Annotated in this window: 112 protein-coding genes and 1 other RNA gene (2 of these 113 running past the window's edge); 63 read left to right on the plus strand and 50 right to left on the minus strand. The window is 65.6% G+C overall.

Annotated features, from left to right (window positions below; translation table 11 throughout):
* Both ACO06X_RS16395 and ACO06X_RS16400 read left to right on the plus strand, forming a co-directional pair.
* Positions 1–749 carry the 3' portion of an SDR family oxidoreductase gene (locus tag ACO06X_RS16395; protein WP_421837274.1) on the plus strand. It extends 169 nt beyond the left edge of the window, so 749 of the gene's 918 nt are visible here — the last part of the coding sequence; its start codon lies off the left edge, out of view; the stop codon is at positions 747–749.
* A 37-nt stretch (positions 750–786) separates the two neighbouring features.
* The gene (locus tag ACO06X_RS16400; protein WP_421837275.1) at positions 787–1,176 is read left to right on the plus strand and encodes a hypothetical protein; all 390 of its coding nucleotides are present in this window, start codon (positions 787–789) and stop codon (positions 1,174–1,176) included.
* On the opposite strand, the gene ACO06X_RS16405 is transcribed toward ACO06X_RS16400, so the two are convergent.
* The 4 genes from ACO06X_RS16405 to ACO06X_RS16420 form a co-directional block, all read right to left on the minus strand.
* A complete protein-coding gene (locus tag ACO06X_RS16405; protein WP_421837276.1) occupies positions 1,173–1,556 on the minus strand; it encodes a BLUF domain-containing protein in 384 nt (127 codons plus the stop codon). The two genes, ACO06X_RS16400 and ACO06X_RS16405, sit on opposite strands and share 4 nt — an antisense overlap.
* A 153-nt stretch (positions 1,557–1,709) precedes the next feature.
* Positions 1,710–2,573, minus strand: coding sequence for a dienelactone hydrolase family protein (locus tag ACO06X_RS16410; protein ID WP_421837277.1), 864 nt, complete (start codon positions 2,571–2,573; stop codon positions 1,710–1,712).
* A 134-nt stretch (positions 2,574–2,707) separates the two neighbouring features.
* Positions 2,708–3,622 carry an SDR family NAD(P)-dependent oxidoreductase gene (locus tag ACO06X_RS16415; RefSeq protein WP_421837278.1) on the minus strand — a complete coding sequence of 305 codons (915 nt, stop codon included), beginning with the start codon at positions 3,620–3,622 and terminating at the stop codon, positions 2,708–2,710.
* On the minus strand, positions 3,619–5,223 hold the full coding sequence (locus ACO06X_RS16420; protein ID WP_421837279.1) for an MFS transporter: 1,605 nt from the start codon (positions 5,221–5,223) through the stop codon (positions 3,619–3,621). Before ACO06X_RS16420 ends, ACO06X_RS16415 begins: the two co-directional genes overlap by 4 nt.
* A 116-nt stretch (positions 5,224–5,339) precedes the next feature.
* On the opposite strand from ACO06X_RS16420, the gene ACO06X_RS16425 reads away from it, so the two are divergent.
* Both ACO06X_RS16425 and ACO06X_RS16430 read left to right on the plus strand, forming a co-directional pair.
* Positions 5,340–6,053, plus strand: a complete 714-nt coding sequence (locus tag ACO06X_RS16425) for a nuclear transport factor 2 family protein (RefSeq protein ID WP_298164766.1) — start codon at positions 5,340–5,342, stop codon at positions 6,051–6,053.
* A 158-nt stretch (positions 6,054–6,211) separates the two neighbouring features.
* Positions 6,212–6,538 (plus strand): GIY-YIG nuclease family protein, encoded by a 327-nt coding sequence (locus ACO06X_RS16430; protein ID WP_421837280.1) that lies wholly within the window; start codon positions 6,212–6,214, stop codon positions 6,536–6,538.
* A 288-nt stretch (positions 6,539–6,826) separates the two neighbouring features.
* Here the strand turns inward: ACO06X_RS16430 and ACO06X_RS16435 are convergent, their stop codons facing one another.
* Positions 6,827–7,309, minus strand: coding sequence for a MarR family winged helix-turn-helix transcriptional regulator (locus ACO06X_RS16435; RefSeq protein WP_421837281.1), 483 nt, complete (start codon positions 7,307–7,309; stop codon positions 6,827–6,829).
* 204 nt (positions 7,310–7,513) lie between these two features.
* Between ACO06X_RS16435 and ACO06X_RS16440 the strand changes: the two genes are divergently transcribed.
* Positions 7,514–9,901 carry a TonB-dependent receptor gene (locus tag ACO06X_RS16440; protein WP_421837282.1) on the plus strand — a complete coding sequence of 796 codons (2,388 nt, stop codon included), beginning with the start codon at positions 7,514–7,516 and terminating at the stop codon, positions 9,899–9,901.
* Positions 9,902–10,045: 144 nt separating this feature from the next.
* Complete coding sequence (locus tag ACO06X_RS16445; protein WP_421837283.1) at positions 10,046–11,515, plus strand: aldehyde dehydrogenase; 1,470 nt, start codon at positions 10,046–10,048, stop codon at positions 11,513–11,515.
* A 148-nt stretch (positions 11,516–11,663) separates the two neighbouring features.
* Here ACO06X_RS16445 and ACO06X_RS16450 read toward each other — a convergent pair whose 3' ends face one another.
* From ACO06X_RS16450 to ACO06X_RS16460, 3 genes are read right to left on the minus strand one after another with little or no spacing between them, the layout of a single operon-like run.
* Positions 11,664–12,404, minus strand: a complete 741-nt coding sequence (locus ACO06X_RS16450) for an SDR family oxidoreductase (RefSeq protein WP_421837284.1) — start codon at positions 12,402–12,404, stop codon at positions 11,664–11,666.
* Positions 12,405–12,412: 8 nt separating this feature from the next.
* Positions 12,413–12,868, minus strand: a complete 456-nt coding sequence (locus ACO06X_RS16455; protein WP_421837285.1) for a nuclear transport factor 2 family protein — start codon at positions 12,866–12,868, stop codon at positions 12,413–12,415.
* Positions 12,869–12,882: 14 nt separating this feature from the next.
* Positions 12,883–13,272 (minus strand): nuclear transport factor 2 family protein, encoded by a 390-nt coding sequence (locus ACO06X_RS16460; RefSeq protein WP_421837286.1) that lies wholly within the window; start codon positions 13,270–13,272, stop codon positions 12,883–12,885.
* 68 nt (positions 13,273–13,340) lie between these two features.
* Here ACO06X_RS16460 and ACO06X_RS16465 point away from each other — a divergent pair, with 68 nt between their 5' ends.
* From ACO06X_RS16465 to ACO06X_RS16545, 17 genes are all read left to right on the plus strand, one after another.
* Positions 13,341–14,210: a hypothetical protein gene (locus tag ACO06X_RS16465; RefSeq protein ID WP_421837287.1), complete on the plus strand. Its 870-nt coding sequence runs from the start codon at positions 13,341–13,343 to the stop codon at positions 14,208–14,210.
* A 107-nt stretch (positions 14,211–14,317) separates the two neighbouring features.
* Positions 14,318–16,486 (plus strand): PQQ-dependent dehydrogenase, methanol/ethanol family, encoded by a 2,169-nt coding sequence (locus ACO06X_RS16470; protein ID WP_421837288.1) that lies wholly within the window; start codon positions 14,318–14,320, stop codon positions 16,484–16,486.
* Positions 16,487–16,614: 128 nt separating this feature from the next.
* Positions 16,615–17,112, plus strand: coding sequence for a DUF3237 domain-containing protein (locus tag ACO06X_RS16475; protein WP_421837289.1), 498 nt, complete (start codon positions 16,615–16,617; stop codon positions 17,110–17,112).
* 67 nt (positions 17,113–17,179) lie between these two features.
* Complete coding sequence (locus ACO06X_RS16480; RefSeq protein WP_421837290.1) at positions 17,180–18,766, plus strand: FAD-binding protein; 1,587 nt, start codon at positions 17,180–17,182, stop codon at positions 18,764–18,766.
* Complete coding sequence (locus tag ACO06X_RS16485) at positions 18,763–19,161, plus strand: c-type cytochrome (protein WP_421837291.1); 399 nt, start codon at positions 18,763–18,765, stop codon at positions 19,159–19,161. The genes ACO06X_RS16480 and ACO06X_RS16485 overlap by 4 nt, the downstream gene beginning before the upstream one ends.
* The gene (locus ACO06X_RS16490; RefSeq protein WP_421837292.1) at positions 19,161–19,523 is read left to right on the plus strand and encodes a hypothetical protein; all 363 of its coding nucleotides are present in this window, start codon (positions 19,161–19,163) and stop codon (positions 19,521–19,523) included. Before ACO06X_RS16485 ends, ACO06X_RS16490 begins: the two co-directional genes overlap by 1 nt.
* Before the next feature lie 215 nt (positions 19,524–19,738).
* Positions 19,739–20,518, plus strand: a complete 780-nt coding sequence (locus ACO06X_RS16495; RefSeq protein WP_421837293.1) for a glutathione S-transferase family protein — start codon at positions 19,739–19,741, stop codon at positions 20,516–20,518.
* Positions 20,518–21,303, plus strand: coding sequence for a glutathione S-transferase family protein (locus ACO06X_RS16500; protein ID WP_421837294.1), 786 nt, complete (start codon positions 20,518–20,520; stop codon positions 21,301–21,303). Before ACO06X_RS16495 ends, ACO06X_RS16500 begins: the two co-directional genes overlap by 1 nt.
* A gap of 7 nt (positions 21,304–21,310) precedes the next feature.
* Positions 21,311–22,876, plus strand: coding sequence for an AMP-binding protein (locus ACO06X_RS16505; protein ID WP_421837295.1), 1,566 nt, complete (start codon positions 21,311–21,313; stop codon positions 22,874–22,876).
* Positions 22,877–22,977: 101 nt separating this feature from the next.
* On the plus strand, positions 22,978–25,080 hold the full coding sequence (locus tag ACO06X_RS16510; RefSeq protein ID WP_421837296.1) for a PQQ-dependent dehydrogenase, methanol/ethanol family: 2,103 nt from the start codon (positions 22,978–22,980) through the stop codon (positions 25,078–25,080).
* A gap of 45 nt (positions 25,081–25,125) precedes the next feature.
* Complete coding sequence (locus tag ACO06X_RS16515) at positions 25,126–26,550, plus strand: aldehyde dehydrogenase family protein (protein ID WP_421837297.1); 1,425 nt, start codon at positions 25,126–25,128, stop codon at positions 26,548–26,550.
* A gap of 69 nt (positions 26,551–26,619) precedes the next feature.
* Positions 26,620–27,492, plus strand: a complete 873-nt coding sequence (locus ACO06X_RS16520; RefSeq protein ID WP_421837298.1) for an amidohydrolase family protein — start codon at positions 26,620–26,622, stop codon at positions 27,490–27,492.
* A gap of 6 nt (positions 27,493–27,498) precedes the next feature.
* Positions 27,499–27,963 (plus strand): protein tyrosine phosphatase family protein, encoded by a 465-nt coding sequence (locus ACO06X_RS16525; protein ID WP_421837299.1) that lies wholly within the window; start codon positions 27,499–27,501, stop codon positions 27,961–27,963.
* Positions 27,963–28,712: an SDR family NAD(P)-dependent oxidoreductase gene (locus ACO06X_RS16530; protein ID WP_421837300.1), complete on the plus strand. Its 750-nt coding sequence runs from the start codon at positions 27,963–27,965 to the stop codon at positions 28,710–28,712. Before ACO06X_RS16525 ends, ACO06X_RS16530 begins: the two co-directional genes overlap by 1 nt.
* 4 nt (positions 28,713–28,716) lie before the next feature.
* Positions 28,717–29,493: a glutathione S-transferase family protein gene (locus ACO06X_RS16535; RefSeq protein WP_421837301.1), complete on the plus strand. Its 777-nt coding sequence runs from the start codon at positions 28,717–28,719 to the stop codon at positions 29,491–29,493.
* On the plus strand, positions 29,391–30,233 hold the full coding sequence (locus ACO06X_RS16540) for an alpha/beta fold hydrolase (protein ID WP_421837302.1): 843 nt from the start codon (positions 29,391–29,393) through the stop codon (positions 30,231–30,233). Before ACO06X_RS16535 ends, ACO06X_RS16540 begins: the two co-directional genes overlap by 103 nt.
* 13 nt (positions 30,234–30,246) lie before the next feature.
* A complete protein-coding gene (locus ACO06X_RS16545; protein WP_421837303.1) occupies positions 30,247–31,149 on the plus strand; it encodes a TauD/TfdA dioxygenase family protein in 903 nt (300 codons plus the stop codon).
* A gap of 162 nt (positions 31,150–31,311) precedes the next feature.
* Here the strand turns inward: ACO06X_RS16545 and ACO06X_RS16550 are convergent, their stop codons facing one another.
* Positions 31,312–31,713: a VOC family protein gene (locus ACO06X_RS16550; RefSeq protein ID WP_421837304.1), complete on the minus strand. Its 402-nt coding sequence runs from the start codon at positions 31,711–31,713 to the stop codon at positions 31,312–31,314.
* 152 nt (positions 31,714–31,865) lie between these two features.
* Positions 31,866–32,720, minus strand: coding sequence for a formyltetrahydrofolate deformylase (purU, locus tag ACO06X_RS16555; protein WP_421837305.1), 855 nt, complete (start codon positions 32,718–32,720; stop codon positions 31,866–31,868).
* Positions 32,721–32,889: 169 nt separating this feature from the next.
* Between purU and ligM the strand changes: the two genes are divergently transcribed.
* From ligM to ACO06X_RS16570, 3 genes are all read left to right on the plus strand, one after another.
* Complete coding sequence (gene ligM, locus ACO06X_RS16560) at positions 32,890–34,287, plus strand: vanillate/3-O-methylgallate O-demethylase (protein ID WP_421837306.1); 1,398 nt, start codon at positions 32,890–32,892, stop codon at positions 34,285–34,287.
* A gap of 162 nt (positions 34,288–34,449) precedes the next feature.
* Positions 34,450–35,331 carry a methylenetetrahydrofolate reductase gene (locus ACO06X_RS16565; RefSeq protein ID WP_421837307.1) on the plus strand — a complete coding sequence of 294 codons (882 nt, stop codon included), beginning with the start codon at positions 34,450–34,452 and terminating at the stop codon, positions 35,329–35,331.
* Positions 35,328–35,996, plus strand: a complete 669-nt coding sequence (locus ACO06X_RS16570; RefSeq protein ID WP_421837308.1) for an alpha/beta fold hydrolase — start codon at positions 35,328–35,330, stop codon at positions 35,994–35,996. The genes ACO06X_RS16565 and ACO06X_RS16570 overlap by 4 nt, the downstream gene beginning before the upstream one ends.
* A 147-nt stretch (positions 35,997–36,143) precedes the next feature.
* Here the strand turns inward: ACO06X_RS16570 and ACO06X_RS16575 are convergent, their stop codons facing one another.
* A complete protein-coding gene (locus ACO06X_RS16575) occupies positions 36,144–37,064 on the minus strand; it encodes an SDR family NAD(P)-dependent oxidoreductase (RefSeq protein WP_421837309.1) in 921 nt (306 codons plus the stop codon).
* Positions 37,061–37,990, minus strand: coding sequence for an SDR family NAD(P)-dependent oxidoreductase (locus ACO06X_RS16580; protein WP_421837310.1), 930 nt, complete (start codon positions 37,988–37,990; stop codon positions 37,061–37,063). The genes ACO06X_RS16575 and ACO06X_RS16580 overlap by 4 nt, the downstream gene beginning before the upstream one ends.
* Before the next feature lie 161 nt (positions 37,991–38,151).
* Between ACO06X_RS16580 and ACO06X_RS16585 the strand changes: the two genes are divergently transcribed.
* The 6 genes from ACO06X_RS16585 to ACO06X_RS16610 all read left to right on the plus strand — a co-directional run bounded on the left by ACO06X_RS16585 (position 38,152) and on the right by ACO06X_RS16610 (position 45,419).
* Positions 38,152–39,549: an MFS transporter gene (locus ACO06X_RS16585; protein ID WP_421837311.1), complete on the plus strand. Its 1,398-nt coding sequence runs from the start codon at positions 38,152–38,154 to the stop codon at positions 39,547–39,549.
* A gap of 68 nt (positions 39,550–39,617) precedes the next feature.
* Complete coding sequence (locus ACO06X_RS16590; protein WP_421837312.1) at positions 39,618–40,355, plus strand: nuclear transport factor 2 family protein; 738 nt, start codon at positions 39,618–39,620, stop codon at positions 40,353–40,355.
* A gap of 127 nt (positions 40,356–40,482) precedes the next feature.
* The gene (locus ACO06X_RS16595; RefSeq protein WP_421837313.1) at positions 40,483–41,913 is read left to right on the plus strand and encodes an NAD-dependent succinate-semialdehyde dehydrogenase; all 1,431 of its coding nucleotides are present in this window, start codon (positions 40,483–40,485) and stop codon (positions 41,911–41,913) included.
* A 9-nt stretch (positions 41,914–41,922) separates the two neighbouring features.
* Positions 41,923–42,978, plus strand: coding sequence for an amidohydrolase family protein (locus tag ACO06X_RS16600; RefSeq protein ID WP_421837314.1), 1,056 nt, complete (start codon positions 41,923–41,925; stop codon positions 42,976–42,978).
* A 15-nt stretch (positions 42,979–42,993) separates the two neighbouring features.
* Positions 42,994–43,836 carry an NAD(P)H-binding protein gene (locus ACO06X_RS16605; RefSeq protein WP_421837315.1) on the plus strand — a complete coding sequence of 281 codons (843 nt, stop codon included), beginning with the start codon at positions 42,994–42,996 and terminating at the stop codon, positions 43,834–43,836.
* A complete protein-coding gene (locus tag ACO06X_RS16610; RefSeq protein WP_421837316.1) occupies positions 43,833–45,419 on the plus strand; it encodes an MFS transporter in 1,587 nt (528 codons plus the stop codon). Before ACO06X_RS16605 ends, ACO06X_RS16610 begins: the two co-directional genes overlap by 4 nt.
* Before the next feature lies 1 nt (position 45,420).
* On the opposite strand, the gene ACO06X_RS16615 is transcribed toward ACO06X_RS16610, so the two are convergent.
* The 5 genes from ACO06X_RS16615 to ACO06X_RS16635 all read right to left on the minus strand — a co-directional run bounded on the left by ACO06X_RS16615 (position 45,421) and on the right by ACO06X_RS16635 (position 49,404).
* Entirely contained in the window at positions 45,421–45,756 is a 336-nt protein-coding gene (locus tag ACO06X_RS16615; RefSeq protein WP_421837317.1) for a hypothetical protein, read from the minus strand.
* 40 nt (positions 45,757–45,796) lie between these two features.
* Positions 45,797–46,150: a hypothetical protein gene (locus tag ACO06X_RS16620; protein WP_421837318.1), complete on the minus strand. Its 354-nt coding sequence runs from the start codon at positions 46,148–46,150 to the stop codon at positions 45,797–45,799.
* A gap of 31 nt (positions 46,151–46,181) precedes the next feature.
* Positions 46,182–46,643 (minus strand): DUF3237 domain-containing protein, encoded by a 462-nt coding sequence (locus tag ACO06X_RS16625; protein ID WP_421837319.1) that lies wholly within the window; start codon positions 46,641–46,643, stop codon positions 46,182–46,184.
* The gene (locus ACO06X_RS16630; protein WP_421837320.1) at positions 46,640–47,869 is read right to left on the minus strand and encodes a serine hydrolase domain-containing protein; all 1,230 of its coding nucleotides are present in this window, start codon (positions 47,867–47,869) and stop codon (positions 46,640–46,642) included. Before ACO06X_RS16630 ends, ACO06X_RS16625 begins: the two co-directional genes overlap by 4 nt.
* A gap of 65 nt (positions 47,870–47,934) precedes the next feature.
* Complete coding sequence (locus tag ACO06X_RS16635) at positions 47,935–49,404, minus strand: carotenoid oxygenase family protein (protein ID WP_421837321.1); 1,470 nt, start codon at positions 49,402–49,404, stop codon at positions 47,935–47,937.
* Positions 49,405–49,499: 95 nt separating this feature from the next.
* On the opposite strand from ACO06X_RS16635, the gene ACO06X_RS16640 reads away from it, so the two are divergent.
* From ACO06X_RS16640 to ACO06X_RS16655, 4 genes are all read left to right on the plus strand, one after another.
* Positions 49,500–49,976, plus strand: a complete 477-nt coding sequence (locus tag ACO06X_RS16640) for a MarR family winged helix-turn-helix transcriptional regulator (protein ID WP_298173149.1) — start codon at positions 49,500–49,502, stop codon at positions 49,974–49,976.
* 158 nt (positions 49,977–50,134) lie between these two features.
* The gene (locus ACO06X_RS16645) at positions 50,135–51,445 is read left to right on the plus strand and encodes an MFS transporter (protein ID WP_421837322.1); all 1,311 of its coding nucleotides are present in this window, start codon (positions 50,135–50,137) and stop codon (positions 51,443–51,445) included.
* Between the two features lie 76 nt (positions 51,446–51,521).
* Positions 51,522–52,634: an S-(hydroxymethyl)glutathione dehydrogenase/class III alcohol dehydrogenase gene (locus ACO06X_RS16650; protein ID WP_298173156.1), complete on the plus strand. Its 1,113-nt coding sequence runs from the start codon at positions 51,522–51,524 to the stop codon at positions 52,632–52,634.
* 15 nt (positions 52,635–52,649) lie between these two features.
* Positions 52,650–53,027 (plus strand): VOC family protein, encoded by a 378-nt coding sequence (locus ACO06X_RS16655; RefSeq protein ID WP_421837323.1) that lies wholly within the window; start codon positions 52,650–52,652, stop codon positions 53,025–53,027.
* Between the two features lie 39 nt (positions 53,028–53,066).
* Here ACO06X_RS16655 and ACO06X_RS16660 read toward each other — a convergent pair whose 3' ends face one another.
* The 6 genes from ACO06X_RS16660 to ACO06X_RS16685 are packed head-to-tail and all read right to left on the minus strand — an operon-like array spanning position 53,067 to position 57,501.
* Positions 53,067–53,906 carry an EamA family transporter gene (locus tag ACO06X_RS16660; RefSeq protein ID WP_421837324.1) on the minus strand — a complete coding sequence of 280 codons (840 nt, stop codon included), beginning with the start codon at positions 53,904–53,906 and terminating at the stop codon, positions 53,067–53,069.
* 25 nt (positions 53,907–53,931) lie between these two features.
* On the minus strand, positions 53,932–54,726 hold the full coding sequence (locus ACO06X_RS16665; RefSeq protein ID WP_421837325.1) for an SDR family oxidoreductase: 795 nt from the start codon (positions 54,724–54,726) through the stop codon (positions 53,932–53,934).
* Between the two features lie 18 nt (positions 54,727–54,744).
* Positions 54,745–55,293, minus strand: coding sequence for an NUDIX hydrolase (locus tag ACO06X_RS16670; protein ID WP_421837326.1), 549 nt, complete (start codon positions 55,291–55,293; stop codon positions 54,745–54,747).
* 43 nt (positions 55,294–55,336) lie between these two features.
* A complete protein-coding gene (locus ACO06X_RS16675; protein ID WP_421837327.1) occupies positions 55,337–56,005 on the minus strand; it encodes a TPM domain-containing protein in 669 nt (222 codons plus the stop codon).
* 3 nt (positions 56,006–56,008) lie between these two features.
* The gene (locus tag ACO06X_RS16680; RefSeq protein ID WP_421837328.1) at positions 56,009–56,797 is read right to left on the minus strand and encodes a TPM domain-containing protein; all 789 of its coding nucleotides are present in this window, start codon (positions 56,795–56,797) and stop codon (positions 56,009–56,011) included.
* A gap of 23 nt (positions 56,798–56,820) precedes the next feature.
* Positions 56,821–57,501, minus strand: a complete 681-nt coding sequence (locus tag ACO06X_RS16685; protein WP_421837329.1) for a LemA family protein — start codon at positions 57,499–57,501, stop codon at positions 56,821–56,823.
* 186 nt (positions 57,502–57,687) lie between these two features.
* Between ACO06X_RS16685 and mscL the strand changes: the two genes are divergently transcribed.
* Together mscL and ssrA are read left to right on the plus strand one after the other, a co-directional pair.
* Positions 57,688–58,119 carry a large conductance mechanosensitive channel protein MscL gene (gene mscL, locus ACO06X_RS16690; protein WP_298168045.1) on the plus strand — a complete coding sequence of 144 codons (432 nt, stop codon included), beginning with the start codon at positions 57,688–57,690 and terminating at the stop codon, positions 58,117–58,119.
* A 24-nt stretch (positions 58,120–58,143) separates the two neighbouring features.
* Positions 58,144–58,507: a transfer-messenger RNA gene (ssrA, locus tag ACO06X_RS16695) on the plus strand.
* Positions 58,508–58,551: 44 nt separating this feature from the next.
* On the opposite strand, the gene ACO06X_RS16700 is transcribed toward ssrA, so the two are convergent.
* From ACO06X_RS16700 to ACO06X_RS16725, 6 genes are all read right to left on the minus strand, one after another.
* Positions 58,552–58,809, minus strand: coding sequence for a hypothetical protein (locus ACO06X_RS16700; RefSeq protein ID WP_421839934.1), 258 nt, complete (start codon positions 58,807–58,809; stop codon positions 58,552–58,554).
* A gap of 157 nt (positions 58,810–58,966) precedes the next feature.
* Entirely contained in the window at positions 58,967–60,229 is a 1,263-nt protein-coding gene (locus ACO06X_RS16705; protein WP_421837330.1) for an N-succinylarginine dihydrolase, read from the minus strand.
* A gap of 11 nt (positions 60,230–60,240) precedes the next feature.
* Positions 60,241–61,272 carry an arginine N-succinyltransferase gene (locus ACO06X_RS16710; RefSeq protein ID WP_421837331.1) on the minus strand — a complete coding sequence of 344 codons (1,032 nt, stop codon included), beginning with the start codon at positions 61,270–61,272 and terminating at the stop codon, positions 60,241–60,243.
* 5 nt (positions 61,273–61,277) lie between these two features.
* Positions 61,278–62,483 (minus strand): hydrolase, encoded by a 1,206-nt coding sequence (locus ACO06X_RS16715; protein ID WP_421837332.1) that lies wholly within the window; start codon positions 62,481–62,483, stop codon positions 61,278–61,280.
* 184 nt (positions 62,484–62,667) lie between these two features.
* On the minus strand, positions 62,668–63,132 hold the full coding sequence (locus ACO06X_RS16720) for a hypothetical protein (protein WP_421837333.1): 465 nt from the start codon (positions 63,130–63,132) through the stop codon (positions 62,668–62,670).
* Positions 63,133–63,147: 15 nt separating this feature from the next.
* Positions 63,148–63,846: a hypothetical protein gene (locus ACO06X_RS16725; RefSeq protein WP_421837334.1), complete on the minus strand. Its 699-nt coding sequence runs from the start codon at positions 63,844–63,846 to the stop codon at positions 63,148–63,150.
* Positions 63,847–64,016: 170 nt separating this feature from the next.
* On the opposite strand from ACO06X_RS16725, the gene ACO06X_RS16730 reads away from it, so the two are divergent.
* Positions 64,017–66,206 carry a PQQ-binding-like beta-propeller repeat protein gene (locus ACO06X_RS16730; RefSeq protein ID WP_421837335.1) on the plus strand — a complete coding sequence of 730 codons (2,190 nt, stop codon included), beginning with the start codon at positions 64,017–64,019 and terminating at the stop codon, positions 66,204–66,206.
* A 66-nt stretch (positions 66,207–66,272) separates the two neighbouring features.
* Here the strand turns inward: ACO06X_RS16730 and rsmA are convergent, their stop codons facing one another.
* The 4 genes from rsmA to ACO06X_RS16750 all read right to left on the minus strand — a co-directional run bounded on the left by rsmA (position 66,273) and on the right by ACO06X_RS16750 (position 72,034).
* Entirely contained in the window at positions 66,273–67,100 is an 828-nt protein-coding gene (rsmA, locus tag ACO06X_RS16735; RefSeq protein ID WP_421837336.1) for a 16S rRNA (adenine(1518)-N(6)/adenine(1519)-N(6))-dimethyltransferase RsmA, read from the minus strand.
* On the minus strand, positions 67,097–68,119 hold the full coding sequence (gene pdxA, locus ACO06X_RS16740) for a 4-hydroxythreonine-4-phosphate dehydrogenase PdxA (protein WP_421837337.1): 1,023 nt from the start codon (positions 68,117–68,119) through the stop codon (positions 67,097–67,099). Before pdxA ends, rsmA begins: the two co-directional genes overlap by 4 nt.
* 47 nt (positions 68,120–68,166) lie before the next feature.
* Positions 68,167–69,552: a peptidylprolyl isomerase gene (locus ACO06X_RS16745; protein ID WP_421837338.1), complete on the minus strand. Its 1,386-nt coding sequence runs from the start codon at positions 69,550–69,552 to the stop codon at positions 68,167–68,169.
* Positions 69,553–69,733: 181 nt separating this feature from the next.
* Positions 69,734–72,034 carry an LPS-assembly protein LptD gene (locus ACO06X_RS16750; RefSeq protein WP_421837339.1) on the minus strand — a complete coding sequence of 767 codons (2,301 nt, stop codon included), beginning with the start codon at positions 72,032–72,034 and terminating at the stop codon, positions 69,734–69,736.
* Between the two features lie 101 nt (positions 72,035–72,135).
* Here ACO06X_RS16750 and ACO06X_RS16755 point away from each other — a divergent pair, with 101 nt between their 5' ends.
* The 6 genes from ACO06X_RS16755 (at position 72,136) to ACO06X_RS16780 (ending at position 76,243) form a co-directional block, all read left to right on the plus strand.
* On the plus strand, positions 72,136–73,605 hold the full coding sequence (locus ACO06X_RS16755; protein ID WP_421837340.1) for a leucyl aminopeptidase: 1,470 nt from the start codon (positions 72,136–72,138) through the stop codon (positions 73,603–73,605).
* Between the two features lie 12 nt (positions 73,606–73,617).
* Positions 73,618–73,761, plus strand: coding sequence for a DUF2256 domain-containing protein (locus ACO06X_RS16760; RefSeq protein WP_421839935.1), 144 nt, complete (start codon positions 73,618–73,620; stop codon positions 73,759–73,761).
* Entirely contained in the window at positions 73,758–74,984 is a 1,227-nt protein-coding gene (locus ACO06X_RS16765) for a M24 family metallopeptidase (protein ID WP_421837341.1), read from the plus strand. The genes ACO06X_RS16760 and ACO06X_RS16765 overlap by 4 nt, the downstream gene beginning before the upstream one ends.
* Before the next feature lie 2 nt (positions 74,985–74,986).
* Entirely contained in the window at positions 74,987–75,424 is a 438-nt protein-coding gene (locus tag ACO06X_RS16770) for a DNA polymerase III subunit chi (RefSeq protein ID WP_421837342.1), read from the plus strand.
* 83 nt (positions 75,425–75,507) lie between these two features.
* Entirely contained in the window at positions 75,508–75,930 is a 423-nt protein-coding gene (ndk, locus tag ACO06X_RS16775; protein WP_067908053.1) for a nucleoside-diphosphate kinase, read from the plus strand.
* Between the two features lie 73 nt (positions 75,931–76,003).
* On the plus strand, positions 76,004–76,243 hold the full coding sequence (locus ACO06X_RS16780) for a hypothetical protein (protein WP_421837343.1): 240 nt from the start codon (positions 76,004–76,006) through the stop codon (positions 76,241–76,243).
* Between the two features lie 17 nt (positions 76,244–76,260).
* Here ACO06X_RS16780 and ACO06X_RS16785 read toward each other — a convergent pair whose 3' ends face one another.
* Genes ACO06X_RS16785 through purM form a run of 4 tightly spaced genes read right to left on the minus strand, consistent with a single transcriptional unit; the run spans position 76,261 to position 80,578 of the window.
* Positions 76,261–77,256 carry a hypothetical protein gene (locus ACO06X_RS16785; RefSeq protein ID WP_421837344.1) on the minus strand — a complete coding sequence of 332 codons (996 nt, stop codon included), beginning with the start codon at positions 77,254–77,256 and terminating at the stop codon, positions 76,261–76,263.
* 48 nt (positions 77,257–77,304) lie between these two features.
* Positions 77,305–78,549: an MFS transporter gene (locus ACO06X_RS16790; RefSeq protein WP_421837345.1), complete on the minus strand. Its 1,245-nt coding sequence runs from the start codon at positions 78,547–78,549 to the stop codon at positions 77,305–77,307.
* A complete protein-coding gene (gene purN / locus ACO06X_RS16795) occupies positions 78,486–79,424 on the minus strand; it encodes a phosphoribosylglycinamide formyltransferase (protein ID WP_421837346.1) in 939 nt (312 codons plus the stop codon). The genes ACO06X_RS16790 and purN overlap by 64 nt, the downstream gene beginning before the upstream one ends.
* A gap of 47 nt (positions 79,425–79,471) precedes the next feature.
* Positions 79,472–80,578 carry a phosphoribosylformylglycinamidine cyclo-ligase gene (gene purM, locus ACO06X_RS16800; protein WP_421837347.1) on the minus strand — a complete coding sequence of 369 codons (1,107 nt, stop codon included), beginning with the start codon at positions 80,576–80,578 and terminating at the stop codon, positions 79,472–79,474.
* Between the two features lie 110 nt (positions 80,579–80,688).
* Here purM and ACO06X_RS16805 point away from each other — a divergent pair, with 110 nt between their 5' ends.
* The 5 genes from ACO06X_RS16805 to ACO06X_RS16825 are packed head-to-tail and all read left to right on the plus strand — an operon-like array spanning position 80,689 to position 84,123.
* Positions 80,689–81,972, plus strand: coding sequence for a heavy-metal-associated domain-containing protein (locus ACO06X_RS16805; RefSeq protein WP_421837348.1), 1,284 nt, complete (start codon positions 80,689–80,691; stop codon positions 81,970–81,972).
* Between the two features lie 2 nt (positions 81,973–81,974).
* Positions 81,975–82,601 (plus strand): HdaA/DnaA family protein, encoded by a 627-nt coding sequence (locus tag ACO06X_RS16810; protein ID WP_421837349.1) that lies wholly within the window; start codon positions 81,975–81,977, stop codon positions 82,599–82,601.
* Between the two features lie 42 nt (positions 82,602–82,643).
* Positions 82,644–83,378, plus strand: coding sequence for a serine O-acetyltransferase EpsC (gene epsC / locus ACO06X_RS16815; RefSeq protein WP_421837350.1), 735 nt, complete (start codon positions 82,644–82,646; stop codon positions 83,376–83,378).
* A 41-nt stretch (positions 83,379–83,419) separates the two neighbouring features.
* Positions 83,420–83,752 carry a DUF2794 domain-containing protein gene (locus ACO06X_RS16820; RefSeq protein ID WP_421839936.1) on the plus strand — a complete coding sequence of 111 codons (333 nt, stop codon included), beginning with the start codon at positions 83,420–83,422 and terminating at the stop codon, positions 83,750–83,752.
* A 56-nt stretch (positions 83,753–83,808) separates the two neighbouring features.
* Complete coding sequence (locus ACO06X_RS16825; RefSeq protein ID WP_421837351.1) at positions 83,809–84,123, plus strand: hypothetical protein; 315 nt, start codon at positions 83,809–83,811, stop codon at positions 84,121–84,123.
* Between the two features lies 1 nt (position 84,124).
* Here the strand turns inward: ACO06X_RS16825 and ACO06X_RS16830 are convergent, their stop codons facing one another.
* The 4 genes from ACO06X_RS16830 to ACO06X_RS16845 all read right to left on the minus strand — a co-directional run bounded on the left by ACO06X_RS16830 (position 84,125) and on the right by ACO06X_RS16845 (position 87,941).
* Complete coding sequence (locus tag ACO06X_RS16830; RefSeq protein WP_421837352.1) at positions 84,125–84,772, minus strand: DUF4328 domain-containing protein; 648 nt, start codon at positions 84,770–84,772, stop codon at positions 84,125–84,127.
* 24 nt (positions 84,773–84,796) lie between these two features.
* Positions 84,797–85,705, minus strand: a complete 909-nt coding sequence (locus tag ACO06X_RS16835) for an SDR family NAD(P)-dependent oxidoreductase (RefSeq protein WP_421837353.1) — start codon at positions 85,703–85,705, stop codon at positions 84,797–84,799.
* Positions 85,706–85,800: 95 nt separating this feature from the next.
* Positions 85,801–86,904, minus strand: a complete 1,104-nt coding sequence (locus ACO06X_RS16840; RefSeq protein WP_421837354.1) for a branched-chain amino acid aminotransferase — start codon at positions 86,902–86,904, stop codon at positions 85,801–85,803.
* Positions 86,905–87,350: 446 nt separating this feature from the next.
* Positions 87,351–87,941, minus strand: a complete 591-nt coding sequence (locus tag ACO06X_RS16845; RefSeq protein WP_421837355.1) for a hypothetical protein — start codon at positions 87,939–87,941, stop codon at positions 87,351–87,353.
* A gap of 25 nt (positions 87,942–87,966) precedes the next feature.
* On the opposite strand from ACO06X_RS16845, the gene ACO06X_RS16850 reads away from it, so the two are divergent.
* From ACO06X_RS16850 to ACO06X_RS16860, 3 genes are all read left to right on the plus strand, one after another.
* Positions 87,967–88,755: a TlyA family RNA methyltransferase gene (locus tag ACO06X_RS16850; RefSeq protein WP_421837356.1), complete on the plus strand. Its 789-nt coding sequence runs from the start codon at positions 87,967–87,969 to the stop codon at positions 88,753–88,755.
* Between the two features lie 136 nt (positions 88,756–88,891).
* Positions 88,892–89,446 carry a TspO/MBR family protein gene (locus ACO06X_RS16855; protein WP_421837357.1) on the plus strand — a complete coding sequence of 185 codons (555 nt, stop codon included), beginning with the start codon at positions 88,892–88,894 and terminating at the stop codon, positions 89,444–89,446.
* 96 nt (positions 89,447–89,542) lie between these two features.
* Complete coding sequence (locus tag ACO06X_RS16860; RefSeq protein ID WP_421839937.1) at positions 89,543–89,791, plus strand: accessory factor UbiK family protein; 249 nt, start codon at positions 89,543–89,545, stop codon at positions 89,789–89,791.
* Between the two features lie 184 nt (positions 89,792–89,975).
* Here ACO06X_RS16860 and ACO06X_RS16865 read toward each other — a convergent pair whose 3' ends face one another.
* Positions 89,976–91,184, minus strand: coding sequence for a trans-sulfuration enzyme family protein (locus ACO06X_RS16865; RefSeq protein WP_421837358.1), 1,209 nt, complete (start codon positions 91,182–91,184; stop codon positions 89,976–89,978).
* 86 nt (positions 91,185–91,270) lie between these two features.
* On the opposite strand from ACO06X_RS16865, the gene ACO06X_RS16870 reads away from it, so the two are divergent.
* Positions 91,271–92,578 carry a phospholipid carrier-dependent glycosyltransferase gene (locus ACO06X_RS16870; RefSeq protein ID WP_421837359.1) on the plus strand — a complete coding sequence of 436 codons (1,308 nt, stop codon included), beginning with the start codon at positions 91,271–91,273 and terminating at the stop codon, positions 92,576–92,578.
* Positions 92,579–92,644: 66 nt separating this feature from the next.
* On the opposite strand, the gene ACO06X_RS16875 is transcribed toward ACO06X_RS16870, so the two are convergent.
* The 3 genes from ACO06X_RS16875 to recO are packed head-to-tail and all read right to left on the minus strand — an operon-like array spanning position 92,645 to position 95,470.
* Positions 92,645–93,766: a glycosyltransferase gene (locus tag ACO06X_RS16875; protein WP_298168584.1), complete on the minus strand. Its 1,122-nt coding sequence runs from the start codon at positions 93,764–93,766 to the stop codon at positions 92,645–92,647.
* 11 nt (positions 93,767–93,777) lie between these two features.
* Positions 93,778–94,833, minus strand: a complete 1,056-nt coding sequence (gene leuB, locus ACO06X_RS16880; protein WP_421837360.1) for a 3-isopropylmalate dehydrogenase — start codon at positions 94,831–94,833, stop codon at positions 93,778–93,780.
* A 22-nt stretch (positions 94,834–94,855) separates the two neighbouring features.
* Positions 94,856–95,470: a DNA repair protein RecO gene (recO, locus tag ACO06X_RS16885; protein ID WP_421837361.1), complete on the minus strand. Its 615-nt coding sequence runs from the start codon at positions 95,468–95,470 to the stop codon at positions 94,856–94,858.
* Between the two features lie 99 nt (positions 95,471–95,569).
* Between recO and apaG the strand changes: the two genes are divergently transcribed.
* The 3 genes from apaG to ACO06X_RS16900 all read left to right on the plus strand — a co-directional run bounded on the left by apaG (position 95,570) and on the right by ACO06X_RS16900 (position 98,947).
* Positions 95,570–95,968: a Co2+/Mg2+ efflux protein ApaG gene (gene apaG / locus ACO06X_RS16890; protein ID WP_421837362.1), complete on the plus strand. Its 399-nt coding sequence runs from the start codon at positions 95,570–95,572 to the stop codon at positions 95,966–95,968.
* Between the two features lie 9 nt (positions 95,969–95,977).
* Positions 95,978–96,817 (plus strand): LysR family transcriptional regulator, encoded by an 840-nt coding sequence (locus ACO06X_RS16895; protein ID WP_421837363.1) that lies wholly within the window; start codon positions 95,978–95,980, stop codon positions 96,815–96,817.
* Between the two features lie 114 nt (positions 96,818–96,931).
* Positions 96,932–98,947 (plus strand): putative bifunctional diguanylate cyclase/phosphodiesterase, encoded by a 2,016-nt coding sequence (locus tag ACO06X_RS16900; protein WP_421837364.1) that lies wholly within the window; start codon positions 96,932–96,934, stop codon positions 98,945–98,947.
* On the opposite strand, the gene ACO06X_RS16905 is transcribed toward ACO06X_RS16900, so the two are convergent.
* Positions 98,927–100,210, minus strand: coding sequence for a multidrug effflux MFS transporter (locus ACO06X_RS16905; protein WP_421837365.1), 1,284 nt, complete (start codon positions 100,208–100,210; stop codon positions 98,927–98,929). The two genes, ACO06X_RS16900 and ACO06X_RS16905, sit on opposite strands and share 21 nt — an antisense overlap.
* A 78-nt stretch (positions 100,211–100,288) precedes the next feature.
* On the opposite strand from ACO06X_RS16905, the gene dinB reads away from it, so the two are divergent.
* Positions 100,289–101,425: a DNA polymerase IV gene (gene dinB / locus ACO06X_RS16910; protein ID WP_421837366.1), complete on the plus strand. Its 1,137-nt coding sequence runs from the start codon at positions 100,289–100,291 to the stop codon at positions 101,423–101,425.
* Here dinB and ACO06X_RS16915 read toward each other — a convergent pair.
* The 3 genes from ACO06X_RS16915 to nhaA form a co-directional block, all read right to left on the minus strand.
* The gene (locus ACO06X_RS16915) at positions 101,414–101,899 is read right to left on the minus strand and encodes an NUDIX domain-containing protein (RefSeq protein ID WP_421837367.1); all 486 of its coding nucleotides are present in this window, start codon (positions 101,897–101,899) and stop codon (positions 101,414–101,416) included. The genes dinB and ACO06X_RS16915 overlap by 12 nt on opposite strands.
* A 16-nt stretch (positions 101,900–101,915) precedes the next feature.
* Positions 101,916–102,371 (minus strand): Dps family protein, encoded by a 456-nt coding sequence (locus ACO06X_RS16920; RefSeq protein ID WP_298168561.1) that lies wholly within the window; start codon positions 102,369–102,371, stop codon positions 101,916–101,918.
* Positions 102,372–102,474: 103 nt separating this feature from the next.
* Entirely contained in the window at positions 102,475–103,647 is a 1,173-nt protein-coding gene (nhaA, locus tag ACO06X_RS16925; protein WP_421837368.1) for a Na+/H+ antiporter NhaA, read from the minus strand.
* A 100-nt stretch (positions 103,648–103,747) separates the two neighbouring features.
* On the opposite strand from nhaA, the gene ACO06X_RS16930 reads away from it, so the two are divergent.
* From ACO06X_RS16930 to ACO06X_RS16950, 5 genes are all read left to right on the plus strand, one after another.
* Positions 103,748–105,127 carry a glycosyl transferase family protein gene (locus ACO06X_RS16930; RefSeq protein ID WP_421837369.1) on the plus strand — a complete coding sequence of 460 codons (1,380 nt, stop codon included), beginning with the start codon at positions 103,748–103,750 and terminating at the stop codon, positions 105,125–105,127.
* A 13-nt stretch (positions 105,128–105,140) separates the two neighbouring features.
* A complete protein-coding gene (locus ACO06X_RS16935; protein WP_421837370.1) occupies positions 105,141–106,328 on the plus strand; it encodes a hypothetical protein in 1,188 nt (395 codons plus the stop codon).
* 63 nt (positions 106,329–106,391) lie between these two features.
* Positions 106,392–107,306 carry a sulfite exporter TauE/SafE family protein gene (locus ACO06X_RS16940; RefSeq protein WP_421837371.1) on the plus strand — a complete coding sequence of 305 codons (915 nt, stop codon included), beginning with the start codon at positions 106,392–106,394 and terminating at the stop codon, positions 107,304–107,306.
* Positions 107,307–107,322: 16 nt separating this feature from the next.
* On the plus strand, positions 107,323–108,078 hold the full coding sequence (locus ACO06X_RS16945) for a TIGR02186 family protein (protein ID WP_421839938.1): 756 nt from the start codon (positions 107,323–107,325) through the stop codon (positions 108,076–108,078).
* A gap of 117 nt (positions 108,079–108,195) precedes the next feature.
* Positions 108,196–109,929 carry an ATP-binding protein gene (locus ACO06X_RS16950; protein ID WP_421837372.1) on the plus strand — a complete coding sequence of 578 codons (1,734 nt, stop codon included), beginning with the start codon at positions 108,196–108,198 and terminating at the stop codon, positions 109,927–109,929.
* 15 nt (positions 109,930–109,944) lie between these two features.
* Here the strand turns inward: ACO06X_RS16950 and ACO06X_RS16955 are convergent, their stop codons facing one another.
* A protein-coding gene (locus ACO06X_RS16955) for an ornithine cyclodeaminase family protein (protein WP_421837373.1) crosses the window boundary here: on the minus strand, positions 109,945–110,221 show its 3' end. The gene runs 686 nt beyond the window's last position; 277 of the gene's 963 nt are visible here — the last part of the coding sequence; its start codon lies off the right edge, out of view; it ends in the stop codon at positions 109,945–109,947.

Here is a 110,221-nt window from a genome sequence, read left to right on the forward strand (position 1 = left end):
AGCCCGAAACGCTGGCCGAGGCGGTGCAGGGCGCGGAAAAGATGCTGCTCATCTCCGGCACGCGGGTCGGCGCGCGGGTGGTGCAGCACAAGGCGGCGATCGATGCGGCAGCGGCGGCGGGCGTGAAGCACATCGCCTATACCAGCTTCATCGGCATCGATGATCCGGCGAACCCGGCCGAAGTGCGCCACGATCATATCGAGACCGAACGGCTGATCCACGCCTCTGGCATGGCGTGGACCATGCTGCGCGATGCGCACTATGCCGATGCGATGATCCTGATGGCTGGCCCGCAAGTGATGCAGAGCGGCCAATGGGTGAGCAATGCGGGCGAGGGGCTGGAGGCGATGGTCTGGCGCGAGGACTGCATCGCCGCTGCCGCAGCGGTGCTGCTGGGCGAGGGACATGAGGGCCAGGTCTACAACATCACCGGGCCGGAGCTTCAGACCTTCCGCGAAGTGGCGGCGATCATGGCGGAGGTGACGGGGCGCCCCGTGGCCTATGTTGCGACCACCGACGACGAGCAATACGCCATGTTCGATGCCATGGGCATTCCGCGCCGCCCGGTCGATGACCAGAGCGTGGCGGGCATCCCGTGGAACAGCGACGATATGGTGACCTTCGGGCAGGCCATCCGCGAGGGGTTCCTCGAAGTCTGCACCGATGATGTCGAGCGGCTGACCGGGCGCAAGGCGCGCTCAGTGCGGCAGATGATCGAGGACAACGCGGAGATGCTGCGCAGCGTGTGATCCTCTGCTAGTTTGCGGCTTCGGAAGGACGGAGCCGATGAAGCAGTCGACACGGTATGGGCTGGCGGGGCTGGGCGGTCTGGCGCTGCTGACGCTGGTGCAGTGGGCGCGGCAGGAGCATCTGCAGCACGGCGCGGTGCTGACCTACCTGATCGGCGTGGGGCCGAATTTCGCGGCGGCGATTGCGATCACTTTCGTACTGCTGGGGGCGTGGGCAGAACAGCGACCCGGCGCGGATGGCCGGGGGGAGCGCCTGCGTTTCAGGGTGAGCGCGGCGATCAGCGGCGGAGGGCTGCTGGGCTGGGAAGCCGTGCAGATGCTCAGCCGCAATCTCGTGTTCGATTGGCAGGATGTGCTGGCGACTTTGGCCGGGATTGCGGTGTGTTTCGTGCTCTTCGCCGTGATTGCACCGCGCAGCAAAGCCTAGTGCCAGGTCGCCTTCATGGCGCGCACGACGTCGGCGGTCTGCTGGAGGATGTCGTCGATCTGTTCGGCGAGGAACGTCTTGGGATCGCGGTAGGCCATCGCGAGGCCAGTGTAGCGGCGCGCGACGAGCGGGGCATCGGCGACGAGGGTGAGGCTGTGGTGGCGCGGATCGCCCTTGATCCGGCGCAGCACCGCGCGCACCGCATCCTCCGGGCCTTCGAGCACCTGGGCGAACTTCCCCTTGTGCAGCGTGAGCACGCTGGACACGCCGATCCGCGCATTGCGATCGCCGGAGAGGGCGCAGATTTCCCGGACTTGCCGCATCGCCGCCTCATGCGTGGCCACGGCGATGCTGGTGTAGGACAACTTCCACAGGCGCATGGGCGGACGGGTCCTGTCCTATCCACTCCGCACCCGTTGTGCGGCCATGGAATGCTAACTGAGGTTAGGCTTTTTTACTGAAATTGGAAGAGGCATGGACCCGACAAGACCCAAAAGTACCACAAAGTGTGGCTTGGATGCCGCTATCGCACCTCAGAGATTGGCCGCGTAGAGTGCGAGCATGCGGCTCCACGCTTTTTCGGCCTGCGGCTTGTCGTAGATCGGCGCGTCGATGGTGCACCAGCCGTGCTGGGCGGGGTAGACCTCGATCTCGGCGGGGCGGCCGGCAGCCTTGGCGGCGGCGGCGAGCGCGGTCTTGTCGCCGGGCGCACTGGCATCGTCGTTCTGGGCGATGGCGATGAGGAAGCCGGCCTTGGTCTTTGCAAGCAAGTTGACCGGGCTGTCCGACCCTTCGCCGACCAGGCCCGCGCCGTGGAACGAGGCAGCGGCGCCGATGCGGCCCGGCACGGCGGCAGCGGTGCGCACGGTGTAGGGGCCGCCCATGCAATAGCCGCAGGTGCCGATGCGCTTGGCGGTATCGACTTCGGCTTGGCTATCGAGCCACGCCGCGAAGGCCTTGGCATCGCTCATCGTGCCGGCGGGGGTGATCCCGGCGATGAGCGGCTTGAGCTTGGCCTGCCCTTCCGGCGTGCGCCATGCGACGAGCGAATCGAGCACCGGGGCGACCGCGCCGCGGTAGTAGTGATTGACCACCAGCACGGCGTAACCGGCGGAGGCGAGGCGGGCGGCCATGGTCTTGTAGGCCTCGCGCAGGCCGGCGATATCGGGCCACATGATCACGGCGGGGTGCTTGCCGGTTTCGGGCGTGTAGAACCATGCATCGACTTTGCCATCGGGCGTCGTGACGGTAACGGCGCGGCCTTTCACGCCTGCAGCCTCCTGCGCCATGCCGCAGCCCGGCAGGCTGGCGAGCACGGCAGCGCTGGCACCGGCGGCACTGAACTGGCGGCGGCTGAGCCAGAGGGCATTTTCGGCTTCGGTCAGTTCGTCACACATGGGATCGGTCTTTCGCTGGGGTGGCGCGCGCATCGGCAATCTTACCCAAGGTTCCGTTCGTGTCGAGCGAAGTCGAGACACCAGGCGCTGCGAGTGGTGTCTCGACTTCGCTCGACACGAACGGATGGGGATGATCAAGTCAGGTCGCCGAGGCCGATGACCGTTCCGGCTGCTGCGGCGGCATTAGCGGCGCGGCGCAGGTTCTCGATGGCAAGCCTTTCGGGCGGGGCTTCTTCCTGCGGCAGCGCGGCGAGGCTCTTTTCGTAGATCTCGCGGAAGTCCTCGGCAAATTCGGGGTGGGTGAGGATGAGTCCGTCGCCGCGCTCCATGCCGGCGAGGATCTTGGTGCCGACTTCGTACGGGTCCATCCCGGCTTCGAAGGCGGTGCCGAATTGTTCGAGCTCGGCGCGGTCCGCGGGGGCGAAGCCGCTGTCTCCGAATTCCGCAGGGCGCTTCAATGCGGAATCCCACGCATTGGTGCGGGTCAGCGCGGGGCAGCAGAGCGAGCAGCCGATGCCGTGGGGGGCGAGATTGTAGCGCAGCGATTCCGTCAGGCCGCGCACGGCAAACTTGCTGGCGGTGTAGATGCCCGCCTGCGGGCCGGGGAGGAAGGCGGCCATGCTGGCGACGTTGACGACATGGCGGCGGCCGGCGGCGGCCTTGAGCTTGGGCAGGAAGCTGACGACACCGTTCACCACACCGCCGAAGTTGACGCCCATGATCCAGTCGTAATCGGCGTAGCTGGCCTCATCGGTGGGGCCGAACACGCTGACCCCGGCGTTGTTGACGAGGACGTGGACTGCGCCGAAATGGGCTTCCACTTGTGCCGCGGCTTCGGCGAAGGCGGCGCGGTCGGTGACGTCGAGCTTGATGAAGAGCGGCTGCTCGCGGCCCTTGGCGGCGAACCACGCAGCGGTCTGGGCGCGGTGGTCTTCGTTGCGGTAGCTGATGGCGAGGCGCAGGCCCGCATCGCTGAAGGCCTGCGCGACGCCGAGGCCGATGCCGGTGACGCCGCCGGTGATGAAGGCGACTTGTCCTTCGAAGCTCATGCGTTCCTGCTTTCCTTGAGGCGCTTGCCGGCCGTTTCGGGCAGGCCGAACAGCGCCACGACGGCGGCGATGACGACCATGATGAAGGGATACCAGAAGCCCGCCATAACGCTGCCGGTGGTGGCCACGATGGCCTGCACGATGAAGGGCATGAAGCCCGCGAAGATGCCGACGCCGAAGTTGTAGGACGTGGCGAGCGAGGAATAGCGCGTGCGGGCGGGGAACTGCTCGGTGAGCCACGCGCCCATCGGGCCATAGGTGAGGATGCCGGGCAGGCCGACCACGACCATGGCGATGACGATGATGAGGAGATTGCTGGCGGGCGGGGTGACCGGCTCCGTGGTGTAGCCGGCTGCCTTGAGCGCGGGCTGGAGCGCATCCAGCGATGCAGGCGAGCCGCCCACGGTGACGACGGGCGCCGACCCGGCAGGCGCATCCTGCTTGGTATAGGGCACGCCGGCGCGGGTGAGGGTATCGAGCACTTTGCCGCAGGCGCTGGCCTGGCCGTGCTGGGCGAAGGGATTGAAGGTGCAGTCTGCGCCGGAGACGACGACAGGATGCTCCTTCGCGGCGCGGGCAAGGGCGGGATTGGCCTGATCGGCGATGAGCTGGAAGCCGGGGAACAGCACCACGAGCATCATGAGATAGCCCGCCAGAACCACCGGCTTGCGCCCCACGAAATCGGAAAGCCAGCCCGCGAGGACATTCGTGAAGGCCAGGACCGCAAGAACGCCGATGAGCAGCGTGCGGGTGAGCACCGGGTCCATGTGAACCGAGACCTGCATGAAATTGAGCAACTGGATCATGCCCACGTAGCCGCAGATCGACTGGCCGACCGCGCCGCCGAACGTGGCCGCAAACAGGCGGCGCAGCTGCTTGGGCGTGGCATAGGCTTCGCGCAGCGGCGTGCGGGCAAGTTCGCCCGCTTTCTGCATGGCGCTGAAAACCGGGCTTTCGGAAAGCTTGAGGCGCATCCACACCGAGACGGCGAGGAGCACAAGGCTGGAAATGAAGGGAATGCGCCAGCCCCAGGCTATCCACGCTTCCTCGCCCACCAGCGTTTCGGTGGCGAGCACGACGAGGAGGCTGAGCGAGAAGCCTGCCGAGGCGCCGATCTGGATCCAGCCGGTGTAGAACCCGCGCTTCCTGAGCGGCGCGTGTTCGGCGACGTAGATCACCGCGCCGCCATATTCGCCGCCGACCGCGAGGCCCTGCAGCGCCCGCAGCACCACCAGGAGGATCGGCGCGGCGATGCCCCACTGCGCATACGTGCCGAGGAGGCCGATTGCGGTGGTGGCAAGGCCCATCAGGGTGATGGTGACGAGGAAGGTGACCTTGCGGCCGAAGCGGTCTCCGAAAGTGCCGAAGATGGCTGCACCAAAGGGGCGGGCGGCAAAGCCGATGCCGAAGGTGGCGAGCGCGAGGAGGAAGCCTGCGGCGGGGCTGGAGCCGGGGAAGAAAAGCTTGCCGAACAGCGGCGCAAGCGTGCCGTAGATGTAGAAATCGTACCATTCGAAGGCCGTACCGGCAGCCGATGCCGCAATCACGGTGCGGATGTCGGCCAACGACGGCTCTCCCGCCGGCTCGCGTATCGAATCCATTCTTCTCTCCCCTTTGCCGCAGCATGGCCGCAGCAGAGGCGATTGCCAATCGTTTCGCGATTAGTTAGCCTTGCTTACAATTTCCCGCAAATGGGGAATCGATGGGAGCTGGGTAAATGTCTGATCTGGAAGCGCGTCTTGCCGCACTGGAAAACCGCGTGGGCGAGCTGGAGGACATCAACGCGATCCGCCGCCTCCAAATGGCCTATGGCTATTACATCGATTACAACCGCCCCGAGGAAGTGGCCGGCCTGTTTGCCGAGGACGGCGCGGTGGTGTTCCTTTCGGGCGAGTATCGCGGCCATGCGGGCGTGATGCGGCTCTACGGCACGTGGTTCCAGAACATGTTTACGGATGGCAAGCGCGGGCCGATCCATGGCTTCCTGCTCGACCATTTCCAGCTGCAGGACGTGATCACCATCGCGCCCGACCGGCAGACCGCCAAGGGCCGCTTCCGGGGCATCCTCGCGGGCGGTTGGCACGACGAGGTGCTGGCCAACAAGCCCGAACACGTGCCGCAGCAGTTCTGGGAATCGGGCATCTACGAGAACGACTACGTGCGCGAAAACGGCGTGTGGAAGATCAAGCGGCTCGATTACCTGATGCAGTGGCAGGGCGATTACGAGACCGGCTGGGCGCATACCGTCTCGCACCTGCAGCCCGCCGTGGTGTGCTATCCGGAAAACCCGCTTGGCCCGGATGTGATCTTGCCCGAGGAAAACTACCGCCCGACCTGGCCGCACCGACAGGAAGTGCCGATGAGCTTTGCGCACCCGGTGCTGGCGGAAGCGTTTCGGCTGGAGGCGTTTGCGGCGCTGAAGGATAAGTAGGGGGATTGGGCGAGCGCGGCTGAAGGTTAGCCAAGCCCCGTGTCGAGCACGGGGCGACGGTGGTTTTTTTGCGCAAGGTTTTCAAACAACCCCCGTCACCCCGTGCTTGACACGGGGTTTGGCTTTTCTTTCTCCGCCTTTGCCGCAATACATGCGCCATGGAAAAAGGCGGCTGGGTCTACATCATGGCGAACCGCTATCGCGGCGGCACATACGTTGGCGTCACGTCCGATTTGATCCGGCGCGTGTGGCAGCATCGCGAGGGTGAAGGCTCCATCCACGTAAAGGACTTTGCCAAGACAAGGCTGGTCTACGCTGAACGACACGAGGAAATCGAACCTGCCATTGCGCGCGAGAAGCTCGTCAAGAAATGGCGCCGCGAATGGAAATTCGCGCTGATCGAGGCAGACAATCCTGATTGGCTGGACCTTTGGGACCAGTGGTATCCGGCGGGGGATGTGCCGGTTGGCGAGGCCCAAAGGTAGCCAAGCCCCGTGTCAAGCACGGGGCGACGGTGGTTTTTTGCGCGAGGTTTTCAAACAATCCCCGTCGCCCCGTGCTTGACACGGGGCTTGGCTTCTCTCGCAACCTCGCGTTTGGCATGACGTATCGATGGAGAAGGGCGGCTGGCTTGACCTTTGTGACCAGTGGTATTCAGCCGGTGAAGCGCCACTTGGCGGCGCAGGAAGGCAGCCAAGCCCCGTTTCAAGCACGGAGCGACGGAGGTTTTGGGATTTGCTGGAAGCTATGGCCGCAGCAGCAAAGCCCAGCCCCTAACCAGCCCCCGTCATCCGCGCCAGGATCGCCTGTGCTGCCGCATGGAACACCGCGCGTTCCTTCGGGGTGAAATCGGCGAAGAGGTGCCCGCCGACTTCGGCCATCGCGGGGATCGTCTGGCGGAACAGGTCCATGCCCGCGGCCGTCAGCCGCACCGGTTTGCGGCGGCGGTTGGTGGCGTCGGGGGCCAGTTCGACCAGTCCGCGCGCGGTGAGGGCGGCGATCGCGCGGCTCACGTTCATCGGTGGCAGGCCCATGATGTCGGACAGTTCGTGCCCGGCAAGTTCGCCTTCGCCGCCGAGTGCGAGGATGATCTTGAGATCGTTGGGGCTGAGGCCCATCGGCTCCGCCACTCCTTCGCGCATGGGCCGCGCGATGAAGGTGCCGAGCTTTAGCAGATCGACGAGGAGTGCGGCATCTTCGCCCAGATCGAGATCGGGACGGGCAGGGGTAGTATCCTGAGCGGGCATGGCAACCATGGCGCGCTTATCGCGTTGCTGGAGCGGGACGGCAAGAGGGGGCGCAAACCTACCTGCACGACCGGCGGCGCGCACAGCTTGCCCCCTGCAAAAAGACCTGTCTCCAACGCGGCGCAAGGGACTTGCAAAGGTCAAATTAGTATGCCTTACTAACAAACGGTAGAACGGCCTCGCAGAGGGCTTCACAAGGAGAGGGGATCACCCATGGCGAAGACACCCACGCTATCGTTGCGTCTATTTTCCGCTGGCAGCGCGCTTGCGCTCGCGTGCGGGCTGGCTGTTCCGGCAATGGCGCAGCAGGCGCCGCAGGCGCAGCCGCAGGACGCCGCGCAGGCATCCGATGATAACGGCAGCATCAAGGAAATCGTCGTCACGGCGCAGTTCCGTTCGCAGAAGCTGCAGGATACGCCGCTTTCGATCACCGCGATCGATGCGAACCTGCTCGCCTCGCGCAACCAGACAGACCTTGCGCAGATCGCCGCGCAGGCGCCCAACGTGGTGCTCAATGCGCAGGGCGGTGCCTATGGCTCCTCGCTTGGCGCCTCGATCCGCGGCATCGGCCAGTTCGATTTCAACCCCGCCTATGAACCGGGCGTGGGCATGTACATCGACGATGTCTACTATGCGACGCTGACCGGCGGCATCTTCGATCTGCTCGACCTTGACCGGGTGGAAGTGCTGCGCGGGCCGCAGGGTACGCTTACGGGCCGCAACTCGATCGGCGGCGCGATCAAGCTCTTTTCCAAGAAGCCGACCGACGAGAATACGGGCACGGTGGAGGCGGTCTATGGCAGCCGCCAGCGCGTCGACTTGCGTGGCAGCGCCAACTTCAAGCTGGCCGATGGGCTCTATGGCCGCATCTCGGGCGTCTACAAGCGGCAGGAAGGCTATGTCGACCAGCTCGACTATGGCTGCGTCTATCCCAACAACGCGCAGGGCATCGGCGCGCGGCCGAGCAGCGGGCAGGGCTGCCTGATCGACAAGCTGGGCGAGCGCAATTACGCGGGCATACGCGGCTCGCTGCGCTACAACCCGAACGACAGCATCGATTACATCGTGGCGGGTGACTACACCTACGAAAACCGCACCAATGCCGCCGAGGTCGTCACTTCGGTGAACCCGGCGCGGGTGAGCAGCACCTATCTGTGCGGCCGCTTCTGCACCTTCGCCAACTTCTACGGGCAGGGCAACACGCCGCCGCCGGGGCTTTCGATCCCCGGGCCGTGGGGCCAGGTCAAGGACGGGTACTACATGCCCAACCGCGTGAAGTTCACCGGCTGGGGTGTTTCGGGCAACGGCACGTTCAAGCTGGGTGACAACTTCAACGTCCAGTCGATCACCGCCTACCGCGAATACCGCCAGAAGTGGGGCACCGACGACGACTTCACGCCCGACCTCAACGTAGTTGGGCAGGGGTACAACGACCTCAAGTTCTGGTTCTTCAGCCAGGAGCTGCGCTTCAACGGCAAGATCGGGGACAAGATCGACTTCACGCTGGGCGGGTTCTATTCCGACCAGCGCTCGACCTACTTCACCCGGCAGGACATCCGCTACATCGCGCCGGGGCTGAACTTCCAGTTCCTCGGCAACGATCCGGTGAATGCAGACAGCAAGGCGGTGTTCGGCACGGTGATCGCGCGGCCGATCGAGGGCCTGACGCTGACGGGCGGCCTGCGCTACACCGAGGAGCACAAGGACTATACCTTCGTGCGCCAGAACTATGATGGTTCGGTCTCGTACTTCCTCGGCGCGCTCAATGGCGTGAAGGCGACGTTTGACGGCAACAAGGTCGACTGGCGCGTTTCGGCGGACTACCGCTTCAGCCCGCAGGTTCTGGCCTATGTCACGGTCGGCACCGGCTTCAAGGGCGGCGGTGTGACCGCGCGTCCGTTCGACGCACCGCAGGCGCTGAACGGCAGCTTCGGTCCGGAAACCGTTACCGCCTATGAAGTGGGCCTCAAGACCGACCTGTTCGACCGCCGCCTGCGCGTGAACGTTTCCGCGTTCTACAACGATTACAAGGATGTGCAGCTGCCGCTGATCAGCTGCGCCTCGCTGGGATCGAACGCGCCGTGCGGTGCGCGCCAGAACGCGGGCGACGGCAAGATCAAGGGTGTCGAACTTGAGGTTCAGGCCAATCCGATCGACGGCCTCTCCTTCGACGGCTCGGTCAGCTACCTTGACGGCGAATGGTCGCGCATCGATCCGCGCGTGGGCAATGCCGTGCTGCTGAGCGATCCGATCGCGACGCCGAAGTGGAAGTGGGCGTTCGGCGTGCAATACCGCGCCGAGCTGGGTTCGGCCGGCTCGATCACGCCGCGCTTCGATCTCAGCTACTTTGGCCGCAACAACATCGGCCGCATCGCGGGCGGGGCGCCGATCGATTATGCGGCGGCCTATACGCTGGGCAACGCGCGCCTGACGTGGCGCAACAAGGGCGAGGATCTCTCGGTCTCGTTCGAAGTGCAGAACCTGTTCGACAAGTACTACACGCCCTACCGCTTTGCGGCGGTGCAGGCGTTCACCGGCACGATCTACAGCCAGGTCGGCCGTCCGCGCGAATGGGCGCTCACGGTTCAGAAGAAGTTCTGATCCACTCGGCATTCCCGATCATGAGGGGAAGGGGCGGCCAGCGATGGTCGCCCCTTTTTTCTTGGGTCGCTCTTGCCTCAATTATAACAAATGGTAGATTCATCGACAAATGCGCCGGAGCAGGCGCCGTGGGGAGAAAGTATCATGCTGCCAGCGGGCGTCGCCATCGCGCATCCCGACAAGCTCTATATCGGCGGCGCGTGGGTGCCAGCACGCAGCGGGCGGCTGATCGAGCTCATCTCGCCCGATACCGAACAGGTCGTGGCGCGCGTGGCCGAGGCGGATGAGGCCGATATGGACGCGGCGGTGAGCGCGGCGCGGGCCGCGTTCGACCATGGGCCCTGGCCGATGATGGCGCCGGCGGAGCGGATCGCAGCGTTCCGGCGCGTGGTGGGCCACTTGCGCGCGCGGGTGGATGAACTGGCGCGGTGCTGGACGGCGCAGATGGGCGGACTGGCCAGCTTTGCCGGGCCGATGCATGCGGGTTCGGTTGCGGTGCTGGAAGGCATTGCCGCGATTGCGGAGGACTTCGCCTTTGTCGAGCAGCGGCCGAGCATGGGCGCGGCGGCGGGCTTTGTCGTGCATGAGCCGGTGGGCGTGGTCGCGGCCATCGCGCCGTGGAACGGGCCGTTCGGGATCATGGCGAACAAGGTGGCCTATGCGCTGCTCGCCGGATGCCCGGTGATCATGAAGCCTTCGCCCGAAACGCCGCTGGAGGCCTATATCATTGCCGAGGCGGCGGAGGCGGCAGGGCTGCCGGCGGGCGTGGTGAACCTCGTGACCGGGCACCGCGAGGCGAGCGACCACCTCGTCTGCAACCACGGCGTGGACAAGGTGACCTTTACCGGATCGACCGTGGCGGGTCAGCGCATCGCATCGGTCTGCGGAGAGCGGATCGCGCGCTGCACGCTGGAACTGGGCGGTAAGTCCGCCGCGCTGGTGCGCGATGATTTCCCGATTCCGATCGCCGCGAAGATGCTGGCAGGCACGATCACGATGATGAGCGGGCAGGTTTGCGCGATGCTGAGCCGCGTGATCGTGCTGCGCGCGCGGCATGACGAGCTGGCGGAGGCGATTGCCGGAGAGATGCGGCAGGTGGTGATCGGCCATTCGGATGACCCGCGCACGCAGCTGGGGCCGCTGGCGATGAAGCGGCAGCGCGACCGGGTGGAGATGTATATCGCGGAAGGCCGCAAAGTGGCCGATCTGATCTGCGGCGGGGCGCGGCCCGCGCACCTCAATCAGGGCTATTTCATCGAGCCGACACTGTTCGCCAATGTGCCCAATGATAGCCGGATCGCGCAGGAAGAGATCTTCGGCCCGGTGCTCAGCCTGATCCCGGCGGAGGACGAGGAGGACATGATCCGCATCGCCAACGATTCGCGCTTCGGCCTCAATGGTTCGGTGCTGACACATGATGTGGATGCGGCGTACCGGATCGGGCGGCGCGTGCGCACGGGCGGGTTTGGGCAGAACGGCCTCCGGATGGATTTCGGGCTGCCTTATGGCGGGTTCAAGCAATCGGGGATCGGGCGTGAGGGCGGGCGCGAGGGGTTGATGCCCTATCTGGAGGTGAAGACGCTGCTGCTCGATGGGGTGCCGAGCGCGCTCTAGCCGCCCAAACTATGCGTTCACGCTTCGTCGCCCCGTGCTTGACACGGGGCTAGGCTCTTCTTCCGGCGCGGTGGTGCGCAAGGAAAGCCAAGGCCCGTGTCAAGCACGGGCCGACGAGCGTGTTTGGCGGAAGAAGGCGTGGCATCTCCTAACCCAGTTCCACGCAGCCGCCGTCCACGTAGAGATCGACGCCGTTGATGAAGCTGGCCTCGGCGCTGGCGAGGAAGAGGACGGCGCGGGCGATTTCTTCGGCCTCACCCATCCGGCCTAGCGGGACCACGTCGCCTAGCATCGCGCGGGTGGCTTCGATTTCGGCCTCGCTGGCGCCGCGTTTGAAGATTTCGGTCTCGGTGGGGCCGGGGCTGACCATATTGACGCGGATGCGGCGGGGGAGAAGCTCCTTGCCGACGGTGCGGGCCATCGCGCGTAGGCCTGCCTTGGCGGATGCGTAGGCAACGTTGCCCGCGAGCGCGAGTTCGCTGCCGATCGAACCGGTGATGACGATGGAACCGCCATCCCGCAGGAGCGGCAGCGCGTTCTGGATCGCGAAGAACGCGCCGCGCAGGTTCACGTTGTGGATGCCGTCCCAGAATTCCTCGGTCACGTGCGGCATGGCGGCAAACCCGCCGACCCCGGCGTTGACGAAGAGCACGTCGATCCCGCCGAGCGCGTGCTCGATTTCAGCGAGCGCGGCTTTGGTCTGCGCCACATCGCCCATGTCGCTCGCTATGCCGAGCGCGCCCAGTTCCTCAGCGGCGAGGCCAAGGGTCTCGTGGTTGCGGCCGGTGATCGCGAGCTTGGCGCCCTCGGCCGCGAACATCTTCGCGGCGGCGAGCCCGATCCCGGCATTGCCACCGAGGATCACGACGCATTTGTCGGTAAAGCGCATGGGGCCCCTCAGAACATTGTGTTGGTGTTGGCGGACGTCTCGGGCACGGGGCTGATCACGTCCCAGTGCTCCATGACCTTGCAGCCTTGCACGCGGAACATGTCAACGACTGCGAAGCCGCGCTTCTGCTCCGGCGTGCCGTCTTCCTGCCAGCCGTGGCTGTGCGCGGCGACGAGGTTGCCATCGGCGATGATGCGGTGAATTTTCGTGCGCTGGCCGGGGTTGCCCTCGACGAATTTCGTGAGGAACGCGATGGCCGCCTCGCGCCCGGTCTGCGCGTAGGGGTTGTGCTGGATATAGCCCGGATCGACCCACTTCTCGAACGAGGAGCGCACTTTCTTCTCGATGTAGAATTCGTGGAGGAACTGGGTGACGACCTGTTTGGGGGTGAGCTTGCAGGTTCCGGCCTGAGCGGCGGCGGGCGCGGCGAGGAGGGCGAGAGCGGCTAGGGCGGTGAAGCGCATCGGGGGCTCCTTGGTCAGAACATCGAGTTGGGATTGACGGGATGGGCGGGCACGTCCTGCAGCACATCCCAGTGTTCGGCGATCATGCCGTTTTCGCAGCGGAAGATGTCGACCACGGCAAGGCCCGGATCGCCCGGCCAGCGCTCGACATGGGTGTGGACGATCACGTGATCGCCTTCGGCAAAGCTGCGGTGGATGGTCTGCTTCGCATCGGGCGATTCGACTTTCACGTGATCGAGGAAGGCTTTCAGCGCAGCGACGCCGGGCGGGGCGAGCATGGAGTGCTGGATGTAATCGGGCGAAATGTAGCGGTCCACCGCGCTGCTATCCATCGCGATGAGGACCTTGTGATACATCTCGATCACCAGATCGTGATTGGCCTGTTCGGCGGCGGTGCGCGCCATCGACTCTCTCCCCTTTTATTCTAACATTTGATACGGTATGCCGGAATTCGAAGGGCGGTAAAGCCCCCATGGGAGAGATTATGGACCGCGCCGGTCTCTACGCAGCACTCGATGCTTTCCTCGCCGCTCTGAATGCAGGGGATCACACCCGGCTGACCTGGGCGAAGGGCGCGTTTCACAGCGAAAACAACGTGATGCTGGAAGTGGGCGACGGCGTTTGGGGCACGATCCAGCGGCTGGGGGATTACCGGTTGCGCTTTGCCGATACGCGGACCGGGCAGGTCGGCTATTTCGGCACGGTGATCGAGGCGATCGAGGAATCGGCCTTCACGCTGCGGCTGAAGATCGATGCGGTGGGCGCGATTGCCGAATGCGAGATGCTGATCGTGCGGCAATCGGACAGCGGCATCAAGTTCGAGAACTGCCGTTACTGGGACAAGCCGATCCTCCACCGCGAAGTGGTGGCCCCGGTGCCGCGCGCGGAGATGGTGGCGCTTTCCAACGGCTACTTCGATACGCTCCAGCGCAACGACGGGACGATCCACACCAAGTTCCATCCCGATTGCAACCGCGTGGAAAACGGCGTGCAGACGACGCGCAATCCCGAGTTTGCCAAGATCGTGCCCGTCTCCGCGCTGGGCTGCGAGGAGCAGTTCCGCATGGGCAACTACCGCTATGACGACGATCTGCGCGCGCGGCGCTTTCCGCTGGTGGACGAGGAGCGAGGGCTGGTGCTGGCCTTTGGCTTCATCGACCATTCGGGCCGGATCGACGAGTATCAACTGACCGACGGGCGCACGGTGAAGAGCCCGGTGCGGCGGCCGCACAGCTTCTATATCTCCGAGCTGTTCAAGATCGACCACGGGATGATCGAGCAGATCGAGGCGAACTTCATCACGGTGCCCTACCGGATGCCGAGCCCGTGGGACGCGCTGTGATGCTCAGGTGGGCGCGAGCATCCTTCGACAAGCTCAGGATGAGCGGCGTTGGGGGTGGGGCCAGTCTTGACGGTGAGCGGCTTTCTCAAACCCCGCTCACCCTGAGCTTGTCGAAGGGTGTTGTCGCAGCACTCGCCGCACTCGCGCTGGGCGCAGCGCCGCCAATGGTCGGAGCAGGGTCCGAATGGACGAGCCCGGGCGGGGATGCAGGCAAGACGCATCATTCGCAGCTTACGCAGATTAACGCTGGGAATGTCGGCTCGCTCGGGCTGGCGTGGCAGGCGGAGCTTGGCACCGCGCGGGGGATGGAGGCGACGCCGGTCATGGTCGGTGGGGTGCTCTATAGCTCGGGCGTGGCGGGGCGAGCCTATGCCTGGGATGCCGCGACGGGCAAGCAGATCTGGGCCTTCGAGCCCGAGATCGACATGCAGCTCAATCGCACGGCGTGCTGCGACATGGTCAATCGCGGGGTCGCGGTCGCGCGCGGCAAGGTCTACGTCGCGACGCTCGATGGCTGGCTCTATGCGCTGAACGCCAAGACCGGCGCGGTGGTCTGGAAAAGCGACTTCATCGAGAACCGCCGCAAGGGCGACAATTCGACTGGCGCGCCGGAGATTGCTGGCGATGTTGTCGTCATCGGCATGGCGGGCGCGGAATACGATGTGCGCGGGTATGTGACCGCACTCGATCTGGAAACGGGCAAGCTCCGCTGGCGCTGGCACGTGGTGCCGCGCGATCCGGCGTTGGGACCGCAGGAAACGCCCGAGCTCGAGAAGGCGCTGGCGACCTGGGATCCCAAGAGCCGCTGGGATGTGGGCGGCGGCGGCGCGCCGTGGGATGCGATCGCCTATGATCCGGAGACGGGGTATCTGCTGGTCGGCACCGGCAATGGCGGGCCTTACGCGACCTCGAAGCGCAGCCCGGCGGGGGGTGATAACCTCTACCTTGGCAGCCTCGTCGCGCTTGATCCGAAGACGGGGCGGATGGTCTGGCACTATCAGGAAACGCCGGGCGACAACTGGGACTTCACCTCGACCCAGCCGCTGATCCTGACGCACCTGAAGGTGGCTGGGGCGGATCGGTCGGTGATCCTCCATGCGCCCAAGAACGGCTTTCTTTATGTGATCGACCGGGCGAGCGGGAAGTTGCTCAAGGCCAATCCGCTGGTGCGGATGAACTGGGCCAAGGGGATCGATCCGGCAACCGGGCGGCCGATCCTGACGCCGGAGGACAGTGATTATACGGCGGGGCCGAGGATCGTGTTTCCGGCGACTCCGGGGGCGCGCAACTGGCATCCCGCTTCGTTCGATCCGGCGACGGGGCTGTATTATGCGGCGGTGCTCGATCTGGGGAACCTGATCTTCATGACGCCGGGGCAGAAGCCACTGAAGGCGCGCGGGCTGAATAATGACGCCGCGCTGATCTTCACGACCGACGTGAAGGATGCCTTGAGCGCGCTGCCGCCGCCGATGGCCGATGCGGTGCGGGCGCTGCCTGCTTATGCCGAGGCACTGCGCGATCCCGGCACCGCGCAGATCCGCGCGATCGAGCCTTTGACGGGCAAGACGGTGTGGGCGGCGGATACGGCAGGTTGGCAGGACCGCGCCGGGGTGCTGACGGCCGCTTCGGGGTTGCTGATCCATGGCAATGTGGGGGGCACGCTGTTTGTCCGCGATGCGAAGACAGGCAAGGTGCTCAAGCGCATCGAGACGGGTACGCCGATCATGGCGGCACCGATGACGTATCAGGTGAACGGGGTGCAGTATGTTGCGGTGATGGCCGGGTGGGGCGGGGGCGGATTTCCGTTCGTCCCGCGCTATGCCGCCGCTTATGATCGGGGCAATCTGAACCGGCTGCTGGTGTTCAAGCTGGGCGGGGGCAAGGTGAAGGAGCCGCCGTTGCTGCCGTCGCTGGAAGTCGCGCCCGAGCCGCCGGTGCAAGCGGCGGGGGTGACGGCGGAGACAATTGCGCGCGGGCAGGGGCTGTTCTTCGGCAATTGCGCGATCTGCCATGCCAACCGGCACCGCTCGATCACGCCGGACTTGCGGCGGATGCAGCCGGGGACGCACGCAATGTTCCGTGCAATCGTGCTGGAAGGCGCACTCGTGCCGGGCGGAATGCCGCGCTGGGATGACGTGCTGAGCCCCGGCGATGCGGATGCGATCCATGCCTATCTGATCGACCAGCAGAAGCAGACGCGCAGCGATGAACTGGCGAAGGTGAAGGCGGGCAAGCCGCTGGACGGGCCGAGCCTGACGATCTTGAGCAATTATTGAGAACCCAATCCAAAACCGCTCATGCTGAGCTTGTCGAGGCATCCTGCGCGGCGGTTGCGCCAGCACCCTTCGACAGGCTCAGGGTGAGCGGGGATGGGGTTTGTGGGGTTTAGAAGGAAACGTTGATCATGGACTTTTCGACACTCGACAACCCGCGGCTGGAGTTTGCCTTTGCCTGCACCTTGCGTTTCACCCGCGTGCAGGTGGTGCCTGATGTGCCAACTGGCGGCATGCGCAGCGCGGTTTATGTCGATGATGGCGAGTTCGAGGGGCCGCGGCTGAAGGGCCGTGCGGTGCCCAATTCGGGCGGCGACTATGCCTTCTTCCGGCCCGACGATACGGCTGTGTTCGATGCGCGCTATATGCTCGAGGTCGATGACGGCACCTTGATCTACATGCAGAACAAGGGATTCCTGTGGGGTCGCGAGCCGGGGACGATGGAGCGGCTGCGGGGCTGGGCTTTCGCGGGCGGTGCGCCGGTGCCGCATGCCGAATACTATCTGCGCGCGCAGCCCACTTTCGAGACGAGCAAGGGCCCGCACGACTGGCTGACGCGGCACGTGTTCATCGGCGTGGGCGAGCGGCGGCCGGATGGCAACCATGTGCGGTATTATGCGCTGACTTGACGCGGCGGCCTTCGCGCGGCAGAACGCTAACAATTGGTATAAAAAGACACATGGGAGAATTCCGCCGGTGAAGCTGCATCTGCCGCCCCGCGTCAGCCCCAAAGCATTCGAGGCCATGCTCACCGCGTCTGCCGGGGTCGTGGGTAAGGACTGGGTCATGGCGAGCGACGCCGACCGCGACGCCTATTCCGATGTCTATGCGCCCGGTTCTTCGGAGGAATGGCCGGCAGGCGCGGCGATTGCGCCCGCCAGCGTAGAGGAAGTGCGCGCGATCGTGCGGCTGGCAAACGAGCACAAGACGCCGCTCTGGCCGGTCTCGCGCGGCAAGAACCTGGGCTATGGCACGGCTGCGCCGCGCCTGCCGGGTTCGATCGTGCTCGATCTGGGGCGCATGAACAAGGTGCTCGAGCTCGATAGCGCGCTGGCCTACTGCGTGATCGAGCCGGGGGTCGGCTTCTTTGATCTCTATGAGCATATTCAGCGCGAAAAGGCCCCGCTGTGGCTTTCGGTGCCAGGCAATGCCTGGGGCTCGGTGCTGGGAAATGCGCTGGAGCACGGCATCGGCTATACCTCTTATGGCCTCCACGCGCGCAATCTGTGCGGGATCGAGGCGGTGCTGCCGGACGGCGATCTGATGCGCACCGGCATGGGCGCGATGACGAACAACCCGGCCTTCCATCTCTTTCCGATGAGCTATGGCCCGACGTTTGATCTGGCCTTCTCGCAGTCCAATCTCGGCATCGTGACCAAGGCCGGTCTATGGTTGCAGCCCGCGCCGGAGACATCGCTTGAACTGGTGTGGGATATCCCGGCGGTGGACGATATCGGCTGGGTGATCGATACGATCGCGCCGCTGAAGATTTCCGGGCTGATCGACCAGAACGTGTTCATCCCGAGCTGGCTTGGCAAGATGGTGCTGAAAGGCCAGCGCAAGGATTTCTGGGACAAGCCGGGTGCGATTCCGGAAGCGCGCGTGGAAGAACTGCTCAAGGAGCACAAGCTGGGCTACTGGCAGGTGGCGCTGCGCCTTTATGGCGATGAAGGCGTGGTCAAGGCCAAGGCTGCGGTGGTGAAGGCGGCGATGGAGCGCAACCTCAAGACCCCGCCTGCCGAGCATTGGTGGCATCCGGGTGACTATGTCCACGGGGTCGAGATCACGATGGGCATCCCGTCTGCCGTGCCATTGCAGATGAGCGACTGGATCGGCGGGCGCGGCGCACACATGGGCTTTTCGCCGGTGGTGCCCGCGACCGGCAAGCACGTGCTTGATCAGATGCACCGCAGCCGCAAGATCATCGCGGACTTCGACGTGGATTTCTACGCCAGCTTCACCATCGGTGGGCGCTTTGCCAACAACGTCAACATGCTGATGTATGACCGCGACAACGCCGAGGAGGTGGTGAAAATGCGCCGCCTGTTCGATGCGCTGATCACGGAGACGGCCAAGGCGGGCTATGCCGAATACCGCACCCACCTTGGCTGGATGGACCCAGTGATGGACACCTTCGATTTCAACGGCCATGCGCTGCGCCGCTTTGGCGAGAAGGTGAAAAACGCGCTCGATCCCAATGGAATCGTTGCACCCGGCAAACAGGGCATCTGGCCCGCCGCTTATGCCGCCCAGCGCGCCAAGAATTCGGGAGGCAAGGCATGAAACGCCTGATCCTTGCTGCCGGCTTGCTCGCGTCCGCCGCTGCGGCCCTCCCTCCCGGTCCGCCTCCAGGGCCGCCACCGCCCTACCAGATGCGCGGCGAGGCACCTGCGGGTGACCGGCTGAAGCCGGGCGGGGACGGCAAGCTGCTGTTTCAGGTCCACTGCGGCTATTGCCACCTTGCCGGCGGGATGGGGACAAACCTCCTCACCAAGCAGCGCATGATGATGGGTGAGACGCCGGACAAGGGCCTGCTCGCCAACCGCACCGACCTGACGGCGGACTATGTGAAGAGCGTGGTGCGCATGGGCAAGGGCGCGATGCCGGCGCAGACCAAGGTTGATGTGACCGATGCCGAACTGGATGCGGTATCCAAATATCTCGGGAAGGCGGGCTGATGCGGACCACGCGGCGCGGAGTGCTGAAAGGCGGGGCGCTCGCAGGCGCGGTGGCGGCAGTTCCGGTGGCGGCGCAGGCGGCCGCCGGAGTGGCGGCGGTGATTGTTTACGACAGCCGTCTGGCTGAATCCGCAAGCTTTGCAGGCGGGCGGGGAATCGATCTTGCCGCAGTCTCTCTGCGAGAAGCCCATGTCGCGCTGGCGGGCGCGATGCGTGTCGAGGGGCTGACGCGCTGGAGCGACTGGACCGCGCTGCGCGGGCTGCTGGAAGAGCAGGGCTTGCGGCGGACGGCCGAGACGCGCGCTTCGGCGCCGCTCTCCGGCCATGATGGCCTGCTGCGCTGGAGCATGGCCGCGCGCTGAGGGCTGTTTCTCCCACGTGCTGTTTTACCACGTGAAATCTGATCGCTCCGGAGCGCTTAGCGCGCGGGCGGACTAGCGCCTAAGCCGAGCGGCGAACCTGCCTCTGCGGGCAGGACTGCTTGAACCGTCAGGCGAGCTGATTTAGTATGTAACACTAACAATCAGCTCCGCATGTCCGGAGTCGGGAGAGAGCTTGCTGCCATGGTGCTCGACGCATGACCGACGTGACGCTCTATCACTGGGAGCCCAACGCCAATTCGGGCAAGCCGATGTTGGCGCTGATGGAAAAGGGCGTGCCCTTTGCCAGCCACTACATCGACATGCTGCAGTTCGATCAGCACAAGCCGGAATACCTCGCGATCAATCCGCAGGGCACGATCCCGGCGATGACGCACCAGGGACCTTGGGGTTCGCGCGTGCTGACCGAGAGCACCGCGATCATGGAATATGTGAACGCCGCGTTCCCGGGGCCGGACCTGATGCCGGCGGACGCGCAGGATCGCTGGCGCGTGCGCTGGTGGATGAAGTTCATGGATCAGTGGCTCGGCCCCAGCTTCTCGATGATCGGCTGGAGCGTGTTCGTCGGCCCGCGCGTGCGCGAGCGTGATCCGGAGGAACTGGCCGCCGCGATCGAACGCATTCCGCTGCTCGAGCGGCGCAGGGCATGGAAGAAGGCAATCAATGGCGATTTCAGCGCGGAGGAAATGGCCGAAAGCCGCCGCCGCGTGGCGCTGGGCGTCGCCAAGCTCGAGGAAGAGCTCGGCAAGCGCGACTATGTGGGTTCGGATGCCTACAGCCTGGCCGATATCAACATCTTCAATTCGACCTATTCGCTGCCGCTTTCGCAGCCCGATCTCGCCAGCAAGGAAAAGACGCCCAACATCATGCGCTGGCTGAAGCGCGTCTATGAGCGCGAGGCAGTGGGCAAGACCTGGGCCATGGGCAAGACCGACATGGCGGCGCGCTATAGCCTGATGATGGAAGGGATCATCTGATGGAGCCGGTGCTGTATCATGGCGAACCCAATGGCGCTTCGCTGACCGTGCTGGCGGCGCTGGCAGAAAGCGGGCTCGACATTCCCTGCCGACCGATCGACCTTCTGAGCGGTGCGCGGCACGCCCTGCCGGAGATTGCCGAGCCGATCGCGCTCGATCTGGGGATCGAGGGCGAGGGGCCAGTGCTGGTGATTGGCGGCGAGGCGATGACCGAGTCGGTGTTCCTCGCGCAATTTCTCGATGAACTGGCGGGGGGCTGCGGGCTCCAGCCTGATGACCCGTACGCGCATTGGGAAATGCTGATGTGGTGCCGGCAGATCACCGAGCGGCTTTCGCCGGCGGCGGCACTGCTGGGCAATCTGGCATGGTCGCAGCAGCTGATTGCCGCGATCCCGGCAAGTGACTTTGCTGCGCTGGCGACCACGGTCGTTTCGGACGACCTGCGCGCGCGCTGGCAGGCGCTGCACGAGGGCAGGGATGATCGCGCTCAAGTGGCGGACAGCGAAGCCAAGGTCGATCAGGCCGCGCAGCGCTGCGAGGACAAGCTGGCCGATGGGCGCGAGTTCCTGATGGGCGCGTTCTCGATTGCCGATCTGGTCACCTACAGCTGGCTGGCGGGGATGGAACCGATCCGTCCCGAAGCCTTCTCCGAAACGCCGCTTACCCGTGCCTGGTTGGCGCGCGTGGCGGCTCGGCCCTGTATTCTGGCAGCTTTGGCCATGGCCAACACGCCGGAACCGCTTAAAACTTGGGCGCCTGGCCCGGAAATCAACCGTTGGGGATGACAGCACAATGCGTGCAATCGACTACTTTGACCGTGGCCATGACCGCGATCCTTCGCGCCTTGCGATCATCGATACCGAATCCGGCCTGAAGCTGACCTTTGCCGAGACCAAGGCGCTTTCCGAGCGCATTGCCGCGGCACTCCAGAAAGGCGGGTTCGAGAATCAGGACCTGCTCGGGCTTTATGGCCCGAACGATGGCATGCTGCTGGTGGTGGTGCTGGCGATGTGGCGCGCCAACGGCAAGTGGATCCCGGTCAACACGCGCAACGCGATCGAGGCCAACGCAGCCTATATCAATTACGTGCGGCTGAAGTGGATGGTTTACCACTCGTCGAAGGCCGACGAGGTGCAGCAGCTCAAGGACCTGTGCCCGACGCTGCAGCATTTCGTGTGCCTCGACAAGCGCATGGGCGATGATCCGAGCCTTGAGGAATTCATGGCCGGGGTGAGCGAGGCCGATTTCGTCGAGCCGGAAACCGATGCGTTCGGCAACCTGATGGACATGGTCGGCATCTTCCCCACCGGCGGCACGACCGGGCCTTCGAAGGGCGCGAACGTGACCAACCTGGGCTGGGGCACGATGATCGAGACGGCGGCGGACGGCATGGGCGGGCGCACCGACAATCCGGTCGCGCTGGTTTCCGCGCCGATCACGCATGCGGCGGGGCCGATTGCGCTTTCGACGCTGAGCCTTGGTGCGACGCAGGTGATCCTGCCCGGCTTCGATGCCGAGGACGTGCTGCGCACGATCGAGGAGTACAAGGTCACGCACATGTACCTGCCGCCGACGGCCATGTACCAGTGCCTCGCGAGCCCGGAGATCGGGAAGCACGATTATTCGTCGCTGAAGATCTTCATCCTCGTCGGATCGCCCTGCAGCCCGGAAAAGCTGCGGCAGGCGGTGGAAATCTTCGGCCCCTGCATGTGCCAGGCCTATGGCCAGGTCGAATGCCCGATGATCGTGGCGTGGTTCCCGCCCGAGGATGTGGCGCGCTTTGCCAAGGAGGCACCGGAAAAGCTCGCCTCGTGCGGGAAGCCGACCCGCTCGATCAAGGTCACGCTGATGGATGACGACGGCAATCACATGCCGCTGGGCGAGGCGGGCGAGATCTGCGTGCGCGGCGCGCTGGTGACGCATTCCTACTTCGAGAAGCCCGAAGAAACCGCCGAAATCCGCAAGTTCGGCTGGCACCATACGGGCGACGTCGGCAAGTTCGATGCGGACGGCTATCTCTATATCGTCGACCGCAAGAAGGACATGGTCGTCTCTGGGGGCTTCAACGTCTTCACCGCCGAAGTCGAGGCGGCGGTGACCGAACTGGCAGCTGTGCGCGAGGCCTGCGTGTTCGGCATCCCGCACGAGAAGTGGGGCGAGCAGGTCCATGCCGTGGTGGTGGCCGAAGGGATCACCGGCGAGGAAATCATCGCCTATACCAAGCAGCGCCTCGGCGGCGTGAAGGCGCCCAAATCGATCGAGTTCATCGATGCCATTCCCCGCACCGCTGCGGGCAAGATGGACAAGAAGGCGCTGCGCAAAAAGTACTGGGGCGACGCGCAGCGTATGGTGAATTGACCGAGGGTCGTTTAAACAGCCGGTTAAAGTGATCCGGGGTCGCACCGGACAGTCAGGAGAAGGTGACGGATATGCGCGTTTCGTTCGTTCGCAAGTTGGCCATGGCATCGGTTCTCGCACTTTCGGCGGGGGCGGTGGCGCAATCGGGTGCAATGGCCGGGGTGACCGACGCGATGCTGCTGAGCGTCCCGGCGGGCGAATGGCTGAGCTATGGCCGCGACTATGCCGAGCAGCGCTATTCGCCGCTCAAGCAGGTCAACGAGTACAACGTCGATCAACTGGGCCTTGCCTGGTTTGCCGATCTGGACACCGCGCGCGGGCAGGAAGCCACCCCGCTGATGCACGACGGCGTGCTCTATGTCTCGACCGCATGGTCGATGGTGAAGGCCTACGACGCGAAGACCGGCAAGCCGCTGTGGGCCTATGATCCCAAGGTGCCGCGCGAAACCCTGGTGCGCACCTGCTGCGATGCGGTGAACCGGGGCGTGGCGCTTTATGGCGACAAGCTGTTTGTTGCGGCGCTGGATGGCCGGCTGATCGCGCTCGATCAGAAGACGGGCAAGGTGATCTGGGAAAAGGTTACGGTCCCCAACCAGACCGATTACACGATCACCGGCGCACCGCGCATCGTGAAGGGCCGGGTGCTGATTGGCGCGGCTGGCGCGGAATACAAGGCGCGCGGCTATATCGCGGCCTATGACCCGGAGACGGGGAAGGAAGTGTGGCGCTTCAACACCGTGCCGGGCAACCCCGCCAAGGGCTTCGGTGTCGAAGGCGTCAACAAGGCGGCGCATGAGGCGGCGGCCAAGACCTGGGGCAACAAGTGGTGGACCCTCGGCGGCGGCGGCACCGTGTGGGATTCGATCACCTACGATCCGGAAACCAACCTCGTCCTCTTCGGCACCGGCAATGCCGAGCCGTGGAACCCGGCTGCCAACGGCCGTGCGGGCGATAGCCTCTACACCTCCTCGATCGTGGCGGTGAATGCCGATACCGGCCAGTACGTCTGGCATTTCCAGGAGACGCCGGAAGACCGCTGGGACTTCGACTCGGACCAGCAGATCACGATTGCCGACGTGGTGATCGGCGGCGAGAAGCGCCACGTGGCCATGCACGCGCCCAAGAACGGGCACGTCTATGTGCTCGACGTGAAGACCGGCAAGTTCCTTTCGGCAACCCCCTGGGTTCCGGTGAACTGGGCGACGGCAGTCGATCCCGAGACCGGGCGCCCGACCATCAACCCCGATGCGCAGTACGAAAAGACCGGCAAGCCCTTCGTCAGCCTGCCCGGCGCGGTCGGTGCGCATAGCTGGCAGCCGCAGAGCTACAGCCCCAAGACCGGCTATCTCTACATCCCGACCAACCTTGCCGCGTTCCCCTATATGGCGGCGGCGGGCTGGAAGCCGACCGATATCGGCTTCCAGACGGGTCTTGATGGCTATGCCGTGGCGATGCCGGCGGACCTCAAGGCGCAGGCCGGCGCCAAGGCCGCGACGACCGGCCAGCTGGTGGCATGGGATGTCGCGAACAAGAAGCCGGCGTGGAAGGTCGATCTCAAGGGGCCGTCGAACGGCGGCGTTCTCTCGACCGCGGGCAACCTCGTGTTCCAGGGCACGGCGGGGGGCGAATTCGTGGCCTATACCGCGAACAAGGGCGAGAAGCTGTGGTCGTTCCCGGCGCAGACCGGGATCATCGCCGCGCCGATGACCTATGCGATCGATGGCGAGCAGTATGTCGCGATCCTCGCCGGCTGGGGCGGCGTATGGGATATCGCCACCGGCGTGCTGGCCAACAAGGCCGGCGCGGCCCGCAACATCAGCCGCCTGCTGGTGTTCAAGCTCGGCGCCAAGGGCCAGCTGCCCGAAGCGCCCCCGATGAACCAGATGGTGCTCGATCCGCCGCCGTTCACCGGCACGACCGCTCAGGCGATGCACGGCGGGCAGCTTTATGGCCGCTACTGTTCGGTCTGCCACGGCGATGCGGCGGTTTCGGGCGGGCTCAACCCCGACCTGCGCCACTCGGCGATCATCAACTCCGCCGATGCGCTGAAGGCGGTGGTGATCGGCGGCCAGCTCCACGAACTGGGCATGGTTTCGTTCAAATCAGCGCTCAAGCCCGCTGACGCGGAGGCGATCCGCATGTATCTCATCAAGCGTGCCAACGAAGACAAGGCCCTGAAGGACCAGACATTGGCATCGCGCTGACAAAATGCTATAACTTAGAACAATCCATAGAGGACGGAGAGACCCATGACCAAACTCTACCCCAATCTGATCGACGGCGAGCTTGTAACCACTGCCAAGGCGCTCGATGTGGTGAACCCGGCGAACGAGCAGGTGATCGGCCAGGTGCCGGCTTGCGGTGCCGAGGAGCTTGACCGCGCCGTTGCCGCTGCGCGCCGTGCCTTCAAGACCTGGTCCAAGACCCCGGTCGACGATCGCCGTGCGGTGATCCGCGCCATGGCCGCAGCCATCGACGCCAACTTCGACGAGCTGTTCCGCCTCCTCACCGCCGAACAGGGCAAGCCGCACCAGCAGGCCCAGTTCGAAATCGGCGGCTGCTCGGCGATGATGAACGCGCAGTCGACGCTGACGCTGGAAGAGACGATCAACGAGGACAGCGACGAACGCCTCAGCCGCACGCGCCGCGTGCCGGTCGGCGTTGTGGGCGGCATCGTGCCGTGGAACTTCCCGATCCTGATGGCCGTGCAGAAGATCGCGCCCGCGATTCTCTCGGGCTGCACCATCGTGCTCAAGCCCTCGCCGTTCACCCCGCTGACCACGCTCCGTTTTGCCGAGCTGATCAAGGACATCGTGCCCGCGGGCGTCGTCAACATCATCACCGGCGAGGATGCCCTCGGCCCGATGATCACCGCGCACCCGGACATCGACAAGATCACCTTCACCGGCTCCACCGCGACCGGCAAGAAGATCATGGAAGGCGCCTCGAAGGACCTCAAGCGCATCACGCTCGAACTCGGCGGCAATGACGCCTCGATCGTGCTGCCCGATGCCGACGTTGCCAAGGTGGCCGAGCAGCTGTTCTGGTCGAGCTTCACCAACGCGGGCCAGATCTGCGTGGCGGCCAAGCGCATCTACATCCACGAAGACATCTACGACGAGATGAGCGCGGCGATTGCCGAGTACGCGAAGAACGTGACCGTAGGCGATGGTGCCAACCAGGGCACCGGCGTGGGTCCGATCCAGAACAAGAAGCAGTTCGACCGCGTGTGCGAGCTGATCGAGGACGCCAAGGCCAACGGCTACAAGTTCCTCGTCGGCGGCGATGTCGATCCTTCGGGCTCGGGCTATTACGTGCCGATCACCATCCTCGACAACCCGCCCGAAGACGCGCGGATCGTTGCCGAGGAGCAGTTCGGCCCCGTCATGCCGCTGATGAAGTTCTCGTCTGACGACGAAGTCATCGCGCGCGCGAACAACTCGGAATATGGCCTCGCCGGCGCGGTGTGGACCAAGGATACCGAGCGCGGCGTGAAGATTGCCGAGCAGCTCGAAACCGGCACGGTGTGGATCAACGAGTTCCTCCACCTTTCGCCCTTCGCGCCCTTCGGCGGTCACAAGCAGTCCGGCTTCGGCGCGGAATACGGCATCGAAGGTCTGAAGGAGTTCACCTACAGCCAGGTGATCACCATCAAGAAGGACGCGCTCGTCTGAGCCATGTTTGAGTGACCAGCAGCCCCGGCGACCCTGTGGTCGTCGGGGCTTCTTTCAAGGAATTGCCCGGTGCCCATCGATATCCAGAAGATCAAAGCCATCGACGTGCACGTGCATGCCGAGGTTTCGTGCCACGATCCGGAAGATCCGGTGATGGGCAAGTTCTTCGATGCCGCATCGGCCTATTTCAAGGCTCCGCGCGAACGGCCCAAGATGCCCGAGATCGTCGAGATCTACCGCGAGCAGCAGATCGCGTTTTGCATGTTCACCGTCGATGCCGAGTGCGGCATGGGCGCCAAGCGGGTCTCGAACTACGAAGTCGCCGAAATGGCGCTCAAGAATGATGACATCTGCATCGCGTTCGCCTCGATCGACCCGCACAAGGGCAAGTTCGGCGCGCGCGAGGCGCGCGATCTGATCGAGAACTACGGGGTCAAGGGCTTCAAGTTCCACGGCATCGTGCAGGATTGCCACCCGGCGGACCGCGTGGCCTATCCGATCTATGAAGTGATTGCCGAATACGGCCTGCCTGCCATCTTCCACACCGGCCATTCGGGCATGGGCACAGGCATGCGCGGCGGCGGCGGGATGCGGCTGAAGTATGGCCAGCCGATGCTCATCGACGATGTTGCGGTCGACTTTCCCGACATGAAGATCATCCTCGCGCACCCTTCGTGGCCATGGGTGGATGAAAGCCTTTCGATGGCGCTGCACAAGGACAACGTGTTCATCGACTTGTCCGGCTGGAGCCCCAAGTATTTCGCGCCGCAGATCATCCAGTATGCCAACACGCAGCTGAAGCATAAGATGCTGTTCGGGTCTGACTTCCCGCTGATCCACCCGCAGAAGTGGATCGATGCCGCGCTCAAGGTCGGCTTCCGCGACGAAGTGCTGCCCGGCATCATGAAGGACAACGCACTGCGCGTGCTGGGGCTGGCCTGAGCCGGCATGGAGACAGATCCCGCCGATATCCGCGGCTGGCAAAGGTTGAGCGGCGATGTGACGACCTCGGGGCGGCTCGAGGAGCATGATGTCGCCCGCCTTGCCGCGCTGGGCGTGAAGCAGGTCGTCAATCTGGCGCTCGACAGCCATCCTGAGGCGCTGGCTGACGAGGCGGGCCGGTTTGGCGCCGAAGGTATCGCCTACACGCACATTCCGGTGCCGTTCGATGCGCCTGCCGAGGCCCATTTCGAGGCGTTCCGCGCGGCGGTAGAGGCGGGGCCGAAGCCGGTGCACGTGCATTGCATCATGAACTGGCGGGTCTCCGCGTTCTTCTACCGGCTGCACCGTGATTTTCAGGGGATGCCCGAGGCGGAGGCGCGCGCACTCATGGCGCAGCAATGGGTTCCTGATGCGGCGGACAAGCCGGAGTGGCAGGCCTGGGCGGAATTCATCGCACCGAAGGCGGACTGATGGATTTTGCCGGCCAGCATGTCGTGATCACCGGCGCTTCAACCGGGATCGGCCGGGCTACGGCGGAGCGGCTGGTGCGCGGCGGAGCGCGGGTGACGGTGGTTGCGCGGCGGGGCGAGTTGCTCGCCGATCTCTGCGCGGAGCTGGGTGCAGGTGCCGGCTGGGCAGCAGCAGATGTAGGCCAGCAGGACCAGCTGATTGCCGCGCTGGACAGTGCAGTCGCGCAGCATGGGCCGATCGATGGACTGTTCCTCAACGCAGGGACGGGCGGGACGTTCGCGCCGCTGGAACACTATTCGGACGATGCGTTTGATTCGCTGATGGCGGTCAACATGAAGTCCGCATTCTGGGCGGTGCGCCATGTGCTGCCGGCAATGAAGGCGCGCGGGCACGGCTCGATCCTGATCACCGGCAGCCTTGCTTCCGAGCGCGGGATGGCGATGAACGTGGGCTATGTGATGAGCAAACACGCGGTGCTGGGCCTTGCCCGCGCGGCGGCGCTGGAAGGGGCGGCCCATGGCGTGCGCGTCAATTGCCTCGTGCCCGGCTTCATCGATACCCCGCTGCTCGATGGCGTGCCGCCAGAGCAGCTGACTTCGCTGGCCGCCAATGTGCCGCAGCAGCGGCTGGGCAGCGCGGCGGATGTCGCCGAAGTTGCCGCCTTCCTGCTCTCACGCGCTGCCGCGCATGTCACTGGCCAGAGCTGGGCGGTGGATGGCGGCGTGCTGGGCACTCTTGCCGTAAGGTAACCGCATGACGCTCAAGTACTACCACGCCGAACCGCTGGCCAATTCGCTCAAATCCATGGCCCCGCTCAAGGAGAAGGGGCTGGACTACGAGAGCGTGTACGTCGATCTGCACAAGTTCGAGCAGCACCAGCCGTGGTTCACCGCGATCAATCCCGAAGGCCAGGTGCCGGTGCTCGATCATGATGGCACGATCATCACCCACACCACGGTGATCAACGAGTACCTGGAGGACGTGTTTCCCGATGCGCAGCCCGCTGACGGACCGCTGCGTCCGCGCGATGCGGTGGGGGCGGCGCGGATGCGCTACTGGAACAAGTTCGTCGACGAGCAGGTGATGAACTTCGTCTCGATGCACGGCTGGCACCGCATGGTCGGCGTGATCGCGCGCAATATCGAGAGCGGCGAGTTCGAGAAGCTGCTGGAGAACATCCCGCTGCCCGATCAGCGCAAGAAATGGGCGACGGCGCGTTCAGGCTTTTCCGAAGCCGATCTGGCGAATGCGACGGCCAAGATCGAATACGCGGTGGACAAGGTGGAGAAGCAGCTGGCGGAAACGCCGTGGCTGGCGGGCGCGACCTATACGCTGGCGGATATCAATTTCTATTCGCACTGCGGGATGATGGTGGAGCGGATGTTCCCCGAACTGGAGATCGCCAGGCGCGCGCCGCGTCTGGTCGAATGGCGCGACCGCGTGACGGCGCGGCCGGGCATGGCGGCGGCTTTGAAGAGCGAGGACCGCACGGCACCGGGCCTGCGCACCTGGTCGGGGCACGTGCGCTGATGGCGGGCTTCGTGCTGATCCATGGTTCGTGGCATGGCGGCTGGTGCTTCGATCCGGTTGCGGAATTGCTGCGCGCGCGCGGGCACACCGTTGTTGCACCCACGTTGCCGGCGATGGGCGGGACGGCTGAGGAAATGGCCGCGATCACGCTGGGTGACTGGGGCCGTTTTGCTGCGCAGCATTGCCGCGAGCTGAAGGCGCAGCTTGGCGGCGCGCCGGTCGTGCTGGCAGGGCATAGCCGCGGCGGGCTGGTGGTGAGCACCGCAGCGGAGCGCGATCCGGAGGCGATGGACGCGCTGGTCTATATCTGCGCGATGATGCTGCCTTCGGGCGTCTCGCGCGCCGAATTCAAGGCGCTGGAGGAGCCCAATCCCGATTTCGACGCGATCATCAGCAAGGTGCATGATGGCGCGGCGACTGTGGTCGATCCTGAGCGAGCCGGGCCGGTGTTCGCGCAGCTTTCGCCGCCCGAGCTGGTGGCCGGCGTGCTGCCGCGCTTGCTTGCTGAGCCGCATGGGCCGCGCGCGGAATTGCTGCAGCTTTCGGCGCAGCGCTGGGGTTCTTTGCCGCGCACGTATATCGAATGCACCGAAGACCGCACGATCCCCATCACCAGCCAGCGCCGGATGCAGGCCATGTCGCCCGGTGCGAGGGTGGTGACGCTCGATGCCGATCACAGCCCCTACCTCTCGCGCCCGGTGGAACTGGCCGATGCGCTGGAGGGGGCAATTCCGGCCTGATGGAGAGAAGCTGATGCGCGAAGTGAGGCTGAGCCCGCAGGGCGATTTTGACAATGCGGCGCGGGATTACAAGCACATCACCGCGCATCCGCTGACCGCCGCGATGGGCGCCGAAATCACCGGGGTGCGGCTGGGAGAGACTCTTGCGCCCGAGGCCTTCGACGAAATCCGCAACGCGCTGTGGCGGCACAAGATGGTGTTTCTGCGCGATCAACACCTCACGCATTCCGAGCACGAAGCGTTTTCGGCGCGGTTCGGGCCGTTTGCGGTCGATGCCTACACACAAGGGGTGGAGGGGCACCGCAATGTCCATCCGCTGATCAAGGAAGCGGACACCAAGACCAAGGCGCTGTTCGGCAGCGGCTGGCACACCGATTCGCCGTTTCTGGATGAGCCGCCTTCGGTCACGATCCTGCGCGCCATTCAAGTGCCGCCCTATGGGGGTGACACGACCTGGACCGATACGCAGCTCGCCTGGCGGATGCTGAGCCCTGCGATGCAGGCGATGCTGCGCCCGCTGAAGGTGCATATGTCGGCCGAGGCGAATGTGGCGACGCAGGAGCGGATCAGCGGCAAGCCGATGGCCTTTGCCAATGACGACCGGCGCTCCTCTGCGCTCAACGGCAATTTCCACCCGCTGGTGCGCACGCATCCGTTTACCGGGCTGCCCTCGCTTTATGTCGACGAAGTGTACGCCGTGGGGATCGAGGGGATGACCGAGGCGGAAAGCCGCCCGATCCTCGACATGCTGACGCGGCATATCACGCAGGCGGGCTTCACCTGCCGCTTGCGCTGGGAGCCCGGCATGATCGCCATGTGGGACAACCGCGCGGCGCTGCATCTGGCGCCGAATGACTATGACGGGTTCCGGCGCGAGATGTACCGCACGACGATGGCGGGGGAGCGGCCGGAGTAGGGTTGCGGGAGGAAGCGGGGCCCCGGATCAAGTCCGGGGTGAAGGGGGTTTTGGTCTGGTCGCTCTGGATTCCCGCCTTCGCGGGAATGACGAAACGAGTTTCAGCCCCCAAACGTTCGTCATTCCCGCGAAGGCGGGAATCCAGAGCGTACAACCGCTCGCTCAATCCCCGAAGAAATTGAGTTCCAGCAGCACGTTGTTGGGATCGCTCACGAAAATCTGGCGCAGGCCGATGGCATCCACGGTGTTGAGCTGGAAGGGCGTGCCGAGCGCGCCGACGCGCTCCATAAGTTCCTCGTAGCCCGAGCAATTGAGCGCGACGTGGTGGACGGCGCCGGTCAGCGCGCCGGGTTCGACGTGGCGGTCGAACGCGCGGGGGCAATCGACCGAGTTGATGTGGACGATCGCCTTGCCGCCGGCATCGTACATCCACTGCGCGCTATCGGGCGTCAGCGGCGGGGGCGCGTTGCGGCGTTCGAGGTTGAGCAGCGCCTTGTAGAACTCGGCGGTTTCATCGAGCTTGTCGGTGATCACGTTGACGTGATCGAGCCAGTTGACCTGCATTGCCTGCTCCCTCGTTTAAAGCCCTCTCCCCTTGAGGAGAGAGGGTTGGGAGAGGGGAGATTGCGCGGCGCCTTTGCCCCTCTCAACTTCGGCTAGCGAGCAAGCTCGCAAGCCTTCGTATCTCTCCCCTGACGGGGAGAGAGCAAGGGATTTCAGCTGCGGAACACGACCGTCTTGGTGCCGTTGAGCAGCGCGCGGTCTTCTAGGTGGAGGCGCACCGCTTCGGCCAGCACGCGGCGCTCCACATCGCGGCCCTTGCGGACGAGATCTTCGGGCGTGTCGGCGTGGGTCACGGTCGTCACGTCCTGGTGGATGATCGGGCCTTCATCGAGGTCGGTCGTAACGTAATGGCCGGTCGCGCCGATCATCTTCACGCCGCGCGCGTGGGCCTGGTGATAAGGCTTGGCGCCCTTGAAGCTCGGCAGGAACGAGTGGTGGATATTGATGCAGCGGCCGTTGAGGAACGAGGCCATGTCGTCCGACAGGATCTGCATGTAGCGCGCGAGGACGACGAGTTCGGCGCCGGTTTCGTTCACAATCGCCTTAACCTGCGCTTCCTGCTGCGGCTTGGTGTCCTTTGTGATCGGCAGGTGGTGATAGGGCACATCGCCCAGCAGCGTGATGTTGAGCGCTTCCTTGGGGTGGTTACCGATGATCGCGACGACATCCATCGGCAGCTCGCCGATGCGGGTGCGGTAGAGCAGATCGCCGAGGCAGTGATCGAACTTGCTGACCATGAGCACGGTGCGGCGCTTCTTCGAGCTATCGCGCATCGTCCATTCCATGCCGAACTGCTGCGCCACCGGCGCGAAGGCGCTGCGCAGCGTTTCCTGATCGCCCGAGCCCGGATCGAGCACGACGCGCATGAAAAAACGGCCGCTTTCGGTATCGTCGAACTGCTGCGCCTCAAGGATATTGGCGCCGGCCTCATAGAGGTTGCCGGTAACCCGGGCGACGATTCCGGGCTTGTCCTCGCACGAAAGCGTCAGGATCACTGGTGCAGTCATTCAATCTCTCCCTAGAGCCGCAGGCCCCATAGAGCGTGCGGGCGTTGGCTGCCAGCCGTGCATTCCCTTCTCATGGGGGCTGCACAATTTGGCATTGCGAATCTGCCCTGATATTGTATGTGTTGCATACAAATTTCAACCAGCCATTTTTTTCATCGGGAGAGATAACGTGGCAGCCAACCTCGAAGAGGTCCTCCAGGGCCAGTCCAACATCGTTGAAATGCTGCGCAACTCGCAGCTTGGTGCCTATGTCTACCCGGTGGTGGCGCCGGAGTTTTCCAACTGGCGCAGCGAGCAGTGGGCATGGCAGCACAGTGCGGTGCTGTTCGACCAGTCGCACCACATGGTGAATCTCTATATCCGCGGCAAGGATGCGGCGAAGCTGCTGTCGGACACGATGATCAACAGCTCGAAGGGCTGGTCGGTCAACAAGGCCAAGCAATATGTGCCGACGACGCCTTATGGCCACGTGATCGGCGATGGCATCATCTTCTGGGAAGAAGAGGAAAGCTTCACCTACGTCGGCCGCGCGCCGGCTTCGAACTGGCTGCGCTATCACGGCGCGACGGGCGGCTATGATGTCGAGATCGAGCTCGACGACCGCTCTCCGATGCGCCCGATGGGCAAGCCCGTGACCCGCAAGGAATGGCGCTTTCAGATCCAGGGTCCGCAGGCGTGGAACGTGATCGAGAAGCTGCACGGCGGTCCGCTGGAGCAGCTCAAGTTCTTCAACATGAGCACCATGAACATTGCCGGCAAGACCGTGCGCACGCTGCGCCACGGCATGTCGGGCGCGCCGGGCCTCGAAATCTGGGGCCCTTATGCAGAACAGGAAGAAATCCGCGCCGCCATTCTGGAAGCAGGCAAGGAGTTCGGCCTGATCGCTTGCGGCAGCCGCGCCTATCCTTCGAACACGCTGGAATCGGGCTGGATCCCCTCGCCGTTGCCCGCGATCTACACCGGCGAAAAGCTTAAGGGCTTCCGCGAGTGGCTGGGTGCCGACAGCTATGAGGCGACCGGCTCGATCGGCGGCTCGTTCGTGGGTGAGAGCATCGAGGATTACTACCTCAACCCGTGGGAACTGGGTTACGGCCCGTTCGTCAAGTTCGACCATGATTTCCACGGCCGCGAGGCGCTGGAGAAGCTGGACCCCGCCGCACAGCGCAAGAAGGTGACGCTGGCGTGGAACCCCGAGGACATGGCGAAGATCACCGCTTCGCTGTTCAACCCGGATGGCGAGCAATACAAGTTCTTCGACGTGCCGCTGGCGAACTATGCCTCGTCGAACTACGACCGCGTGGTCGATGCGGGCGGCAAGACGGTCGGCGTCTCGATGTTCACCGGCTATTCCTACAACGAGAAGCAGGCGCTTTCGCTTGCGACGGTTGATCCGGAAATCCCGGTCGGCACCGAAGTGCGCGTGGTTTGGGGCGAGCCCGATGGCGGCACGCGCAAGACCACGGTCGAGCCGCACAAGCAGATCGAAGTGCGCGCGATCGTCTCTTCGGTGCCCTATAGCCGCGTGGCGCGTGAAAACTACGCCGAAGGCTGGCGCACCGGGCGGTAAGCACCGCATGCGGGCTCTTGGCCCCCCTCCCGGAGAGGAGGGGTTGGGGGAGGGGGTTCGACCTTTCCTGCAAGCGCCGCGCATCCCCACCCAACCTCCCCCCGATCCTTCGACAGGCTCAGGAGGGAGGGGCAGGTTCGCGTGATTTGAGGAACGCAGCTTATGGCCGCAGCACTGATCCATCCCAACTGGGACAAGCCGCCGCTCGGCGTGACCGACGGCTTCAGCCTCGAAATGACCGCCAAGGACGAGGCTTCGCTGCGCGAGGCTGCGCCGCTGATCCCGGTCGATACGCCGATTGCCGTGACCTTCCTGCCCGGCGAGGACGTGGCGGCGCGGGTCAAGGCGACGGTGGCGGTGCGCGAACTTGGCTTCGAGCCGATGCCGCATTTCTCCGCGCGGCGGATCACTTCGGAGGATGACTTCGAGGGCTATCTCAAGGCGGTGGTCGAGCAGGCGGGCGTGAGCCGTGCGTTCATCGTGGCGGGCGATCCGCCCGAGCCGGTGGGGCCCTATTTCGATACGTCGGCGCTGATCGCGACCGGCGCGTTTGAGCGCAGCGGGATCAAGGCCATTGGCATCGGCGGCCACCCCGAAGGGCACCCCAACATGACCGAGCAGCAATGCTGGGACGTGCTGGTGAAAAAGGTTGCCGAGATCGAGGCGCGCGGGATGGCACCGCTGATCGTGACGCAGTTCGGGTTTGATCCGGACACATTTCTCGCCTGGCTACTGAAGCTGCGCGCGCTGGGCATCGATGCGCCGGTGCGCATCGGTGTGCCGGGGCCGGCGGGGATCAAGCGGCTGCTGGCGTTTGCCGCCCGTTGCGGCGTGGGGGCCTCCACTGCGGTGCTGCGGAAGTACGGGATTTCGGTGGCCAACCTGCTGGGCAGCGCCGGGCCGGACAAGCTGGTCGATGCCTTTGCCAAGGGGCTGGGGCCGCAGCACGGCCGCGTGCGGCTGCATTTCTATCCCTTTGGCGGCATGGTAAAGACGCTGGAGTGGGTGCATGCCTACAACGCCAAGCACGGGATTTCGGCATGACCGACTATGTACTCGTCCACGGCGCGTGGGGCGGCAGCTGGGGCTATGACCGGCTGGCCCGCGAACTGCGTGCTGCAGGGCACCGCGTGGTGCTGGCGCAACTGGCCGGGCTGGGCACGCGCAGGGGCGAGTTCCATCCGGGCATCACGCTGACGACGCATATCGATGACGTTTGCAACCAGATCGCCTCTGCTGGGTTCGACAGGTTCGTGCTGGTCGGCCATTCCTATGGCGGGATGATCGTGACAGGCGTGGCGACACGGCTGGGCGCGCGGATCACGGCGCTGGTCTATCTCGATGCCTTCCTGCCGCAGGACGGGCAATCGCTGTGGGATCTGACCGGCGACTTCGAGCACAACCACTACATCGGCAGCCAGAAGTTCACGCCCGCAGCCGTCGCGCCGCTACCGGGGCTGGAGCATCCGGGGCTTTCGCCGCATCCGTTGCTGACGCTGCTGGAAGCGGTGAAGTTTACCGGTGAAGAAGCCAAGGTCGGCCGGCGCATCTATGTGTTCGCCAATGCCTGGGAGCCGACGCCGTTCCGCAAGTTCGTGGCGCGCGTGACCAGCGAGAAGGGCTGGGAATATCACGAGGCCAAGGCCAGCCACGATGTGATGGGCGACCAGCCCGAACAGACCTTGCAGATCCTGCTCGGCTGCGCCTGAGGCTTGGACCGAGCTATCAGCAAATGAGTCCGTCGACCCGTGCTTGACACGGGCCTTGGCTTTTCTTGTCGACGCTGCGCCAGAAGAACAGCCCGGCCCCGTGTCGAGCACGGGGCGACGGAAAAATAAGCGTTAAGGCATCAGCTTCTAGAAGTCCGCCGCGCGTGATTTGGCGCGGGCCTGCGCAAAGGCATCGCGGCGGAACTTCTCGAACGCCACGCGTTGGTCGTGGCCGGGGTCTTTCGGGTAGTCCTGATATTCCGAGATGATCTCGTCGAAGATTTCGCGCATTTCTTCCTTGTGATCGGGATGGCTGAAGATGTGGAGGCGATTGGCCTTCATCGCCTCGATCACGCGGGCGCCGATCACGTCGGGCTCCATGCCGAATTCGTGGATGCCGGCGAGGCGCTCGACGGCCTCGGAATTGACCGGCTTCATCGCGCCCTTGAGTTCGTCCGGGCGGATATCGTCGCTGGCGTAGATATAGCTCTTCACGAGGCCCGGGCAGAGCACCGAGACGCCGATCTCATACTGCAGCAGCGAGTAGTGCAGCGATTCCGAAAGGCCGCGCACGGCGAATTTGGTGGTGTTGTAGATGCCGGGCGTGCCTGCCGCCAGGAAGGCAGCCATCGATGCGGTGTTGACCACGTGGCCGCCCTTCTGCTCGCCAGCCTTCACGCGTGCGACCATGCGCGGCACGAAGGTCATCACTCCGTTGATCACGCCGTGGAGGTTGACGCCCATCAGCCAGTCCCAATCGTCGTAGGAACTTTCCTCGATCGGCTGGAACAGGTTGACGCCCGCGTTGTTGCACAGGATCGAGACGGGGCCGAACTTTGCTTCGACCTCGTCCGCCGCCGCCTTGAAGCCATCGCGGCTGGCGACATCGAGCTGGACGCCCATGACCTCGCGGTTGTCGAGGCTGGCGAGGGCCTTGTCGATCGAATCCTGCCGGATATCGGCGATGGCGACCTTGCAGCCTTCATGGAGAAGTTGCCGGACGAGCCCTATGCCGACGCCGTTGGCGCCGCCGGTGACGAAGGCGGTTCGGCCTGCGAAGTCTTTCATGCGGCGTCTCCTGCACGCTTGGTTTTCAGCGCATCCTGCCGGGCGATCTCGGCGGTGATCGCCGGATTGCGGAACAGCATCGCGAACGTCTGCTTGTATTCGGCATTCTCGGGGAGGTGCGTCTGCACGGCAGCCGTGGTTGCCTCTCCGCGCTCGCGCACGCCGGTGAGGAATTCGCTGTGGGTGAGGATGTAGAGTTCGTCGTTGAGGATGCCCTGCAGCACGCGCTGCCCCACTTCTTCCTTGGTCTGGTAGAGGTGCATGAAGTTGCCGCCGGAGGCGCGGCGCTTGTCAGCTTCCGCATAGCCGGTTTCGGCCAGATCGGTGGGGCGGGTCTTGCCCGCGTCGGCGATGTTTGATTGCACGGCGCCCGGGCAGAATGCCGAGCAGATCACACCGCGCGGCTCGAGTTCGGGGCGCATGCATTCCATCATCGAAGTGACGGCGGCCTTGCCCGAGGAATAGATCGTCGTGCCGCCAACGGGCACGAGCGCGGACATCGAGGCGGTGGCGACGATGTGTCCGCCTTCGCCGTGCGCCAGAATGCGCGGCAGGATCGTGACGATGCCGTTGATCGTGCCGCCCACATTCACGCCCATGACCCAGTCCCAATCGGCGAAGGTCGCAAGCTCGGTCGGGCCGACCACGGCAACGCCGGCGTTGTTGCAGAGGATATGAATCTTGCCGAAGGTCGCTTCGGCAGCGTCAGCAGCGGCGGCAAAGGCGGCGCGGTCGGTCACGTCGAGCTTCAGCGGCAGCACGCGTTCGCCGCCTGCGAGTTCGGCTTCGGCGGCGGCGAGGTGGTCGTCGCGGATATCGGCGATCACCACGTTCATGCCGGCGCCGAGCAGCGCCTTGGCGATGCCGAGGCCGATGCCGCTGGCGCCGCCGGTGATGAAGGCTGTCTTGCCGGGGAGGTTCTGCATGATCGCTCTCCTGGGGGTGGCAGAGCCTTTCGTGACTCCACCGATTGTTAGATTGCCTTTTCTATTCACCACGCCGAGATTGTATGCAAGACTAACAATTGTTCGAGACGAAAAAGGCTCCGGCGATTCAGGCGCGGGGCTGCCGGGCGAGAGGAATGACGATGGCGGGTCCGACGGTTGTGACCGATCCGGAAGCGGCGGCAAGCGGGGCGAGGGAGCGTGAATGGCCCTCCACCGGGGCGGCTTACTGGGCGCTCACGGTGATCGTGCTGGCGACCTTCCTGACCTTCTTCGATGCGGTAACGTTCGGCATGTTGGCCGAGCGGATCAAGCACGATTTCGGCCTGACCGATTCGCAACTGGGCTTCCTCGCGGGTCCGGCGAGCATCATCTGCTATCTCTTCGTCGGCATCCCGCTCGCGCGGCTCGCCGATATCTACCCGCGTAAGTATGTGCTGGCGGGCGGGGCTGCGGTGGTCGGCCTTATCATTTCGCTCGGCGGACTTGCGCAGAGCTTTACGCAGTTCGTGGGCAGCCGGGTGTTTCTGGCCGCGGGCGGATCGGCCCATGCGCCCTCGTCGTACTCGCTGCTTGCCGATGCCTTTCCGCCCAAGAAGCTGACCCGCGCCTTCGCGCTGCTGCAGTTCGGTTTCATCGGCGGGACGGTGCTGGGACCGCTGATCGGCGGGGCACTGGTGGTGATGAGCGCGGGCTGGGCGCCGACCACGTTGGGACCGCTGACGATCCGCGGCTGGCAGTGGATCCTCATCGTGATGGGGCTGCCGGGCCTGCTCGTGGGGCTGCTGTTCCTGACTGTGAAGGAACCCGCGCGGCTCGCCCCCGCACCCGATGCGCCGCAAGTGCCGGTGGATGCCGGGTTCGGGCGGCGCGTGCTGACTTTCATGGGCCTCGATGCGCTGCGCGCCATCAATGCCAAGCCGCGCGTATACTATCCGCTGTTCGGTGCGCTGGCGCTGAGCGCGGTCGAGGTGTTTGGCCTGCAGTTCTGGCGCGTACCATTCATGGTGCGCACCTTCGGCTGGGACGAAGCGCAGATCGGAGCGGCGCTGAGCGTGACGGTGCTGGCGGGATCGCTGGCGGGCCTGCTGCTGGGCAGCGTGATGGTCGAATGGCTGGCAAAGCGGCACAAGGACGCGAACGTACGCGCGGCGGCGATCTGCTTTGCCGGTACGACCGTGAGCACGATTGCCGCGATCCTGATGCCGACGCCCTGGGCTTCAATGATCCTGTTCGGCATCTCGGGCATGTTCGGCATGGCGGGAGCCGTGCCGCAGAACGCCGCCGTCCAGCGTGTGGCGCCCAATGCCATGCGCGGGCAGGTGACCGCGATCTATCTGTTCATGTTCACCTTCTTCGGCGCGATGGGCAGCTTTGTGGTGGGCCGTGTGCAGGATGTGGTGATCGGCGATCCGCACCAGCTGTGGAAGGCGCTGCTGATCACCGCAGGCACGCTGCTGCCGCTTGCCACGCTGCTGATGATCCGGGCGATCAAACCTTATCGAGAGGAAGTGGAGCGGCTGGAGCTCGCCGGGATCTGAACTGCGCCGTTGACAGCGCAGCGCCTCGCCGCGATTGTTAGGTATACAAACTAATTGGGAGACTCTGGATGTCCGAAGACCGTATCGCCGCGCTGGAAGGCAAGCTGGCCGAGCTGGAGCGCCGCCTCACCGTGCGCGAGGACGAGCTCGATATCCGCAAGCTGCAGCACCTCTACGGCTACCTGATCGACAAGTGCCTTTATCTGGAGACGGCGGACCTGTTCACCGATGACGGCGAAGTGCGCTTCTTCGGCGGGATCTGGAAGGGCAAGGAGGGCGTCAAGCGGCTCTATTGCGAGCGGTTCCAGAAGCGCTTCACTTATGGCAACAACGGGCCGATCGACGGGTTCCTGCTTGATCACCCGCAGCTTCAGGACATCATCCATGTGCAGGCGGACGGCGTCACCGCGCTCGCCCGCGCGCGTTCGATGATGCAAGCCGGGCGCCACAAGGACTATGAAGGCGATGCCCCCCACCTCAAAGCGCGCCAGTGGTGGGAAGGCGGCATTTACGAGAACACCTACAAGAAGGTGGACGGGCTGTGGCGCATTCACATCCTCAACTACATGCCGCAGTGGCACGCCGATTTCGAACATGGCTGGGCCAACACGCCGCACGAATATGTGCCGTTCCCCAAGGTGACTTATCCCACCGACCCGACCGGGCCGGACGCGCTGATCGAGGACCACTGGCTCTGGCCGACGCACAAGCTGGTGCCCTTCCACATGCCGCATCCGGTGACCGGCGAGGAAATCGTGGCGCAGCGCTGGCAGGGTGATATCGACCGGGAAACGGCGCGGGGCTGATACTCTGACCCACCAATTCCCGTTCGTGTCGAGCGAAGTCGAGACACCACACGCGGCGCTTGGTGTCTCGACTTCGCTCGACACGAACGGATGTTGGTTGCTGGCTTGTGACCTCTGGAGGTAATGCGTGACCACATACCCATCGCTGCACATGATCATCGCCGGGGAGCGCGTCTTCGGCGGGGGACGGCGCACCCATGCGGTCGTCAATCCGGCCACGGGCGAGACGATCGGCGAGCTGCCGCTGGCCGATGCCGCCGATCTCGACCGCGCGCTGGAAGCGGCACAACGCGGCTTCAAGCTGTGGCGCAAATCGACTCCGCAGCAGCGCGCTGCCGTCCTGAATGGCGCGGCGCGGCTGCTGCTGGAGCGGCAGGAAGACCTCGCGCGGATTGCCACGCTGGAGCAGGGCAAGACGCTGGCCGAATCGCGCATCGAAGTCATGATGAACGTGGGGCTGTTCCAGTTCTACGCGGGCGAGGTGTTCCGCATCTATGGCCGCGCACTGGTTCGGCCGGAGGGCATGCGCTCGACCGTGACGCACGAGCCGGTGGGGCCGGTCGCGGCCTTTGCGCCGTGGAACTTCCCGCTCGGCAATCCGGGGCGCAAACTGGGCGCGCCGATTGCGGCGGGCTGTTCGGTGATCCTGAAAGCGGCGGAGGAGACCCCCGCCTCAGCGCTGGGCGTGCTGCAGTGCCTGCTCGATGCGGGGCTGCCGCCTGAGGTGGCGCAAGCGGTGTTTGGCGTGCCCGATGAAGTGAGCCGGCACCTGCTGGGCTCTCCGATCATCCGCAAGTTGAGCTTCACTGGATCGACGGTGGTGGGCAAGCACCTTGCCAAGCTCGCCGCCGAGGACATGAAGCGCACGACGATGGAACTGGGCGGACACGGCCCGGTGCTGGTGTTCGGCGATGCCGACATGGACCGCGTGCTAGATACTGTCGTCACGCAGAAGTACCGCAATGCAGGTCAGGTCTGCGTGAGCCCGACGCGGTTCATTGTGGAGGAAAGCGCCTACGATCGGTTCCGCAATGCTTTTGCGGAGCGGGCGAAAGCGATTGTGGTCGGCAATGGTCTCGATGATGCGACCCGCATGGGCCCGATGGCCAACCCGCGTCGGCCCGAGGCGATGGACCGGCTGATCGGCGATGCCGTCTCGCGCGGCGCGCGGCTGCATACCGGCGGCGAGCGTGTCGGCAATGCCGGGTTCTTCTATGCGCCTTCGGTGCTCTCCGACATTCCGCTGGACGCGCTGATCATGAACGAGGAGCCGTTCGGCCCCGTCGCGCTGATCAATGCCTATGCGGGCGAGGAGGCGATGATCGCGGAGGCGAACCGGCTGCCCTATGGCCTTGCGGCATTCGCCTGGACGCAGGACGGCAAGCGCCAGCAGCGGCTGGCGCGCGAGATCGAGGCGGGGATGGTGGGCATCAACACCAACATGATCGCCGGCGCGGATTCGCCCTTCGGCGGTGTGCGCTGGTCTGGCCATGGCGCAGAAGACGGGCCGGAAGGCGTGCTGGCGTGCATGGTGACCAAAGCGGTCCACGAGGGATAGGGAAGCGACATGACCGAGGAACTCAAGACCGGCGGCGCCCAGGGCTACTTGCGCATTGCCACCGAGGAAGCCTTTGCCACGCAGGAACAGATCGACGTGTTCCTGCGCATGATTCGCGATGGCACGGCAGACAAAGGCATGGTCTCGCTCTGGGGGTTCTACGCGACCAGCCCCTCCGAACGCGCGATGCAGATCATGGAGCGGCTGCTCGATCTGGGCGAGCGGCGGATTGCCGACATGGATGCGACCGGGATAGACAAGGCGATCCTCGCGCTGACCTCGCCGGGCGTGCAGCCGATGCTGGATGTGGACGAGGCCAAGCGTATCGCGACGCAGGCGAACGACAGGCTGGCTGAGGCCTGCGCGAAGTATCCCGACCGCTTCATCGGGCTGGGCACGGTGGCGCCGCAGGACCCGGAATGGTCGGCGGCGGAAATCCGGCGCGGGGCGAGCGAGCTGGGCTTCAAGGGCATCCAGATCAACAGCCACACGCAGGGCGAATATCTCGATGATCCCAAGTTCGATCCGATCTTCCGCGCGCTGTGCGATGTGGGCCAGCCGCTCTACATCCATCCGGCGACACCGCCGGACAGCATGATCGGGCCGATGCTGGAGAGCGGGCTCGATGGCGCGATCTTCGGCTTCGGGGTGGAGACGGGGATGCACCTGCTGCGCCTCATCACCATCGGCATTTTTGACAAGTATCCCGATCTGCAGATCATGGTCGGCCACATGGGCGAGGCGCTGCCCTATTGGCTCTACCGGCTGGACTACATGCATCAGGCAGGCGTGCGCTCGCAGCGCTATGAGCGAATGAAGCCGCTCAAGAAGACCATCGCCGAATACATGCGCTCCAACGTGCTGATCACCAATTCGGGCATGGCGTGGGAACCGGCGATCAAGTTCTGCCAGCAGGTGGTGGGCGAGGACCGGGTGATGTACGCCATGGACTATCCCTACCAGTATGTGGCCGACGAAGTCCGCGCGATGGATGCGATGGACATGAGCCCGGAAACAAAGAAGAAGTTCTTCCAGACCAACGCCGAGCGCTGGTTCAAGCTCTGAGCGCAGGAGACAGAGATGTACGCGATCGCAGGTGCTTCGGGGCAGCTTGGGCAACTGGTGCTGGCCGGACTGGTAGAGAAGGTCGGCGCGGACAAGGTGGTGGCGCTGGTGCGCACGCCGGCCAAGCTGGCGGAGGCGGCAGCTTCCGGCGTCTCCGTCCGTGCGTTCGACTATGATGCGGTGGATGCGGCGGCGCTGGCGGGCGTGGAGCGGTTGCTGCTGATCTCGGCCAACGAAGTGGGCAAGCGTGGGCCGCAGCATCAGGCGGTGATCGATGCGGCCAAGGCGGCAGGCGTGGGCCTGATTGCCTATACCTCGATCCTTCACGCGCCCACCTCGACCATCGGCCTTGCCGAGGAACACCGCGAGACCGAAGCGGCGCTGGCGGCGAGCGGGCTGCCGTACATGCTGCTGCGCAACGGCTGGTACAACGAGAACTATACCGGCGCGCTCGGCCCCTCGATCGAGCATGGTGCGATCATCGGGGCGGCAGGCGCGGGGCGGATCTGCTCGGCCAGCCGCGCAGACTATGCGGCGGCGGCAGTCGCCGCGCTCGTGGATGGCGCTGCGGGCGATGTCTACGAACTGGCGGGCGACGAAGCCTTCACCATGGCGGACTTTGCCGCGCATGTTGCGCGAATCGCCGGGAAGCCGGTCGCCTATGTCGATATGAGCCAGGCGGATTATGCCGCCGCGCTTGAAGGCGTGGGCTTGCCCGGCTGGCTCGCCGCGATGCTGGCCAATTCGAGCTACGCCTCGAGCCAGGGCGCGTTGTTTGACGACAGCCACACGCTTTCGCGCCTGATCGGGCGGCCGACGACGCCGATCGCCGATACGATCGCGGCGGCCCTCGCTTGACCGCGCCCAGCCTGCCGACGGTGGTTGCCAAAGGCGGGCGTTATGCGCTCGTCCTGCTCGCGTTGACCCAGGCGATGAGCCTGCTCGACCGGCAGATCCTTGCGATCCTCGCGCCCGCGATCAAGAAGGACCTCGGCGTCGGCGATGCCGAGATGGGGCTGCTTTACGGCACGGTCTTCGCGCTGTTCTACGCGCTGTTTTCGCTGCCGGTGGGGCGGCTGGCCGATGGCTGGGTGCGCACGCGGCTGCTGGCGATCAGCCTGCTGTTCTGGTCTGCCGCCACCGGCCTTGCGGGGCTGACGACCAGCTTTGCCATGCTTGCGCTCTCGCGGCTGGGCGTGGGCATCGGCGAAGCAGCGACCTCGCCTGCTGGCACTTCGCTGCTGTATGATTATTGGCCGCGCCAGCAGCGCGGGTTCGTGATGGCGGTCATGGCTTCGGCGATCGCGCTGGGGCTGGGCGGGTCGCTGATCCTCGGGGGGCTTGCGGCGAACTGGTGGGATGTTGCGCATCCCGGTGCGGCGCTGCGCGGCTGGCAGTTTGCCTTCCTCGTCGCCGCCGCGCCCGGTTTCGTCCTCGCGGCGTTCCTGTGGACCTTGCGCGAGCCGGAGCGCGGGGCGATGGACGGCATCGCGACTCCGCCCGATCCGCGCCCGTTTGCCGCCAGCCTCGAAATGCTCGGTGCAGTGACGCCGGGCTTCCACCTCATCGTGATGCGCGCGCGCCGCGCCGCCCCGGCGATGATCGCGCGCAACCTCGTGCTGATGGGCGTGATCGCCGCGGTCATGGTCATGCTGATCGTCGCAAGTACCGCGATTTCGCCCCGGCCGCCGCTGGTGTTCGGCAGCATGGCCATCAATCCCCACGCGCTGCAGTGGGCGGTGATCGGCTTTGGTCTCGTCGTGATCGTCAACCTCGTACAGAGCGTGAGCCTCTCCGACCCGCAGGCCAGCCGGGTGATCCGCGGATCGCCGACGGTGATGATGTGCATGGCCGTGGGCACGCTGCAATCGGTGCTTAACTACGGCATGATGGCGTTCAACCCCACCTTCCTGATCCGCACCTACCACCTCTCGCTGGGCGAGACGGCGCTGAAGTTCGGACTGCTTTCGGCAGGCATGGGCATTGTCGGGCCGCTGCTGTGGGGGCCGCTGTCTGACTGGCTGCAAAAGCGCTGGCCGGGATCGGGCCGCGCGGGCGTAGCGCTGTTCGCGATGACGGTTTCGCCGCTGATGTCGCTCTGGGTCTATACTTCGCCCGATTCGGAAACCTTCTTCTGGCGCTTCCTGCCCTACAGCTTCATCCTCACCGGCTGGATGCCGCCGCTCTATGCGATCATGTACGAGCAAGTCCTGCCCCGGATGCGCGGGCTGACCTCGAGCCTCTATCTGCTGGTGATGACGATCCTGGGGCTTGGCATCGGGCCTTATGTGGTGGGGCTGCTCTCCGATGCGACGGGCAACCTGCGTTTCGCCATGCTGAGCATCAACTGGGTGGCCGTGCCGATCGCGGTGCTGATGGTGCTGATCGCGCGGCGTGCAGAGCGAGACGAACAGGGCCTTCTGGCGCGGGCGGCGGGGTAGGCTACCGCCCCTTCTTCGCCGTCCCCGCGCTGAAATCAGGGTCCTTGTTGGCCACCCAATCGACGAACTTGCGCACTGCCGGGTTGGCGAGGAGCTGGTCCACGTCCATCCCGGCGCGCTGCAGTTCGGAATTGGTGAAGTTGGTGATCAGCGTGTTCTGGCAGATCGCGTGCATCGGCACGGTCTCACGCCCGCCGCGGCTTTTGGGCACGGGGTGATGCCAGACGATGGTGGAGCCGCAGGGGCGGCCGCAGAGCCAGCACGGCGGTGGGGGCGCGGCCTCGGGTGCCTCGTCCTCGTCGTCTCGCCAACCGCCTTTGGAATGCTTGCGGGCCATGCATGTGCCTTTGGTTCAGCAGCAGAATTGCGCCGCGGCTCTACTCCGGTTCGGCTTCGGCCGCCAGACGCTCCAGCCAGGCGCGGGCCTGTTTCGGCTCACCCACTGCCTGCGCGCGTACCGGTCCCCGTGCGGCGAGGAACTGCTGGTGCAGCGTGAAGGGTTCGTCCAGCATCAGCTGCTCACGCAATTCGGCGATCTCTTCGGCCAGCGTCTCCAGTTCGGCGACCGCAGGCGCGGCGCGGGCGCGGTCGTGGCGGTCCTGGCGGTGGTCGAACAAGCCCCAGCTCCCCGCAGCGGTCACCTTGAGCGCGGTGATCAGCGCTTCGCGGTAGTCAGCCTCCAGCCCCTCGCGGCGGCGGTCGAGGCGTTCGAGGCGGTCGGCACGGGCCACGGTGTTATCCTTTCGGGGCGCGGCAGGCGGCTTACAATACCCGCCATACCCACAGCTTTATCCCCAAGGGATAGCGCGCGCCGGAGCAGATGAAAATGGAGCGGTTCATCCAGTCGTAGGGGCCTTCGGGGGCGATGAATTCGGGCACGGTGCGGAAGTAGTAGGCGGACGGGTCCACCTCCTCGCCTGCCGCGAGCCGGGCCATGACCTCGGGCGGGCCATGGCGCAGGCCGCGATTGCGGATCTGGATCACCACACCGTCATCGGTTTCGAGCGCATAGATCGCATCGGCGACCGTCACGCCGTCGTGGCGGGTAAGCTGCCAGTCTGCCGCGTTGCCGATCAGCCTGCCCTTGATGCGCGGGCCTTCCACCTGCCCGCCGCCCACGATGGGAATGATCCGCCGCGTGCCGTCATACGTCGTGCCGATGGGGATGGGCGGTTCGAGATCGCCGGTCGCTTCGTAGACGAATTCGAGATCGGGCTTGATCATTTGGCTGCAGGCGTGCGCACGATGGCGTGGAAGTAGTCCAACACCTCCGGGGTCAGCCATTCCGGTTCGACCGGCGGATTGTAGCTCAGCTTTACGATCACCGTGCGCGTCTTGGGGTGGACGTAGATGAACTGGCCCGCGAGGCCGACCGCGCTGTAGGCACCGGGTTCGCCGTCAACCTGCCAGGTCTGGAAGCCATAGCCCTTGAACTCGGCCTTCTTGGCATAGTCTGCAGCGAACGGGATCATCGTGGTCATCTGGCCGACCCACCCGGCGGGGATCACCTGCCTGCCATTCGCCTTGCCGTCATCGAGCATCATCTGCCCGATCCGGCCAAAATCGCGCAGCACCGCGTTGTAGCCCATGCCATTGAGCGCGCGGCCGTTGCCCGGCGGGCCATCGGCCATCCAGAACGCGCCCGCTTCAGCGCCGAGCGGACCCCAGAGGCGGCTGGCGGTATAGGTTTCCAGCTTCTCGCCAGTCGCGCGCTCGAGGATCCAGCCGAGCACGGCGGTATCGAGCGTGGCATAGTTGAACGTGCTGCCGGGCGCCGTCTTCTTGCCGATGGTCACGGCGGGATCGGCAAAGCGCATCTGGTTGCGCACGATCGCCTTCATGTGGATCGTCGCGGCGAGGCTGGGGTTCGCGCCGAAATCGTAGCGTTCTTCGTAGTCGACGCCCGAGCGCATCTGCAGGATCTGGCGGATCGTGGCATCGCCATAGCCACCCGCCTTGAGTTCGGGCACGTAATCGCCCGCCTTGTCATCCAGCGAGCGGATCTTGTGTTCATCGAGCGCGATGCCGATCAGCAGCGCGGTGATGGTCTTGGCCATCGAGAACGAGATGAAGTGCGTGGTGGCGTCCGACTTGTTGCGGTAGTCCTCGAAAACGATCTTGCCGTCCTTCATCACCAGCAGAGCGTTGGTGAAAGTGCGATCGGCCCAGGCGGCATAGGGCATCGGCTGCCCGCCCGATTGGTGCTGCGGCATGGCGAGCGGTGCGCCGGTGGCGAGCGGCGCAACCGGGCCGGAGCGCGGCACATCGCGGCTTTCGAAGACTTTGTTCGTATCGCGGAAGGTGAAGCTGTTGATCGCCGGATTGAGCCACTGCTCGCGCATGGAGATGACAGCCGCGGAGGGGCCTGCCGGTGCCGTCTGCGCGGAAGCGGCCATAGGGGCCAAGGCAACACTTGCTGCCAGAACGGCATGCCACAGGCGGATCGACATCAGATTCTCCCTCTCCGGTTATTGTTATGCTAAATAGCAATAACCGGAGAGGGCGGGAAGGGGTTTCAGGCGGCGAGCCCGATTTCGTCCGAATTTGCCCAATTGCCATGCAGGCCGAAGCGCAGGCGGATGGGGATCTGCACCGTGGCGACGGGGCCTTTGGCAATGTCCAGCGCATCGAAGATCAGCAGGTCGCTGCGGTGTTCCTCCAGCCGGTTGCAGACCTGAAGGATCCAGCCATCCCCTTCGGGCGCGGTCTTGTTGCGGGGGACGAAGCAGGGTTCCTGCAAGCTGGAGACGGGGCCGCACCACCAGTGCTGTTCCGCGCCGGTTTCGAGGTCCTTGTGGAACAGGCAGTTCATGATGAGCCCGCCGGCGCTGCCGCCCTTGAGTTCGACCGGGCGGCGCATGTCCATTTCGAGGAACCAGCCGTGGCGCGTCTTCTGTCCGGTAAAGCGGTCGTCGATGCGCGGGAACTCGCCCATCGAATCCGAGAGCTTGTTGATTTCGGCGAAATCCTCGCCGTTAGACGCCAGATCGACCACCCAGTCGGTGGGATAGCTCATCGCCTCCATCCCGTTGAACGGCGCGCCGTGTACGTCCGGGAAGAACGGGAACATGTTGTTCTTCGCTTCACAGGTCACGAAGTGGACCTTGGTGCCTTCCTGCCAGGCATTGAGCACGTGGGAGGCAAAGCAGTTGTCGCGCTTGAACCAGCGGATGTCTGCTTGGGTCACCCCGTCGCGGCGGGGGATGATCCCGAGATACACGGGCATCGTCGTGTCGAAACCGAAGTGTGGCATCCCCTTTTCGAGCCGCTCCCAGCTGCCGATCGAGGGGACGATGTGGAGCACGAGGTAATCCTCGGTGATCCCGAAATCGTGCATCATGCAGTAGTAAGGTGCCTTGAACCACACCTCGCGGATGAGATCGCCCTCGGGGCTGACTTCCATATAGGTCACGTCGTCGGTGCAAAGGCCGCCTGCTGCATAGCCGATGGCGACCATGTTGCCGGTCTTCGGATCGATCTTGGGGTGCGCGGTGAAGGTCTGCCCGGTCATCCTGCCGCCGAACTTCTCGTAGCCATGGGTTTCCAGCGTAGCTGGATCCATCACGAGGCCGGGGCTGTCTTCCTTCAGCGCCCAGAGCTTGCCGCCGAAGACGAAGGCGTTGGTGTTCGCCGTGCCGCGGATTTCGCCCTTCACGGCCTCGTCATCGGTCAGCGGATTGCGGTAGGCGCCGAACAGGCTCTTGCCGGCTGCGTTTTCCAGCTTCCACTTGTCGGTCTTGGCCCAGCGCTGGCAGAAATCGACCTGGCCATCGTGGATGTGGAAGCGGGTGATCATGCCATCGCCGTTGAAGGCGATATCGTCCTCCAATCGCGGGGGAAATTGCGGGTCGGGCTGGACGCGGAAGAACGCGCCGTTTAGCTCTTTGGGGATCGTGCCTTCGTGCGCGAGGTTGGCGATGTCTGCCTCGATCCGCGAGGGGGTGTTGAACCCGGTGAAGCTCGGACTGTTGGGGAAATGGGCCACGGGGTCCTCCTCTCACGTTTTTGCTTGGGGTTCGATTGTAAGTGTTGCTAACGAATAGGCAAGGCGCAACTAAGGGCGCTGATGGGGATGCGGCATTGATCAAGGACAAGTTTGCCGATGCGGTGACTGCACCGCCGCCACCTGAGGGCGAAGCCGATATCGGCGCGATCAAGGACATTCTGGGTTTCCACATCCGCCTCGCGCATGGGGCCTGCTTGCGCCACTTCACCGAGACGTTTACCGATCTCGATCTCACGCAGAAACAGGTCTCGGTGCTGTGGCTGGTCGATGACCACCCGGGCATCGCGCAAACCGATCTCGCGCAGCGCCTGCGCATGGACCGCGCGACGACCATGGCGATCATCAACCGCTTGCAGGCCAAGCACTTCCTGCGCCGCGACCGGTCTGACAAGGACGGCCGCAAGCAGGCGCTGTTCCTCGAAGAACCGGGCAAGGCCATGCTCGCCCGCGCCAAGCATGCGATCGGCGAGCACGAGGCCTGGGTGAAGAGCCGCTTCACCGACAAGGAAGTGCGCCAACTGATCGAACTGCTTTCGCGCATCCATGAGTGAACGCCGCCAATATCCACCCGTCGCCCCGGACTTGATCCGGGGCTTGGCTTCTTGCCGCAAACGCAGCGCCAGCCGCCAACAGCCAAACCCCGGATCAAGTCCGGGGTGACGAAAAAAGAAGAGATGATTTGGACAGCGATGTCCTCGGGAGAATAACAATGAACACCGATCCGCGCGAGATCATTCGCCAAACGCCGATGAGCGCGGCGCAATGGATCGCCGTCGTGCTGATGATCGCGCTCAATGCGCTCGATGGGTTCGACGTGCTCTCCAGCGCGTTTGCCGCGCCGGGCATTGCCAAGGAATGGGGCATTGCGCGCGATGCGCTGGGCGTGGTGCTGGCAATGGAACTGGTCGGTATGGGGGTGGGCTCGATCCTGCTCGGCGGCGCGGCGGACAAGCTGGGCAGGCGGCCGACGATGCTGGGCTGCCTTGCAGTGATGGCAAGCGGCATGGCGCTGGCTACGACCGCGCAGAACCCGCAGATCCTGGGGTTGTGGCGCTTCATCACGGGCCTTGGCATCGGCGGCATGCTGGCCGCAATCAATGCGGTGACGGCAGAGCTTTCGAGCGCCAAGGGTCGCAGCCTTGCCATGTCGCTGATGGTGATCGGCTATCCGCTCGGCGCCACGATCGGCGGGACGATTGCGGCCATGCTGCTCAAGAGCGGCGATTGGCGCGTGGTGTTCGAATTCGGCGCGATTGCGACCGTAGTGTTCATTCCGCTGATCTGGCTGTTCGTGCCCGAAACCCCGGCCTACCTCCTCGCGCGCCGCCCGGCGGGTGCGCTGGAGCGGATCAATGCCTCGATGGCCAAGCTGCGCCTGCCCGGAATCGCGGCGCTGCCGCCGGTGGATGCGCGTGACAGCAAGGCGAGCGTGCTCGATATTCTCAAGCCCGGACTCATCGGCACCACTCTGGTCCTTACCGTGGGCTACTCGCTCCACGCGATCACCTTCTACTATATCCTCAAGTGGTCGCCCAAGATCGTGGCGGACTTCGGCTTTGCCGCGCCGCAGGCCGCCAGCGTGCTGGTCTGGGCCAATATCGGCGGGGCGACCGGGGGCGGACTGTTCGGCTTCCTCATGCACCGCTTCGGGATCAAGTGGCCGACCATCGTCATGCTGCTGCTCGGCGCGGCGGCGGTCGTGGTGTTCGGGCTGGGCGGGAGCGACACGACGCTGGTGGGCTGGCGTTTTGCGGTGTTCTGCACCGGCTTTGCCACCAATGCCGCGATTGTCGGCTTCTACAGCGCCTTTGCCCACGGCTTCCCGGCGCACGTCCGCGCCACCGGCACCGGCTTTGCCATCGGCGCCGGGCGCATCGGCGCAGCGGGATCGCCGATCCTGGCGGGCACGTTGTTCACCGCCGGCGGGCTCAGCCTGTTCACTGTCTCGGCGATCATGGCATGCGGTTCGGTCATGGCCGCAGCGCTAATGCTCATGCTTGCCCTTAGAGAGGCTGATTGAGCCGCGAACCTGATTGAACACTGGCCCTGCTTTGCCTATCGGCAGGGCTGCCAATTTCCCTGGGGGAGGATTACCCATGAAGACCCGCGCCGCTGTTGCGTTTGAAGCCAAAAAGCCGCTCGAAATCGTCGAGCTCGACCTTGAAGGCCCCAAGGCGGGTGAAGTGCTGGTCGAGATCATGGCGACCGGCATCTGCCACACCGATGCCTACACGCTCGACGGGTTTGACAGCGAGGGCATCTTCCCCAGCGTGCTCGGCCACGAAGGCGCGGGCATCGTTCGCGAAGTGGGCGCAGGCGTTACCTCGGTGAAGCCCGGCGATCACGTCATCCCGCTCTACACGCCGGAATGCCGCCAGTGCAAAAGTTGCCTCTCGGGCAAGACCAACCTGTGCACCGCGATCCGCGCCACGCAGGGCAAGGGCCTGATGCCGGACGGCACCTCGCGTTTCTCGTACAAGGGCCAGACCGTGTTCCACTACATGGGCTGCAGCACCTTCTCGAACTTCACCGTGCTGCCGGAAATCGCGCTCGCCAAGATCCGTGAAGACGCGCCGTTCCAGTCGAGCTGCTACATCGGCTGCGGCGTGACCACGGGCGTGGGCGCTGTCATCAACACCGCCAAGGTTCAGGTCGGCGACAATGTCGTGATCTTCGGTCTCGGCGGCATCGGGCTCAACGTGATCCAGGGCGCGCGGCTGGCCGGTGCCAACAAGATCATCGGCGTGGACATCAACCCCGACCGCGAGGAATGGGGCCGCAAGTTCGGCATGACCGACTTCCTCAACACCAAGGGCATGAGCCGCGAGGACACCGTGGCGGCGATCGTCGCGCTGACTGACGGCGGCGCGGACTATACCTTCGACGCCACCGGCAATACCGAAGTGATGCGCACCGCGCTCGAAGCTTGCCACCGCGGCTGGGGCACCTCGATCATCATCGGCGTGGCCGAAGCCGGCAAGGAAATCAGCACGCGTCCGTTCCAGCTCGTCACGGGCCGCAACTGGCGCGGCACGGCGTTCGGCGGGGCCAAGGGCCGCACCGACGTGCCCAAGATCGTCGACATGTACATGCAGGGCAAGATCGAGATCGATCCGATGATCACGCACGTCATGGGCCTCGAAGAGATCAACACCGCGTTCGATCTGATGCACGCGGGCAAGTCGATCCGTTCGGTTGTCGTGTTCTAATTCAAGGAAATACCGATGTTTACCCATACCGTTCTCGGCACCAACGATGTCGACAAGTCGCGCGCATTCTACACCGCCGTGATGGGCGCGCTTGGCCATCAGGCCGTGCCGCTGCCGAATGGCACGCTGTTTCCCTCCGCCGCTGGTGCGCTGATGGTGCGAACGCCTGCAAACGGCGAGGCGCATACCTGGTCGAACGGCTTCACGCAGGGCTTTGTCGCCAAGACTTTCGCCGAAGTCGATGCCTTCCACGCGGCAGGCCTCGCCAATGGCGGCACCTGCGAAGGCGCTCCGGGCGTGCGTGAAAACGCGCCGGGCAAGCAGTATGGCGCTTACTTGCGCGATACGGACGGCAACAAGATCTGCGCCTTCGCGCCGAACCCGAACGCCTGATCCACTCGAGACGCTCCTGAGGCCGCCTGCGGGGTGGCCTCAGGCAAGCCGCAGCAGCATCGCCCCGCAGGCGATGATCGCCGCTGCCGCGATCCGCGCGGGGCCGACCCTCTCGCGCAGGATGAAGGCCGAAATCGCGGTCGCAAACAGGATCGAAGTTTCGCGCAGCGCAGCCACCATGGCGATGGGTGCCATGGTCATCGCCCAGAGCGCGATGGAATAGGATACGATCGTGCCCAGCCCGCCGAACACCCCGATGGGCCAATTTCGGCGAAAGTAGCCCACCGCCGCCGCGCCGCGCGCCCGCAGCGTCCAGATTGCCATGGCGATGCCGGTCAGCAGGGAAAGCCACAGCGTATAGGCCGTCGGCGTGCCGGAGAGCCGCGCGCCCGCACCATCGATCAGGGTGTAGGCCGCAATGATCCCCGAATTGGTGAGCGCGGCGGCGAGGCCTGCCGGCCGCAGCGAACCGCGCGCACCGGCCGTCATGGCAAGAATGCCGAGGCAGATCGTGCCGACGCCGATCCAGGCGAGCCTGGGCAGCGCCTCGCCCAGCCAGAACCGGCTGACGAGTGCCACCACCAGCGGCGCGCAGCCGCGCATCAGCGGATAGGCAAGGCTCATGTCGATCGTGCGATAGACCCTGACGAGCAGCCCGAGATAGCCCACCTGCAGCAAGGCCGAGACCGCCAGATAGGGCCAGCTGGCCCGCGCCGGAACCGGGAGAAACGGCAGCGCCACGAGCGCGATCAGCGCCGCGCCGCCCATCACCAGCGTGGTCGAGAGCAGCGTATCGCTGCTGCCCTTGAGGAACGCGTTCCAGCTCGCGTGCAGCGAAGCCGCGAACAGGATGAGCGCGAAAACCGGAAGATCGATCATGTGGCGGGGCCCCGTGCAGGGCCGATCACATCGCCGAGATGCCGCCGTCGAGCTTGAGCTCCGCGCCGGTCATGAAGCGGCTTTCGTCACTGGCCAGATAGAGCACGCCCTGCGCGATATCGATAGGCTCGCCCACCCGGCCAAGCGGAATCTGGCGGGCCAGCTTGCCCATCACGACGTCCTTCTCGATCCCCGCATTCTTGCTGATGCCATCGAGGATCGGCGTATCGACGAACGTCGGGTGGACCGAATTGCAGCGGATGTCCCACCCGCGCTTGGCACAGTAGAGCGCGACCGACTTGGTCAGCATCCACACTGCCGCCTTGCTGGCATTGTAGCCGGGCATGGTGTGCGAGGCGATGAGGCCCGCAATCGAGCTGATGTTGACGATCGAGCCGGGCTGGTTGTCCTTCAGCAGCGGCAGCGCCTTCTGGCAGCCGAGGAACACCGAATCGACGTTGATCGCAAAGCCGCGGTGCCATTCTTCCAGCGTGCAGGTCTCGATATCGCCGCGCACGCCGACGCCAGCGTTGTTGACGAGCACGGAAAGGCCGCCGAGCTTCTCCGCCGCCATGGCAATCGCCGCGTCCCAATCTTCAGCGCTCGTCACATCGTGGCGCATTGCAAATGCGGTGCCGGCGCCCAGTTCGGCATTGATCGCCTCTGCCTGCGCAGCGGCGCCTTCGCCGTTGATATCGGTGAGCAGCACCCGCGCGCCTTCGCGCGCCAGCAGTTGCGCGTGCGCTGCGCCCAGCCCTTGTGCCGCACCAGTCACCAGCGCCAACTTGCCCGAAACTCGACCCCCCGAAACCTTGGCCATCGCCCGCAATCCTCTCGCTTATGCTTTCAACCAGAGGGGGCTTAGCAGCATGAGCAGCCGGACGTCGATGCCATAACCGGTCGCTCGCTTCGCTTCGAGAAAGCGGGGCAGCTCTGCGCGCGGAACGTGGTGCACGGTGATCCCTTCGCCCTCCACGCCGCCGCCAGCGCCGACGCGTTCAAGGTCGTAGGCGCGGAACAGCGTGAAACTCTCGCTGACCATGCCGGGGCTTGAATAGTATTCCCCAAGGTCTTCGATGCGGCCCGCGCGGTAGCCGGTTTCTTCCTCCAGTTCGCGGATCGCGGCAGTGGCGGCTTCCTCGCCTTCGCCGCCTGCGTCATCGCCGATGAGCCCGGCGGGCAGCTCGATGCAGGGCTTGCCCAGCGGGATGCGGAACTGCTCGACGAGCACGACTTCGTCCTCGGGCGTGATCGCGAGGATCACCGCCGCCTTGATGCCCCGCGCGCGGCTGACATACTCCCAGCGCCCCCGCGTCTTGGCGGTGATGAAACGGCCCTGCCATTGCGTGATTTCGGGATCGTCGCGGTATTCGTCTTCAAGGCTCATGCGGGTGTCCATCTGAAAGACCCGAACGGGGGAAGGGAAGTGGCTAGACCTCGATCACCCGGTCCGGCAGTTCGTTCTCGTCGTCTGCTGCGCGCGGCAGATGCTCGGCCAGCACCGCGCCGACCTTGCGAACCGCGGCAACCATGCCTTCACCCACCTTGCCCGCGCGAAGCGGCCCGAGCAGCGCGTGCATGGCATCACCCCAGACTTCGGGCGAGACTTTGCTGGCAATCGCCTCGTCGGCAATGATCTCGGCGCGGTGTTCGGCGAGCGAGAGGTAGATGAGGATGCCGGTGCGCCCGGTCGTCCGCCCCTCTGCGCCGATGCGGAAACAGGTGAGCGCGCGGGCATGGACGCGTGCAGACTTGATCGGCGCTGGCGTCAGCAGGAGGCGCAAGGGGCGCCAAGCCATAAGCAGCAGCATGCCGAGGAACTTGATCACGGCTGCCGTCAGCGCGATGCCCAGCACTTGGCGCGGCGTCCATTCGTGTGCCCAGAGGCCGAGCAGCCGCTCGATCAGGCTGAGATAGAAGGTGGGCGCGAGCTCCAGCGCAGCGAGCGCGAGGAACGCGACAAATATCGACCACGCCAGCGCGACATCGCGGTAACTGTCGGACTGCGGGGTGATGATCGTGACGATCTCGCCCGCGCTCGTGGCTTCTGCGGCCGCCACGGCTTCGGCGATGTCTTTGCGGTCTGTGTCGGTCAGCATGGCCTACCAGCTCCCCGAAGAGCCACCGCCGCCGAAGCTGCCGCCGCCGCCCGAAAAGCCGCCGCCGCCGCCCCAGCCGCCACCGCCGCCGCCGCCCCAATCGGAGCCCCCGCCGCCCCAGCCGCCGGATGGGAAGATCATCACGCCCGGCGAACCATAGCGCCGCCCGCCGCCACGCATCGCGCGCAGGAAGGGGAGGACGAAGAAAAAGAAGAAGATCAGCAGGAAGATGACCGTGCCGGCATCGAAGCGGGGCTCCTTGGCCTTCTTGGCTTGGGCCGAAGCATTGGCGGCAACCTTGCGCGCCTCATCCTCGGGCAATTGCAGCTGGGCGATCAACTTGTCCGTCGCGGCTGCAATGCCGCCGGCATAGTCGCCTGTCTTGAACCGGGGCACGATCTCGGTGCGTCTGATCTCGCTGGCCAGGGCATCGGAGATCACGCCCTCGAGCCCGTAGCCGACCTCGATGCTGACCTTGCGTTCGTTCGGGGCGACAATCAGCAAAAGCCCGTCGTTGCGCTGCTTGTCGCCGATGCCCCAGGCACGGCCGAGCCGGTAGCCGTAGTCCTCGATATCATAGCCTTGCAGATCCGGGATCGTGGCGATGACCATCTGCCGCTGTGACTGGGTTTCGAGCGCCGCCAGCTTGGCATCGAGCGCGGCGGCTTGCTCCGCCGAAAGCAGATGCGCCTCATCGACCACCCGGCCGGTGAGTTTGGGGAAGGTCTGTGCGGCAGCTGGCCCGGCAAGGAGGGCCAGCGCCGCGAGCAGGACAAGGAGGAGACGCTTCATGGCGGGGCCTGCCGCGCCCCGGCTCAGTTCGCCGCCGCCTTGCTGGCTGGTGCCGCCGCGTTGTCGTTGGCGGCGGGGGCTGCAGCAGGGGCAGCCGGGCCGTCGAAACTCACCGCAGGGGCCGTATCCGCGCCGGGCGTGGTTGCGGCGAACGGCACCATCGGCTTGGCACCATAGACCACCTTGGCGGCGATGATCGCGGGGAAGGTGCGGATCGTGGTGTTGTAGTCCTGCACCGCCCCGTTGTAGTCACGCCGGGCGATCGCGATGCGGTTTTCGGTCCGCTCGATCTGGTCCTGCAGGGTCTTGAAGTTCTCGTTCGCCTTGATCTCCGGATAGGCTTCGACCGAAGCGAGCAGGCGCCCGAGCCCTTGGCTCAGCTGGCCCTGCGCGGCCTGATACTGCGCCATCTTGTCGGGATCGGTCACGTCGGCGGCGGAAATCTGGATCGAGGTGGCCTTTGCACGCGCCTCGGTCACTTTCACGAGCGTGCTCTGCTCGAAGTTGGCCGCGCCCTTCACCGTCGCGACCAGATTGGGGATCAGGTCGGCCCGGCGCTGGTACTGGTTCTGCACGTCGGCCCACTTGGCCTTGGCGGCTTCCTCGGCGGTGGGAATCGCGTTGACCCCGCAACCGGCAAGGCTGGCGGCGGCCATGGCGACGAACGCGAAACGGGAAAAGCGGGCAAGCAGCGAAGCGGCCATCGAAATGTGTTCCCTCAAGAATCCCGGCGCGGACGCGGCGGGTATGCTCGGCCTCGAATGTAGCGGGTCGCGATGGCGGTTCAAGGGCTGGACCGGATCGGAGTACCAGACCACTTGTTACAAAGGTTTGCGAGTGGCACGAAGCGGGCGGGTGAAAATGCCTGACAGGAGAACAGCGGCATGGGCATGATGGGAGAATTCAAGGCTTTCGTAGCGCGCGGGAATGTGCTCGATCTCGCGGTTGGTGTGATCATCGGCGCGGCCTTCGGCAAGATCGTTACCTCGCTGACCGAGGATCTGATCATGCCGGTGATCGGCGTGGTGACCGGCGGGGTCAATTTCACCAACAAGTTTCTGGTGCTGGGCGCGATTCCCGAAACGTACAAGGGGTCGCTCGAGGACTACGCTGCGCTCAAGGCCGCGGGTGTGCCGATGCTGGGCTACGGCGCGTTCGTTACCGCCGTGATCAGCTTCCTGCTGATGGCCTTCGTGATCTTCCAGATCGTGCGTGCCGCCAACAAGATGATGCCGGCGGCGCCCGAAGCTCCCGCTGCGCCTGCCGGCCCGAGCGAGATCGATCTGCTGACCGAAATTCGCGACGCGCTGAAGAAGGGTTGAGGATCGGACGGAAGGGGCGAGGTGCCCCTTCCATTCCCCGCGCGCCGTGCCTATATCGGTCTTGCCGGGTTCGCCCGGCTATGACGATAAACTGTACCGTACAATAGGCGCAGCGGACCCGGGGGCGGTACCCGGCGGCTCCACCATCACCACCGGCTGCAAGGTCCGGGCTCTGTTGTCGCAGAGGTGTTGATGGGGCCGAACTAGGATCGACGTGTGTTGAAAAGCGGTATTTTCGTCCGGGCTGAGTAACCCGTTAAAGGCTCAAAACCCACAAGTGCCAACGACAACGAAGCACTCGCTCTCGCGGCGTAATCTGACGGCTTAACGGCCTGATCTTACAAAGCTAAAGCGCGGTTGAACCCACCGGGCAACAGAAGGGAATTCAGCGGTTCGGAGGCGTACCGGGCAACAGAAACGCCTCCACTTCCCTTACATTTCTGGATCGACCTTCACCGGCAGAGCCTGAGCCTTGCCCTCGCGCTCGTACTTCATCGCGTCCATGATCTTGGCGCCGGCCATGAACACCGCAAGGCAGCTGGCGAGGAACAGCAGCTTGCCGCCAAAGCCCGGATACTGCGCCAGATATATCTGCCCTCGCTCCGCCGAACCCAGCGCCAGCGCGTAGATGATCGCGCTCGCCTCGAACCGGTTCTTGATCACGAACAGGCGGCTGATCTTGCGCAGCAAAGAGGGCTTTTTGTGCATCACCAAACCTCTTCCGCAACCTTCGTGCCAGATCAGCAATCACGGGGCAGATGCGCATGGCATAGCCTATGCCTTGTAAAGCACGGCGACAGGCCATGGTAAAGACGGGCTTAACCCCCGTGCGGTGAGGCGTGCCGTTTCAGGCCAGTGCGGAAAGATCGAGCGCATCGAGCAGCGCCGCGCGCGCGGCGACGACGCTGGCAGCCAGCGAGTCGCGCCCGAGATCGGTGGGGTCGATCTGCTCTGGCCAGGCTTTGGCAATCAGCTTTTCCAGCATGTCTGCACGCGCTTCGGTGAGGAGGAAGCGCGGATCGACGGTGGCAGGATCGGCGACAACCCGCAGGCGCAGGCAGGCAGGCCCCCCGCCGTTGGCCATCGACTGGCGCACATCGACCGGCAGCACGCGGCGGATCGGGCCGTTGGAGGCAAGCATGCCATCGAGCCAGGCGCGCACCGCCGGGTGCTCCCAGGCCTCCAGCGGGATGACGAGGCCCATCTCGCCGCCGGGCAGGGTGAGGAGCTGCGCGTTGAACAGGTAGCTCGCGATGGCATCGGCAAGGCTGACGGCGCTGGCGGGCACGATCACGATCTCTGCTTCGGGCAGCGCGGCGCGGATCGAGGCATAGGTGCCTTCGGGATCGGCAAAGGCCAGTTCATGGGTGAACAGCACGCGCTCATTTGCCACGGCGACCACATCGTTGTGGAACGCGCCCGCCGCGATCGCCTCAGCGGACTGCTCGACGAAGAGGCAGCGCGTGGGATCGAGGCCGTGGAGTCGGGCGACGGCGCGGCTCGCCTGCTCGTGCTGGCGCGCGGGGAACGCGCCGCCCGGCTTGCCGTAGACGAAGATTTCCAGGCCGAGCGCGGCGTGGCTTGTGGCCATGCGCATATGGTTGGCCGCGCCTTCATCGCCGAAGCAGGCGGGGACGGCGTCGTGGACTGCGAAATGCGCGCTGTCGGCAAAGGCGAGGCGCAACTGGCGCACGGTATCGGGCCATTCCTGCGAGCGGTGCGGCATGGTGACGAGGTTGGCCGCTGTCAGATGGCAGCGCCCGTCCGCCGTGTCCGGCGCAGGGGAGACGGTGGCCGCGTTGGCGGTCCACATCGAACTGGCTGACCACGCGGCGGCGCGCAGGCGGCGTTCGGTTTCGTCTGCGGGTTCGGTCAGGCCAAGCGCGCCGAGGAAGCGATGGTTGGGGCGCGGCAGCGGGCAGAGCAGGCCCTGCGCAAGGCCGAGAGCCATGTTGTGGCGCATTTTGCCGACACCCTGCAGCGCAGCGGCGCGGGGGTAGGAAACGTTGCCGCCATGCTTGGCCGAGGCAAGGTTGCCGAGGCTGAGGCCGGCGTAGTTGTGACTCGGCCCGACGAGGCCGTCGAAGTTGATCTCGACCAGAGTGCTCATTGCGGAATCCTTCAGCGCGCCACGTGCCAAACGGTATCACCCGGGCCGACGCCGAGTGCGGTGGCGGCATCGGGATCGAGCGCGATGCCTGCACCGTCCGGCATGATGCGGGCGAAGGTGCAGCGGAAATCCGCGAGGCGTCCGCTGGCTGCCAGCGCGCGTGTGGCGGTGGCATCAGCTGCGCGCACTTCGGCAACCGGTGCCATCTTCGCATCGGCGATCGAGCGGACGCGGTCGGTGCGCGCGGTCATCGTCGGGCCGCCGTCGAAGATGTCGATATAGCCTTCCGCCGCAAAGCCTTCGGTTTCCAGCATGCGCATCGCGGCGCGGCCGCTGGGGTGCGGGAGGCCGATGGCGGAGCGCGCGGTCTCGGGCAGCATGGCGATGTAGACGGGATGCTTGGGCATCAGATCGGCGATGAACTGGTTGCCGTTGATCGCGTTGAAATAGTCCGCATCCTGGAAGTTCATCCCGAAGAAGCGGCCTGCGACGCCGTCCCAGAAGGGAGATCCGCCGCGCTCGTCGATCACGCCGCGCAGTTCGGCGAGGATGCGGTCGGCAAAGCGCTTGCGGTGCATGGCAATGAACAGATAGCGGCTGCGCGCAAGCAGCATGCCGAGCCCGCCAGCGCGCTCGCCGGGATGGAGGAACAGGCCGCCGACTTCGCTTGAACCTTCGAGGTCGGTGACGAGGTTGAGCATTTCGGCGCGGAACGTGCGGCCCAGTTCCTTGGAATGCTGGGTCAGCGTGGCGTGGCGGTAAGAATAGAACGGCCAGGTCTGCCCGACACGGGTGAAGATCTGGCACGTGCCGCGCACTTCGCCCGTGGCTGCATCCTCCAGGATCAGCACAAAGAGTTCATCGCGCTGAATCTCGGAGTCACCGTCTTCCGTGTTGGCGAAGGCAGCGGCGGCCCTCTCCAGCTTCGCGACCAGCGCGCGGCGATCGGGCGGCAGGTTGGTGAAGCCGCCGCCGGTGAGCTTGGCCATCTCGTACAGATGCTCAAGATCCGAGGCGCGGGCCGCGCGGATGACGTGGGTCACGCTTGTTATTCCCCTTCGGAAAGCCGGTGCAGCACGAGCGCCGACAGCGCGGCCCGCTCGGCCAGCGATGGCACGATCATGTATTCGTCTGGCGAGTGGATCGCCCCGCCGCGCACGCCCATGGTATCGACCACCGGCACGCCGAGCGCAGCAATGTTGTTGCCGTCGCACACACCGCCCGAGCTTTGCCAGCGGATCGGCTGGCCGAGCGCCACGCCGCAGCGGCGGACGAGATCGAACAGCTTTTCCGCGTCCGGCGTGAGCGGCTTGGGTGGCCGGCTGATCCCGCCGTGCAGGTGAATGCTCACCTCATGCGCCAGCTCGACCTCGCGCAGCAGCGGCTGGATCGCGGCGGCGAAGCGCGCGGCGTCTTCTTCGCTGCGGGGGCGGATGTTGAAGCGCAGCACGGCAAGGTCCGGCACGACATTGTTGGCCGAGCCGCCATCGATGCGCGCCGGGTTGATGGCAAGGCCGTCTCCCGAAAGCGCCTTCAAACCGAGCGCGAGATCGGCGGCGGCGACGAGCGCGTTGCGGCCATCCTGCGGGTTGCGGCCAGCGTGGGCGGAGCGACCGGTGACAATCGCGCTGTAGTTGCCGCTGCCACCGCGCGCGCCAGCCAGGGTGCCGTCCGGCAAGGCGGAGGGTTCGTATGTCAGCGCTGCAACCTTCTTGCGCGCGAGTTCGGCGATGAGCGGGGCGGAGGCGAGGCTGCCAGTTTCCTCGTCCGAATTGATCAGCACATCATAGCCGACATAGGGCGCCACCCGGCTCGTCTCGAAGGCCTGGAGCGCGGCGAGGATGACGGCAATCCCGCCTTTCATGTCCGCCGTACCGGGGCCACCGAGGGTTTCGCCATCGAGCCATGTCAGCGTCTGGAACGGGTGGTCCGCCGGGTAGACCGTATCCATGTGGCCGGTAAGCAGATAGCGGCGCGGGGCATCGGGGCGGACACTGAGTACCATGTGTGCGCCGTGCTCGATCTGGACCGCGCGGCCATCGGCGGCAATCGCCTCGACCGGGGCGGGCGGCACGAGGCGCACTTCACCGGGCAGCGCGGCAAAAGCATCAGCGAGCAGCGCGGCCTGCCGGGCCAGTCCCGCAGTATTACGCGTGCCGGTGTTGATCGCACACCATGCCTCGACATTGGCGAGCATGGCTGCGGCATCGATCCCCTCGATCAGGGCGGCTTCGGTGGGGGCAAGCTGGGCCATGCGGACGCTCTAGCCTGCCCGCGCGCCGGGGTGAACCCCTGGTGGTTTAGCGCAATCAATTCGGAAGCGGCGGTTCGAGTTCAGGTCAGAATGACAAAGTTGACACTGTCCTGGCGAGTAACTTGGCAGGGCAAGCGGCCCTGAAGCCCGACCAAACAGATTGCCAGAGGTGGTGCGACAATCGTCAAGGTTGCTCCACTTCCACCGAAATCCGGCATGCGCCAAAAATCTGGGATTCATCGGAGCTGCGGAAACTAAAGCCGATGTAGATCGCATAAGTCCCGCTCTTCACAAATATGCGCTGAACACCATGCTCAGTAAACCCGGTCGCAGTTCGGATCGGAATATCGATTTTATCAAGCCTGGATAGGGTGCTACTTTCAAAAATATAGCGTCTCTTATTTTTTGTTTTCTTCGCAAATATGTAATCAAAGGCTCTATCTTCAGTGTCGTATTCTATATGAATAGCGTCACCTTCACGGTATTTATTCATGTAAATGACGAGATGTTGTCCATCCTTCCGCTCTAGAATTTCACAGGACCGAACGGAGTTTTGATTACTCGCCAATAGGCCGGAAAAATCTTGGGACAGAGCCGACGCAACTGGCCCTGAACTAGAAAGAGCAGCGAGAGCGAAGAGGAGCGCCATACATGGTCCATCTGTTCAGAATGAGGCGTGAATGTGGGGTGGTATGCCCTCGTCGAGCGGTTTGCCACCATTGTTGCGGACCGCATTCCTAAGCGCATCCCTCTCCGTCTGATTCATATCACTAACTCTGAAGTCCAGACCCATTCCCAAGAGATGCTTCGAGATCGGACGACCCTGCTTCAAATGCAGATCAACTACCGCCGCCATGCCAGCCAGAATCTGGCTTTTTGATTTCCCGCTAGCGATTCCACCACGATACAATCTCGCCAATTCAGCACCTTGAGCACCCCTATAAGTCCTGAAATCGCCATACGAAAATTTGTAATAAATCCGTTCAGCCTGATCTATTGGCGTTCTCATGCCATCCGTGACAGTCAGTGTCTTACCGGTCGCAGCATGGTAATCCGCAGCGACAGCATCAATCTTGCGCCGGATCGCATCGGGAATCCTGACCGCGTCGCTCTTGGCTTTCCATTTCGGGGCGGTTGATCCGGTCTTGTCTGGCTTTCGCCCATAGACAACGATTTCGTGTGGATTCCCTTGTCCGCCCGGTCTGGTGGTAAACCGCCTGTTGGCCGGATCGTGATAAGGATTGAACTTTCGCTCGAAACTGAGCGCCATTTCGTTAGCGTCAAGCAAACGCCCTGTTCGTGGAAAATGCTCGAAGGTCAGCATTTCTGCGGCCTCGCGCAAAGTATCGTCGTTCGCGCGCATATTTGGACTCCTGACTGTCAGAGGGTGAACATAACAAGAACGTGTAAAATTCGCAATTGATTCTGATGCCATTTTCGATGGTTTCCGGTCCGATGACCTTGATTGCCGGACGGACCGTTCCGCGCGAAATCCGCTTGCTATCAGAGGCAATGGGAATGAGACTTTCCGCCATGGGAAAGTTTCATCTGCGCAGGCCCTTGCTCGGCCTGCTCTGTGCTTGCGGCCTTGCCGCGTCCTCGCTTCAGGCGGGCCTGCCCGAGTTTGCGGCAGCCACGCATCCCGTCGCAGGCGATGAGTGGCACTATGTCGGCGGCGATCCAGCGGGGACGTGGTTTTCCGCGCTTGCGGATATCAACGACAGCAATGCTGGGCAGCTCGGCTTTGCCTGGACCTATGACATGGGGACCGAGCGCGGGCAGGAGGCTACGCCGCTCGTTATCGACGGAGTGATGTATACCTCTGGCGTCTGGGGCATCGTCTATGCGCTGAATGCGGCGACGGGCGAGGTGTTGTGGACATTCCATCCGGGCATCGATCCGGCCTCGGCGCGCAATGCCTGCTGCGATACGGTGAACCGGGGCGTGGCAGTGCGGGACGGAGTGGTGTTCGTCGCCAGCGAGGACGGGCGGCTGCATGCGCTCGATGCGAAGACCGGCGCGGAGAAGTGGACTGCGGACACGATCATCGGCCGGGGCAAGACCACCTATACTTACGCCTCGACCGGGGCGGTGCTGCTGACGAGCGATGCCGTGGTGATCGGCAATTCTGGTGCGGACCTCGGCGATGGCTCGACGCGCGGCTATATCTCGGCGTGGGACATCAAGACTGGTGCATTCAAGTGGCGCTTCTTCACGGTGCCGCCACCGCCCGGCCAGCCATTTGAACACCCAGAGCTGGAGATGGCGGCGAAATCGTGGGGGGCAGGCCACGATGGCCGCTATCAAAACGGCGGCACGGTGTGGGACGGCCTTTCCTATGATGCCGAGACCGACCAGATCGTGTTCGGCACCGCCAATGCCTCACCCTATTCGCGGGTGAAGTCTGCCGCCGAGCGGCGCGATGACTTGTTCAACGCCTCGATCGTGGCGGTCAACGCGAAGTCCGGCCGGATGAACTGGTTTTATCAAGAGACCCCGGGCGATGCCTGGGACTACGATGCGACGCAGAAGTTCACTTTCGCCAATCTGCCCTTTGGCGGCGAGACCCGCCGGGTGGTGATGCAGGCGTCGAAGAACGGCTTTTTCTACACGCTGGACCTCAAGACCGGGAAGCTGCTGGCGGCGGACGCCTTTGCCTATGTCGACTGGGCCAAGGGCGTGGACCTGGCGACTGGCCGACCCGAGTTTACTGAGGTGGCGGACTATTCGGCCAAACCCAAGAACGTCTATCCCTCGTGGGCCGGGGCGCACACGTGGAACCCGATGTCGTTCAGCCCGCAGACGGGGCTTGTCTATATCCCGACGCTCGATGTGCCCAATGTCATGGTCAACCTGCCCGCCAACAAGGGCAAGCTCGATCACCTTGAAGGCTTCTTCAACGCCAACGGGATCATTCCGGATGATACCTATGACGAGGCGACGCTGAGCCGCCTGTTCGGCCCGATTCCGAGCAAGGCCGAGCTGCAGAAGGAGCGCGGCAAGACCAGTCTGGTGCGCGAGGTGCTGAAGGCGTGGGACCCGGTGGCGCGCAAGGTGGTGTGGGAGCAGGTCACCTCCGACGGCAATCGCGGCTATGACGGCGGGGTGCTTTCGACCGCCGGCAATATCGTGGTGCAGGGCCGCGGGGATGGCACCTTGCGGGTATACAATGCGAAGACTGGCGCGCAGCTGGCGTCGATCCAGACCGGATCGCATATCATGGCCGCGCCGATGACCTACCGGATCGGCGGGGTGCAGTATATCGCGGTGCAGGTGGGCTATGGCGGGGTGGGCATCAGCTATCCGCTCACCCCGGCGGACATTGCCTACAAGAACCGCAACACCAACCGCATTCTGGTGTTCAAGCTGGGCGGCGGGCCTGTGCCGCAGCCCGAACCGCGCCCCGATCCGCTGACCTATCCCGCGCCGCCCGCAAGCCGGGCGACCGCCGCCAAGATCGCGCATGGCGAAGCGAAGTTCACCGAGTTTTGCTCACGCTGTCACATGTTTGGCCCCGGCATCACGCCCGATTTGTCGCGGCTGCCACGCGAGATCCACGGGATGTTTGGCCAGATCGTGCTGGGTGGCGCGCTGGCAGGGAACGGCATGGCGCCGATGGGGGATATGGTCAGCAAGTACGATGTCGAGGCGATCCATGCCTATCTGATCGATACGCAGCGCAAGGGGTATGAGGCGCAGCGGAAGAAAGTGGTGGCGCGCTAGAAGACCCCTCCGTCAGCCCTGCGGGCTGCCACCTCCCCATTTGTGCTTTGCAAAAATGGAGAGGATCTATCTGGTGAGCGTGCGGGCGATGGCGACGAAATCGGTGACGGCGAGCGTTTCGGCGCGGCGCTGGGAATCGATGCCTAGCGTTTCGAGGGCCTCTAGTGCGCCGGGGAGGCCCTTGAGGCTCTGGCGGAGCATCTTGCGGCGCTGGCCAAAGGCGGCTTCCGTCACGCGTTCGAGCATGCGGGCGGAAACGCCTGCGGGCATTTCGGCAGGCTCGACGTGGATGATGGCGGACATGACCTTGGGCGGCGGGGTGAAAGCGCTGCGGTGTACGCGCATGGCGATGCGGGGTTTGCTGCGCCATTGGGCGAGGACGGCGAGGCGGCCGTAGGCATCGCTGCCGGGCGCGGCGATGATCCGCTCGGCAACTTCCTGCTGGAACATGAGCGTGAGGCTGCGCCACTGCGGCGGCCAGCTTTCGCCGGAGAGCCATCCGACGAAGAGCGCGGTGCCGACGTTGTAGGGCAGATTGGCGATGACATGCCACGGCGCGTCGAACAGGGTTTCGGGCGCGATCTTCGTGGCATCGCCTTCGATCACCGTGAGCTGGCCGGGAAAGGCCTCGGCCAGTTCGGCGAGCGCGGGGAGGCAGCGGCGGTCCATTTCGATGGCAGTGACGTTGGCACCCCGGCGCAGCAGCGCGCGAGTGAGGCCGCCGGGGCCGGGGCCGACTTCGAGCACGTTCTGGCCCTTGAGATCGCCGGGTACCATGGCGATGCGGGCGAGGAGCTGTTCGTCGAACAGGAAGTTCTGGCCAAGCGCCTTGGTGGCGATGAGGCCGTGACGCTGGACGACTTCGCGCAAGGGGGGGAGGTCGGGCGTGCTCATCCGGCGGCGGCTCTGCGGGCGGCGCATTCTCCGGCCATGCGGATTGCGGCGATGGTGGCACCGGGGCGGGCGAAATTCGTGCCGGCGATGGCGAAGGCGGTGCCGTGATCGGGCGAGGTGCGGATGATGGGCAGGCCGAGCGTGACGTTCACGCCCTCATCGAAATCGAGCACCTTGATCGGGATAAGCGCCTGATCGTGGTACATGCAGATCGCGGCATCATAGGTGGCGCGGGCTTCGGCATGGAACATGGTGTCGGCGGGCAGCGGCCCGCGCGCGTCGATCCCGGCGGCTTGCAGCGCAGCGATGGCGGGGGCGATCACGTCGCTGTCCTCCGTGCCCATGCGGCCATCCTCGCCGGCGTGAGGATTGAGCGCGGCGACCGCGAGGCGGGGGTGGGCTACGCCGAAATCGCGGGTGAGCGCGGAAGCCGCAATGGCGGAGCGGCTGCGGATGAGCTCTGCCGAGAGCAGGAACGGCACATCGCGCAGCGCGACGTGGACGGTGATGGGGACGACGCGCAAGTGCGGCCCGGCGAGCATCATCACCGCGTTTTCGGGGGTAATCCCGCAGGCTTCTGCCACGAATTCGGTCTGGCCCGGCTGGTTGAAGCCGATGCGCGCAAGGCGGCTCTTGGCGATAGGTCCGGTGACGAGCGCGGCGGCCGCGCCCTGCTTGACGAGGCTGGTGGCGACTTCGAGCGCGCGCAGGGCGAGCGCGGCACCGGCATCGTCGGGCAGGCCGGGCGTGTAACCGCAAGTGCCGACATCGAGCACGGGGAGCGCGTGGGGGAAGACGGCGGCGGCTTCATCGGGCGCGGCGATGGCGACGACGGGGATGGCGAGGCCCCGGCTGCGGGCGGCGGCTTCGATGAGATCGCGATTGCCCACCGCGAAGAACGGCGGGAGACCTTCTGCCTCGCGCTGGTCCCATGCGGCGGCGATCAGCTCTGGGCCGATACCGGCAGGATCGCCGAGGCTTATCGCCAGCGGCAGGAGCGGCGGTTGGGTGACGGTCATGCAGACGCCCTAGCAGAGCCAGGCGGTAAGCGAGAGGGTAATATGCCTCAGTTGTATTCGATCACCGCATCGCGGCGCAGATCGCGCAGGTAGGTCTGCGCGCGCTTGTTCACGCGGTCGTCTTCCATCTGCGACTGGAGCTGTTCGAAGTTCGGCCCGCTTTCGACCTTGGGGTCATCGCGGCCGCACAGCATGAGGACGCGCACGCCGTCTTCGATCGAGCCGAAGGGCGGGGTGGTTTCGCCCACCGAGAGCTTGAGGATCGTGTCCTGCAGCGCGGTGGGGAGATCGCGCACCTTGATCTGATCGTTGGCGACGACAGTCGCGCCGAGCGAGACGGCAGCCGCATCGGCCCCGCCGCAACCCTTGATCTCCTTGACCACCTTGGCAAATTCGGCGGCCTTGGCGGCGCCGTCCTTTTCCGTGGTGCCCTTGGGGAAGGCGATCGAGATCTGCTTGAGGCTGAGCAGCGCATCGCGCGGATCGGCGGTGAGGACCTGGCGCTTGTCGATCAGGTAGAGCAGCGAGTAGCCGGACGCGAGCTCGATCGGGCCGACGAGCTGGCCGGGCAGCATCTGCGCGGCGGGGGTGGCGAGTTCGGGCGGGAGCTGGGCGAGGCGGATCCAGCCGAGATCGCCACCGACCGAGGCGCTGGACGACTGCGAATACTGGCGCGCATAGGCGACGAAGCTGCCGCCGCCCTTCAATTGTTCGAGGATCTTCTGCGCGTTGGCGAGGACCTGCGGTTTGGTTTCCTGCGTGGCCGCGAGGTAGATTTCGCCGATGCGATATTCCTCGGTGCCCTTGGCGGCCTTGAGGCGATCCATCATTTCGCGCACTTCGCCGTCCGAAACGTTGATGAAGGGCTGGACGTTGCGGCGCAGCAGGCGCTGCCATGCGAGTTCACCCTTGATCTGGCGCTTGAGCGAGCCCGACGACGAGCCGATCGAGGCGAGGTACTTTTCGAGCGCAGCGGGATTCTGGCCGAAGTTCTGCTGGGCGACGCGGTTGAAGGTCTGGGTGACTTCCTCCTCGTCGATATCGACGTTGGCGGCCTTGGCTTCCTGGATCTGCAGCGTTTCGTCGATCAGGTTGCGCAGCACCTGAAGACGCAGGCGCTCCATCTCTTCCGGCGCAACCTTGCCGCCATTGGCGCTGACGATGAGCGCGAGGCGCTGGTCGACATCGGTGCCGGTGATGATCTCGCCGTTCACGATCGCGGTGGCGCGGCGCAGGTGCGGATCGGTCTTGCCGAAGATCACGGGATTGGCGGGCAGATTGAGCGCGCCGGTGCCAGAGAGGTCTTCCGCAGGATCGGGCAGGGTCTGCGCGTGGGCGAGCGTGCCGGAAATGGGAGCCGCGACAACCGCGAGGGCACCGAGGCTGAGTGCGGCGCGCGCCGAAACGGAAAGCAAACGAAACCCGGTCTTCATGGCAGTACGATATTCCTGTCTCTCGGCCCCATCCGGCTTGCGCGCCGAACGGTCCCCCCCAACGGTTACTGGGCCGCCACTCACTCGCATGGCTCGGCTGAACCCAAGGTGAGTGGCGCGGCGATAGCCCGATTGCAACGGCGATGGAAGCGAAACGGAGGAAAAATGGGAAGTTCGGCGCTCAGCGCACACCAAGGCCCTTGAAGGCGATGTTGAACTGGATCGTGCTGCCGCGCGTCGCATCGCCGTTGGTGATGTAATCGCGCCGCCAGGTGAGCGCGAAATCGAGGCAATCGTCGGCGTAAGCAAAGCCGAGGCGGTGGCGCAGCATCTGGAAGCCGTCCTTGGTCTTGGTCGGATCATCCACCTTGCTGGTGAGGTTGGCGACGGCCGAGCCGAACACCGACCAGCGCCGCGCAAAGGCGATACGACCGGAGAAACGGACTTCCTCACGGTCGCGCAGATCTTCGAAAGTCGCGGGAATATCGCGGTTGAGCCGGAGGTAGCCGACTTCGGCATAAGTGCGGTGGTTGCCGATCGTCGCATCGAATTCGTTGCGGCGCAGCTTCAGGCTGTCCTTGTCGAGCCGGAAGCGGTGGGTGAACTGCACGATATCGCGGAACCGGAGATCGGTGCGGCCGACGATATCGGACGCGCGCGAGGACAGGCCGGTGCCATCGGGCAGCAGGGTCTTTTGCGTGGAAAGCCGGTAGCTCTGGCCAACGGTGGTGGCAACCCGCCAGCCGGGCCGGGTGAACTGCCAGTCCGCACCATAAGTCACGCGCACGCCGTCCTCGATGCGGTCGTAACCGGGGAAGCGGTTGAGCGAGAAGAGGTTGGAATCCTCAAGCTCGACCGAGCGCGAATCCTCGTTGGGGATGGCGAGGTTGCGGATCTTGGGGATGGCGACGAACTGGACGCGCGGGGTGAACACTTGCGTGCCGCCGAGCGCGGAACCGATCAGCGGCCACTTGATATCGACCGCCGCGGTGGCAATGCCGCGCCCCTGCCAGCCGGGCAGGCCGCGGTAGAGCAGGTTGCTGGTGAGGTCGTTCTGCCGCGAGTGATAGACATCGCCGCGCGCGAGGGCGGTGAAGGTGATCTCCTGCCCCAGCCCGGTCAGCGTGCGCAGGTCCCACTGCGCCTTGGCGAAGGCGCGCTGCGTGTCCTGCCCGCCGGTCCGCGTGAGCGCGAGACTGTTGAGTTGGAGTTCGAGCATGCCGCCGATCGCGGGCGGGACGATGCGGCGGCGGTATTCGATGGCGGGAAGCGCGATCGGCACGAGGCCCTGCCGGTCACCACTGCGCAAAGTCTGCACGGCCCAGCCGGCGATGCTGAAATAGCTGTTCGCATCGATGCGTTCGAGATTGATGGTCGAGCGCAGGCGATCATCCCGGCTGATATCGTAGCGGCGCAGGAAGGTGCGATCGCTGGCGTAGCGGCCATAGCCGGTGAGGCTCCAGTTTTCCGAAAGCTGGAAGCGCCCATTCGATTCGAAATAGCCGCGAAACACCTGTTCTTGCGGATTGGCACCGGTCAGGGAACTGCCGCCGATATTGATGCGCGCGCTGCGGGTGAGATAGGCGGAGGCCTGAAAGGCGCCATGGTCCGTCAACTGGCGATAGCGGCCTGAGATCATCGGCAGCGCACCGGTGAAGATATAGCCGGTGAGCGCGAGGTCCTTGTTGTTGGCAAGGCGCCAGTAATAGGTGTCGCTGATTTCGGCGCCGTTGGCCGCGCTGAAGCGGAAATCGGGGATCAGCAGGCCGCTTTCGGCGCGGAAGTCCGAAGTGTGGGCAAGGCCGGGCAGCGGCAGGATCGGCAGGCCGAACACGCGCAGCAGCGCGCCCTTGTAGTGGACGCGCTGGTCCTTGGCATCGTAGGTGACGGCGACGGCGGTCACTTCCCAGCTCGGCCGTTTGGCGCAGCCGTCCTCACCCTCGACCGAGCAGCCGGAGAAGGCGGCATCGCGCAAGACCATATCGCCATTGGCGGCGCGCGTGCCGCTGTGCGCGGCAAGCCGCCCGCCCTGGCGCAGGACAAGCAGCAGATCCTCGACCGCACCGGCCTTGAGTTCTTCGGTCAGTTCGACCTTGTCGGTATAGAGCACGTTGCCGGCTTCATCGACGAAGCGGATGTTGCCGCTCGCCTCGATCACGCCGGTCTTGCGGTTCCATGTGACGACATCGGCGCGCACGGTCTGTTCGGCGCGGCGCAGGACGACATTGCCGGTTGCCGTCACAGTCTCGGCATCGCTGGCATACGTGACGCGATCGGACTGGAAGCGCACTTCGGCGGGTGGCTTGGCCGGTTGGCTTGCCTCTTGGGGCGGAGGCGGGACGTCCGCAGTTTGCGCGTTCGCAGGGGCGGTGCCTAGCGCCAGCACGCCCAGCACGGCCAAAGTGGGGCGAATGGCGGCGACGCAAGCTGGCCGCAAGCTTCGGGACAAGGCTTGCGGCAGGGGCCGCGCGGGGGCTCGCATGGCCTTGCCTATCGCACCGGTGCCGCTTAACTGCAAACCCACAATTCACCTTGCGCCAAGCTGAGCCTTGGGGTGTGCCCTTTTTCCGGCAGGAGCCTTGAATGATTATCGAATTCGCCGCAGCAGATGCAGCCACTTCCGGTTCAGGCCACCGCCTTGTTGCCCGCTTCGTGCCGCAGGGCGGGCTGCCCGCAGATGCCGATGTGCTGGTGCGGGGCGCTGCCGCCGCCGCGCGCTTTACTGGCAAGGCCGGGCAGTTGTTCGAGGCGCTGGTGCCGGCGGGCGACGGCGTGCAGCGGCTGGCCTTTGCCGGAATCGGCGAGCCGGGCGCGGCTGGGCGCACCGCGACGCTGGAGCGCGCGGGCGGCGGACTGACCGCCAAGTACCTGACTTCGGGCGAGACCGAGCTCGCCATCGACTTTGCCGGCAGCGGCCTCGGCGCTGAGGATGCAGCCGCCGTGCTGCTTGCGGCGCGGCTGCGTGCGTGGCGCCATGACGTCTATCGCACCAAGCTGAGCGACGAGCAGAAGCCCTCGCTGGCGAAGATCGTGGTGCTGGGCGCGCCCGAAGGCACCGAGGCCATCTGGGAAACCGAAGCCGCGATTGCCGAGGGCGTGGAGTTCACCCGCGAGCTGGTGACCGAGCCTGCGAACGTGATCTACCCCGCCAGCTTTGTGGAGCGTTGCAAGGCGCGGCTTGAGGGCACCGGTGTCGAGATCGTGGTGCTGGGCCTGGCCGAAATGACCGCGCTCGGCATGGGCGCGCTGCTGGGCGTGGCGCAGGGTTCGGTGCGCGAGCCCAAGATCATCGCCATGCGCTGGAAGGGCAAGGCGGGCGCGCGGCCGACGGCCTTCGTGGGCAAGGGCGTGACCTTCGATACCGGCGGCATCTCGATCAAGCCGGCGGCGGGTATGGAAGACATGAAGTGGGACATGGGCGGCGCGGCGGCGGTGGCCGGCACGATGCTCGCGCTGGCGCGGCGCAAGGCGCAGGCGGACGTGATCGGCGTTTGCGGCCTTGTCGAGAACATGCCCGATGGCAATGCGCAGCGGCCGGGCGATGTCGTCACCACGATGTCGGGCCAGACGGTCGAGGTGATCAACACCGACGCTGAAGGCCGCCTCGTGCTGTGCGATGCCGTCACCTGGGTGCAGAAGGAATACAGCCCCGCCACGATCATCGACCTTGCCACGCTGACCGGCGCGATCATCATTTCGCTGGGGCATGAGCATGCCGGCATGTTCGCCAACGACGATCTCCTGGCCGGGCAGCTCGATGCAGCGGGCAAGGCGAGCGGCGACAAGCTCTGGCGCATGCCCATCGGCCCTGCCTACGACAAGCTGATCGACAGCCCGATTGCCGACATCAAGAACGTGGGCCCGCGCTATGGCGGCTCGATCACGGCGGCGCAGTTCATCCAGCGCTTCGTGGACAAGGGCGTGGCCTGGGCGCACCTCGATATCGCGGGGACGGTGTGGGTCGACAAGCCCGGTGCGACGCACGACAAGGGCGCGACGGGCTTTGGCGTGCGGCTGCTTGATCGCTATGTGCGCGACGTGCTGGAAGCCTGATACGTGCCGAAGATGCGCCGCAAGGCGGACTTGCCGAGCAAGCTCTGCGCCGCCTGCGGCCTCCCCTTCACCTGGCGCAAGAAGTGGGAACGCGATTGGGACAACGTGAAGTTCTGTTCGGATCGCTGCCGCTCGGGGAAGGGGAAAGCGGCATGACTTGGTCGCGGCGCGGCGTGTTGGCAGGTGCGGGCGGCGCAGCAGCGCTGGCGATGGTACCGATGGGCGCGCGGGCGGCGGCCCCCGCCCGACTTGCCGATGCGGCGGTGCCGATCACCCCGGCCGAGCGCATGGCGCGCATCGCCAAAGTGCAGGGGCTGATGGCCGAGCAGAAGGTTGCCGCCCTGCTGGTGGAGAGCGGGAGCAGCCTGACTTACTTTACCGGCATCCGCTGGTCGCGATCGGAGCGGATCACGGCAGCGGTGATTCCCGCCAAGGGGCAGCCGATCATCGTCACGCCGTTCTTCGAGGCGCCTTCGGTGCGCGAGACATTGGCGGTGCCGGCGGATCTGCGCACTTGGCACGAGGATGCCAGCCCCTTTGCGCTGATCGCGGACGCACTCAAAGGGCGCAGCGGGCCGGTCGCTGTCGAGCAGACGACGCGGGCCTTCATCACCGAAGGGCTGGCGCGCGAGGGGCGGTTCGAAGTCGTTTCGGGCGCGGCGCTGGTCAATGCCTGCCGCCAGATCAAATCGCCTGCCGAACTGGCGCTGATGCAGATCGCCAATGCGGTGACGCTGGCCGCGCTGCGCGAGGCGCATGCTGTGATGCAGAAGGGCATGACGGCGCGCGACATCGGCAGCCTGGTGGGCGCGGCAACGACCCGCATGGGTGCGGAGAATGATTTCGCGCTGGTGCTGCTGAACGAGGCGAGCGCCTACCCGCATGGCTCCAAGACGCCGCAAGTGGTGCGCGAAGGCTCGGTCGTGCTGATGGACTGCGGGTGCGTGGTCGAGGATTATCAGTCCGACATTTCGCGCACGTTGGTTTTCGGTGAGCCGAGTGTGCGGCAACGCAAGGTGTGGGACACGATCCGGCGCGGGCAGGACATGGTGTTTGGCGCGGCGAAGGTGGGTACGCCGGTCAGCGCGCTCGATGCGGCGGTGCGCCGGTTCTATGAGGGCGAGGGCTGGGGGCCGGGCTTCGCGCTGCCGGGCCTTTCACACCGCGCAGGCCACGGGATCGGGATGGACGGCCACGAAAGCCCCTACCTCGTTGGCAATGACAGCACGCCGCTGGCACCGGGCATGTGCTTTTCCAACGAGCCGGGGCTTTATATCCCCGGTGAATTCGGGATGCGGCTGGAGGACTGCTGGGTGATGACCGAGCAGGGCCCGAAGAGCTTCACACCGCTTGCCCGTTCGCTCGACGATCCGATCTGACCATGCGGGTCGATTTCTACCAGCTTTCGCGCGATCCGGCGGAACTGGTGCTGCCCCGCCTTGCGCAGGGCACGCTGGGTGCGGGCGAGCGGTTGCTGGTGGTTTCGGAGGATGCTGGACAGCTTGGCCGGATCAGCGAGGCGCTGTGGACGCGCATTCCCGAAAGCTTCCTCGCCCACGGCATGGCGGGCGGAGAGCACGATGCGCGACAGCCGATCCTGCTTTCGCACGAGCCGCTGCCCGCCAACGGCGCGCGCTATCTGGCGCTGGCGGACGGCGTGTGGCGCGAGTTCGACGGCGCGTCGCGAGTCTTCCTGCTGTTTCCGCCCGAGCGGATCGACGATGCGCGGGCGACCTGGCGGATGCTTGGGACGCGTGAGGGGGCGGAGCGCAAATATTGGCGGCAGGAAGGCGGCAAGTGGCTGGAAGGGCCGCGCTGACGCCCACAACCTTGCAGCGCAGCAATTTCCCCGCTAGTGGCGCGGCCAGCCAAAAGCCTCCCATAAAACGCAAGGAACATCCCATGGCGGTTACCCGCACCTTTTCGATCATCAAGCCCGATGCCACGCGCCGCAATCTGACCGGCGCTGTCACCAAGATGCTCGAGGAAGCCGGCCTGCGCGTCGTTGCCTCCAAGCGCATCCACATGAGCCGCGAGCAGGCCGAGGGCTTCTATGCCGTCCACCGCGAGCGTCCGTTCTTCAACGATCTGGTCGAGTTCATGATCTCGGGCCCGGTCGTGGTGCAGGTGCTGGAAGGCGAGAACGCCATGCAGCGCAACCGCGACATCATGGGCGCGACCAACCCGGCGAATGCCGAGCCGGGCACGATCCGCAAGGAACTGGCCGAATCGATCGAAGCCAACACCGTCCACGGTTCGGATTCCGACGAGAACGCCGCGATCGAGATCGCCTACTTCTTCAAGCCGGAAGAAATCGTCGGCTGATCTGCCAAGCGCAGGTTGCTATAGCAGGGGCCGCCGGAGTGATCCGGCGGCCCTTTGCGTTTCGGGAGAAGTTATGTTGGGGATGGGGGACGGGTCGTGCCCGTTCGAGTTCAATTTCGATCCCGCCACGTTCAAGGTGGGCGATCATGTGAGCTACCGCGTGACGGGGAGCCTCGAGGGCATGCCGTTCGTCGGCACGCTGCTCGAGGTGCATGATGACCACGTGGTGATCTCGCCGGGCGAGAGCGATCCCGATGCGCGCTATCGCGGTACGCGCGAGGATCGGCCGGTGGTGGATATCAGCGAGATCTAGGCGGCGGCCGGCTGCGATCAGGACCCCGTTGCCGGGCAGTCGGGAGCCATCTTTGCAAGCTCGGCAAGAATGTGCGGCCGGGCAGTGGCCTGATCCCAGCGAGCCAGTTCGGACAGGGTCCGGCCTTCGCCGAGGCCTTTGGCAACCAGGTAGCCGACATAATAGCCAGCGCGCTGGGGCAGACCGGGCAAGTTGCGACCACCGTTGAACAGCGCGGAATAGTCGTTGCCTTCTTCGGACATCACGCGCTGCCGCACGGCACAGACGGCGGCCACGCGGTTTGCGTCGATCTGGCGGCGCATATCATCCGTCAAAAGCAATTCGCTGTTCGTGGCACCAGGATTGAGCTGATCGGCGACGTACGTTGCGAGACCTTCCTCCCACAGCGCGCACCACAGCGGCTTGCACTCGGCGAAGCGCGGCTCGTGATAGGTGTGGAATAGTTCGTGCTCGAAAAACGGTCGCTCGTTGGCATTGTCCTTGTGTACCTGGGCGATCACATCGGCGCCGAAGACGAGCACGGTCTTTCCGCCAATCTCGCGCGTACCCCCATCCATCTCGCCGAGGCTGTGGACGAGATAAATCGGCGGGAGCGCGCCAGCGTCAGGGAAAGTGCGGGCAAAGTCGCGGATTGCGATCGCGAATGCGGCTGGCAGGGCCGCCGCTCGCGCCGTGAATTTCTTCTCAATCGCCGGAAAGTCTTCAAACGACCTTGTCACCCACGAGTCGTACTTCGCTGCCGGAACATCAAGTCGCGTCTCGCTGTAGAAGCCGGGGAACCTCTTTTCCATCAACTGCTTGAACTTCGCCACGCGCAGCGGCGCGGGTTGACCTTCGGTCTCGTGGTAGAAGCGTGTGTACTCGCCGGTCAGATCGATGATCGCCGGCGGTGCGGGTGCGGGCTTAGCCGCCAGCGCGCTCGTGACAGAAAGGGCGGCAATGCAAGCGATGCTGGTGAGGAGCGAACGGACCATGGAGCGAGCATAGTTTGCTGCTGACGAAGCGTCGATCATAGAACAATCCGATCTGGCGGGGCGGTACAGAGACCAACCCCATCGGCTTCAGGTCGCTGCGGGCTGCCGCGCGTACCAGCGGTCCAGCATCCGGGCCATGGCTGCGATGGCGGCAAGGCCGAGCAGGATGGGCAGGTGGAAACCCGCGCCGCTTGCCAGCAGGGCTGCGGCGGTGAGGCATGCGGCGGAGCAGCCGAGGTCCCAACCGCCTTCGGTCGCCATCGAGAAGCGCAGCACGCAGGGGCTCTGCCGCGCCATCGCGTAGAGCGGGGCGAGCATGGCGGTGCTGGTCATCGGCACGACGAGCGCGCCGAGCGCGGTGGCCGCGACGGCGAGGAGCGGATGGCCAAGCGCGGTGCCCTTGGCGGCAAGCGCGAGTGCGGCAGCGCCATAGGCGATGACGAGCGAGTGGCGTGGGTGCCCGCTGTCGATCAGGCGGCCGACGAGCAGGCTGCCGGCGGCGGCGGCAAGTCCGGCGGCGGCCATCGCGGCGCCGAACTGGTCGAAATGCTCGCCCAGCGTAGCGAACAGCGCGAGGTTCCAGATCACCACCGAGCAGCCCGCGTGGAAGCCCTCACCCAGATAGAGGCGGCGTGCGTAGCTGGCGACGCCGGGTTCGAGCACGGCGGCAGGGTCGATCGTGGGATTGGGCGCGCCGAGGAGCGGCAGGGCGCTGGCGAGTTGCAGCACGGTGATCGCCGCGAAGGCAATTCCCGGCCCGCCATGCGCAAGGAGCAGACCGCCGAGCGCAGGGGCGGCGATGCCCACCAGCGCGCTGGTCGCCTGCTGCACGCTGATCTGCTGGCCGCCGCGCCCGGTGTCGGTCAGCACGGGAAGGAAGCCGTGCCATGCCGTCCAGTAGAGCACGCTGCCAAGGCCGCTGACGGCGAGGAAGAGCGCGAGGAGCGGGCCGACTTCGTGGACCAGCGGGAGCAGCGCGAAGCTGACCGCGCGGACGGCGATGCCGATCAGCAGCACGTTGCGCACGCCGAAGCGCACCGCCAGCGGCAGGACAAGGCCGCGCAAGGCAAGGCGCGAGAGGACGATCAGCGCGAAGCTGGCGAGGGCCGCCGGGAAGGAAAAGCCGCGGCTGACGAGGAAGCCGGCGATGAAGATGCCGCCGCCTGCTTCCACAAACGATTGCAGGGCGGAGTGGACATAGAGCCGATGCAGCGGGGAAAGCGAGGTTTTGGGCATTGGCGGCTCCCGCAGCCGGGGCAGGGCTGCGATCAGAATTCCATCATCGCCGCAAGCTTGCGCGGCGCCACGGCCAGCCACGAGCGGTGCAGCCATTCGGATATGTCGTCCCAGTCAACGTCGCCGAGGTCAAGACGAATACCTATCCACCCATCGCCGAAATAGGCCGGGCGGAAGAAGCGATCGGGATCGCTTTCGATGAGCTGTTCCTGCTCGTCGACTCCGCTGATCTTGACGAGCAGGGCGACTTTGCGGTCGCCGTGGTGGTCGGCGCTGACCCAGGCGAACTTCTTGCCTTTGACAATGCCGAAGCAGGCCATGCCGTGGCTCAGGCTTTCCTCGGCTTCGGGAAGCTGCATGGCGCGTTGGCGCACCTGTTCGGTAAGCCAGGCGGGATCGGCTTCGCGCGTGACGAATGCGGCAAGGCAGCGGGCGTAGAGCTGGTGTTCGGCGAAGAGGACGCGGGCTGCGAGGCTGTCTGGCGTATCGCCGGGGAGGATCGCGACCGGGATCTGGCCGAGGATCGGGCCTTCATCGAGATCGGCGGTGACGAGGTGGACGGTGCAGCCGGCATGGCTGTCCCCCGCCGCGATGGCGCGCTCGTGGGTGTGGAGGCCGGTGTACTTGGGGAGGAGCGAAGGGTGGATATTGACCATCCGCCCTTCCCAGCGCGCCACGAATTCGGGGGTGAGGATGCGCATGTAGCCGGCGAGCGCAATCCACTGCGCACCAGCGCGGCGGACCGCTGCTTCCATCGCGGCATCGTGCTCGGCGCGGGGGACGCCTTTGTGGGGGAGGACGAAAGTGGGGACGCCTTCGGCTGCGGCGAGCTTGAGGCCGCCGGCCTCGGGGTTGTTGGAGAGCACGATGACGATCTCGAACGGGCACTCCGGAAGGCGGCTGGCATAGAGCAGCGCGGCCATATTGGTGCCGCTGCCCGAGATGAAGACGGCGACTTTGGCGCGGGTCATCCTCTTATCCTCCCTATTTTTGCGCAGCACAAATGGGGAGGATCAGGTTAGCCGACATGCACCGCTTCCCACGGGGCGCGGGCGGACCACGCCTCGGCGCTGCCGAAGACAGTGCAGCCCTTTTCGCCCGCGACTATCGTGCCTATCGGGAAGGCAGTTTCGCCAGCGGCGGTGAGATCGGCGATGAGCGCGGGAGCCTCGTCCGCAGCGACGGCGAGGACCATGCCGACGCCGCAGTTGAAGGTGCGGGCCATTTCCTCGGGCTCGATCTGGCCTTGCGCCTGGAGGAAGGCCATGAGGCGCGGCTGTTCCCAGGCATCGGCATCGATGCGGGCGTGGAGGCCCTTGGGCAGCACGCGGGGCACGTTTTCGAGGAGCCCGCCGCCGGTGATGTGGGCCAGCGCATGGATGCGACCTGACCGGATGAAGGGCAGCAGGCTCTTCACATAGATGCGGGTCGGCTCGATCAGGTGATCGATGAGGAGGCGCTCGTTGTCGAACAGGGCGGGACGGTCGAGCTTCCAGCCTTTGTCTTCGGCGAGGCGGCGCACGAGCGAATAGCCGTTGGAATGCACGCCCGAGGAAGCGAGACCGATGAGGACGTCGCCTTCTGCAACGCGATCACCCGTAAGCTGCTCGCCGCGTTCGACCGCGCCGACGCAGAAGCCCGCGAGGTCGTAATCACCCGGGCCGTACATGCCGGGCATTTCGGCGGTTTCGCCCCCGATCAACGCGCAGCCCGCCATGCGGCAGCCTTCGGCAATGCCGGCGACGACGCGTTCGGCAACGCCGGTATCGAGCTTGCCGGTGGCGAAATAATCGAGGAAGAACAGCGGCTCCGCGCCCTGCACGATGAGATCGTTGACGCACATGGCAACGAGATCGATGCCGATCGCATCGTGCCGGTCATGATCGATCGCGAGCTTGACCTTGGTGCCGACGCCATCATTGCCCGCAACCAGCAGCGGGTCCTTGTAGCCCGCCGCCTTCAGGTCGAAGAACGCGCCGAAGCCGCCCAGTTCGGCATCGGCGCCGGCGCGCGCGGTGGCGCGGGCGAGGGGGCCGATTGCCTTAACGAGAGCGTTGCCGGCGGCGATGTCTACCCCCGCCTTGGCGTAGGAGTAGGACTGCGGAGTTTCGTCGGTGGAAGCCATGGGGCAGCCGCCTAGCGCTTTCCCGCTTGGATTTCCACTTGCCTTTGGGCAAAAGCGCGGCATTCGAGAAAAGATGCAGCGCAAGGCCTGCGTTCCCAGATGGAGTTCCCTTGGCCGCCCTGCGCTCGCCCTTCCTCAACCTGACGTTCCTGCCGGACCTGAGCCGCCGGGCGCGGCTTGCGTTGCTTGCGGGGCTCGGCCTGCTGCTCGCGGGCGGGGGCGCGGCGATCTATGCGCAGATCGAGGGCGACCGCGGCATCGCGCCGATTGCCAGCAATGGCGATTTCGAGGTGAGCGGGATCGAGGTCAACACCACCGGCAAGACGGCAGAAGAAGCCCGCGCCAACGGCTGGCGGCAGGCGCAGCGGCTGGCGTGGGAAAAGCTGTGGAAGTCCAACGGGCTGGGCGGCGGTGCGGCCCCCGCGCTCGATGACGGCACGATCGACGGCATGGTTTCCGCCGTGGTGGTGGGGCAGGAACAGATCGGCCCGCGCCGCTATATCGCAACGCTGGGGGTGATCTTCGACCGCACGCGGACGAGCGGCTACCTCGGCATGCAGGGCCAGATTGCGCATTCGGCGCCGCTGCTGGTGATCCCGGTGCTGATCGAAGGCGGCGTCACTTCGGTGTTCGAGACGCGCACACCCTGGCAGAAGGCCTGGGCCGAGTTCCGCACCGGGGCGAGCGCTATCGACTATGTGCGGCCCAATGGCGCGGGCGCGGATTCGCTGCTGCTGACGGCGGGGCAGATCAGCCGCCGCAGCCGCAACTGGTGGCGGCTGGTGCTCGATTCGGCTGGCGCTTCGGATGTGATCATGCCGATCGCCAAGCTGGAGCGGAGCTGGCCGGGCGGGCCGGTGCACGGCACGTTCACTGCGCGGCATGGGCCAAACAACACGTTTATCGGCAGTTTCGAACTGACGGCGCCGAGCGAGGACAAGCTTCCCGCGATGCTGGCGGAGGCGATCACGCGGCTGGACGGCCTCTATGCCGGCGCGCTGGCGGCGGGGCAATTGGCGCCCGATCCCTCGCTTTCGATGCGGCCCGATCTCGATCCAGCACTGGTGGCAAGCATCGTGGCCAAGCTGGGGCCTGCGCCTGCCGCGCCGACGGTGGTGGCCGGGCCTGACGCGGTGGCGACGGCTGCGGCCGTGCCGACCACGATTGTGACGGTGCAGTTCGTGACCCCCGATGCAGCAGCGGTCGATGCGGGCGTGAGCGCGGTGCGCCGGGTCGACGGGGTCAAGGAAGCGGCGACCACCAGCCTTGCCATGGGCGGCACTTCGGTGATGCGCGTAACCTTTGCCGGCGATATCGATGCGCTTGCGGCCGCCTTGCGCGCGCAGGGCTGGCGCGTGACTCAAGGGGCGGCCGCGCTCAGCATTCGCAAGTAAGTATGAGCCAGATCGCGCTACCCCTCGTCACGGCGACCACCGCCGAGACCGTGCTCACCGGCCCTTCGCTGGAGCCGGTGCTGGCGCTGCTGGCCGGCGCGGCCGACTGGCCCTATCGCGCCGCCGTGCTGGCGGGGCCGCCGCGTTCGGGCAAGAGCCTGCTGGCGCGCTGGTTTGCCGCGAGCGGGCTGGGCGATGCGCTCGATGATGCCGACGCCCTGCCGGAAGATGCGGTGTTTCACCGCTGGAACCGCGCGCAGACCGATGGGCGGCCGCTGCTGATCGTTGCGAACAAGGCGCCGGGGACGTGGCAGGTTGTGCTGCCCGATCTCGCCTCGCGGCTGGGCTCGGCACTGATGATCGAGATCGGCGCGCCCGATGATGACCTGCTCCTCGCGCTAGTGGAGAGCCATGCGGCGCGGCGGGGGCTGGCGCTGGGTGAGGCGGTGCTGGCCTATCTCCTGCCCCGGCTGGAACGCAGCCATGCCGCCGCCGAGGCACTGGTCGAAACAATTGATCGCCTGTCCCTTGAGCGGAAGGCCGCCGTCACCATATCGCTGGCACGCGATGCCTTGGCCGAGCGGGTGCATGGTGTGCCCGAGGCTGAACGGCAACCTAGGCTTCTCTAGGCGCGCTTGCTTTAAATGCGCAAAAGGGGGAAAAGCGCGGCCATGTTCGAACGCCTCACCGCCTATCTGGACTCGATCCGCGCGCGCGATCCCGCGCCGCGCTCGCGCTGGGAAATCCTGCTTTATCCGGGGCTTCACGCCGTCGGCCTGCACCGCGTGGCGCATTGGCTGTTCGTGCGCGAGATGTTTTTCCTCGCGCGCTTCGTGAACCATCTGGCCCGCTTCTTCACCGGGATCGACATCCATCCGGGCGCGAAGATCGGACGGCATCTGTTCATCGACCATGGCTTCACCGTGATCGGCGAGACCGCCGAGATCGGCGACAACGTGACGATCTACCAGTGCGTGACGCTGGGCGGGACCAATCCGGCCAATGGCGTGCCCGGCAAACGCCATCCCACGTTGAGCGACAACGCCATCATCGGTTCCGGCGCGCAGATTCTCGGCCCGATCACCGTGGGTCCGCGCGCGCGCGTCGGTGCCAACGCGGTGGTGACCGAGGATGTGCCCGAAGGCGCGACCATGGTCGGCCTCAAGGCGCGGTCCACGCTGGTGCCGGTCGAGACCTGGCTCAAGGACTTTATCCCTTACGGCACGCCCTGCAAGGAGCCCTGTGCGCCTCTGGGCGAACCGACTGGCGGGAGCCGGGTGGACGAGCTGGAAGCCGAAGTCGCGCTGCTCAAGGCGCAAGTCGCCGCACTGCTCGAACGGCAGGATGAGAACACTGGTGCGCCCGCGCCGGTCGGCGGCGGCAATCGGCGCAGGAGCCGCAGCTGAGCGTGCAGGGCGGCGCCGATGCGGGCGGTCCTGGCCCTTCTGTGCTGCCATTCCCGCAAAGCCGTACCGAGCCGCAAGTCGGCTTTGAACGGCCCGAACTCATGCGCATTCTCGATCTCTATGGCCGCATGGTCGCCGCTGGGGAATGGCGCGACTATGCGATGAGCTTTGGCAAGGATGCGGCGAGCTTTGCCGCCTTCCGCCGAACGGCAGAACGGCCCACGGCGCGGATCGAGAAGCGCCCGGCACTGCGAGCCAAGCAGGGCATGTGGACGCTGTTTGGCGAGGCCGGGCAAGTGCTCAAGCGCGGGCATGAGCTGGCGGGGGTGCTTTCGGTGCTCGAGCGCAAGCTGCTGAAGATCGTCGAGGATTGACAGCCAATCCCTTCGCCCACCGACGACAAGGCGCGGCGGGGAGTCGGGGGCATCTGGTGCATTTGATGCGCGCGGCGGGACTGTTCGGCGTGGCGGCGCTTGCTGCTTGCAACGCTTCGACCGCTGCTCGGAAGAAGGCCGACGAAGGCACTCCGGTCCTGCGGGCCGTCTACCGCGATGCGGATTCAAGGATGGTGCTGATGTTGCCCGAGAAAGGGCAGCGCGCGGTTCTGCGCGGCGATTGTGCGGCGCCGTTGCTGATCGATGCGCGCACCGGGGCGGTGCGGGTGCTGGATGAGGCCGAAGTGCAGGCGCGGCTGCGCACGATGCAACTGGCCGGGGCAACGCGCGGCGCGTGCCCGGCAGGGTAGCTCAGTCGAACACGCCCGAGGTCCGCACCAGGGCCTTCTGGCTGCGCGTGATCTGCAGCACGACCTGAAACAGCATCACGGCGGAGGCCAGCAGCAGCACCATGCCAAGTCCGCCGATGATCATGATGAGAGCTGGCGAAGTGATCACCCGCACGCCGGGCAGCGTGTCGAGGCTCAAGGTCATCAGGAAGACGGCCTGGAACAGGGCTCCACCAAGGAGGCATGACCACCAGCCCGTGATCGCGGTGACTTCCTGTTCGGCCTGGTACTGGTCTTCGCCCGCGCTGCGGTTCCACAGTTCGCGCATCGCACGCCTCGGCACGACGAAGTTGGCAAATGGTACCAGCCAGCTGCCGGTCGCCCAGACAGGGCTGTAGCGCAGATCCGGAATGCCGAGATCGCGCAGGTTGGCATGTGCGCGCCAGACCCAGACCAGTCCGGCGAGGAGGACGAGCACGAGCGTCGGGGTGCTGAAGATGAGCGCGGCGACCAGCGCGGCACCGAGCCGCACCATGCCATCTAGGTTGTTAACCAGCACGGCACCCGCTCCGAACGCGATCAGCGTGGCGCCGATGTAGAGCGTGAGTGCAGTCTGCAGCAGGAGCGCACGCCAGCGCAGGGCGGCCATGAGACGATCGTGATCCGTCATGACCGCCCCCGCGCCCGGTTGAGATCAGCGCTTCATTGCGGCCTGAAGCTCGACGAGGATGGCCTGGCTTTGCTGCGCGCCCGACTGGGGCACGAAATCGCCGGTGCGGTCCGAAATCTGGTCCCAGTGCGCGGCGAAGTCTTCGACGGTGCGCGCGTTCAGCGGGAGCAGGACGGGCTTGTTCATCGTGACCCATGCCGAGTGATAGGCGCCTGCGCCCGCGCCGACGATGGCGTTGCTGGGGGCGTCGTCGGAGACGAGGAACAGCGCAGCGGGGACGACGTTTTCCGGGCCGAACAGCTTGAAGGCTTCCTCGGGGAAGATGTCCTCGGTCATGCGCGTGGCGGCGACGGGGGCCAGCGTGTTGACCTTGATGTTGTTCTTCGCGCCTTCGAGGTAGAGCGTCTTGGTGAGGCCCGCGAGGCCGAGCTTGGCCGCGCCGTAGTTGGCCTGGCCGAAATTGCCGAACAGGCCGGTGGACGAGGCGGTCATCAGGATGCGGCCATAGTTCTGTTCGCGCATCAGGTCCCAGCAGGCCTTGGTGGCGAAAGCGGAACCGATGAGGTGGACCTTCACGACCATCTCGAAGTCCGCCGGGTCCATCTTGGTGAAGCTCTTGTCGCGCAGGATGCCGGCGTTGTTGATGAGGATGTGGACGCCGCCCCACTTTTCCTTCGCGCGGGCGACCATTTCGGCCATCTGCTCGAATTCGGTGACCGAGCCGCCATTGGACATGGCTTCGCCGCCAGCAGCCTGAATCTCCTCGACAACCTTCAGCGCGGCGTCCGAGTGGCCGGTGCCATCGCGCGCGCCGCCGAGATCGTTGACGACGACCTTGGCACCGCGGCGGCCGAGTTCGAGCGCGTATTCACGGCCGATACCGCCGCCTGCGCCGGTGACGATCGCGACCTTGTCCTTGAACGAAATGCTCATCGCAAAGCTCTCCCTAACGCCGCGCACCACGTTGTTTGGCAGGGCGATTAAGGACGAGGCGATGCCATGGCGCGTGGGCCTTGGCAATATCAGCTTCAGCCGATGCGGTGCACCCAGCCGTGGGTGTCCGCAGCCTCGCCGCGCTGGATCGAGACGAGGCGCTGGCGCAGCTTCTGGGTGAGCTGGCCGGGGCCGCCGCTGCCGATCACGAAGCTATCGGTGCTGCTGGTGACCTTGCCGACGGGCGTGACCACGGCGGCGGTGCCGCAGGCGAAAGTTTCGGTCAGCTTGCCCGAGGTTGCGTCCGCCTGCCACTGCGCGAGCGAATAACGCTCCTCGCGCACGGTGAGGCCTTCCTCGCGGGCGAGCAGAATCAGGCTCTCGCGGGTGATGCCGGGGAGGATCGTGCCGCCGAGCGGGGGCGTGACCATCGTGCCGTCGGCGAAGACGAAGAACAGGTTCATGCCGCCCAGTTCCTCGATCCACTGGCGCTCGACCGCATCGAGGAACAGCACCTGATCGTGCCCGCGCGCAAAAGCTTCGGCAGTGGGGACGAGGCTGGCGGCATAGTTGCCGCCGCACTTGGCAGCGCCCGTGCCGCCGGGCGCGGCGCGGCTGTAGTCGCTGACCCAGAGCGAGACTGCGGGGGCGCCCGACTTGAAGTAGTTGCCGGCCGGGCTCGCGATCACGAGGAAGCGGTACTGCTTGGAGGGGCGCACGCCGAGGAACGCCTCGCTCGCGAACATGAAGGGGCGCAGGTAGAGCGAGCCGCCCTCGACGGTCGGGAACCAGTCCTTGTCCGCCTTGACCAGTTCCTCGACCGCCCGGGTGAACAGGCCTTCGGGCAAAGTCGGCATGGCGAGCCGCTCGGCCGAGGCGTTGAAGCGCGCGGCGTTGGCCTCAGGGCGGAACAGGGCGATGCCGCCATCAGCCAGGCGATAGGCCTTCAGCCCTTCGAAGATTTCCTGCGCATAGTGAAGCACGGCGGCGGCGGGATCGAGCGGGATCGGGCCATAAGGGACCACTTCGGCGCTGTGCCAGCCCTTGCCCTCGTCATAGAGGATCGAGACCATGTGATCCGAGAACGCGGTGCCGAAGCCGGGGTTCGCGAGGATTTCGGCACGCACATCGGGAGCCATGGGGGCGGGATGGGGGACGTGCGTGAAGGTCATCGGGGCAGCGGAAGCGGGCGTCGCCATCAGGGCGGTCCTTTGGGATTGTTAGGTGCGCGACGCTCCGTGAACGATTGTTGCGCAAATGGCAAGAGATTTGCAACAAATGTGAAGGGCCGCTTCCGGCAATCGGAAGCGGCCCTTCGCATGGTCAGCGGCCGGAAGTGCCGCCCACGGTGCCTTTATCGCTTGAACAAACTAGCGATAATGCTCCGCGATGCGCAATGCCGACCCCTCTGCTGAACCATGAGACATCGGATCACCTCCTTTCGCGCTGTTGAGCCAAAGTGCCGCCTCCCCGATCTTGTTGACATCGGTGTGCGGCTCGACCGGGGGATTGCAGCCCTGTACCGGCCTTGGGGAGAATGTGATTCATCACGGGGCCAAGAACAAGACTTGCATTGAATTTTTTTGCGGTCAGAATTGGGGCTTCGCGCTGGTTTGGTGGATAAGTCCGCCAAGGTGCTTTTCCTTCAGCGGCAATCCTCGATCACGCGGCCAACCTCGGACCAGACGGGGAGCACGAGCGTTTGCGCGCCGCCCATTTCGAGCATGAAACGGCCCCGGCTGAAGGCGATTGCATCGAGCAGCGGATCGCGCACCGCAAAGGTGATTTCGAAGGCAACAGCCGCGTTCTGGGCTGCGCTGGCGGTGGGGGTGGCGGTCAGGCGGCGCAAGGTGCTGCTGGTGGTGATCGTGGCGGGCACGGTGCCAGTGCCGAAGCCAGCGCGCTGCACGATGATGGCCGGGCGGGTGCGATCGCAGCGGATCGCCAGCAGTGGCCCAGCGCCGGGTTGCCCGAAGCGGACCGCGCTGCCGCTGCTCTCGGCGCTGTAGGTCCAGCTGCCGGGCGTTTGCGGCAGATCGCGCCAGTTGGCGGCGTCCGCGCGCGGAGCCTGGGGCTGCGGCGGGGCGGGGCGCGGCGGCGGGGCGGGCAGCTGCGGCTTTGGCGCGGGCGTAGCGGTGCCTCCGCGCGGTGCGGGGGCGGGCTGCGGCGGCAGGACCGTGCAGCCTCCGAGGGCAAGGACAGATGCGATTTGCAAGGCCGCGAGGTTGATCTTCATGCCCCGGGTATGGAAGAGAGCGGCGGTGACCTCAAGAAGCTCTGCATCAACACCGGGCAAATCGCCATCCGGCAAGGCAAAGGTGCGCATCGACCAGTTGCTGGTGGAGCGCGGCCTGGCCGAGAGCCGCGCCCGCGCGCAGGCGCTGATTCTGGCGGGGCACGTCTATTCGGGCGAGACCAAGCTGGTGAAGGCGGGCCATGCGCTGGCTGCCGATGCGCCGATCGAGGTGCGCGGGCGCGATCATCCCTGGGTTTCGCGCGGGGGGATCAAGCTGGCGCACGCGTTGGCGCAGTTCGGGCTCGATCCGGCGGGGGTGACCGCGATGGACATCGGCAGTTCAACCGGCGGATTTACCGACGTGCTGCTGACGGGCGGCGCGGCGCATGTCTTCGCGGTCGATTCGGGCACGAACCAGCTGGCGTGGAAGCTGCGGCAAGACCCGCGCGTGACCGTGCTCGAGCAGACCAGCGCGCGCATCCTGACCCCGGCTCAGATCGACCGGCCGGCGAGCTGGGTGGTGTGCGACGCGAGCTTCATATCCTTGCGCAAGGTGCTGGAAGTACCGCTGGCGCTGGCGGCACGGCCAACGCGGGTGGTGGCGCTGATCAAGCCGCAGTTCGAAGTGGGGCGCGGCGAGGTGGGCAAGGGCGGCGTGGTGCGCGATGCCGCGCTGCATGCGCGCGTCTGCGATGAGGTTCGGGACTGGCTCGAAGGCGAGGGCTGGATCGTGCAGGGCATCACGACGAGCCCGATCACCGGGCCGGAAGGCAACGTGGAGTTCCTGATTTCGGCGCTCCATCCGGGCGCGTAGAGCACCGACTGTCCCGCCTTGGGGCACCGCGTGCTTGCGGAGATTGCCTATATGCCGCAGCGCAGCCACTATCCACCGGCTGTTCTGGCAACGAATCGCTTTTTACCGGAGCGCTCCGGGGGGACACTTCGAGCACATGCGTTATCTTGCTTCACCTGCCCAGCTGCGTGCCAGCCTGCTGCGCTGGTCGCTGTTCACGGTGCCTTCGGTGCTCGGGCTCGGATTCCTCTCCAGCATTCTTGCGGACGCGGGCCCGGAGAATCCCTGGTTTGCGGCGCTGGCGAAGCCGGGGCTCTACCCGCCGCCGGCGACCTTCGGGATCGTCTGGTCGATGCTCTATGTGCTGATCGGGGTGGCGCTGGCGATGGTGGCGTCCGCACGCGGCGCGCCGGGCCGGGGCCTTGCCGTCGCCGTCTTCGCGCTGCAGCTCGTGCTCAATCTGGCGTGGAGCCCGGTGTTCTTTGGCATGCACCGCATGACCATGGCGCTCGGCATCATCGGTGTGATGATCGTGCTGACTCTGCTGATGACCCTGCTGTTCTGGCGCGTGCGGCCAACCGCGGCGGCGCTGCTGCTGCCCTATCTGGCGTGGATCTGCTTTGCGGCGGCGCTCAATTACCAGTTCCTCGCGCTCAACCCGCTGGCCGATGGCGCGGCGGGAACCGGCGCTGCGGTGCGCGTGCAGATCTGATAACGCCTGATATGATTTTGCCCGGGATCACGCCTTGCGCCGCGCGGCGTGAAGCGCCATCTGCGGGGCAGTGAATTCGTCCAGAAGGCCAGATCCATGCAGTCCGAGAACCCGATGATCGCCGATTTCGTCAAGCTGCTGAACAGCGCTGCCGGTACGCTTGCCGGCATGGGCCGCGAAGCAGGCGAAACCGCGCGCGAGAAGCTGCGCGAGACGTTCGGCGGGATGGACTTCGTCAGCCGCGAGGAATTCGAGGTCGTGAAGGACATGGCCACCGCCGCGCGCGAGGAAGCCGAGGCGCTGAAGGCGCGCGTTGAGGCGCTTGAGGCGAAGTTGGCGGGCTGAAGGCTTCGCGAGGAAGAGGTTTCTCGCAGAGACGCAGAGGAAAAAGGTCGCGAAGAGGTCGTGAAGCGCGGCGAAGCCGCTTTCATGATCGACGCCGCCTTCTATTCTCCGGCTGACGCCGGGGTTCCAAGCGGCATCTCTGCGGTCTTCTTTTCCTTTGCGCCTCTGCGAGAAACGCCCTTCCTTAAAGCCCGGCCGCCTTGAGCGCGTGATCCAGATCCGCGATCACGTCGTCCGGATCTTCCAGCCCTACGTTGAGCCGCAGCATGCCCTCGGTCACGCCCATGTCGGCGCGGGTTTCGGGGCCGACGCCGTGGTGGGTGGTCGAGGCCGGGTGGCACATCAGCGAGCGTGAATCGCCGATGTTGTTGGAGATATCGACGAGCTTCAGCGCATCGAGCAGGGCGTGCGCCTGCGGGCGTCCACCTGGCACTTCGAGGCTCATGATCGAGCCGCCCGCCTGCATCTGCTTCTGCGCCAGCGCATATTGCGGGTGGCTCGGCAGGAAGGGGTAGCGCACAGTTGGCAGGCGGCCTTCGATGAAGCTCGCGACCTTCAGCGCATTTTCGCTCTGGCGGCGGATGCGCAGGTCGAGCGTTTCGAGGCCCTTGAGCACGACCCACGCGTTGAACGGGGCGATGTTCGGCCCGGTGTTGCGCTGGAAGGGGAGGAGCTTGCCGTTGATGAACTCCGCCGAGCCCGCGACCGCGCCTGCCAGCACGCGGCCCTGTCCGTCCATCATCTTGGTGGCCGAATAGGCGACGACGTCGGCGCCGAAATCGAGCGGGCGCTGGAGCGCGCTGGTGGCGAAGGCGTTGTCGACGACCGTCGTGATGCCGTGCTGGCGGGCCAGCGTGCAGACGAACTCCAGATCGACGAGGTCCATCGTCGGGTTCGCTGGGCTTTCGAAGAAGAAGACCTTGGTGTTGGGCCGGATCGCGGCTTCCCACGCGGCGTTGTCGCCCGCGTCGATCGTGGTGCCGCTGATGCCGAAGCGCGGCAGCAGGTTGTCGACCAGCCAGCGGCACGAACCGAACGCGGCCTTGGCGGCGACGATGTGGTCCCCGGCTGAGAGCTGGCAGAGCAGCGCGGTGGTCATCGCGGCCATGCCGCTCGCCTGTGCGCGGCAGGCTTCGGCGCCTTCGAGGAGGGCGATACGCTCTTCCAGCATCTGCACCGTGGGGTTCTGCAGGCGCGAATAGGTCATGCCGTCGTCTTCGCCGGCAAAGCGCGCGGCGACGGTGGCGGCATCATCGTAGGAATAGCCGGAGGTGAGGAAGAGAGCCTCGGACGTTTCGCCCATTTCCGAACGCCAGGTGCCTCCGCGCACGGCCTGCGTTGCGGGGCGCCAGTGGGCGGTGATCGAGCGGTCCTGTCCGGTGGTGCGTTTCATGGCGTATGCCCTTAGATTTGCGGGGGCGGCGGTGCAAGCCGGACCATTGCCCTTGGGGGGCGGAACGGAGTATGCGCGCCCGGCCCATGTCCTTGCTTTCCCGCATAACCGCGCCCTTTACCGGCCCGCGCCGCACGACAGGCGATCCGCTGGTGTGGTGCGTGGCGATCACGCTGGCCTTCCTCGTGCTGGTGCTGCACCGGCTGGGCACGCCTTCGAAGATCATGTTCGACGAGGTGCATTACCTGCCCGCCGCGCGGCGGTTGATCGACCTCACCAGCCGCCTCAATCCCGAGCATCCGCTGCTGGGCAAGGAATTCATCGCATTGGGCATGCTGACGGCCGGCGACAACCCGTTCGGCTGGCGGCTGCCCAACGCGCTGCTGGGCACGCTGGGGCTTTTCGCTGCGATGCGCGCGATGTGGTGGGCAAGCCTTTCGCGAAGCGCGACGCTGCTGTTCGGCCTGCTGTTTGCAACCAATTTCCTGTGGTTCGTGCTGAGCCGGATCGCGATGCTCGACATGGCGATGGCAAGTATGCTGGCGCTGGCTTTCTGGCAGGCGGCGCTGGCGTGGCGGAAGGGGAGCCGGCTGCATCTGGCGCTATGCGGGGTGTTTCTGGGCCTGTCGCTCGGCGGTAAGTGGAACGGCGCCCCGATCCTCGCGCTGCCGGGGCTGCTGTTCGCGTGGGACCGCTGGTGGGCGCTGGCGGGGCGGCGGCGCGCATTGCTCACTGCGCGGGATGCGGGGCCGGTGCCAGGGGTTTCGCTGCTGGAAGCCGCAGCGTGGCTTGGGCTGGTGCCGCTGCTCGCCTATTTCGCGACCTTCGCGCCGGCATTCTTCTACAAGGTGCAGCCGCTGACCGTGCAAGGGCTGATCCCGTGGCAGAGCTACATGCTCAAGCTGCAGGACAGCGTGGTGAAGCCGCATCTCTATCAGAGCCGGTGGTGGCAATGGGTGTTCAACATCCGCCCGATCTGGTTCTTCTACGCCCCGTGGGACGGGGCGCAGCGCGGGGTGCTGATGATCGGCAATCCGTTCACGATGCTGGCTGGCCTGCCTGCGCTGCTGCTGTGCCTGTGGGCCGGGGTGCGCAAGGGGGACCGGCTGCGCGGCGCGGTGGTGGTGCTCTATATCGCGAGCCTGATCTTCTGGGCGATCAACGGCAAGCCGGTGCAGTTCTATTACCACTACACGCTGGCCAGCGTGTTCCTGATGGCGGCGCTGGCGCTGGTGCTGGCCGGGTGGTGGGAGCAGGGTCGGCGCTTGCCAGGGGCGCTGACAGTGGTGCTATCGGCGATGCTGTTTGTGGGATTTTACCCGATCCTGTCCGCTGCGGCGCTGCCGGGGAAGCTTTCGTATCGGGATTATACGTGGCTCGATAGCTGGCGGTAGGGCGGCGCGGAAAAATAGGGACAGTCCCCAAGAAAAAAGGGGACAGTCCCTATTTTTCCGCGCTGCTCAGTACTTGCCCCAGACGAACTTGCTGGAAAGCGCGAAGTTCCAAACCGAGCCCACGACGATGCCGACGATGGCGGCCGGATAGGCGTGGAAGCCCATGCGCATCAGCGCGGCGGCCGCGCCGACGTTGGCGAGGAGGCCGACCGAGCACGTGAGCGCGAACTTGGCCCAGCCACGCATCAGCGGAACGAAGCCGCGCAGGCGCTTGTCGGCGTACGTCAGCTCGTTGTTGAGCATGAAGTTGAAGGTCATCGCCACCACCGCCGCCGAGGTCTGCGCGATGATGAATTCGATCTGGTCCGACCAGTTGTGGTAGAGGATCTTCTGGCCGAACGCGCCGAGCACAGAGGCGAGCACGGCCATGTGCACGATCACGCCGAGGCCGCCGATCGTGCCGAACAGGGCAAAGCGGGTCGGGATGATGCGGCCCAGCCACTTGTCGTAGAGGCCGATCAGGAATTCGAAGACGACCGTGCGATCGAGCTTGCTTTCGCCTTCGGCGCGGGCGGCAAAGTTCAGGGGGAATTCCTTGACGCGCAGCGGTGCATCGACCGTGGCGAGAATATCGAGCAGAATCTTGAAGCCAACGCCGGACAGGCGGTGCGCGTCTGCCCGCAGCGTTTCGGCGCGGAGCATGAAGAAGCCGCTCATCGGATCGGAGAGCTGCACGCCCGTCACGCGGCGGGCGATGCGGTTGGCGAGGCCCGAGGCCTTGACGCGGTCGGGCCGACCCCAGGCTTCGGTGCTGGCGCCTTCCGCAAAGCGCGAGGCATAGGCGACATCGTACTCGCCGCCCTGAACCGCTTCGTACATGCCGGGCAGCAGCGCGGGATCGTGCTGGTGATCGGCATCCATCACCGCGACAATCGGCGCGGCGGTGGCGCACATGCCCTCGATCGCGGCAGAGGCAAGGCCGCGGCGGCCGATGCGTTCGATCACGCGGACGCGCGGATCGTCGCGGCCGATGCGGCGCGCTTCCTCGGCGGTGCCATCAGGGCTGTTGTCGTCGACGAAGATCGCTTCCCACGCGATGTCTCCCAATGCGGCGCTAAGCCGCTCGACCATGGGCGCGATGTTCTTGCGTTCGTTGAACGTGGGAAGGATGACAGCAAGTTGCAGCATGGAGCGCGCGCTTACAGCCTTGCGAGCACCGCGTCACCAATTTCCGTCGTTCCCGCGCTCCCGCCCAGATCGCGGCCCAGAATGCCATCGGCCAGAGTGCGCGCGACGGCGGCTTCGATGCGGTCTGCTGCATCCGCCAGGCCGAGCGAGTGGCGCAGCAACATGGCGAGCGACAGGATCGTGGCGATGGGGTTGGCGAGGCCCTTGCCGGCGATATCGGGCGCGGAGCCGTGGATCGGTTCGTAGAGGCCGAACGTGCCATGCGCCGTCTGCCGCGCGCCGAGCGAGGCCGAGGCGAGCAGGCCGATCGAGCCGACGCACATGCTGGCCTGATCCGAAAGAATGTCGCCGAACAGATTGCCGGTGACGACGACATCGAACTGGCCGGGGCTCTTGACGAGCTGCATCGCGGCGTTGTCGACGTACATGTGTTCGAGCGCGACGTCCGGGTATTCCCTGGCGACTTCGATCACCACGTCGCGCCAGAGCTGCGAGGTTTCGAGGACATTGGCCTTGTCGACCGAGCAGAGGCGTCCGCCCCGGCCCTGCGCCGCGCGGAAGGCGACATGGGCGATGCGGCGCACTTCGCTTTCGCTGTAGGACATCATGTCCCAGCCTTCGCGTTCGCCGCTGGCGGTGGTGCGGAAGCCCTTCTCGCCGAAGTAAACGTCGCCATTGAGTTCGCGCACGATGAGCAGATCGATCGCACCGGCGACTTCGGGGCGCAGCGCGGAATGGCCTTCGAGGCCGGCGAAGACTTTGGCAGGGCGCAGATTGGCGAACAAGGTCAAGGCCTTGCGCAGGCCGAGGATCGCCTGTTCGGGGCGCAGGTGGCGCTCCAGCGCATCGCAGGTGGGATCGCCGACCGCGCCGAACAGCACACCGTCAGACGCTTCGGCAAGGCTGAGGGTTTCGGGCGGGAGCGGATGGCCGGTGGCGTGATAGGCCGCGCCGCCGACGAGGGCCTCTTCGCGTTCGATGCCAAGATCCAGTGCATCGAGAACCCGCAGCGCCTCGCGCGTGACTTCGGGGCCGATGCCGTCGCCCGGCAGAACTGCAATCTTCATCAGGTCATCCTCGGAAGAAATCTCAACGCGCGCCGCCATCGATCCGCTTGAATCGCTCGATCAGGATGGCGCGCGCCGCCATACCATCGCGGCGCGGATCGGCAAGCAGGTGCTTCGCGAGGGAAAGGCCCTGCCGATCGAGCCGGGCGAGCAGGCTTTCCCACAGTTCTTCGGCAGGCGGGGGCTGGGCATGGCCATAGCCGATCTCCTGCAGCAGCAGCGCTTCGTAGGCGGCGACGGCACGGGCCCAGCCGCGCGCCGAGGGGGCATGGCAGATCGCATCGAGCACCGCTTCAAGCGCGCCATGGATGCCGGGGAAGGGCTGGCCTTCGGGCAAGCTCTGCGCGGTGAGCGTGGTGACCCAGCCGATCCCTGCGCTCGCCAGCGGTTCACCGAGCCAGGGGCCGCGGCTGGTGACAAGCTCCAGCTTGGCGGAAGGGAGCTGGCTCATCGTGCGCGCATTGAGTTCGGCGGCGACGAGATTGCCGGGAATCAGCACGGGCCGCAGCGTCCGCCCGCGCGCGCCGGCAACGTATCCGGCAATCAGGCCGTGATCCGCCGTCAGCAGGCGCACCACCGCGCCATGCTCGCCGTGGGCACGCGAGGCGCAGATAATGGCGGGGGCCCGTATAAGCATGGTGATAACCCGTGTGGAGATTGCCACAAGTTGCAGCAAGCATTGCAACGGATGAATCCACCGTTGGAACCGCCGCCAATCTGGGTTAGCTTGGCTCTCATGAAACAGCTCTTCCAGCATGCTGCCGTGACGGAGGGAGTGACAGTGCGCGTCGCTGTCAATTTCCTGCCCGAACAGTCGCGCATCGATGCCGGCAAATGGTTCTGGGTCTATCATATCCGGATCGAAAACGGCTCTGACCAACCGATACGCCTGCTCACGCGGCACTGGCGGATCACCGATGGGCGGGGGATGATCAACTTCGTCGATGGGGACGGGGTGGTGGGCGAACAGCCGCTGCTCGCCCCCGGTGCGGCCCATGATTATGTTTCGGGCTGCCCGCTCGGCACGCCGCATGGCAGCATGGAAGGCCACTACACGATGGAGCGGGCCGATGGCTCGCTGGTGGACGTGGCGATCCCCCACTTCCCGCTTGCCGCACCCGCGACCGCGAACTGATCAGTCAGCATGAAGCGGACCCATCTGCCGCTGAACGGCCTGCGCGTGCTCGACGCGGCGGCGCGGCACCTTTCCTTCACCCGCGCGGCGGACGAACTGGCGGTGACCCCGGCCGCGGTCGGCCAGCAGATCCGCGCGCTGGAAGACCTGCTCGGTGTCGTGCTGTTTCGCCGCACCACCAAGGGGCTGGTGCTGACAGACGAGGCGGCGGCCGGGCTCGATGCGATCCGTGAGGGGTTCCTGCGCTTCGAGGAAGGCGTGCAGGCGATGCAGGCCGGGCAATCGAGCCATGTCTATACGGTGGCCTGCCCGCGCGATTTCTTTGCCGCGTGGCTTAGCCCGCGCCTCGCTGCATTCCGCCTCGCCAATCCGGGCTTGCGATTCGCGCTCGTCGGCAGCGATGGCGATCTCGATTTTACCGAGGCAAATCTGAACCTTGCGGTGCGCTGGGCGGAAGGGCCAGGCGATCTCGAAGGCATCGCACTGGGCGAGCCGCTGATGCAGATCGTGGCGGCCCCGGGAACTGGGCCGGGAGCCGGTGAAGATGCGCCGTGGATTGCCTGGCCGGGCGATCCCGCGCCCGAGGGCCCGAATCCTGATGGCGCGGCGCGCGAAACGCAGTTTTCGGTGGGCGACGGAGGCACGGCGATCAGCGCGGCAGCCGCCGGGCTCGGCAAGGCACGAGTGCCGCTCATGCTGGCCGAAAGCGCGATCGCTGCGGGCAGGGTCGTGCCGCTGGGCGAGCCGGTCTGCTGCCGCCGTTCCTACTGGCTGGTGGCCCCGCTGCCGCAGTGGCGGCAGAAGAAGGTCAAGGCGCTGGTCGCGGCGCTGACCGAGGGTCCGAGGTAAAGCCCGCTTCGGAGCGACATTCCTCCATTGCGGGTGTTAAAGTTCTCCAGTTCCATCGATAATTCGCCCCGGACCTTGAGAAGGCGTTAACTCTCACCGCCGTAAACCGCCGCGATGGCAAGTGGCAGTCCCTCATCCGGTGTGCATCAGCGCGCTCGGCGCAGGCTGCGCGGTTTTGTCCGCAGCCTGCGTTGCTATGGGCGCCACTGGCAGCAGCGACCGGGCGATGCGTTTACCGAAGCCTACGCGCTGAGCGTGTCCCATCGCGCGCCGCTGCTTTATCTGGTGGTGATCTTCAACACGCTACTCGTGGCGGCCTGCTTTCATGGCTCTGCGCCGCTGGGTCTGGTGTTGGCGGGGCCTGTCATGAGCATCGTTGCCGTGCAGCGTGCCTCGCACTGGCTGCCGAACAAGGTCGCGACCCGGCCGGTCGAACAGCTGCGCGCCGATCTGCAGGGCATGCAGCGGCTGGGCGGCTGGGCGGCGCTGGTCTTCGTGGCATGGTCGCTGGGGCTCTATCCCTATGGTGATTCGGGCCAGCGTGAACTGCTCCATTTCGTCATTGCGGTAACGATGTTCTCCGCCGTGCTCGGCATGGCCAATTCGCCCCAGACGGCGCTGCGGCTCGGCATGGCGTTCACGCTGCCATGGAGCTTGTTCCTGCTGGCAACCGGCCATCCCAACGCCCCGGCGATCGCGCTGGCCCAGGTGTTCATTACCGCGATCCTGCTGGCGATGACCCAGATCCAGCACCGCGATTTCGTGCGGCTGGAGCTTTCGCGCCAGTTGCTGGTGCGGCGCGAGCGGCAGACCGCCGAACTGGCGAGCGCGCATTACCGGCAGGCGACGGTCGATCACCTGACCGGTGGGCGCAATCGCCGCGCCATCCTCGCCTGCCTTGAGGAGCATCTCGCCGAGCCGCCGCATGCGATCCGGCCGTGGCTGGCGCTGTTCGATCTCGACGGGTTCAAGCATGTGAACGATACCTTCGGCCACGCCGCCGGCGATCACGTGCTGCGTACAGTGAACCAGCGCATCGGCCAGATCGAAGGCGTGACCGCGCATGGCCGGCTGGGCGGTGACGAATTCGCCATCCTGTTCGACGGTGCCTGCGATGCCGATGCGGTGACGGCGGCGGCGCGCGCGCTTTCCTTTGCGATCCGCGAGCCGATCTCGTTCAATGGCGCGACGCTGCGGCTTTATGGTTCGATCGGCCTCTACCGGGCCGACGGCGATACGGCCTCGACTTGCCTCGAACGCGCCGACGCAGCGCTCTACAAGGCAAAGGAGCTGGGCGACGGTGCCATCGTCGCGTTCGGGCCGGAAGACGAAGTGGCACTCCATCGGCGCATTGCCGTGATGCGCCAGTTCAACGATTGCGCGCTTGGGGACCGGTTGCGGCTCTTGTATCAGCCGATCTTCGATTGCCGCGATGGGCGCGTGGTGGGCATGGAGGCGCTGGCGCGCTGGTCGCCCGACGGGATCGAGTGGCAGGCGCCGGGCGAATTCCTCGCGATTGCCGATGCGACGGGCCGTACGGGCGAGCTGACCCGGCTGGTGCTGGCGCGCACGCTTTCGGAATGCCGCCCCTGGGAAACCGGCCTCGAAGTCTCGATCAACCTCGCCGCGCGCGACGTGGTGCGCGAGGGGCTGGCCGAGACGATTGCGCAGATCGTTGCCGACGCGGGTGCAAATCCTTCGTCGGTGATGCTCGAGGTAACCGAACGGGCGCTGCAGATCGATCCGAAGCGCGCGGCGGTGCAGCTGGTGGCTTTGCGCGAGAAGGGCTTCCGCATCGCGCTTGATGATTTCGGCGCGGGCTGGTCGAGCCTGTCGCAATTGCGTGACCTGCCGCTCGACCGGATCAAGCTCGACCGCGCGCTGGTCGGGGCGCTTTCGAGCGATCCGGGGGCGCGGGCGGTGACAGGCATGATCGTGGCGCTGGCGTGGCAGCTGGGCATCGGCTGCTCGATCGAAGGCGTCGAAAGCGAGGCGCAGGCCAATGCCGCGCGGGCGCTCGGCATTCATCTGATGCAAGGCTATCACTTCGGCCGGCCCGAGCCTGCCGCGCAGGCGCTGCGGCTTTATGCCGGGCTGCTCGGTCCCGCCTCAGCAGTGGGTATCGGGTAGCGGCACTTCGCGCAGCGTGCCGCGCGGGTTGATCCGGCGGAACAGGTGGCCCTGCTCGCTCCACAGCACCAGCACCAGCGCGGTGAGACCGCAGCCGAGGAAGGCGAGCGCGAGCGGGCGGGCGGTGCCATCGTAGGCAAGGCCGATCACCATGCCGAGACCTGAGCCGATGACCATGCGCAGGAACGCCTGAACCGAGCTGGCGGCACCCGCCATGTGGGCAAAGGGTTGCAGCGCGATCGAGCTGAAATTCGCGCCGATAAAGCCGACCATGCAGATGTTGAGCGCGATCACCGGCATGAACTCGATGAGTTCCTCGTGCTCGCGGCTGGCCAGCCAGACCTGAAGCACACTGAGTGCGATCGAGATCAGCACCGCCGCGTGCGACACCCGCCGCGCGCCGAAACGTTCGACGATGCGCGAGTTGAAGAAGCTGGCGAAGGCCATGCACAGCGCGGTTGCACCGAATATCAGCGGAAACCATGCGCCCGCGCCGAAGTGTTCGCCGACCAGCTGCTGCGCGCAGTTCACATAGCCGAACAGCGCGCTGAGGATGAGACCACCGCCAATGACATAGCCGAACGAGGCGCGATCCGAGGCGGCGGTGACCATGTTGGTCGCGATCGACGCGAGCTGGATCGGCTGGCGGTTGGCGGGATCGAGCGTTTCTTCGAGCCGGGTCCAGACCCACAGGCCGACGATCAGCCCCATGACGGCGAGGAGCGCGAAGATCCAGCGCCAGCCTGCCACCAGCAGCACGGCAAGGCCGATGCTGGGTGCGACCATCGGAACCATCATGAAAATCACGGTGATCGTCGACATCTGCCGCGCCATGGCATCGCCGCCATGGCGATCGCGGATGATCGCGCTGGGGAGGACCGAGAGCCCGGCGCTGCCGAGCGCCTGTGCGGCGCGGAGCACGAGCAGGGTGTTGAAATCGGTGACAAGCGCGCAGCCGATGGAAAGCGCGATGTAGAGGACCAGGCTGCCCAGCAGCACCGGACGCCGGCCATAGCGATCCGCCAGCGAGCCGGGGAGCAGCGCGCCAAGCCCGCTGGCGATCAGGAACACGCCGACAATCAGCTGGCGCTGGTTGGGATCGCTGATCGAAAGTTCCTGCGCGATGCCGGCCAGCGCGGGCAACATGGCGTCGATTGCCAGGGCCTGGAGTGCCATCGACATCGCCATCAGCACCACGAACTCGCGCGGGCCCATGCGGGCAGAGCCGGGCGGGCGGGTTGGTGCGGACGAGAACATGGTCATGCCGGGAGCCTATAGGCAGGTCGGGGAATTGTTCCCAGCGCTTTATGCTGCACTGCGAAAAGGGGTAGGGTGCCTGCCATGTCCGCGCTGCCGCCCACCGATCCGGATGACGAAGAAACCGCCACCGGTCTGCGCAAGGTGATCCATATCGATATGGATGCCTTTTTCGCGAGCGTGGAGCAGCGCGACAATCCGGCGCTTCGCGGCAAGCCGGTGGCGGTCGGCGGCTCGTCTGCGCGCGGGGTCGTGGCGGCGGCGAGTTATGAGGCGCGGGTGTTCGGGGTGCGATCGGCCATGCCATCGGTGCGGGCGGCGCGGCTCTGCCCAGACCTCATTTTCTGCCCACCGCGATTCGAGGTCTACAAGGCTGTCTCGCGGCAGATCCGCACCATTTTCCTGCACTTCACGCCGCATGTTGAGCCTCTTTCGCTGGACGAAGCCTATCTCGACGTGACCGACGATCTGCGAGGGATCGGGTCTGCCACGCGGATTGCCGAGCTGATCCGGGCGCGGATACGCGCCGACACCGGGCTGACGGCGAGCGCGGGGGTTTCGTACAACAAGTTCCTCGCCAAGATAGCCAGCGATCAGAACAAGCCCGATGGCCTGTGCGTGATCCGGCCGGGCGAGGGCGCGGCGTTTGTCGCCACGCTGCCGGTCAAGCGCTTCCACGGGGTGGGGCCGCGCGGCGCTGAGAAGATGACAGCGCTGGGAATCGAGTCTGGCGCCGATCTCGCGCGGCACGATCTCGCGTTCCTGCGCCAGCATTTCGGGAGCCAGGCCGATTATCTCTACCGCGCCGCGCGGGGGATCGATTTGCGCCGGGTGCGCGCTGACCGGCCGCGCAAATCAGTGGGCGGCGAGCGGACGTTCGAGCGCGATATCGGCAGCGGCCCCGCGCTGCGCGAGGCGCTGGAGCGGATCATCGGCATCGTGTGGGAGCGGATCGAGCGCAGCGGGGCCAAGGGGCGGACGGTGACGCTCAAGCTCAAGGACACGGGGTTTCGCACGATCACCCGCGCCAGATCGCTGCCGGGGCCGGTGGCGGACGAGCAGACATTTGCCGAGGCGGCGCGCGCCTTGCTCGATGCGCTGCTGCCATTGGACCAGCCGGTGCGGCTGATGGGGCTGACGCTATCGGCGCTGGAAGGCGAGGGCAGCACGCCGGTTCCGGCGGGCGCGGACGAAGCCGGGCAGGGCAGCCTACCGTTCTGAGGCCTGCCATTGCCGCCAGATGCCGAGTGCGGTGTGGACAATTTCGCCGGTGCTGGGCGGCAGGGCATCCAGCGCAAACCAGCCCGCTTCGGCAATTTCGCGCCCATCGGCAAAGGGCGTGCCTTCACTCAGGCCCGAGATGAGCTCGATCCGGTTGAGCCAGCCGCCGGGCATCCGGCGCAGATCGGTGCCGATCCACACGCCATCCACCAGCTGGCAGCCCGCTTCCTCCAGCAGTTCGCGCGTGCCCGCAGCCACCGGATCTTCCCCGCGCGCGAGCCCGCCGCCGGGCAGCAGCCAGCGATCCTGCTGGTGGTAGCTGTGGCGCACCATGAGCAGCCGCCCATTGCCATCGAAGGCAAGCACGCCGCACCCGCGCATTTCCCGCCGCATCAGGCCCCACAAGCGCAGGCGAATCGGCTGGCCGATCCGCAGGAGCGCCCGGTGCAGCGGGGGCGGCAGGCGGGAAAACACCGGAATCGCCGCCCTGTCAGCCGAGGATCGAGCTGAGGAACCACACCCGCTGCTGGGCCTGATCGGTCCAATCATCGGCCATGCCTTCGGTGGCGTTGTCACCCGCTTCGGTCGCGGCGGCCTTGGCGGCGCGGATGCGCTCGACCAGCGCCGCGTTGTCGTCGCGCAGCGCGGCGACCATGGCCATGGCATCGACGCCGCTGCGGTCGTCATCGGCAATTGCGGTGCGGCCGGCGATGGCGCCGATCGAGGTGAGCGTATCCCCGCCGTTCTTGCGCACGCGCTCTGCGATCACGTCGGTCAGCGCAAAGAGTTCGGTGGCCTGCGCATCGAACAGGAGGTGCAGATCGTGGAACTGCGGGCCTTTCACATGCCAGTGGTAGTTCTTGGTCTTGAGATAGAGCGCGAAGTAATCAGCAAGGAGGCCGTTAAGAGTATCGATCAGGGCCTTGGAAGCGTTATCGCCGGGCATCACGTTCGTCCTTTCGGTGCGAGTCTGCGTTGTGGTCCCTACTACACTCGTCTGGCCAAGATGTTTCACCCGGAATCCGGGTCAGGGTGATCGCGGTTTTCGATCAGTCTGCCGCCACGCGCGGGGCCATGCGCAGCACTGCCGCCCCCGCCAGCGCCGAAATGAGCGAGCCGCACAGCACGCCGAGCTTGGCATCCTCGATCAGCTGCGGCGCAGCGGTGAAGGCGAGCGCGCCGATGAACAGGCTCATCGTGAAGCCGATGCCGCAGAGCAGCGCCATGCCCCAGAGGTGCAGGAATGATGCGCCGACGGGCCGGGCGGCGATGCCGAGCCGCTCGCAGCCAAGCACCGCGAGCATGACTCCGGCCTGCTTGCCCGCGATCAGGCCCAGCGCGATCCCCAGCGGGAGGGGCGCGAGCGGATCCCCCGCACCCAGCGCCACACCGGCATTGGCAAGGCCGAACAGCGGGACGATCAGGAAGCCGCTCACGCCCACCAGCGCGCGCTCCAGCCGCAGCAGCGGGCTGTTCCCATGGGAATCGAGCGCGACCGGGATGGTGAAGGCGGCCAGCACGCCCGCCACCGTCGCGTGGATGCCCGAATTCAGCACCGCGAACCACAGCGCCCCCGCCAGGACCAGATAGGGCGGCAGCGCGCGCACACCGAATCGGTTCATCGCCACCATTGCCGCGAAAAGCGCGATTCCCAGCATCAGCCAGCCCGGTTCAAGCGAGGCCGTGTAGAACACCGCGATAACCGCGATGGCACCGATGTCATCGACCACGGCAACCGTGAGCAGGAAAAGCCGCACCGAGGGCGGGACGCGGCTGCCCAGCAAGGCGAGCACGCCGAGCGCGAAGGCGATGTCGGTGGCAGCGGGAATGGCCCAGCCGTTGCGGAGGTCCGGGTGGCCGCCCGTCACGCCGACATAGACCAGGGCCGGAACCGCCATGCCGGCGAAGGCCGCGATCACGGGCAGGCGGCGGCGGGCACTGTCAGCCAGCGCGCCCATCACGAATTCCCGTTTGATTTCAAGCCCAACGACAAGGAAAAACACGGCCATGAGGCCATCATTGATCCACGTGTGGAGGTTCTCGAGTTGGGCCACCGGCCTCCACGGAAGCGGGTGGAGGAAGAGATCGTGCCACGCATGGGCGAGCGGCGAATTGGCCAGAACAAGCGCCACCGCAGCGCAGGCCATGAGCACCAGGCCCGGTGCCGCCTCGCTCGCTGCCAGCTTGCTGCGAAGCCCGCCAGAACCAAGGTTTCTCGCCATTCTCGAACCAATCCTTAGGTCTGGTGTCGTTGCCACGTTAGGTATTCGGGCGTAATTTGAACCTAGGGAATAGTGCCACTTTCGGCGCGAGGGCAAGATAATGACGCCGTTTTACACGGCATTGGAGTGGCTTGGCCGTGCCGAGCATGAACTTCTTCTCTTCGCTGCGATCTGGTTCGCGGTGGGCACCATCGATGAACTCGGAATCGACCTCCTGTGGCTCTGGCTGCGGCTGACCGGCAGGGTCCACACTGGCAAGGCGCCGGTGGACTGCGACGCCCCCTTGCGCGGGGTTGCCGCGGTGCTGGTTCCGGCTTGGCACGAAGCAGCTGTGGTCGGCGCGATGCTGACGCATACGCTAAGGGTCTGGCCGCAGAAGGACCTGCGCATCTACGCCGGATGCTATCGCAACGATCCCGCGACGCTGATGGCGATGGTAGCGGCAGCGGGCGATTCGCGGCTGCGTATTGTGGTGCATGATTGTGCGGGGCCGACGACCAAGGCGGATTGCCTCAACCGGCTCTATGCTGCGCTGATCGAGGACGAAGCGCGCGGCGGCTTCCGCGCGCGCAGCGTGATCCTGCACGATGCGGAGGACATGGTTCATCCCGCCGCCCTCGCGCTGCTCGATCGCGGGCTCGACGATGCCGACTTCGTGCAGCTGCCGGTTCGGCCCGAGCCGCAAGCGGGATCGCGCTGGATCGCCGGCCACTATTGCGACGAGTTCGCCGAATCCCACGGCAAGGCCATGGTGGTGCGCGATTGGCTCGGCGTTGGCCTGCCTTCGGCGGGCGTGGGCTGCGCCTTCAGCCGCGCCTCGGTCGAAGCCATCGCGGCCCGGCGCGGGACGGAGGCGCCGTTCGCCGCCGAATGCCTGACCGAGGATTATGAGTGCGGCCTGCTAGTCGGCGAGATTGGCGGGGCGGCGAAGTTTGTGCGCATGCGCGATGACGAAGGGCAACTGGTGGCGACGCGCGAGTTCTTTCCCGCCGGCCTTGGCCCCTCCGTGCGGCAGAAGACGCGGTGGATGCATGGCATTGCGTTCCAAGGCTGGGACCGGCTGGGGTGGGATGGGCGCCCGCTCGAACTGTGGATGCGGCTGCGCGATCGCCGCGCACCGCTGACCGCTATCGTGCTGGCGGCGGCCTACATGCTGCTGATCATTTCGCCTGTGTTGTTCATTGCCTCGCAGCTGGGGGTCTATCAGCCGCATCCGATCGATCCGCTGCTGGAGGTGCTGTTGATCGCCAACTTTGCCGGCCTTGCCTGGCGCTGCCTGCTGCGTGCGGTGTTCACGGCGCACGAATATTCGCTGGGCGAGGGGATCATGGCCGTGCTGCGGATGCCGCTGGCCAATGTGATCGCGATCATGGCCGGTCGGCGCGCCCTGGCGGCCTATCTCGCTTCGCTTCACAGCGGCCGGGTCAAGTGGGACCATACCGTTCACCTGAGCCATCCCGCGCTCGCCCCGGTTCGCTGAATTCGGCGCCGGGATGACGCCGCGCGGCAGCATGGTGGAGCATGGGAGCAGGGTTTCGCGCGGCCAGCCGGTCATCGCGCTTGCGCTGATCCTTGCGGTCTGGATCTCCATACGGATGACCTTCATCGCGCTGGAGGGCGTTCCCGCGGCAGACAAACCGCAGCTCGCCCGCCTTGCAACGCCGTCGCGCCCGCCCACACTTGCGCCGCAGCCCGGCGCTCCGGCTGGACCGGGCCGACACAACGCCGGCCTTGCCGCGCTGGCCGTGCCGAACATGCCTCGTCGCACCGGTGCTGCCGGGGGGCGGCGCTATCTGCACACGAGCGCTGCCGATTTCGGCAGGCCAGTGGAGAACCCGCACGCCGGGCTCTTGCCGCGCTCCGGGGCGGATATGGCGGCGGTTGAACTGGCCGCCGCCTATCGTGTGCCGGAGACGGGCGGGGAGAACTTCGGCGGGCCGCGCGTGGCCTATGCCTCCGCGCCGCACCGCGAAGCCGAGCAAACTCGGCGCGCGCAGGGGCAGCCGCGCAAGCGGCGCTGGTCGGCGGATGGCTGGCTTCTGGTGCGCGCGGGCGATCAGCCGCCGGCGCTGGCAGCCGGGGCTGCGGCATATGGCGGTAGCCAGGCCGGTGCCGTGTTGCGCTATGCTTTTGCGCCGGTGAGCGCGCTGCGGCCGCAAGCCTACCTCAGGGTTTCGGGCGCGCTCGGCAACCGGGTGCGCCAGAACGAAGCAGCGCTGGGCCTCATGGTCCGTCCGCTGCGGCGTCTGCCGGTTGCCGTGCTGGGGGAATGGCGGCTGCAGGCGCAGAGCGGCCAGACACGGACGCGCCCGGTCGTGATGGCCGTGACCGAACTGCCGCCGCTGCGCTTGCCTCTGGGGATCGAGGCCGAGGCCTATGTGCAGGGCGGCTGGGCCGGTGGGCGCGGTGCGACGCCGTTCTACGACCTTTCCGCAAGCTTTCAGCGCCGGGTGATGCACCCGCTGCCTGGCGCGCAACTGAGCGCGGGGGGCGGGGTCTGGAGCGGCGGCCAGCGCGGGGCGGCGCGGCTCGATCTGGGGCCGCGCATCGAACTGCGGACCATGGTGGGGCCGCCATCGCGGCGGATCGGCGTGAGGGTCGGCGTGGACTGGCGCTTTCGCGTTGCCGGACGGGCCGAGCCGGGATCGGGACCGGCGCTGACGGTGGCGGCGGGATTCTGATCGGGAAAAACCGCCGCGCCAACGTTTCCAAGTGGCGGCGGAACGGCTAGCCTATCCATCAGGATGGATGTCTACCTCCCCATCGCGAATCTTTCGGTCAATGGCCTTGTCATCGTTGCGCTGGGTGCGCTGACGGGACTGCTTTCGGGCATGTTCGGCGTGGGCGGCGGTTTCCTGACAACGCCGCTCCTCATATTCTACGGCGTGCCGCCCACCGTGGCGGCGGCCTCTGCCGCGAGCCAGGTGACGGGCGCAAGTGTTTCGGGCGCATTTGCCCATGCGCGGCGCGGCGGGATCGATTACCAGATGGGCGGCGTTCTGGTGGCAGGCGGCGTGATCGGCACTGGCCTTGGCGCGCTGCTGTTCCGTCTGCTGCAAGCGCTCGGCCAGATCGATACGGTGATCAACATTCTCTATGTGGTAATGCTCGGCGGGATCGGCTCCCTGATGGCGCACGAAAGCCTCGGCGCGCTGAGGGCCGAGCGCAGCGGCAAGCCGCTGCCTGCACGCAAGCGGCGGCACCATCCGCTCGTCGCCAGCCTGCCGCTCCGCTGGCGGTTCTATCGCTCGGGGCTCTACATCTCGCCGCTGGCGCCGCTGCTGCTGGGCATGTTCACGGGCATTCTCACGATGCTGATGGGCATCGGCGGCGGGTTCATCCTCGTTCCCGCCATGCTCTACATCCTCGGCATGGGGGTGACGGTGGTGGTCGGCACCTCGCTGTTCCAGATCCTGTTCGTGACCATGGCGACCACGATGATGCACGCGCTGACGACGCGCGCGGTCGATATCGTTCTGGCGGTGATGCTGCTGATCGGTTCGGTGACGGGCGCGCAAGTCGGCGCGCAGTTTGCGCAGAAGGCCAAGCCTGAGCATCTGCGCCTGATTCTTGCTATTATCGTGCTGGGCGTCGCGATCCGCATGGCGGTCGGGCTCGGCTACCGGCCGGACGAGATCTATACGGTGGTGACCCAATGACGGGGGTGACGCGGTGATTGCGCGCCTTGCCGCATTGCTGCTGGTGCTGGCCTTTTGCACGGGTGCGCGAAATCCCATCCTCGTGCCGGAGATCTCGCAGCACGAGATCCAGGTGCGCCAGGGCTTTACCGGGGCCGATCTGCTGCTGTTCGGTGCGATCCTGACCCCCGAAGGCGCGCGGGCGGCAGGGGATTACGAGATCGTCGTCCTGCTGGAAGGACCGGCCCGCTCGATCGTGGTGCGCGAGAAGCGCAAGGTTGCGGGCATCTGGGTCAATGCCGACAGCACCGAGTTCCGTTCCGCGCCCAGCTTCTATGCGCTTGCGTCCTCGCACCCGGTGGCATCGCTGGTCGATGGCAAGACCGCGGCGATCTATGAAATGGGCCTCAAATGGTTGCAGCTTTCGCCGGTGGGGGTGATCGATCCGGCCGAGCAGAAGCGGTTTTCCGAAGGCCTTGTCGATCTGATGCGGCGGCAAGGGCTCTATCAGGAGAACGAGGGCGCGGTGAAGATCAGCGGGCAGGTGCTCTACCAGGCGCGGATTTCGCTGCCATCCAGCGTGCAGACGGGGACCTATACCGCCGAAACCTTCGCAGTGCGCGACGGCCGGGTTGTTGCCTCGGCGATCTCGCGCGTGACGGTGAGCAAAGAAGGCTTCGAGCGGGTGGTTGCCTACAATGCCGAGCGCAACGGGTTCTTCTACGGCCTGTTTGCGGTGATCGTCTCGATCTCGATGGGCTGGATTGCCGGCCGACTGTTTGCGCTGGTTTAGGATCAGCCCGGGGCTGCCTGGCAGCAATCCTGCCCAGTTCAGTATTTAGCCAGTTTTTAACCGTCCAAGGTTAGGTCTTGCTTACGCAAAGCCTTCTCAGGCGGGGATCAGGTGGCAATGAGTGATATGAGCATCAATGGCCTTGAGGGCGCCGGCAGGGCAACGCCCGCCGACCTCGCGGCGAACGGTGCGCGTCCGGCAGTCAGCAGCGACGCGCGGGGTGCGCCGCGCCCGGCCACCGACAATGCCCGCCGCCCCATCGGCTATGTGCTCGATGTTTCGGGTGCGGGCAGCTCGATCGCGCTGGACCTGACGCGGCTGGAAGAATGCATGGCGGACGGCGATCCGTCGATCTCGCTCGCCGGGCAGGTGGGCAGCCAGCTCAAGGTCCGTGTCGGCACCGGGTGGCTGCTGGCCAGCGTGCGCACGCAGCGGCAGGACATGACCGCCGGGAACGACGGCGTGATCATCGCAGCTGTCGATTTCCTCGGAGAAGGCGACGAGGAGCGGCTGACCGGCAAGATCTATGGTTTCCGCCGCGGTGTGACGCGCTATCCGGTGCCCGGTTCGCCGATCTATCCCGCCACCAGCACCGACCTTCGCCAGATCTACGCTTCGGACGGGCGCACCAACGTCACCATCGGCACCGTGTTTCCGACCCGCGACATCCGCGCCGGGCTCTATGTCGATGCGCTGCTGGGCAAGCATTTCGCGCTGCTCGGTTCGACCGGCACCGGCAAATCGACCAGCGCCGCGCTGATCCTGCACCGCATCTGCGAACTGGCCCCCGAAGGTCATATCGTGATGATCGACCCGCACGGCGAGTACATGCAGGCCTTCCGCAACCACGGCCAGCTGCTCGACGTTACCAACCTCAACATGCCGTACTGGCTGATGAACTTCGAGGAACACTGCGAGGTCTTCCTCACCTCGACCGGCACGGACCGGCAGATCGATTCGGACATTCTCGGCAAGTGCCTGCTGCAGGCGCGCCACCGCAATCGCCTGGCCGAACAGATCGGCAAGATCACGGTCGATTCCCCGATTCCCTATCTGCTTTCCGATCTCATCAACATTCTCAACAACGAGATGGGCAAGCTGGACAAGGGCCATACTTCGGTGCCCTATCAGCGGATCAAGACGAAGATCGAGGAACTGCGCGGCGATCCGCGGTATCAGTTCATGTTCTCCGGCATGCTGGTGGGCGATACCATGGCCGAGTTCATCAGCCGGGTGTTCCGCCTGCCCTCGCACGGCAAGCCGATCTCGATCATCGACGTTTCGGGCGTGCCTTCGGAAGTCACCTCGACCGTGGTCGCGGTGCTTTCGCGCCTCGTGTTCGATTATGCAATCTGGTCGCGCGATGAGGAAACGCGGCCGATCCTGCTGGTCTGCGAGGAAGCGCACCGTTACGTGCCGGCGGAGAAGAACTCGGATGGCTCGTCCGTGGGCCGCATCCTTTCGCGCATCGCCAAGGAAGGCCGCAAGTACGGCGTTTCGCTGGGCCTCATCACGCAGCGCCCTTCGGACCTTGCCGAAGGCGTGCTCAGCCAGTGCGGCACGATCATCGCGATGCGCCTCAACAACGAGCGCGATCAGGCCTTCGTGAAGGCCGCGATGCCCGAAGGCGCGCGCGGCTTTCTCGATTCGATCCCGGCGCTGCGCAACCGCGAATGCATCATCTGCGGCGAAGGCGTTTCCATCCCGATCCGCGTGGCGTTCGACGAACTGCATAACGATCTGCGCCCGGCTTCGGCAGACCCCTCGTTCTCCGAACTGTGGGGCAAGACCGGCGGCGAGGAAATGGCGGTAGAGCGGACCGTGCAGCGCTGGCGCGCGCAGTCGCGGTAAAGGCCGGAACGAGGTTTAGAGCTTCAGCGCCCTGATCGCCGCCGTTGCCGCGGCGACATCCTGCGCACCGATCCCGACCAGCTTGGCCAGCGTGATCTGATCTGTGGACGTTCGGCCCAGCGCCGGATTCGCCAGGACTTCGCCGATTTCAGCGTCGATCAGCCTCGCGCGGTCTTCATCGGTTTGGGCGGCGGCGTGAATATCGCCGTTGGCCATGGCCGTCGCCCGTTCATCGACAAACACCCGCGCGCGCTGGATAGCCTGCCCATCGAGTTCGCATTTGGTCGGATCA

This window comes from Novosphingobium sp., assembly GCF_965229225.1.
Lineage (GTDB): Bacteria > Pseudomonadota > Alphaproteobacteria > Sphingomonadales > Sphingomonadaceae > Novosphingobium.

Coding starts and splice junctions, on each gene's coding strand:
- ACO06X_RS16455 (WP_421837285.1), bottom strand. CDS start 12,868: ATGCGCTTCACCGCCCTAGCCGCTCTCGCCCTCCTCGCCGCGCCCGCC.
- ACO06X_RS16760 (WP_421839935.1), top strand. CDS start 73,618: ATGCGCCGCAAGGCGGACTTGCCGAGCAAGCTCTGCGCCGCCTGCGGC.
- ACO06X_RS16810 (WP_421837349.1), top strand. CDS start 81,975: ATGAGCCAGATCGCGCTACCCCTCGTCACGGCGACCACCGCCGAGACC.
- ACO06X_RS16630 (WP_421837320.1), bottom strand. CDS start 47,869: ATGTCGATCCGCCTGTGGCATGCCGTTCTGGCAGCAAGTGTTGCCTTG.
- ACO06X_RS16550 (WP_421837304.1), bottom strand. CDS start 31,713: ATGCAGGTCAACTGGCTCGATCACGTCAACGTGATCACCGACAAGCTC.
- ACO06X_RS16875 (WP_298168584.1), bottom strand. CDS start 93,766: ATGCTGCAACTTGCTGTCATCCTTCCCACGTTCAACGAACGCAAGAAC.
- ACO06X_RS16705 (WP_421837330.1), bottom strand. CDS start 60,229: ATGAGCACTCTGGTCGAGATCAACTTCGACGGCCTCGTCGGGCCGAGT.
- ACO06X_RS16865 (WP_421837358.1), bottom strand. CDS start 91,184: ATGAAACGCACCACCGGACAGGACCGCTCGATCACCGCCCACTGGCGC.
- ACO06X_RS16440 (WP_421837282.1), top strand. CDS start 7,514: ATGGCGAAGACACCCACGCTATCGTTGCGTCTATTTTCCGCTGGCAGC.
- ACO06X_RS16755 (WP_421837340.1), top strand. CDS start 72,136: ATGATTATCGAATTCGCCGCAGCAGATGCAGCCACTTCCGGTTCAGGC.
- ACO06X_RS16445 (WP_421837283.1), top strand. CDS start 10,046: ATGCTGCCAGCGGGCGTCGCCATCGCGCATCCCGACAAGCTCTATATC.
- ACO06X_RS16430 (WP_421837280.1), top strand. CDS start 6,212: ATGGAAAAAGGCGGCTGGGTCTACATCATGGCGAACCGCTATCGCGGC.
- ACO06X_RS16540 (WP_421837302.1), top strand. CDS start 29,391: ATGGCGCGACCGCGTGACGGCGCGGCCGGGCATGGCGGCGGCTTTGAA.
- ACO06X_RS16435 (WP_421837281.1), bottom strand. CDS start 7,309: ATGGTTGCCATGCCCGCTCAGGATACTACCCCTGCCCGTCCCGATCTC.
- ACO06X_RS16425 (WP_298164766.1), top strand. CDS start 5,340: ATGTCTGATCTGGAAGCGCGTCTTGCCGCACTGGAAAACCGCGTGGGC.
- purU (WP_421837305.1), bottom strand. CDS start 32,720: ATGACTGCACCAGTGATCCTGACGCTTTCGTGCGAGGACAAGCCCGGA.
- ACO06X_RS16605 (WP_421837315.1), top strand. CDS start 42,994: ATGTACGCGATCGCAGGTGCTTCGGGGCAGCTTGGGCAACTGGTGCTG.
- ACO06X_RS16895 (WP_421837363.1), top strand. CDS start 95,978: ATGAAGCGGACCCATCTGCCGCTGAACGGCCTGCGCGTGCTCGACGCG.
- ACO06X_RS16830 (WP_421837352.1), bottom strand. CDS start 84,772: ATGACGGATCACGATCGTCTCATGGCCGCCCTGCGCTGGCGTGCGCTC.
- ACO06X_RS16665 (WP_421837325.1), bottom strand. CDS start 54,726: ATGGCCAAGGTTTCGGGGGGTCGAGTTTCGGGCAAGTTGGCGCTGGTG.
- ACO06X_RS16585 (WP_421837311.1), top strand. CDS start 38,152: ATGGCGGGTCCGACGGTTGTGACCGATCCGGAAGCGGCGGCAAGCGGG.
- ACO06X_RS16645 (WP_421837322.1), top strand. CDS start 50,135: ATGAACACCGATCCGCGCGAGATCATTCGCCAAACGCCGATGAGCGCG.
- ACO06X_RS16660 (WP_421837324.1), bottom strand. CDS start 53,906: ATGATCGATCTTCCGGTTTTCGCGCTCATCCTGTTCGCGGCTTCGCTG.
- ACO06X_RS16655 (WP_421837323.1), top strand. CDS start 52,650: ATGTTTACCCATACCGTTCTCGGCACCAACGATGTCGACAAGTCGCGC.
- ACO06X_RS16855 (WP_421837357.1), top strand. CDS start 88,892: ATGCGTTATCTTGCTTCACCTGCCCAGCTGCGTGCCAGCCTGCTGCGC.
- ACO06X_RS16835 (WP_421837353.1), bottom strand. CDS start 85,705: ATGAGCATTTCGTTCAAGGACAAGGTCGCGATCGTCACCGGCGCAGGC.
- ACO06X_RS16475 (WP_421837289.1), top strand. CDS start 16,615: ATGGACTTTTCGACACTCGACAACCCGCGGCTGGAGTTTGCCTTTGCC.
- ACO06X_RS16400 (WP_421837275.1), top strand. CDS start 787: ATGAAGCAGTCGACACGGTATGGGCTGGCGGGGCTGGGCGGTCTGGCG.
- leuB (WP_421837360.1), bottom strand. CDS start 94,833: ATGAAGATTGCAGTTCTGCCGGGCGACGGCATCGGCCCCGAAGTCACG.
- ACO06X_RS16485 (WP_421837291.1), top strand. CDS start 18,763: ATGAAACGCCTGATCCTTGCTGCCGGCTTGCTCGCGTCCGCCGCTGCG.
- ACO06X_RS16495 (WP_421837293.1), top strand. CDS start 19,739: ATGACCGACGTGACGCTCTATCACTGGGAGCCCAACGCCAATTCGGGC.
- ACO06X_RS16565 (WP_421837307.1), top strand. CDS start 34,450: ATGGCCGCAGCACTGATCCATCCCAACTGGGACAAGCCGCCGCTCGGC.
- ACO06X_RS16840 (WP_421837354.1), bottom strand. CDS start 86,904: ATGGCGACGCCCGCTTCCGCTGCCCCGATGACCTTCACGCACGTCCCC.
- recO (WP_421837361.1), bottom strand. CDS start 95,470: ATGCTTATACGGGCCCCCGCCATTATCTGCGCCTCGCGTGCCCACGGC.
- ACO06X_RS16770 (WP_421837342.1), top strand. CDS start 74,987: ATGCGGGTCGATTTCTACCAGCTTTCGCGCGATCCGGCGGAACTGGTG.
- ndk (WP_067908053.1), top strand. CDS start 75,508: ATGGCGGTTACCCGCACCTTTTCGATCATCAAGCCCGATGCCACGCGC.
- ACO06X_RS16600 (WP_421837314.1), top strand. CDS start 41,923: ATGACCGAGGAACTCAAGACCGGCGGCGCCCAGGGCTACTTGCGCATT.
- ACO06X_RS16575 (WP_421837309.1), bottom strand. CDS start 37,064: ATGAAAGACTTCGCAGGCCGAACCGCCTTCGTCACCGGCGGCGCCAAC.
- purM (WP_421837347.1), bottom strand. CDS start 80,578: ATGGCTTCCACCGACGAAACTCCGCAGTCCTACTCCTACGCCAAGGCG.
- ACO06X_RS16730 (WP_421837335.1), top strand. CDS start 64,017: ATGGGAAAGTTTCATCTGCGCAGGCCCTTGCTCGGCCTGCTCTGTGCT.
- ACO06X_RS16405 (WP_421837276.1), bottom strand. CDS start 1,556: ATGCGCCTGTGGAAGTTGTCCTACACCAGCATCGCCGTGGCCACGCAT.
- ACO06X_RS16920 (WP_298168561.1), bottom strand. CDS start 102,371: ATGCCCGGCGATAACGCTTCCAAGGCCCTGATCGATACTCTTAACGGC.
- ACO06X_RS16545 (WP_421837303.1), top strand. CDS start 30,247: ATGCGCGAAGTGAGGCTGAGCCCGCAGGGCGATTTTGACAATGCGGCG.
- ACO06X_RS16930 (WP_421837369.1), top strand. CDS start 103,748: ATGACGCCGTTTTACACGGCATTGGAGTGGCTTGGCCGTGCCGAGCAT.
- ACO06X_RS16490 (WP_421837292.1), top strand. CDS start 19,161: ATGCGGACCACGCGGCGCGGAGTGCTGAAAGGCGGGGCGCTCGCAGGC.
- ACO06X_RS16410 (WP_421837277.1), bottom strand. CDS start 2,573: ATGTGTGACGAACTGACCGAAGCCGAAAATGCCCTCTGGCTCAGCCGC.
- ACO06X_RS16685 (WP_421837329.1), bottom strand. CDS start 57,501: ATGGCCGCTTCGCTGCTTGCCCGCTTTTCCCGTTTCGCGTTCGTCGCC.
- ACO06X_RS16860 (WP_421839937.1), top strand. CDS start 89,543: ATGCAGTCCGAGAACCCGATGATCGCCGATTTCGTCAAGCTGCTGAAC.
- ACO06X_RS16525 (WP_421837299.1), top strand. CDS start 27,499: ATGGAGACAGATCCCGCCGATATCCGCGGCTGGCAAAGGTTGAGCGGC.
- ACO06X_RS16450 (WP_421837284.1), bottom strand. CDS start 12,404: ATGCGCTTTACCGACAAATGCGTCGTGATCCTCGGTGGCAATGCCGGG.
- ACO06X_RS16940 (WP_421837371.1), top strand. CDS start 106,392: ATGGATGTCTACCTCCCCATCGCGAATCTTTCGGTCAATGGCCTTGTC.
- ACO06X_RS16905 (WP_421837365.1), bottom strand. CDS start 100,210: ATGACCATGTTCTCGTCCGCACCAACCCGCCCGCCCGGCTCTGCCCGC.
- ACO06X_RS16580 (WP_421837310.1), bottom strand. CDS start 37,990: ATGCAGAACCTCCCCGGCAAGACAGCCTTCATCACCGGCGGCGCCAGC.
- ACO06X_RS16745 (WP_421837338.1), bottom strand. CDS start 69,552: ATGAAGACCGGGTTTCGTTTGCTTTCCGTTTCGGCGCGCGCCGCACTC.
- ACO06X_RS16785 (WP_421837344.1), bottom strand. CDS start 77,256: ATGATCGACGCTTCGTCAGCAGCAAACTATGCTCGCTCCATGGTCCGT.
- dinB (WP_421837366.1), top strand. CDS start 100,289: ATGTCCGCGCTGCCGCCCACCGATCCGGATGACGAAGAAACCGCCACC.
- ACO06X_RS16715 (WP_421837332.1), bottom strand. CDS start 62,483: ATGGCCCAGCTTGCCCCCACCGAAGCCGCCCTGATCGAGGGGATCGAT.
- ACO06X_RS16935 (WP_421837370.1), top strand. CDS start 105,141: ATGACGCCGCGCGGCAGCATGGTGGAGCATGGGAGCAGGGTTTCGCGC.
- ACO06X_RS16625 (WP_421837319.1), bottom strand. CDS start 46,643: ATGATCAAGCCCGATCTCGAATTCGTCTACGAAGCGACCGGCGATCTC.
- pdxA (WP_421837337.1), bottom strand. CDS start 68,119: ATGACCGTCACCCAACCGCCGCTCCTGCCGCTGGCGATAAGCCTCGGC.
- ACO06X_RS16670 (WP_421837326.1), bottom strand. CDS start 55,293: ATGAGCCTTGAAGACGAATACCGCGACGATCCCGAAATCACGCAATGG.
- ACO06X_RS16530 (WP_421837300.1), top strand. CDS start 27,963: ATGGATTTTGCCGGCCAGCATGTCGTGATCACCGGCGCTTCAACCGGG.
- mscL (WP_298168045.1), top strand. CDS start 57,688: ATGATGGGAGAATTCAAGGCTTTCGTAGCGCGCGGGAATGTGCTCGAT.
- ACO06X_RS16675 (WP_421837327.1), bottom strand. CDS start 56,005: ATGCTGACCGACACAGACCGCAAAGACATCGCCGAAGCCGTGGCGGCC.
- purN (WP_421837346.1), bottom strand. CDS start 79,424: ATGACCCGCGCCAAAGTCGCCGTCTTCATCTCGGGCAGCGGCACCAAT.
- ACO06X_RS16680 (WP_421837328.1), bottom strand. CDS start 56,797: ATGAAGCGTCTCCTCCTTGTCCTGCTCGCGGCGCTGGCCCTCCTTGCC.
- ACO06X_RS16590 (WP_421837312.1), top strand. CDS start 39,618: ATGTCCGAAGACCGTATCGCCGCGCTGGAAGGCAAGCTGGCCGAGCTG.
- ACO06X_RS16765 (WP_421837341.1), top strand. CDS start 73,758: ATGACTTGGTCGCGGCGCGGCGTGTTGGCAGGTGCGGGCGGCGCAGCA.
- ACO06X_RS16790 (WP_421837345.1), bottom strand. CDS start 78,549: ATGGCTGCACCGCTCGTGGCTGGCCGTGGCGCCGCGCAAGCTTGCGGC.
- ACO06X_RS16900 (WP_421837364.1), top strand. CDS start 96,932: ATGGCAAGTGGCAGTCCCTCATCCGGTGTGCATCAGCGCGCTCGGCGC.
- nhaA (WP_421837368.1), bottom strand. CDS start 103,647: ATGGCGAGAAACCTTGGTTCTGGCGGGCTTCGCAGCAAGCTGGCAGCG.
- ACO06X_RS16615 (WP_421837317.1), bottom strand. CDS start 45,756: ATGGCCCGCAAGCATTCCAAAGGCGGTTGGCGAGACGACGAGGACGAG.
- rsmA (WP_421837336.1), bottom strand. CDS start 67,100: ATGAGCACGCCCGACCTCCCCCCCTTGCGCGAAGTCGTCCAGCGTCAC.
- ACO06X_RS16460 (WP_421837286.1), bottom strand. CDS start 13,272: ATGGCGCGCACCGCCGCCGAACAGGCCAATCACGATCTGGTGATCGAG.
- ACO06X_RS16750 (WP_421837339.1), bottom strand. CDS start 72,034: ATGCGAGCCCCCGCGCGGCCCCTGCCGCAAGCCTTGTCCCGAAGCTTG.
- ACO06X_RS16500 (WP_421837294.1), top strand. CDS start 20,518: ATGGAGCCGGTGCTGTATCATGGCGAACCCAATGGCGCTTCGCTGACC.
- ACO06X_RS16570 (WP_421837308.1), top strand. CDS start 35,328: ATGACCGACTATGTACTCGTCCACGGCGCGTGGGGCGGCAGCTGGGGC.
- ACO06X_RS16780 (WP_421837343.1), top strand. CDS start 76,004: ATGTTGGGGATGGGGGACGGGTCGTGCCCGTTCGAGTTCAATTTCGAT.
- ACO06X_RS16415 (WP_421837278.1), bottom strand. CDS start 3,622: ATGAGCTTCGAAGGACAAGTCGCCTTCATCACCGGCGGCGTCACCGGC.
- ACO06X_RS16420 (WP_421837279.1), bottom strand. CDS start 5,223: ATGGATTCGATACGCGAGCCGGCGGGAGAGCCGTCGTTGGCCGACATC.
- ACO06X_RS16720 (WP_421837333.1), bottom strand. CDS start 63,132: ATGGCGCTCCTCTTCGCTCTCGCTGCTCTTTCTAGTTCAGGGCCAGTT.
- ACO06X_RS16725 (WP_421837334.1), bottom strand. CDS start 63,846: ATGCGCGCGAACGACGATACTTTGCGCGAGGCCGCAGAAATGCTGACC.
- ACO06X_RS16950 (WP_421837372.1), top strand. CDS start 108,196: ATGAGTGATATGAGCATCAATGGCCTTGAGGGCGCCGGCAGGGCAACG.
- ACO06X_RS16465 (WP_421837287.1), top strand. CDS start 13,341: ATGGGAGAGATTATGGACCGCGCCGGTCTCTACGCAGCACTCGATGCT.
- apaG (WP_421837362.1), top strand. CDS start 95,570: ATGAAACAGCTCTTCCAGCATGCTGCCGTGACGGAGGGAGTGACAGTG.
- ACO06X_RS16845 (WP_421837355.1), bottom strand. CDS start 87,941: ATGAAGATCAACCTCGCGGCCTTGCAAATCGCATCTGTCCTTGCCCTC.
- ACO06X_RS16650 (WP_298173156.1), top strand. CDS start 51,522: ATGAAGACCCGCGCCGCTGTTGCGTTTGAAGCCAAAAAGCCGCTCGAA.
- ACO06X_RS16505 (WP_421837295.1), top strand. CDS start 21,311: ATGCGTGCAATCGACTACTTTGACCGTGGCCATGACCGCGATCCTTCG.
- ACO06X_RS16510 (WP_421837296.1), top strand. CDS start 22,978: ATGGCATCGGTTCTCGCACTTTCGGCGGGGGCGGTGGCGCAATCGGGT.
- ACO06X_RS16535 (WP_421837301.1), top strand. CDS start 28,717: ATGACGCTCAAGTACTACCACGCCGAACCGCTGGCCAATTCGCTCAAA.
- epsC (WP_421837350.1), top strand. CDS start 82,644: ATGTTCGAACGCCTCACCGCCTATCTGGACTCGATCCGCGCGCGCGAT.
- ACO06X_RS16870 (WP_421837359.1), top strand. CDS start 91,271: ATGTCCTTGCTTTCCCGCATAACCGCGCCCTTTACCGGCCCGCGCCGC.
- ACO06X_RS16515 (WP_421837297.1), top strand. CDS start 25,126: ATGACCAAACTCTACCCCAATCTGATCGACGGCGAGCTTGTAACCACT.